Annotated in this window: 139 protein-coding genes, 3 other RNA genes and 2 pseudogenes (2 of these 144 running past the window's edge); 56 read left to right on the top strand and 88 right to left on the bottom strand. The window is 69.7% G+C overall.

Annotated features, from left to right (window positions below; translation table 11 throughout):
- From O7614_RS26245 to O7614_RS26260, 4 genes are all read left to right on the top strand, one after another.
- A protein-coding gene (locus O7614_RS26245; RefSeq protein WP_278141097.1) for an ABC transporter ATP-binding protein crosses the window boundary here: on the top strand, positions 1 to 493 show its 3' portion. The gene continues 938 nt to the left of window position 1, outside the view; 493 of the gene's 1,431 nt are visible here — the last part of the coding sequence; its start codon lies off the left edge, out of view; its stop codon occupies positions 491 to 493.
- Positions 490 to 1,290, top strand: a complete 801-nt coding sequence (locus O7614_RS26250; RefSeq protein ID WP_278141098.1) for an energy-coupling factor transporter transmembrane component T — start codon at positions 490 to 492, stop codon at positions 1,288 to 1,290. The genes O7614_RS26245 and O7614_RS26250 overlap by 4 nt, the downstream gene beginning before the upstream one ends.
- Positions 1,291 to 1,416: 126 nt before the next feature.
- Positions 1,417 to 3,141 (top strand): PHP domain-containing protein, encoded by a 1,725-nt coding sequence (locus O7614_RS26255; RefSeq protein ID WP_278141099.1) that lies wholly within the window; start codon positions 1,417 to 1,419, stop codon positions 3,139 to 3,141.
- Positions 3,138 to 3,650, top strand: coding sequence for a hypothetical protein (locus O7614_RS26260; RefSeq protein ID WP_278141100.1), 513 nt, complete (start codon positions 3,138 to 3,140; stop codon positions 3,648 to 3,650). The genes O7614_RS26255 and O7614_RS26260 overlap by 4 nt, the downstream gene beginning before the upstream one ends.
- An 82-nt stretch (positions 3,651 to 3,732) precedes the next feature.
- Here the strand turns inward: O7614_RS26260 and O7614_RS26265 are convergent, their stop codons facing one another.
- Positions 3,733 to 3,987, bottom strand: a complete 255-nt coding sequence (locus O7614_RS26265) for a hypothetical protein (RefSeq protein WP_278141101.1) — start codon at positions 3,985 to 3,987, stop codon at positions 3,733 to 3,735.
- A gap of 314 nt (positions 3,988 to 4,301) precedes the next feature.
- On the opposite strand from O7614_RS26265, the gene O7614_RS26270 reads away from it, so the two are divergent.
- Both O7614_RS26270 and gndA read left to right on the top strand, forming a co-directional pair.
- On the top strand, positions 4,302 to 4,598 hold the full coding sequence (locus tag O7614_RS26270; protein ID WP_278141102.1) for a thiamine-binding protein: 297 nt from the start codon (positions 4,302 to 4,304) through the stop codon (positions 4,596 to 4,598).
- 162 nt (positions 4,599 to 4,760) lie between these two features.
- A complete protein-coding gene (gndA, locus tag O7614_RS26275) occupies positions 4,761 to 6,203 on the top strand; it encodes an NADP-dependent phosphogluconate dehydrogenase (protein ID WP_278141103.1) in 1,443 nt (480 codons plus the stop codon).
- Between the two features lie 183 nt (positions 6,204 to 6,386).
- Here the strand turns inward: gndA and O7614_RS26280 are convergent, their stop codons facing one another.
- The 5 genes from O7614_RS26280 to recO all read right to left on the bottom strand — a co-directional run bounded on the left by O7614_RS26280 (position 6,387) and on the right by recO (position 9,576).
- The gene (locus O7614_RS26280) at positions 6,387 to 7,148 is read right to left on the bottom strand and encodes a pirin-like bicupin family protein (RefSeq protein ID WP_278141104.1); all 762 of its coding nucleotides are present in this window, start codon (positions 7,146 to 7,148) and stop codon (positions 6,387 to 6,389) included.
- Positions 7,145 to 7,372: a thioredoxin reductase gene (locus tag O7614_RS26285; protein WP_278141105.1), complete on the bottom strand. Its 228-nt coding sequence runs from the start codon at positions 7,370 to 7,372 to the stop codon at positions 7,145 to 7,147. The genes O7614_RS26280 and O7614_RS26285 overlap by 4 nt, the downstream gene beginning before the upstream one ends.
- Before the next feature lie 265 nt (positions 7,373 to 7,637).
- Positions 7,638 to 7,823: a hypothetical protein gene (locus tag O7614_RS26290; RefSeq protein WP_278141106.1), complete on the bottom strand. Its 186-nt coding sequence runs from the start codon at positions 7,821 to 7,823 to the stop codon at positions 7,638 to 7,640.
- A 66-nt stretch (positions 7,824 to 7,889) separates the two neighbouring features.
- Positions 7,890 to 8,705, bottom strand: a complete 816-nt coding sequence (locus O7614_RS26295; RefSeq protein WP_278141107.1) for an isoprenyl transferase — start codon at positions 8,703 to 8,705, stop codon at positions 7,890 to 7,892.
- A gap of 4 nt (positions 8,706 to 8,709) precedes the next feature.
- On the bottom strand, positions 8,710 to 9,576 hold the full coding sequence (gene recO, locus O7614_RS26300) for a DNA repair protein RecO (protein ID WP_278141108.1): 867 nt from the start codon (positions 9,574 to 9,576) through the stop codon (positions 8,710 to 8,712).
- 102 nt (positions 9,577 to 9,678) lie between these two features.
- Here recO and O7614_RS26305 point away from each other — a divergent pair, with 102 nt between their 5' ends.
- The gene (locus O7614_RS26305) at positions 9,679 to 10,485 is read left to right on the top strand and encodes a DUF4097 family beta strand repeat-containing protein (protein ID WP_278141109.1); all 807 of its coding nucleotides are present in this window, start codon (positions 9,679 to 9,681) and stop codon (positions 10,483 to 10,485) included.
- On the opposite strand, the gene O7614_RS26310 is transcribed toward O7614_RS26305, so the two are convergent.
- From O7614_RS26310 to O7614_RS26345, 8 genes are all read right to left on the bottom strand, one after another.
- Entirely contained in the window at positions 10,472 to 11,620 is a 1,149-nt protein-coding gene (locus O7614_RS26310) for an acyltransferase (protein WP_278141110.1), read from the bottom strand. The genes O7614_RS26305 and O7614_RS26310 overlap by 14 nt on opposite strands.
- Before the next feature lie 190 nt (positions 11,621 to 11,810).
- A complete protein-coding gene (gene era, locus O7614_RS26315; RefSeq protein WP_278141111.1) occupies positions 11,811 to 12,716 on the bottom strand; it encodes a GTPase Era in 906 nt (301 codons plus the stop codon).
- A complete protein-coding gene (locus O7614_RS26320; protein WP_278141112.1) occupies positions 12,713 to 13,099 on the bottom strand; it encodes a cytidine deaminase in 387 nt (128 codons plus the stop codon). The genes era and O7614_RS26320 overlap by 4 nt, the downstream gene beginning before the upstream one ends.
- The gene (locus O7614_RS26325; protein ID WP_278142386.1) at positions 13,092 to 14,564 is read right to left on the bottom strand and encodes a hemolysin family protein; all 1,473 of its coding nucleotides are present in this window, start codon (positions 14,562 to 14,564) and stop codon (positions 13,092 to 13,094) included. The genes O7614_RS26320 and O7614_RS26325 overlap by 8 nt, the downstream gene beginning before the upstream one ends.
- The gene (gene ybeY / locus O7614_RS26330; RefSeq protein WP_278141113.1) at positions 14,540 to 15,013 is read right to left on the bottom strand and encodes an rRNA maturation RNase YbeY; all 474 of its coding nucleotides are present in this window, start codon (positions 15,011 to 15,013) and stop codon (positions 14,540 to 14,542) included. Before ybeY ends, O7614_RS26325 begins: the two co-directional genes overlap by 25 nt.
- A 15-nt stretch (positions 15,014 to 15,028) precedes the next feature.
- Complete coding sequence (locus O7614_RS26335) at positions 15,029 to 16,087, bottom strand: PhoH family protein (RefSeq protein WP_278141114.1); 1,059 nt, start codon at positions 16,085 to 16,087, stop codon at positions 15,029 to 15,031.
- Positions 16,088 to 16,217: 130 nt separating this feature from the next.
- The gene (locus O7614_RS26340) at positions 16,218 to 17,606 is read right to left on the bottom strand and encodes a serine hydrolase domain-containing protein (protein WP_278141115.1); all 1,389 of its coding nucleotides are present in this window, start codon (positions 17,604 to 17,606) and stop codon (positions 16,218 to 16,220) included.
- Positions 17,603 to 17,962: a histidine triad nucleotide-binding protein gene (locus tag O7614_RS26345; RefSeq protein ID WP_088988083.1), complete on the bottom strand. Its 360-nt coding sequence runs from the start codon at positions 17,960 to 17,962 to the stop codon at positions 17,603 to 17,605. Before O7614_RS26345 ends, O7614_RS26340 begins: the two co-directional genes overlap by 4 nt.
- Before the next feature lie 93 nt (positions 17,963 to 18,055).
- On the opposite strand from O7614_RS26345, the gene O7614_RS26350 reads away from it, so the two are divergent.
- Together O7614_RS26350 and ppk2 are read left to right on the top strand one after the other, a co-directional pair.
- On the top strand, positions 18,056 to 18,817 hold the full coding sequence (locus O7614_RS26350; protein WP_278141116.1) for an SDR family oxidoreductase: 762 nt from the start codon (positions 18,056 to 18,058) through the stop codon (positions 18,815 to 18,817).
- Positions 18,818 to 18,889: 72 nt separating this feature from the next.
- Complete coding sequence (gene ppk2, locus O7614_RS26355) at positions 18,890 to 19,801, top strand: polyphosphate kinase 2 (protein ID WP_278141117.1); 912 nt, start codon at positions 18,890 to 18,892, stop codon at positions 19,799 to 19,801.
- Between the two features lie 4 nt (positions 19,802 to 19,805).
- Here ppk2 and O7614_RS26360 read toward each other — a convergent pair whose 3' ends face one another.
- From O7614_RS26360 to hrcA, 3 genes are all read right to left on the bottom strand, one after another.
- Positions 19,806 to 20,540 carry a 16S rRNA (uracil(1498)-N(3))-methyltransferase gene (locus O7614_RS26360; RefSeq protein WP_278141118.1) on the bottom strand — a complete coding sequence of 245 codons (735 nt, stop codon included), beginning with the start codon at positions 20,538 to 20,540 and terminating at the stop codon, positions 19,806 to 19,808.
- Position 20,541: 1 nt separating this feature from the next.
- Complete coding sequence (gene dnaJ / locus O7614_RS26365; protein WP_278142387.1) at positions 20,542 to 21,687, bottom strand: molecular chaperone DnaJ; 1,146 nt, start codon at positions 21,685 to 21,687, stop codon at positions 20,542 to 20,544.
- 75 nt (positions 21,688 to 21,762) lie between these two features.
- Positions 21,763 to 22,785 (bottom strand): heat-inducible transcriptional repressor HrcA, encoded by a 1,023-nt coding sequence (gene hrcA, locus O7614_RS26370; RefSeq protein WP_278141119.1) that lies wholly within the window; start codon positions 22,783 to 22,785, stop codon positions 21,763 to 21,765.
- A gap of 226 nt (positions 22,786 to 23,011) precedes the next feature.
- Here hrcA and O7614_RS26375 point away from each other — a divergent pair, with 226 nt between their 5' ends.
- Complete coding sequence (locus O7614_RS26375; RefSeq protein WP_278141120.1) at positions 23,012 to 23,641, top strand: DUF4870 domain-containing protein; 630 nt, start codon at positions 23,012 to 23,014, stop codon at positions 23,639 to 23,641.
- A gap of 36 nt (positions 23,642 to 23,677) precedes the next feature.
- Here O7614_RS26375 and hemW read toward each other — a convergent pair whose 3' ends face one another.
- The gene (gene hemW, locus O7614_RS26380; protein WP_278142388.1) at positions 23,678 to 24,901 is read right to left on the bottom strand and encodes a radical SAM family heme chaperone HemW; all 1,224 of its coding nucleotides are present in this window, start codon (positions 24,899 to 24,901) and stop codon (positions 23,678 to 23,680) included.
- Positions 24,902 to 24,920: 19 nt separating this feature from the next.
- On the opposite strand from hemW, the gene O7614_RS26385 reads away from it, so the two are divergent.
- Positions 24,921 to 25,709: an enoyl-CoA hydratase-related protein gene (locus O7614_RS26385; RefSeq protein ID WP_278141121.1), complete on the top strand. Its 789-nt coding sequence runs from the start codon at positions 24,921 to 24,923 to the stop codon at positions 25,707 to 25,709.
- Positions 25,710 to 25,783: 74 nt separating this feature from the next.
- On the opposite strand, the gene O7614_RS26390 is transcribed toward O7614_RS26385, so the two are convergent.
- Positions 25,784 to 26,548, bottom strand: coding sequence for an SDR family NAD(P)-dependent oxidoreductase (locus tag O7614_RS26390; RefSeq protein WP_278141122.1), 765 nt, complete (start codon positions 26,546 to 26,548; stop codon positions 25,784 to 25,786).
- 365 nt (positions 26,549 to 26,913) lie between these two features.
- On the opposite strand from O7614_RS26390, the gene O7614_RS26395 reads away from it, so the two are divergent.
- Positions 26,914 to 27,774, top strand: coding sequence for a hypothetical protein (locus tag O7614_RS26395; protein WP_278141123.1), 861 nt, complete (start codon positions 26,914 to 26,916; stop codon positions 27,772 to 27,774).
- A 226-nt stretch (positions 27,775 to 28,000) separates the two neighbouring features.
- Positions 28,001 to 28,903 (top strand): phytanoyl-CoA dioxygenase family protein, encoded by a 903-nt coding sequence (locus tag O7614_RS26400; protein ID WP_278141124.1) that lies wholly within the window; start codon positions 28,001 to 28,003, stop codon positions 28,901 to 28,903.
- Between the two features lie 80 nt (positions 28,904 to 28,983).
- Here O7614_RS26400 and O7614_RS26405 read toward each other — a convergent pair whose 3' ends face one another.
- From O7614_RS26405 to O7614_RS26440, 8 genes are all read right to left on the bottom strand, one after another.
- Positions 28,984 to 29,625 (bottom strand): MOSC domain-containing protein, encoded by a 642-nt coding sequence (locus O7614_RS26405; RefSeq protein WP_278141125.1) that lies wholly within the window; start codon positions 29,623 to 29,625, stop codon positions 28,984 to 28,986.
- Between the two features lie 99 nt (positions 29,626 to 29,724).
- Complete coding sequence (locus O7614_RS26410; protein ID WP_278141126.1) at positions 29,725 to 30,555, bottom strand: carbohydrate ABC transporter permease; 831 nt, start codon at positions 30,553 to 30,555, stop codon at positions 29,725 to 29,727.
- Positions 30,552 to 31,538, bottom strand: a complete 987-nt coding sequence (locus tag O7614_RS26415; RefSeq protein WP_278141127.1) for a sugar ABC transporter permease — start codon at positions 31,536 to 31,538, stop codon at positions 30,552 to 30,554. The genes O7614_RS26410 and O7614_RS26415 overlap by 4 nt, the downstream gene beginning before the upstream one ends.
- Positions 31,535 to 32,821 (bottom strand): sugar ABC transporter substrate-binding protein, encoded by a 1,287-nt coding sequence (locus O7614_RS26420; protein ID WP_278141128.1) that lies wholly within the window; start codon positions 32,819 to 32,821, stop codon positions 31,535 to 31,537. The genes O7614_RS26415 and O7614_RS26420 overlap by 4 nt, the downstream gene beginning before the upstream one ends.
- A 247-nt stretch (positions 32,822 to 33,068) precedes the next feature.
- On the bottom strand, positions 33,069 to 33,353 hold the full coding sequence (locus O7614_RS26425; RefSeq protein WP_088991454.1) for a GlsB/YeaQ/YmgE family stress response membrane protein: 285 nt from the start codon (positions 33,351 to 33,353) through the stop codon (positions 33,069 to 33,071).
- 381 nt (positions 33,354 to 33,734) lie between these two features.
- A complete protein-coding gene (locus tag O7614_RS26430; protein WP_088991454.1) occupies positions 33,735 to 34,019 on the bottom strand; it encodes a GlsB/YeaQ/YmgE family stress response membrane protein in 285 nt (94 codons plus the stop codon).
- Positions 34,020 to 34,432: 413 nt separating this feature from the next.
- Positions 34,433 to 36,307 (bottom strand): translation elongation factor 4, encoded by a 1,875-nt coding sequence (lepA, locus tag O7614_RS26435; protein WP_278141129.1) that lies wholly within the window; start codon positions 36,305 to 36,307, stop codon positions 34,433 to 34,435.
- Positions 36,308 to 36,424: 117 nt separating this feature from the next.
- Positions 36,425 to 36,961, bottom strand: a complete 537-nt coding sequence (locus tag O7614_RS26440) for a DUF4240 domain-containing protein (RefSeq protein ID WP_278141130.1) — start codon at positions 36,959 to 36,961, stop codon at positions 36,425 to 36,427.
- 61 nt (positions 36,962 to 37,022) lie between these two features.
- Here O7614_RS26440 and O7614_RS26445 point away from each other — a divergent pair, with 61 nt between their 5' ends.
- Positions 37,023 to 38,009, top strand: a complete 987-nt coding sequence (locus O7614_RS26445) for a phosphotransferase (RefSeq protein WP_278141131.1) — start codon at positions 37,023 to 37,025, stop codon at positions 38,007 to 38,009.
- A gap of 126 nt (positions 38,010 to 38,135) precedes the next feature.
- Entirely contained in the window at positions 38,136 to 38,402 is a 267-nt protein-coding gene (rpsT, locus tag O7614_RS26450) for a 30S ribosomal protein S20 (protein WP_030336508.1), read from the top strand.
- A 104-nt stretch (positions 38,403 to 38,506) separates the two neighbouring features.
- Here rpsT and O7614_RS26455 read toward each other — a convergent pair whose 3' ends face one another.
- From O7614_RS26455 to O7614_RS26465, 3 genes and pseudogenes are all read right to left on the bottom strand, one after another.
- On the bottom strand, positions 38,507 to 38,929 hold the full coding sequence (locus tag O7614_RS26455) for a hypothetical protein (RefSeq protein WP_278141132.1): 423 nt from the start codon (positions 38,927 to 38,929) through the stop codon (positions 38,507 to 38,509).
- Positions 38,926 to 39,906 carry a DNA polymerase III subunit delta gene (gene holA / locus O7614_RS26460; RefSeq protein ID WP_278141133.1) on the bottom strand — a complete coding sequence of 327 codons (981 nt, stop codon included), beginning with the start codon at positions 39,904 to 39,906 and terminating at the stop codon, positions 38,926 to 38,928. Before holA ends, O7614_RS26455 begins: the two co-directional genes overlap by 4 nt.
- 145 nt (positions 39,907 to 40,051) lie before the next feature.
- Positions 40,052 to 41,200 (bottom strand): annotated as a pseudogene (locus O7614_RS26465) (ComEC/Rec2 family competence protein); the annotation flags it as partial.
- 127 nt (positions 41,201 to 41,327) lie between these two features.
- On the opposite strand from O7614_RS26465, the gene O7614_RS26470 reads away from it, so the two are divergent.
- A complete protein-coding gene (locus O7614_RS26470; protein ID WP_278141134.1) occupies positions 41,328 to 41,924 on the top strand; it encodes a hypothetical protein in 597 nt (198 codons plus the stop codon).
- Positions 41,924 to 42,688 carry a DUF2637 domain-containing protein gene (locus O7614_RS26475; RefSeq protein ID WP_278141135.1) on the top strand — a complete coding sequence of 255 codons (765 nt, stop codon included), beginning with the start codon at positions 41,924 to 41,926 and terminating at the stop codon, positions 42,686 to 42,688. The genes O7614_RS26470 and O7614_RS26475 overlap by 1 nt, the downstream gene beginning before the upstream one ends.
- Positions 42,689 to 42,734: 46 nt before the next feature.
- Here the strand turns inward: O7614_RS26475 and O7614_RS26480 are convergent, their stop codons facing one another.
- The 4 genes from O7614_RS26480 to O7614_RS26495 form a co-directional block, all read right to left on the bottom strand.
- Positions 42,735 to 43,505: a phosphotransferase gene (locus O7614_RS26480; protein WP_278141136.1), complete on the bottom strand. Its 771-nt coding sequence runs from the start codon at positions 43,503 to 43,505 to the stop codon at positions 42,735 to 42,737.
- A 13-nt stretch (positions 43,506 to 43,518) separates the two neighbouring features.
- Positions 43,519 to 44,007: a hypothetical protein gene (locus tag O7614_RS26485; protein ID WP_278141137.1), complete on the bottom strand. Its 489-nt coding sequence runs from the start codon at positions 44,005 to 44,007 to the stop codon at positions 43,519 to 43,521.
- 99 nt (positions 44,008 to 44,106) lie between these two features.
- Complete coding sequence (locus O7614_RS26490) at positions 44,107 to 44,442, bottom strand: hypothetical protein (protein ID WP_278142389.1); 336 nt, start codon at positions 44,440 to 44,442, stop codon at positions 44,107 to 44,109.
- A 17-nt stretch (positions 44,443 to 44,459) separates the two neighbouring features.
- Positions 44,460 to 44,747: a hypothetical protein gene (locus O7614_RS26495; protein ID WP_278141138.1), complete on the bottom strand. Its 288-nt coding sequence runs from the start codon at positions 44,745 to 44,747 to the stop codon at positions 44,460 to 44,462.
- Between the two features lie 285 nt (positions 44,748 to 45,032).
- Between O7614_RS26495 and O7614_RS26500 the strand changes: the two genes are divergently transcribed.
- Together O7614_RS26500 and O7614_RS26505 are read left to right on the top strand one after the other, a co-directional pair.
- Positions 45,033 to 45,830 carry a helix-turn-helix transcriptional regulator gene (locus tag O7614_RS26500; RefSeq protein ID WP_278141139.1) on the top strand — a complete coding sequence of 266 codons (798 nt, stop codon included), beginning with the start codon at positions 45,033 to 45,035 and terminating at the stop codon, positions 45,828 to 45,830.
- Positions 45,817 to 46,005 (top strand): DUF397 domain-containing protein, encoded by a 189-nt coding sequence (locus O7614_RS26505; protein WP_278141140.1) that lies wholly within the window; start codon positions 45,817 to 45,819, stop codon positions 46,003 to 46,005. The genes O7614_RS26500 and O7614_RS26505 overlap by 14 nt, the downstream gene beginning before the upstream one ends.
- A 191-nt stretch (positions 46,006 to 46,196) precedes the next feature.
- Here O7614_RS26505 and nrdJ read toward each other — a convergent pair whose 3' ends face one another.
- The 17 genes from nrdJ to O7614_RS26590 all read right to left on the bottom strand — a co-directional run bounded on the left by nrdJ (position 46,197) and on the right by O7614_RS26590 (position 56,250).
- Positions 46,197 to 48,302, bottom strand: coding sequence for a ribonucleoside-triphosphate reductase, adenosylcobalamin-dependent (gene nrdJ, locus O7614_RS26510; protein ID WP_278141141.1), 2,106 nt, complete (start codon positions 48,300 to 48,302; stop codon positions 46,197 to 46,199).
- Complete coding sequence (locus O7614_RS26515) at positions 48,299 to 48,769, bottom strand: hypothetical protein (protein ID WP_278141142.1); 471 nt, start codon at positions 48,767 to 48,769, stop codon at positions 48,299 to 48,301. The genes nrdJ and O7614_RS26515 overlap by 4 nt, the downstream gene beginning before the upstream one ends.
- The gene (locus O7614_RS26520; protein ID WP_278141143.1) at positions 48,762 to 49,094 is read right to left on the bottom strand and encodes a hypothetical protein; all 333 of its coding nucleotides are present in this window, start codon (positions 49,092 to 49,094) and stop codon (positions 48,762 to 48,764) included. The genes O7614_RS26515 and O7614_RS26520 overlap by 8 nt, the downstream gene beginning before the upstream one ends.
- Entirely contained in the window at positions 49,091 to 50,281 is a 1,191-nt protein-coding gene (locus O7614_RS26525; RefSeq protein WP_278141144.1) for a hypothetical protein, read from the bottom strand. The genes O7614_RS26520 and O7614_RS26525 overlap by 4 nt, the downstream gene beginning before the upstream one ends.
- Complete coding sequence (locus tag O7614_RS26530; protein WP_278141145.1) at positions 50,278 to 50,508, bottom strand: hypothetical protein; 231 nt, start codon at positions 50,506 to 50,508, stop codon at positions 50,278 to 50,280. Before O7614_RS26530 ends, O7614_RS26525 begins: the two co-directional genes overlap by 4 nt.
- Positions 50,505 to 50,798: a hypothetical protein gene (locus O7614_RS26535; RefSeq protein ID WP_278141146.1), complete on the bottom strand. Its 294-nt coding sequence runs from the start codon at positions 50,796 to 50,798 to the stop codon at positions 50,505 to 50,507. Before O7614_RS26535 ends, O7614_RS26530 begins: the two co-directional genes overlap by 4 nt.
- Positions 50,791 to 51,189: a hypothetical protein gene (locus O7614_RS26540; protein WP_278141147.1), complete on the bottom strand. Its 399-nt coding sequence runs from the start codon at positions 51,187 to 51,189 to the stop codon at positions 50,791 to 50,793. Before O7614_RS26540 ends, O7614_RS26535 begins: the two co-directional genes overlap by 8 nt.
- On the bottom strand, positions 51,186 to 51,836 hold the full coding sequence (locus O7614_RS26545) for a toprim domain-containing protein (protein ID WP_278141148.1): 651 nt from the start codon (positions 51,834 to 51,836) through the stop codon (positions 51,186 to 51,188). Before O7614_RS26545 ends, O7614_RS26540 begins: the two co-directional genes overlap by 4 nt.
- A 231-nt stretch (positions 51,837 to 52,067) precedes the next feature.
- Positions 52,068 to 52,217, bottom strand: coding sequence for a hypothetical protein (locus O7614_RS26550; RefSeq protein WP_278141149.1), 150 nt, complete (start codon positions 52,215 to 52,217; stop codon positions 52,068 to 52,070).
- On the bottom strand, positions 52,214 to 52,603 hold the full coding sequence (locus O7614_RS26555; RefSeq protein ID WP_278141150.1) for a hypothetical protein: 390 nt from the start codon (positions 52,601 to 52,603) through the stop codon (positions 52,214 to 52,216). The genes O7614_RS26550 and O7614_RS26555 overlap by 4 nt, the downstream gene beginning before the upstream one ends.
- Positions 52,603 to 53,430 (bottom strand): AAA family ATPase, encoded by an 828-nt coding sequence (locus O7614_RS26560; protein WP_278141151.1) that lies wholly within the window; start codon positions 53,428 to 53,430, stop codon positions 52,603 to 52,605. Before O7614_RS26560 ends, O7614_RS26555 begins: the two co-directional genes overlap by 1 nt.
- 91 nt (positions 53,431 to 53,521) lie before the next feature.
- Entirely contained in the window at positions 53,522 to 53,971 is a 450-nt protein-coding gene (locus tag O7614_RS26565; RefSeq protein ID WP_278141152.1) for a hypothetical protein, read from the bottom strand.
- A 64-nt stretch (positions 53,972 to 54,035) separates the two neighbouring features.
- On the bottom strand, positions 54,036 to 54,314 hold the full coding sequence (locus O7614_RS26570; protein WP_278141153.1) for a hypothetical protein: 279 nt from the start codon (positions 54,312 to 54,314) through the stop codon (positions 54,036 to 54,038).
- Between the two features lie 20 nt (positions 54,315 to 54,334).
- Positions 54,335 to 54,484, bottom strand: a complete 150-nt coding sequence (locus O7614_RS26575; RefSeq protein ID WP_278141154.1) for a hypothetical protein — start codon at positions 54,482 to 54,484, stop codon at positions 54,335 to 54,337.
- Complete coding sequence (locus O7614_RS26580) at positions 54,481 to 54,933, bottom strand: hypothetical protein (protein ID WP_278141155.1); 453 nt, start codon at positions 54,931 to 54,933, stop codon at positions 54,481 to 54,483. Before O7614_RS26580 ends, O7614_RS26575 begins: the two co-directional genes overlap by 4 nt.
- A gap of 133 nt (positions 54,934 to 55,066) precedes the next feature.
- Positions 55,067 to 55,999 (bottom strand): hypothetical protein, encoded by a 933-nt coding sequence (locus O7614_RS26585; protein WP_278141156.1) that lies wholly within the window; start codon positions 55,997 to 55,999, stop codon positions 55,067 to 55,069.
- The gene (locus O7614_RS26590) at positions 55,996 to 56,250 is read right to left on the bottom strand and encodes a hypothetical protein (protein ID WP_278141157.1); all 255 of its coding nucleotides are present in this window, start codon (positions 56,248 to 56,250) and stop codon (positions 55,996 to 55,998) included. Before O7614_RS26590 ends, O7614_RS26585 begins: the two co-directional genes overlap by 4 nt.
- Before the next feature lie 243 nt (positions 56,251 to 56,493).
- On the opposite strand from O7614_RS26590, the gene O7614_RS26595 reads away from it, so the two are divergent.
- The gene (locus O7614_RS26595) at positions 56,494 to 56,904 is read left to right on the top strand and encodes a hypothetical protein (protein WP_278141158.1); all 411 of its coding nucleotides are present in this window, start codon (positions 56,494 to 56,496) and stop codon (positions 56,902 to 56,904) included.
- A gap of 113 nt (positions 56,905 to 57,017) precedes the next feature.
- Positions 57,018 to 58,532 carry a hypothetical protein gene (locus tag O7614_RS26600; RefSeq protein ID WP_278141159.1) on the top strand — a complete coding sequence of 505 codons (1,515 nt, stop codon included), beginning with the start codon at positions 57,018 to 57,020 and terminating at the stop codon, positions 58,530 to 58,532.
- A gap of 68 nt (positions 58,533 to 58,600) precedes the next feature.
- On the opposite strand, the gene O7614_RS26605 is transcribed toward O7614_RS26600, so the two are convergent.
- The gene (locus O7614_RS26605) at positions 58,601 to 59,065 is read right to left on the bottom strand and encodes a hypothetical protein (protein ID WP_278141160.1); all 465 of its coding nucleotides are present in this window, start codon (positions 59,063 to 59,065) and stop codon (positions 58,601 to 58,603) included.
- Between the two features lie 191 nt (positions 59,066 to 59,256).
- Here O7614_RS26605 and O7614_RS26610 point away from each other — a divergent pair, with 191 nt between their 5' ends.
- Entirely contained in the window at positions 59,257 to 59,505 is a 249-nt protein-coding gene (locus O7614_RS26610) for a hypothetical protein (RefSeq protein WP_278141161.1), read from the top strand.
- Positions 59,506 to 59,557: 52 nt separating this feature from the next.
- On the opposite strand, the gene O7614_RS26615 is transcribed toward O7614_RS26610, so the two are convergent.
- From O7614_RS26615 to O7614_RS26730, 24 genes are all read right to left on the bottom strand, one after another.
- Positions 59,558 to 59,857 carry a hypothetical protein gene (locus O7614_RS26615; protein ID WP_278141162.1) on the bottom strand — a complete coding sequence of 100 codons (300 nt, stop codon included), beginning with the start codon at positions 59,855 to 59,857 and terminating at the stop codon, positions 59,558 to 59,560.
- Positions 59,858 to 59,874: 17 nt separating this feature from the next.
- Complete coding sequence (locus tag O7614_RS26620; RefSeq protein WP_278141163.1) at positions 59,875 to 60,762, bottom strand: hypothetical protein; 888 nt, start codon at positions 60,760 to 60,762, stop codon at positions 59,875 to 59,877.
- Positions 60,763 to 60,765: 3 nt separating this feature from the next.
- On the bottom strand, positions 60,766 to 61,158 hold the full coding sequence (locus O7614_RS26625) for a dCMP deaminase family protein (protein ID WP_278141164.1): 393 nt from the start codon (positions 61,156 to 61,158) through the stop codon (positions 60,766 to 60,768).
- The gene (locus tag O7614_RS26630) at positions 61,155 to 61,505 is read right to left on the bottom strand and encodes a DUF2746 domain-containing protein (protein WP_278141165.1); all 351 of its coding nucleotides are present in this window, start codon (positions 61,503 to 61,505) and stop codon (positions 61,155 to 61,157) included. The genes O7614_RS26625 and O7614_RS26630 overlap by 4 nt, the downstream gene beginning before the upstream one ends.
- Positions 61,506 to 61,524: 19 nt before the next feature.
- Positions 61,525 to 62,883: a fibronectin type III domain-containing protein gene (locus tag O7614_RS26635; protein ID WP_278141166.1), complete on the bottom strand. Its 1,359-nt coding sequence runs from the start codon at positions 62,881 to 62,883 to the stop codon at positions 61,525 to 61,527.
- A gap of 11 nt (positions 62,884 to 62,894) precedes the next feature.
- Positions 62,895 to 63,581: a hypothetical protein gene (locus O7614_RS26640; protein ID WP_278141167.1), complete on the bottom strand. Its 687-nt coding sequence runs from the start codon at positions 63,579 to 63,581 to the stop codon at positions 62,895 to 62,897.
- Positions 63,582 to 63,652: 71 nt separating this feature from the next.
- Entirely contained in the window at positions 63,653 to 63,898 is a 246-nt protein-coding gene (locus tag O7614_RS26645) for a hypothetical protein (RefSeq protein WP_278141168.1), read from the bottom strand.
- 18 nt (positions 63,899 to 63,916) lie between these two features.
- On the bottom strand, positions 63,917 to 66,217 hold the full coding sequence (locus O7614_RS26650) for a hypothetical protein (RefSeq protein WP_278141169.1): 2,301 nt from the start codon (positions 66,215 to 66,217) through the stop codon (positions 63,917 to 63,919).
- A 1-nt stretch (position 66,218) separates the two neighbouring features.
- Positions 66,219 to 67,076, bottom strand: a complete 858-nt coding sequence (locus tag O7614_RS26655) for a phage tail domain-containing protein (RefSeq protein WP_278141170.1) — start codon at positions 67,074 to 67,076, stop codon at positions 66,219 to 66,221.
- A 4-nt stretch (positions 67,077 to 67,080) separates the two neighbouring features.
- On the bottom strand, positions 67,081 to 70,536 hold the full coding sequence (locus O7614_RS26660) for a hypothetical protein (RefSeq protein ID WP_278141171.1): 3,456 nt from the start codon (positions 70,534 to 70,536) through the stop codon (positions 67,081 to 67,083).
- 3 nt (positions 70,537 to 70,539) lie between these two features.
- A complete protein-coding gene (locus O7614_RS26665; RefSeq protein WP_278141172.1) occupies positions 70,540 to 70,845 on the bottom strand; it encodes a hypothetical protein in 306 nt (101 codons plus the stop codon).
- 65 nt (positions 70,846 to 70,910) lie between these two features.
- Positions 70,911 to 71,255, bottom strand: a complete 345-nt coding sequence (locus tag O7614_RS26670; RefSeq protein ID WP_278141173.1) for a phage tail assembly protein — start codon at positions 71,253 to 71,255, stop codon at positions 70,911 to 70,913.
- A 126-nt stretch (positions 71,256 to 71,381) separates the two neighbouring features.
- On the bottom strand, positions 71,382 to 71,936 hold the full coding sequence (locus O7614_RS26675; RefSeq protein ID WP_278141174.1) for a hypothetical protein: 555 nt from the start codon (positions 71,934 to 71,936) through the stop codon (positions 71,382 to 71,384).
- A gap of 70 nt (positions 71,937 to 72,006) precedes the next feature.
- A complete protein-coding gene (locus O7614_RS26680; RefSeq protein WP_278141175.1) occupies positions 72,007 to 72,501 on the bottom strand; it encodes a hypothetical protein in 495 nt (164 codons plus the stop codon).
- Positions 72,501 to 72,995 carry a hypothetical protein gene (locus O7614_RS26685; RefSeq protein WP_278141176.1) on the bottom strand — a complete coding sequence of 165 codons (495 nt, stop codon included), beginning with the start codon at positions 72,993 to 72,995 and terminating at the stop codon, positions 72,501 to 72,503. Before O7614_RS26685 ends, O7614_RS26680 begins: the two co-directional genes overlap by 1 nt.
- On the bottom strand, positions 72,995 to 73,330 hold the full coding sequence (locus O7614_RS26690) for a phage head-tail adapter protein (RefSeq protein ID WP_278141177.1): 336 nt from the start codon (positions 73,328 to 73,330) through the stop codon (positions 72,995 to 72,997). Before O7614_RS26690 ends, O7614_RS26685 begins: the two co-directional genes overlap by 1 nt.
- Positions 73,327 to 73,785: a hypothetical protein gene (locus O7614_RS26695; protein ID WP_278141178.1), complete on the bottom strand. Its 459-nt coding sequence runs from the start codon at positions 73,783 to 73,785 to the stop codon at positions 73,327 to 73,329. The genes O7614_RS26690 and O7614_RS26695 overlap by 4 nt, the downstream gene beginning before the upstream one ends.
- Positions 73,786 to 73,858: 73 nt before the next feature.
- A complete protein-coding gene (locus tag O7614_RS26700) occupies positions 73,859 to 74,899 on the bottom strand; it encodes a hypothetical protein (RefSeq protein ID WP_278141179.1) in 1,041 nt (346 codons plus the stop codon).
- Between the two features lie 73 nt (positions 74,900 to 74,972).
- Positions 74,973 to 75,497: a hypothetical protein gene (locus O7614_RS26705; RefSeq protein WP_278141180.1), complete on the bottom strand. Its 525-nt coding sequence runs from the start codon at positions 75,495 to 75,497 to the stop codon at positions 74,973 to 74,975.
- 2 nt (positions 75,498 to 75,499) lie between these two features.
- Positions 75,500 to 76,546, bottom strand: a complete 1,047-nt coding sequence (locus O7614_RS26710) for a hypothetical protein (RefSeq protein WP_278141181.1) — start codon at positions 76,544 to 76,546, stop codon at positions 75,500 to 75,502.
- The gene (locus O7614_RS26715) at positions 76,543 to 77,958 is read right to left on the bottom strand and encodes a phage portal protein (protein ID WP_278141182.1); all 1,416 of its coding nucleotides are present in this window, start codon (positions 77,956 to 77,958) and stop codon (positions 76,543 to 76,545) included. The genes O7614_RS26710 and O7614_RS26715 overlap by 4 nt, the downstream gene beginning before the upstream one ends.
- 34 nt (positions 77,959 to 77,992) lie before the next feature.
- Positions 77,993 to 79,672 (bottom strand): terminase, encoded by a 1,680-nt coding sequence (locus O7614_RS26720; RefSeq protein ID WP_278141183.1) that lies wholly within the window; start codon positions 79,670 to 79,672, stop codon positions 77,993 to 77,995.
- 4 nt (positions 79,673 to 79,676) lie between these two features.
- Complete coding sequence (locus O7614_RS26725) at positions 79,677 to 79,829, bottom strand: hypothetical protein (protein WP_278141184.1); 153 nt, start codon at positions 79,827 to 79,829, stop codon at positions 79,677 to 79,679.
- Positions 79,829 to 80,260 carry a hypothetical protein gene (locus O7614_RS26730; protein ID WP_278141185.1) on the bottom strand — a complete coding sequence of 144 codons (432 nt, stop codon included), beginning with the start codon at positions 80,258 to 80,260 and terminating at the stop codon, positions 79,829 to 79,831. The genes O7614_RS26725 and O7614_RS26730 overlap by 1 nt, the downstream gene beginning before the upstream one ends.
- Positions 80,261 to 80,306: 46 nt before the next feature.
- On the opposite strand from O7614_RS26730, the gene O7614_RS26735 reads away from it, so the two are divergent.
- A complete protein-coding gene (locus O7614_RS26735) occupies positions 80,307 to 80,480 on the top strand; it encodes a hypothetical protein (protein ID WP_278141186.1) in 174 nt (57 codons plus the stop codon).
- A 24-nt stretch (positions 80,481 to 80,504) separates the two neighbouring features.
- On the opposite strand, the gene O7614_RS26740 is transcribed toward O7614_RS26735, so the two are convergent.
- Both O7614_RS26740 and O7614_RS26745 read right to left on the bottom strand, forming a co-directional pair.
- Complete coding sequence (locus O7614_RS26740) at positions 80,505 to 80,654, bottom strand: hypothetical protein (RefSeq protein ID WP_278141187.1); 150 nt, start codon at positions 80,652 to 80,654, stop codon at positions 80,505 to 80,507.
- A complete protein-coding gene (locus O7614_RS26745; protein WP_278141188.1) occupies positions 80,651 to 80,902 on the bottom strand; it encodes a hypothetical protein in 252 nt (83 codons plus the stop codon). The genes O7614_RS26740 and O7614_RS26745 overlap by 4 nt, the downstream gene beginning before the upstream one ends.
- A 97-nt stretch (positions 80,903 to 80,999) precedes the next feature.
- Between O7614_RS26745 and O7614_RS26750 the strand changes: the two genes are divergently transcribed.
- Positions 81,000 to 81,278 (top strand): hypothetical protein, encoded by a 279-nt coding sequence (locus O7614_RS26750; RefSeq protein ID WP_278141189.1) that lies wholly within the window; start codon positions 81,000 to 81,002, stop codon positions 81,276 to 81,278.
- A 123-nt stretch (positions 81,279 to 81,401) separates the two neighbouring features.
- On the opposite strand, the gene O7614_RS26755 is transcribed toward O7614_RS26750, so the two are convergent.
- Complete coding sequence (locus O7614_RS26755) at positions 81,402 to 81,719, bottom strand: HNH endonuclease (protein WP_278141190.1); 318 nt, start codon at positions 81,717 to 81,719, stop codon at positions 81,402 to 81,404.
- A 621-nt stretch (positions 81,720 to 82,340) separates the two neighbouring features.
- Between O7614_RS26755 and O7614_RS26760 the strand changes: the two genes are divergently transcribed.
- The 30 genes from O7614_RS26760 (at position 82,341) to O7614_RS26905 (ending at position 96,059) form a co-directional block, all read left to right on the top strand.
- A complete protein-coding gene (locus tag O7614_RS26760; RefSeq protein WP_278141191.1) occupies positions 82,341 to 82,526 on the top strand; it encodes a hypothetical protein in 186 nt (61 codons plus the stop codon).
- 1,167 nt (positions 82,527 to 83,693) lie between these two features.
- Entirely contained in the window at positions 83,694 to 84,074 is a 381-nt protein-coding gene (locus O7614_RS26765; protein ID WP_278141192.1) for a hypothetical protein, read from the top strand.
- A 16-nt stretch (positions 84,075 to 84,090) separates the two neighbouring features.
- Positions 84,091 to 84,154: hammerhead ribozyme type II (locus tag O7614_RS26770), an RNA gene on the top strand.
- Between the two features lie 15 nt (positions 84,155 to 84,169).
- Positions 84,170 to 84,520, top strand: a complete 351-nt coding sequence (locus O7614_RS26775; protein WP_278141193.1) for a hypothetical protein — start codon at positions 84,170 to 84,172, stop codon at positions 84,518 to 84,520.
- A 125-nt stretch (positions 84,521 to 84,645) separates the two neighbouring features.
- Entirely contained in the window at positions 84,646 to 85,005 is a 360-nt protein-coding gene (locus O7614_RS26780) for a hypothetical protein (protein ID WP_278141194.1), read from the top strand.
- 80 nt (positions 85,006 to 85,085) lie between these two features.
- Positions 85,086 to 85,346, top strand: a complete 261-nt coding sequence (locus O7614_RS26785; protein ID WP_278141195.1) for a hypothetical protein — start codon at positions 85,086 to 85,088, stop codon at positions 85,344 to 85,346.
- A gap of 80 nt (positions 85,347 to 85,426) precedes the next feature.
- A complete protein-coding gene (locus O7614_RS26790) occupies positions 85,427 to 85,792 on the top strand; it encodes an FAD-dependent oxidoreductase (RefSeq protein ID WP_278141196.1) in 366 nt (121 codons plus the stop codon).
- Between the two features lie 80 nt (positions 85,793 to 85,872).
- Positions 85,873 to 86,427, top strand: coding sequence for a hypothetical protein (locus tag O7614_RS26795; RefSeq protein ID WP_278141197.1), 555 nt, complete (start codon positions 85,873 to 85,875; stop codon positions 86,425 to 86,427).
- 116 nt (positions 86,428 to 86,543) lie between these two features.
- Entirely contained in the window at positions 86,544 to 87,074 is a 531-nt protein-coding gene (locus tag O7614_RS26800; RefSeq protein WP_278141198.1) for a hypothetical protein, read from the top strand.
- Positions 87,075 to 87,164: 90 nt separating this feature from the next.
- Positions 87,165 to 87,638 (top strand): hypothetical protein, encoded by a 474-nt coding sequence (locus O7614_RS26805; RefSeq protein WP_278141199.1) that lies wholly within the window; start codon positions 87,165 to 87,167, stop codon positions 87,636 to 87,638.
- A gap of 81 nt (positions 87,639 to 87,719) precedes the next feature.
- Entirely contained in the window at positions 87,720 to 88,466 is a 747-nt protein-coding gene (locus tag O7614_RS26810; RefSeq protein ID WP_278141200.1) for a DUF2786 domain-containing protein, read from the top strand.
- A gap of 87 nt (positions 88,467 to 88,553) precedes the next feature.
- On the top strand, positions 88,554 to 89,000 hold the full coding sequence (locus O7614_RS26815) for a hypothetical protein (protein ID WP_278141201.1): 447 nt from the start codon (positions 88,554 to 88,556) through the stop codon (positions 88,998 to 89,000).
- A 10-nt stretch (positions 89,001 to 89,010) separates the two neighbouring features.
- An RNA gene (locus tag O7614_RS26820) (hammerhead ribozyme type II) lies at positions 89,011 to 89,090 on the top strand.
- Positions 89,091 to 89,105: 15 nt separating this feature from the next.
- Positions 89,106 to 89,441 carry a hypothetical protein gene (locus tag O7614_RS26825; protein ID WP_278141202.1) on the top strand — a complete coding sequence of 112 codons (336 nt, stop codon included), beginning with the start codon at positions 89,106 to 89,108 and terminating at the stop codon, positions 89,439 to 89,441.
- On the top strand, positions 89,438 to 89,674 hold the full coding sequence (locus O7614_RS26830; RefSeq protein WP_278141203.1) for a hypothetical protein: 237 nt from the start codon (positions 89,438 to 89,440) through the stop codon (positions 89,672 to 89,674). Before O7614_RS26825 ends, O7614_RS26830 begins: the two co-directional genes overlap by 4 nt.
- Positions 89,671 to 90,018: a hypothetical protein gene (locus O7614_RS26835; protein ID WP_278141204.1), complete on the top strand. Its 348-nt coding sequence runs from the start codon at positions 89,671 to 89,673 to the stop codon at positions 90,016 to 90,018. Before O7614_RS26830 ends, O7614_RS26835 begins: the two co-directional genes overlap by 4 nt.
- Positions 90,015 to 90,446 carry a hypothetical protein gene (locus O7614_RS26840; protein ID WP_278141205.1) on the top strand — a complete coding sequence of 144 codons (432 nt, stop codon included), beginning with the start codon at positions 90,015 to 90,017 and terminating at the stop codon, positions 90,444 to 90,446. Before O7614_RS26835 ends, O7614_RS26840 begins: the two co-directional genes overlap by 4 nt.
- Before the next feature lie 105 nt (positions 90,447 to 90,551).
- Positions 90,552 to 90,806, top strand: a complete 255-nt coding sequence (locus O7614_RS26845; protein ID WP_278141206.1) for a hypothetical protein — start codon at positions 90,552 to 90,554, stop codon at positions 90,804 to 90,806.
- An RNA gene (locus O7614_RS26850) (hammerhead ribozyme type II) lies at positions 90,807 to 90,870 on the top strand.
- 23 nt (positions 90,871 to 90,893) lie between these two features.
- Positions 90,894 to 91,505 carry a hypothetical protein gene (locus O7614_RS26855; RefSeq protein ID WP_278141207.1) on the top strand — a complete coding sequence of 204 codons (612 nt, stop codon included), beginning with the start codon at positions 90,894 to 90,896 and terminating at the stop codon, positions 91,503 to 91,505.
- Positions 91,506 to 91,530: 25 nt separating this feature from the next.
- A complete protein-coding gene (locus O7614_RS26860; protein WP_278141208.1) occupies positions 91,531 to 91,962 on the top strand; it encodes a hypothetical protein in 432 nt (143 codons plus the stop codon).
- Complete coding sequence (locus O7614_RS26865) at positions 91,962 to 92,522, top strand: hypothetical protein (protein WP_278141209.1); 561 nt, start codon at positions 91,962 to 91,964, stop codon at positions 92,520 to 92,522. The genes O7614_RS26860 and O7614_RS26865 overlap by 1 nt, the downstream gene beginning before the upstream one ends.
- Positions 92,523 to 92,677: 155 nt before the next feature.
- Positions 92,678 to 93,067, top strand: a complete 390-nt coding sequence (locus O7614_RS26870; RefSeq protein ID WP_278141210.1) for a hypothetical protein — start codon at positions 92,678 to 92,680, stop codon at positions 93,065 to 93,067.
- A gap of 62 nt (positions 93,068 to 93,129) precedes the next feature.
- Positions 93,130 to 93,549 (top strand): hypothetical protein, encoded by a 420-nt coding sequence (locus O7614_RS26875; RefSeq protein ID WP_278141211.1) that lies wholly within the window; start codon positions 93,130 to 93,132, stop codon positions 93,547 to 93,549.
- A 14-nt stretch (positions 93,550 to 93,563) separates the two neighbouring features.
- Positions 93,564 to 93,809 carry a hypothetical protein gene (locus O7614_RS26880; RefSeq protein WP_278141212.1) on the top strand — a complete coding sequence of 82 codons (246 nt, stop codon included), beginning with the start codon at positions 93,564 to 93,566 and terminating at the stop codon, positions 93,807 to 93,809.
- Positions 93,806 to 94,516 carry an FAD-dependent thymidylate synthase gene (gene thyX / locus O7614_RS26885; RefSeq protein ID WP_278141213.1) on the top strand — a complete coding sequence of 237 codons (711 nt, stop codon included), beginning with the start codon at positions 93,806 to 93,808 and terminating at the stop codon, positions 94,514 to 94,516. Before O7614_RS26880 ends, thyX begins: the two co-directional genes overlap by 4 nt.
- Positions 94,513 to 94,902, top strand: a complete 390-nt coding sequence (locus O7614_RS26890) for a hypothetical protein (RefSeq protein WP_278141214.1) — start codon at positions 94,513 to 94,515, stop codon at positions 94,900 to 94,902. The genes thyX and O7614_RS26890 overlap by 4 nt, the downstream gene beginning before the upstream one ends.
- Positions 94,903 to 95,011: 109 nt before the next feature.
- A complete protein-coding gene (locus tag O7614_RS26895) occupies positions 95,012 to 95,209 on the top strand; it encodes a hypothetical protein (RefSeq protein ID WP_278141215.1) in 198 nt (65 codons plus the stop codon).
- Positions 95,206 to 95,553, top strand: coding sequence for a hypothetical protein (locus O7614_RS26900; RefSeq protein ID WP_278141216.1), 348 nt, complete (start codon positions 95,206 to 95,208; stop codon positions 95,551 to 95,553). Before O7614_RS26895 ends, O7614_RS26900 begins: the two co-directional genes overlap by 4 nt.
- Positions 95,550 to 96,059, top strand: a complete 510-nt coding sequence (locus tag O7614_RS26905) for a hypothetical protein (RefSeq protein WP_278141217.1) — start codon at positions 95,550 to 95,552, stop codon at positions 96,057 to 96,059. Before O7614_RS26900 ends, O7614_RS26905 begins: the two co-directional genes overlap by 4 nt.
- Positions 96,060 to 96,456: 397 nt before the next feature.
- On the opposite strand, the gene O7614_RS26910 is transcribed toward O7614_RS26905, so the two are convergent.
- From O7614_RS26910 to nadD, 8 genes and pseudogenes are all read right to left on the bottom strand, one after another.
- Positions 96,457 to 98,115 (bottom strand): recombinase family protein, encoded by a 1,659-nt coding sequence (locus tag O7614_RS26910; RefSeq protein ID WP_278141218.1) that lies wholly within the window; start codon positions 98,113 to 98,115, stop codon positions 96,457 to 96,459.
- A 35-nt stretch (positions 98,116 to 98,150) separates the two neighbouring features.
- Positions 98,151 to 99,389: pseudogene (locus O7614_RS26915) on the bottom strand (ComEC/Rec2 family competence protein); the annotation flags it as partial.
- A 29-nt stretch (positions 99,390 to 99,418) separates the two neighbouring features.
- Entirely contained in the window at positions 99,419 to 100,252 is an 834-nt protein-coding gene (locus O7614_RS26920) for a ComEA family DNA-binding protein (protein ID WP_278141219.1), read from the bottom strand.
- A gap of 164 nt (positions 100,253 to 100,416) precedes the next feature.
- Positions 100,417 to 100,791, bottom strand: a complete 375-nt coding sequence (locus tag O7614_RS26925; protein WP_278141220.1) for a VOC family protein — start codon at positions 100,789 to 100,791, stop codon at positions 100,417 to 100,419.
- A gap of 213 nt (positions 100,792 to 101,004) precedes the next feature.
- On the bottom strand, positions 101,005 to 101,859 hold the full coding sequence (locus O7614_RS26930) for a DegV family protein (RefSeq protein ID WP_278141221.1): 855 nt from the start codon (positions 101,857 to 101,859) through the stop codon (positions 101,005 to 101,007).
- A gap of 71 nt (positions 101,860 to 101,930) precedes the next feature.
- On the bottom strand, positions 101,931 to 102,560 hold the full coding sequence (locus tag O7614_RS26935; RefSeq protein WP_278141222.1) for a histidine phosphatase family protein: 630 nt from the start codon (positions 102,558 to 102,560) through the stop codon (positions 101,931 to 101,933).
- On the bottom strand, positions 102,557 to 102,964 hold the full coding sequence (gene rsfS / locus O7614_RS26940) for a ribosome silencing factor (RefSeq protein WP_278141223.1): 408 nt from the start codon (positions 102,962 to 102,964) through the stop codon (positions 102,557 to 102,559). The genes O7614_RS26935 and rsfS overlap by 4 nt, the downstream gene beginning before the upstream one ends.
- A gap of 110 nt (positions 102,965 to 103,074) precedes the next feature.
- On the bottom strand, positions 103,075 to 103,671 hold the full coding sequence (nadD, locus tag O7614_RS26945) for a nicotinate-nucleotide adenylyltransferase (RefSeq protein ID WP_124817466.1): 597 nt from the start codon (positions 103,669 to 103,671) through the stop codon (positions 103,075 to 103,077).
- A gap of 112 nt (positions 103,672 to 103,783) precedes the next feature.
- Here nadD and O7614_RS26950 point away from each other — a divergent pair, with 112 nt between their 5' ends.
- Both O7614_RS26950 and O7614_RS26955 read left to right on the top strand, forming a co-directional pair.
- Complete coding sequence (locus O7614_RS26950) at positions 103,784 to 104,449, top strand: PadR family transcriptional regulator (protein WP_278141224.1); 666 nt, start codon at positions 103,784 to 103,786, stop codon at positions 104,447 to 104,449.
- Between the two features lie 158 nt (positions 104,450 to 104,607).
- On the top strand, positions 104,608 to 105,822 hold the full coding sequence (locus O7614_RS26955; protein WP_278141225.1) for an FAD-dependent monooxygenase: 1,215 nt from the start codon (positions 104,608 to 104,610) through the stop codon (positions 105,820 to 105,822).
- 47 nt (positions 105,823 to 105,869) lie between these two features.
- Here the strand turns inward: O7614_RS26955 and pepN are convergent, their stop codons facing one another.
- Positions 105,870 to 107,547 carry the 3' portion of an aminopeptidase N gene (gene pepN / locus O7614_RS26960; RefSeq protein WP_278141226.1) on the bottom strand. It continues 839 nt past the right edge of the window, so the window shows 1,678 of its 2,517 coding nt (coding positions 840-2,517); its start codon lies off the right edge, out of view — the gene reads right to left on this strand; its stop codon occupies positions 105,870 to 105,872.

Consider the following 107,547-nt stretch of genomic DNA (forward strand, 5'->3'; position numbering starts at 1 on the left):
GTCCGCCGAGTTGGCCGGCGCGGACCACCGCACTCCCCCGCACCGCTGGCGTGCTACCGCCCTGGCCCGGCGGATCGGGTCGGTCTTCCAGGACCCGGAGCACCAGTTCGTCACCAGCACGGTCTTCGACGAGCTGGCGCTCGGCCCGCGCCGGACCGGTCAACCCGAGGCATCCGTCAAGGAGACCGTGGCCGGGCTGCTGGAACGGCTGCGGCTGGCCCGACTCGCCGCCGCCAACCCGTACACCCTCTCGGGTGGTGAGGCGCGGCGGCTGAGTGTGGCGACGGCCCTGGCCACCGCGCCACGCCTGCTGATCTGCGACGAACCCACCTTCGGCCAGGACCGGCGGACCTGGCGGGAGCTGGTCGACCTCTTCGCCGACCTGCGCGACGCCGGGCACGGCGTGGTAGCGGTCACCCACGACGCGGACTTCGTCGCCGCGCTCGCCGACCGCACCGTCACCCTGCACCCGGCCCCGGACGGCGACCGATGATCAGCATCGAGCCGATCGCCGCGCCCGACGCGCCGTTGGCCCGCCGCAACCCGGTGGCGAAGGTCGCCGCCGCACTGGTCTTCTCGTTCACCCTGCTGGCGACCCTGGACCCGGTGGCCCCGGCGATCGCCATCGCCGTCGAGTTGGCCGTGCTGCCGTTCTTCGGCATCCGCTACCGGGTGCTGGCCCGGCGGGCCTGGCCGTTGCTGCTCAGTGCCGCCGGCATCCTGGTCACCCTGGTGCTGTTCGCCGCCGACCGGTCCGGCCGGGTCCTGCTGGACGCGGGCCCGGTGCTGGTGAGCACCGGTGTGCTGCTCACCGCGCTCGGCCTGGTGCTGCGGGTGTTCGCGGTGGCGCTGCCCGGTGTGATCGTCTTCGCGACCACCGACCCCACCGACCTGGCCGACGCGCTGATCCAGAATGCGAAGGCGCCGGCCCGATTCGCCATCGGGGCGTTGGCCGCGTTCCGGCTGGTGCCGCTGCTCGGTCAGGAGTGGCAGATGATCAGCATGGCCCGGCGGGCGCGCGGCGTCGACGCCGGTCGCAACCCGGTGGTGAAGTTGCGCCTGTTCGCCTCCACCGCGTTCGCGCTGCTGGTGGGGGCGATCCGTCGAGGCACCCGGCTGGCGGTCGCAATGGACGCGCGCGGCTTCGACGCCGGCACACCACGGACCGTCGCCCGCCGGCAGCACTTCGTCCTCGCCGACGGGCTGCTCATCGTCGCGGCGGTCGCGTTGGCGGGTGCCGCCCTGACGGCGAGCGTGCTGCTCGGCACCTTCCGCCCGCTGATCGGCTGATCCCGGACCCGCACTGCCCATGCGCCTGCGGCGAAGCATCGTCGGAGTCGCATGTTCGCATGTCCGCCGTATCAGGGACACTCGGCGTTCCCCTGGCCGGACGAGATTGTTTCGCGGACAAATCTCATGATCCGACTGGAGCAGTCAATGGGCCACGGCCACGCGTATCACCACGATCACGACGTCGTCGGGGGCGGGGGTCTGCCACCGGCGCTCGACCAGTCCGTCCCGGACACCGAGCTGGCACCCGCCGACCTCAGCCGGCGCGGCTTCCTCCGCAACGCCGGTCTGCTCGGTGCCGGCGCCGCCACCACCGTGCTCGCCGCAGGAACGCCCGCGTTCGCGACCGGCAAGGACCACGACCACGACCACGGCCCGGGTGGCGACCACGGCAGCACCGGCGAGTTCCAGTGGCTGGCCGGCGACCACCACATCCACACCCAGTACAGCTCCGACGCCATGTACCGGGTCATCGACCAGGCCCAGCACGCCAAGGCGTACGGCCTGGACTGGATGGTCGTCACCGACCACGGCAGCGTCGCCCACGCCAAGATCGGCGTGGACAAGGTGAACCCGGACATCGTCGCCGCCCGCGCCCAGCTCAAGGACCTGCTGATCTACCAGGGCCTGGAGTGGAACATCCCGGCCGCCGAGCACGCCACCGTCTTCGTCCACCCGGGACGCAACGAGGTCGCCGTCCTCAAGGAGTTCGAGAACGCCTTCGACGGCAGCGTCAAGAACGCTGGTGACAACACCCCGGCCAACGAGGCACTCGCCATCGCCGGCATCAAGTTCCTTGGTGAGGCGGTTCGCAAGCGCCGCGTCGAGGGCGCGCTGTTCCTGGCGAACCACCCGGCCCGGCGGGGCATCGACTCTCCGCACGAGATCCGCGCCTGGCGCGACGCCGACCCGAGCGTGGCGATCGGCATGGAGGGCGCTCCCGGCCACCAGGCCGCCGGACTGCCCGGTGGCGGCCGTGCCCGTGGCTACTACGACAACAACCCGTCCCCCTCCTCGTTCCCCGGCTACCCGCTGGAGAGCTACCGCACCTGGGGCGGGTTCGACTGGATGACCTCCACCGTCGGTGGGCTCTGGGACAGCCTGCTCGCCGAGGGCCGGGCCTGGTGGATCAGCGCCAACTCCGACTCGCACGTCAACTACCTGACCACCTCCCAGCGAGGGCCGGACGGCAACTTCGACCTCAACGGCAAGCACAACGACCCGGTGTACGGCCCGCTGAACACCACCGCCGGCGACTACTGGCCCGGCCAGTACAGCCGTACCCACGTCGGAGCGAGTTCGTTCAGCTACCGCGCCGTCATGGACGCCCTGCGGGCCGGCCGGGTGTGGGTGGACCACGCCGGTCTGATCAAGGCCCTCGACGTCCGGGCCCGGGTCGCCGGTGACCGGCGCCGGGAATCGGGTACGCCGCTCGGTGGTGTGCTGCGGGTCAAGCGCGGCACGCGCGTCGAGGTGACGATCGACATCGACCTGGCGGACACCCCGAACTGGTCGCAGTTCGTGCCGGTGCTCAGTCGGGTCGACGTGATCGCCGGCAAGGTGACCGGCGCGGTCGCCGACAAGGACGCCTTCACCGCCCCCGACACGAAGGTGGTGAAGTCCTTCGAGGTCGCCAAGGGCACCGGCAAGGTCTCCTTCACCTACTCTTTCGGCCGGGTGGACGAGCCGTTCTACCTGCGGGTCCGGGGCACGGACGGCAAGCGCAGCCAGCCGGGTCTGATGGGCGCGGGAGTCGACCCGTTCGGCCCCGCGCTGGACGTCACCGGCGCCGCGGACCCGTGGGAGGACCTGTGGTTCTACGCCAACCCGATCTGGGTGCTGCCGCTGTGATTCTGGGCCTCAGCCTGGGACATCGGACGGTGCGGGAGGCCGAGCACTGGCTGACCGACCAGTTCGGCTCACTCGACCTGCCGGACCTGGTGGCCTGCACGCACCTGGTCACCGCGCCGTACCCGCACGTGGCGCTCAGCCTCGCCGTTCCGGTGGCGACGGACCGGCTGGCCGGGCTGCCCACCACCCCGCCGGAACTGCGGGCAGCCGCCGACCGGTCGGCGGCCGAACACGCGGCCCGCAGGTCCGGTCGGGCGGTGCTCTACCCCGGCGTCGCGCGGATGGTCGGCACGCTGACCGTCGGAGAGGTGGTCGACGTGAGCGCCATCGAGCGGGTCGTGCTGCTCGGCGGGGCGACGGCGGCGCCCGAGGTGCCGCTGGACACCCGGGGTTACGTCCGGCCGCAGTGGCGCGACGGTCATCTGGTGCTGGTGGCGATGCCGCACCACTCGGGGGGTGTCGCCCCGTTCGAGGTGCCCGACCCCACACCCTGCTGCGCCGATCACTGAAGCCGGCGTGCGGTCCGGCGCCGTGGGCGACGAACCGCACACCGGGGGCGGCGGTGGATCATCCGACCGCCTGGTTCACCGGTCAGCTCCGCCGGAAGGCGTACCGGCGGGGCTGACCGGCCCGCTGGCTGCCGCGCCCGGCGGCGGACCTGCCGTAGGTGATCGGCGGACCGGCCTTCGGCGGTGCCGGCCGGACCTGCGGCTCAGCGCCCGCGATGGGCAACGGCGGCACCGCAGGCAGGACCACCACCTGGTCCAGGTTGGCGGGCGTCAGATCCTCGACGCTGGGCGCGGCTTCCGCGGTACGGGACTTCTTCGGGTTTCGCCTGGTGGGCATCCTGGCCTCCTTGTCGGCGAGCGCTCGGCCGGCGCACGACGACCGGGGCGGTCGTGGCGCACCGACGACGGCGCGGTCGCGGCTGAACGAGGACCGGGCTGGAGATCACCCGGTCCTGGCGGACGGATCGGACCCGGATCGACCACGACGGCCGCCGTCGTAGCGACGGTGGCGAAGAATGCGGACGCCCGGGAGCGCACGGACCGCAGCCTGGGGCTGCGTGCCGGCTCGGAAGTGGGGCGTCAGTTACGCATGTCCGTACCCTAGCCACCGCCCGACCGACGCGCAGCCGTTTTTACTGGCACGATCGACCCATGCTGATCGCGTTCTCGATCACCCCGCTCGGCGGTGACGAATCCGTGGGCGACCTGGTCGCCGAGGCGGTGCGGGTGGTCCGGGCGTCCGGCCTGCCCAACCGGACCGATGCCATGTTCACCACCGTCGAGGGCGAGTGGGACGAAGTGATGGCGGTGGTGAAGCGGGCGGTCGACGTCGTCGCCGCGCGGGCGCCCCGGGTGAGCGTGGTGCTCAAGGCCGACGTCCGGCCCGGGGTCACCGACGCGCTCACCGGGAAGGTCGCCCGGATCGAGGCCCGCCTCGCCGAGGGTTGACCGGCCGCGCCGGCCGCCACCACCATCGGCAACCCGGCCGCCACCACCGTCGGCGTCTTTGCCGCCACCCCGAGTATCAGAGGGTGGATCACTGGTCCCGGATCGGCCCACATCGCGATAGGTTCGAAACGCCAATAGCAGTGACGAGAGGTGGCGGCACGGATGGCTGAGCAGGCGAGGGCACAGATCGGTGTGACCGGGTTGGCGGTGATGGGTCGCAACGTGGCCCGCAACCTGGCCCGCAACGGCTTCACGGTGGCGGTGCACAACCGGTCGCCGGAGCGCACCCGCAGCCTGGTCGCGGAGCACGGCGACGAGGGCACCTTCGTGCCGGGCGAGACGATGGCCGACTTCGTGGCGTCACTGGAACGACCGCGCGCGGTCATCGTCATGGTCAAGGCCGGTGCGCCCACCGACGCGGTGATCGACGAGTTGGTGCCGCTGCTGGAGGAGGGCGACATCATCGTCGACTGCGGCAACGCCCACTTCGCCGACACCCGCCGCCGGGAGGAGGCGCTGCGCGCGCAGGGGCTGCACTTCAGCGGCACCGGCGTCTCCGGTGGTGAGGAGGGTGCGCTGCTCGGTCCGAGCATCATGCCGGGCGGCTCCGCCGAGTCGTACGCCAAGCTCGGGCCCATGTTCGAGAAGATCGCCGCGCAGGTGGACGGTGTCCCGTGCTGCATGCACGTCGGGCCGGACGGCGCCGGGCACTTCGTCAAGATGGTGCACAACGGCATCGAGTACGCCGACATGCAGCTCATCGCCGAGGCGTACGACCTGCTGCGGGCCGGTCTGGGCGCGGAGCCGGCGGAGATCGCGGAGATCTTCCGCGACTGGAACAACGGCGAGCTGGAGTCGTTCCTCATCGAGATCACCGCCGATGTGCTCGCACACACCGACGCGGCGACCGGGCGGGCGTTCGTGGACATCGTGCAGGACCGGGCCGAGCAGAAGGGCACCGGCCGGTGGACCGTGCAGAGCGCCCTAGACCTGGGCATACCGATCACCGGGATCGCCGAGGCGACCTTCGCCCGCTCGCTGTCCGGGCACGTCGACCAGCGGGAGGCGGCCCGCCGGGCGTTCCCGGACGCGGGTGAGAAGTGGCAGGTCACCGACCGGGACGCGTTCGTCGAGGACGTCCGCCGGGCGCTGCTCGCTTCCAAGATCGTCGCGTACGCGCAGGGCTTCGACCACATCCGGGCCGGCAGCCAGGAGTACGACTGGGACATCGACCTCGGTGGCACGGCGACGATCTGGCGGGGCGGCTGCATCATCCGGGCCCGCTTCCTCGACCGCATCCGCGAGGCGTACGACCAGCAGCCCGACCTGCCGACCCTGCTGGTGGCACCGTATTTCGCCGAGGCCGTCGCGGCCGGCGTGCCGAGCTGGCGACGGGTGGTGGGTGACGCGACCCGGGCCGGTGTGCCGACGCCCGCGTTCTCGTCGTCACTGGCGTACTTCGACGCGCTACGCGCCGAGCGGTTGCCCGCCGCGCTGATCCAGGGCCTGCGGGACAACTTCGGCGCACACACCTACCAGCGGGTGGACCGGGACGGCTCGTTCCACACCACCTGGGCCGCCGACCGCACCGAGTCCCCGGCGTAACAAACCCACCGCCAACGGCCCACCGCCCCCCGGCCCCGGCCCCGGCCCCGGCCCCGGCCCCGGCCCCGGCCCCGGCATGATCGTGCTCGATCCATGATGTAGTGGCCCCCCCTTGCGCGGAGGCCACTACATCCATGTTCGAGCAGGATCACGCGAGACGACGGGTGGGCGCGCGGGCACCCGTCAGCTGATCGTCGCGTGCATCTCCCAGACGAGGATCTCGGCCGGTTCGTCGGCGGTGACCCGTCGGCCGCCGGTCATGGTCAGCCGGGCCGCGTCGCCGGTGCCCAGTGGCCCGCTGCCCTCCAGGGTGACCGTGCCGTTGGGCACGTACAGGTGCACGAAGGGCGCGTCGGGGATGGTGACCTCGTCGCCGGGGGCGAGTCGGGCAGCGTGCAGCGTCGCGTACCGGTTGCGGATCCGGATCGCGGACGCGCCGTCGTAGCGTTCCATCCCGGAGGCGATCGGCACCAGGCCGCCGCGCAGCAGCTCGTCCTCGATCTCCAACTGCTCGTAGCCGGGGTCGACACCCTGCTCGTCGGGGAGCACCCACATCTGCACGAAGTGGACCGGGTCGCTGTGCGGCTCCTGGTTGTCGAGCCGCCAGGCGTCGTTCTTCTCCGAGTGCAGGATGCCGGTGCCGGCGCTCATCCGCTGCGCCAGCCCCGGGTAGATCACCCCGGAGTGCCCGGTGGAGTCCTGGTGCACCAGCGAGCCACGGAGCACCCAGGTGACGATCTCCATGTCCTGGTGCGGGTGGGTTTCGAAGCCGGCACCCGGTCGAACCACGTCGTCGTTGTTGACCAGCAGCACACCGTGGTGGGTGTTGGCCGGGTCGTAGTGCCGGGAGAACGAGAACGAGTGGTGGGAGTCCAGCCAGGAGATCCGGGTGGTGAAGCGGTCCGCGCCACGACGGACGTCGACCGCGGGGGCCGGAGCGGTCACCAGGCACGCTGCCCGGCGTCAGGGGTCGACGGCGCCCAGGTCAGGGCCGGCTCTCCGGAGGCCAGCTCGGCGATCTCGCCGGAACGGAGCTGCGGTGTGTGGCCGAACTCGGCGCAGTGCTGCTCGGCGATCTCGGCACAGATGTCGGCCACCTGCTCGCAGATCGGGTCACCCAGATCGGCCGCGTTCAACGCCATGATCATCTTGAACCGGAGATCCCGCATGCGCACTCCAACCGCCGTCGGCCCGCCCTCTCCGGACCCTACCCGCCGCCAATCCCCACCATCCGGCGAAACCCCCACCCCAACCCCACCCCCGAGCGCGCCGATCATGGAGTTGTGGTGGTGAACAGAAGTCGCGAAAGCACCTGAAAAGGCCACCACAACTCCATGATCGACTGGGTCATGGGCGGGTGGGCGGGTGGGCGGGTGGGTGGCACGTGGCACGGCGCCGCCCGCGGGATCGCGGGCGGCGCCGGGGAGATCGGGCTCAGAAGAAGCGGCGGCGCTTGGCCTTCTGGGGGCGGATCAGGTCGGCGCCCTTGGTCAGCAACCGGGTCGCCCCGGAGGGACCACGCCGGGCCTCCAAGCTGTGGCTGAGCTTGCGCGCGCCGGCAGCCGCCAGCGGCACGGCGATCGCCATCACCGCCCACTGGGCAATGCGCTTCTGGATCATGTGGGTTCACCTCCGTCAGTGGCTTCTGACGTCACTGATACCCAGAGTGACGTGCGGGTAAGCGCGTCAGCCCAGAACCGGGGCGACCGGATTGGGCAGCGCGCCACCGAAGCGCCGGTCCCGCTGCGCGTACAGCTCGCACGCGTACCAGAGGTGGCGGCGGTCGAAGTCGGGCCAGAGCGTGTCCAGGAAGACCAACTCGGCGTACGCGGTCTGCCAGAGCAGGAAGTTGGAGATCCGCTCCTCCCCGGAGGGGCGCAGGAACAGGTCCACCTCGGGAATCTCCGGGTGGTACAGGTACTTCGCGACGGTCTTCTCGGTGACCTTCGCCGGGTCCAGCCGGCCGGCCGCCACGTCCCGCGCGATCGCGGCGGCGGCGTCGCCGATCTCGGCCTGCCCGCCGTAGTTGACGCAGAACTGCAGGGTCAGCGTCGAGTTGCCCTGCGACATCTCCTCGGCGGTCTGCAGTTCGGAGATGACGCTCTTCCACAACCGCCCGGGTCGACCCGACCAGACCACCCGGACTCCGAGGTCGACCAGCTGGTCACGGCGGCGACGGATCACGTCCCGGTTGAAGCCCATCAGGAACCGGACCTCGTCCGGCGAGCGCCGCCAGTTCTCGGTCGAGAACGCGTACGCCGACAGGTAGGGGATGCCCATCTCGATGGCACCCTCGATGGTGTCGAAGAGGCTGTGCTCCCCCGCCTCGTGCCCCTTGGTGCGGGGCAGTCCGCGGTCCTTGGCCCACCGACCGTTGCCGTCCATCACCACCGCCACGTGCCTCGGCACCGCCTCAACGGGCAGCGCCGGCGGCCGGGCGCCGGACGGGTGTGGGGTCGGGGGCGTCGGCTCGCGCCGGCTGGCCTTCTTCGATCGGATCACTCGGTCACTCCCTGTTCGCACCGTCCGCCCCGGCCTCGACGTCGCCGCGTGGCCGGAGCACCACGACCCCGGTGCCCTCCGGCGGCGAGGCCGCGCCGACCGCCGAGGGACCCCGGTCGACCAGCGGCAGCGAGCGTAGCGCGCGCTCCAGGTGCCACTGCAGGTGAGCCGCGACCAGCCCACTGCACTCCCGGCGTACCCCGGTGTCGGTGGCGTCGGCGAGCACCCAGTCGCCGGTGGTCAGCGCGGACATCAGGTCGATGGTGGCCGGCGCGGGGTGGGCCGCGCCGGGTGGTCGACAGTCCGGGCAGACCGCCCCGCCGGCGGGCACGGAGAACGCCCGGTGCCGACCCGGGGTGCCGCAGACCGCGCAGGCGATCAGTGCCGGCGCCCAACCCGCGAGGGCCATCCCCCGCAGCAGGTACGCGTCGAGAACCAGGGTGGTGGCGTGCTCGCCCCGGGACAGCGCCTTCAGCGCGCCCAGGGTGAGCTGGAACAGCCGCAGCGACGGCTCCCGCTCCACCGGGGTCAACCGCTCGGCGGTCTCGGCGATCGCACTGGCCGCCGTGTAGCGCGGGTAGTCCCCCAGGAACCGTTTGCCGTACAGGTCGATGCCCTCGACCTGGCTGACGGTGTGCAGAGAACTGCCGTGGTTGCCCTTCGGATCACCGGCGAGCTGAAGGTCGACGTGGCCGAACGGTTCCAGCCGTGCGCCGAACTTGCTGGTGGTGCGGCGGACCCCTCGGGCCACCGCGCGCAGCCGGCCATGTCGACGGGTGAGCAGGGTGATGATCCGGTCGGACTCGCCGAGTTTCTGCACACGCAACACCACCGCGTCGTCGCGGTAGAGCTGTCGGCGGTACCCGGCCATCGGGCCATTCTCCCTCGGGGTGGGAAATCAGGGTTGGTTCGGGGTGGAGGCGCGGATGAACCCCGATGCGCGTGGCTCGTCAGCGGTCGTAGCGTGCTGAGCATGGCAATGCAACCGACCACCGGCGGTCTCCGTCGTCGCGCCGCCGCCCCCGTCGCCCTGGGGCTGGCAACCACCCTCATCGTGCTTGCCGGGTGTGACAACCTGGCCATGCGTCGGCTCGACTACGACGACACCGAGCCGGTGAAGATCACCTCGATCCGGGTGCTGCCGGGGGCCGGCGACGTGATCGTCCGGGGCACCGGCACGGCGGCGGAGGCGCGGATCAAGCGGGTGGTGCGCTACCAGGGCGGCGAGCCCCGGGCCCGGTACGAGATCAAGGGCAGCGAGCTGGTGCTGGACACCGACTGCGGCGACCGGTGCAGCGTCTCCTACGAGGTGACCGTGCCGGAGGGCGTGACCCTGCAGGGCGAGTCCGGCTCCGGTGACGTCGAGCTGAGCCGGGTCGGCACGGTGGATCTGCGGCTGGGCTCCGGCGACGTACGGGTCGTCGGCGCGTCCGGCGCGGTCGGAGTCGAGACCGGCTCGGGCAACATCGACGTGAGCGAGGTGAGCGGGGCCGTACGCCTGCGTGCCGGATCCGGCGACATCACCGCACGGCGGCTCGGTGGCACGACGGACGCCGAAGCCGGCTCCGGCAATGTCACCGTCGAGCTGGACAAACCGGCCGCCGCGCGGGCGCACGCGTCCAGCGGCGACGTGATGTTGCTGGTGCCGCCGGGCAGCTACCGGGTGCGCTCCGGCGCGGGGTCCGGTGACGCCCGGGTCACCGTCGCCGACGACCCGGCCGCGTCCCTGGTGCTCGACGGTTCAGCCGGCAGCGGCAACGTGACGATCAGCCAGCGTTGACGTCGACCGTGGTCGGCTCACCGGCCGACGACCGCTGGGCCGGCACCACGGCCCGGTCGAGGACGCGCCCGGGCGGCCGAGCACCGGGGCGGGCGCTCGGCCGCGCAGCGTCGGGGGCGGGCACCTCGGCCGATCGCCTCGGACCACCGGGGATCAACTCCGGGCGGCGGCGGGCGGCGACGTCCTCGACCCAGCCGACGGCCAGGGTGACCAACCCGACCAGCGCGAAGACCAGCAACACCCGGATGGCCAGCCCCACCGGATCCCGGTGGGACCAACCCACCACGTCGACCAGCGGGGTGAGCGCCACCACGAACGGCATGTGCCAGAGATAGATGGTGAGCGCCCGCCGGTTGACCACGGTCACCGCCCGGTCGGCCAGCCGGCGTCGACTCAGCCAGGCCACCCCCGAGGGAGCCCGACCCAGGACGACCAGGATGAACGCGGCCGACCAGAGGGCGTTGCCCAGGTGGTTGTCGTTCAGGTCGTACCCCCGTGACCCGGGATGCCCCACGATCCAGGCGCCGCCGCCCACCGCGAGGGCGAGGGCCACCGGGTACAGCACCCGGCCGGAGAGCCGGCGCAGCATCCCGGCATGGTGGGCGAAGCCCAGCATCCACGCTCCGAAGTAGAGCCCGAACTCGCGCAGCACCGGTGGCGCGGGGTAGATCCCCGCCTCGATCGCCACCAGGAGGAGGTACGGGGCGAGCAGGGTGGGCAGCGGGGCACGTCGGAACAGCCAGTACGCGACAGGTGAGGCGAGCACGAACCACAGGTAGTCGCGCAGGTACCAGATGACGCTCAGTGCCAGCGCACCCCAGTTGTTGGCCGGCGGGTCGGCGATCGGGAACAGCCACAGCAGCACCCGGGGGCTCACCGGCATCCCGGTGAGCAGCATGGCGGGCACGAAGACCGCCGCGAGCACCCACAGCGACGGGAGTAGCCGGCGCAGTCGACGCCCGACCGCCGCCGGTCCGGAACGGGTCAGCGACGCGGCCATCAACGAACCGGCCAGCGCGAACATCACCGACATGGCGGGGAAGACGAGGGTGAGGGTCGCCCAGCCCGTGACGTGGTAGACGACCACTCGGACGATGGCCAGGAAACGGAGCAGATCAAGGTACCTGTTGCGCATCAGCCTGCATCTCGGTCGGGGACGCCGGGCGTCTTTCCCCTACCCTGCGCGGTGCCCGCGTGAAACGGGCGACACCCCCGACCAAACGTGAATCTTTCCACCGACACGACCGAAGACGATCATGAGGTACGGCGACAGCCGTGCCCGCGCCGGCCGGCCCCCGATCGGCCGGCCGGTCGGTGCGGTGGGATCAGAAGCCCAGCTTGCGCAGCTGCTTCGGATCGCGCTGCCAGTCCTTCGCCACCCGCACGTGCAGGTCGAGATAGACCCGGCTGCCCAGCAACTCCTCGATCTGCCGACGGGCGTTGGTGCCGACCTCCTTGAGCCGGCTCGCCCGATGACCGATGACGATCGCCTTCTGGCTGGGTCGCTCGACGTACACGTCGGCGTAGATCTTCATCAGTTGACCTTCGGGGATCATCTCCTCCACCACCACGGCGATGGAGTGCGGCAGCTCGTCGCGGACCCCCTCCAGCGCGGCCTCCCGGATCAGCTCCGCGACCATCACCTGCTCGGGGTCGTCGGTCAGCATGTCGTCCGGGTAGAGCTGCGGCGACGGCGGCAGGTAGCCGGTCATCACGTCGACCAGAGTGTCCACCTGGTGCCCGGAGACCGCGCTCACCGGCACCACCGCGGCGAACTCCCCCAACTCGCTCACCGCGAGCAGTTGCTCCGCCAGGCGGCGCTTGTCCACCAGGTCGGTCTTGGTGACCACCGCCAGCACTGTCGCCTTCAACTCGGCCAACTCGCCGGTGATGAACCGGTCGCCGCGCCCGACCGGCTCATCCGCCGGGATACACAGGCCGATCACGTCGACCTCCGTCCAGGTGGACCGGACCAGATCGTTGAGGCGCTCGCCGAGCAGCGTACGGGGGCGGTGCAGACCCGGGGTGTCCACGAGCACCAGCTGCGACTCCGGGCGGTGCAGCACGGCCCGGATGACGTGCCGGGTGGTCTGCGGCTTGTTCGAGGTGATCGCGATCTTGGTGCCGACGATGGCGTTGGTCAGCGTCGACTTGCCCGCGTTGGGCCGACCGACGAAGCAGCCGAAACCGGCTCGGTACGGCCGTGCCTCCGGGTCCTGCACGGGGCTCACTGAGTCACCGTGCCGAGAACCGTGCCGTCGGGAGCGGCCACGTGGATCGGGGCGTCCACCGCGAGGTCGCGCACCGCCGCGTACCCGGCGCCGTCCAGCGTCGACGCCTCGGTCACCACCACCGCGGCCTCCAGCCGGCTCGCCCCGGCCGCCACCGCCGACGCGACCGCCAACTGCAACGCGGTGAGGGTCAACGAGGGCAGCGCGACGCTGGCCGCCGCGTACGTCCGGCCGTCCTGATCCCGCACCGCGGCGCCCTCCACGGCAGCGACCCGCGCGCGGGCGCCCCGGGCGAGGACGACGAGCTTGCCGTCCTCGGCGCTGAGCGCGGCGGACGCGATGGGGGTGGGCTGGGCGGCAGGCGCGGCGGGTGTGTCAGGCATCGGCGGATTGCCTCTCGTCGTCTCGGTAGTTGTCCGTGTCGTCCCCGGGGTCGGTGTGCTCGCCGCGCCCCGCGGTGTCCTTCTCGTGCCGCCCCGCGCTGCCCTGCTCGCCGCGCCCCGCGGTGTCCTGGTCGTGGCCCGGCTCGACCCTGCTGACCAGGACGGTGTCGATCCGGTTTCGCCGGCCGGTGGTGCCCTCGGCGACCAACCGGAGACCGGCGACCTCGGCCTCCGCACCGGGGATCGGCACCCGCCCCAGCGACTGGGCGAGCAGGCCGCCGACCGTCTCCACCTCGTCGGTGGGCAGATCGGTCTCGAACATCTCGCCCAGATTCTCCACCGGCAGCCGGGCGGTCACCCGCACCGAGGAGTCCGCCAGACGTTCGACGGGCGGGCGTTCGACATCGTACTCGTCGGTGATCTCACCGACGATTTCCTCCAGGATGTCCTCGATGGTGACCAGACCGCCGGTGCCGCCGTACTCGTCGACGACGATGACCAGGTGGTTGCGGGCCGCCTGCATCTCCGACAGCAGGTCGTCGACCGGCTTGGACTCCGGCACGAAGGTCGCCGGGCGCATCAACTCGGCCACCGGCAACTGCTCGGCCTGCGGGTCGCCGCCCCGGGAGCGGCGGATCAGATCCTTGAGGTAGAGCACACCCAGCACGTCGTCGACACTCTCGCCGATCACCGGAATGCGGGAGAAGCCGGAGCGCAGGAAGAGCGCCAGCGCCTGCGCGAGCGTCTTGCCCTCCTCGATCCACACCATCTCGGTACGCGGCACCATCACCTCGCGGGCGATGGTGTCGCCGAGCGCGAAGACCGAGTGGATCATCTGACGCTCGCCGTGCTCGACCACACCGCGCTGCTCGGCCAGGTCGACCAGCTCCCGCAACTCCACCTGGGTGGCGAACGGCCCCTCCCGGAAGCCACGCCCCGGGGTGACCGCGTTGCCGATCAGGATCAGCAACGACGCGAGCGGGTTGAGCGCCCGGCCCAGCCAGCGGACCATCGGCGCGACCGCCCGACCCACGGCGTACGCGTGCTGCCGGCCGATGGTGCGCGGCGCGACGCCGACCACCACGAAGCTGACCACGGTCATCGCGCCGGCGGTCACCAGCGCGGCCCGCCAGCCGGCACCGAAGCTGTCCACCGCGACCAGCGCCACCAGCGTGGTGGCGGTCAGCTCGGCGAGCAGCCGCAACAGCAGAAGCAGGTTCAGGTGCCGGACGACGTCACCGGCAACGGCCTGGAGGGTCCGGGCGCCACGCACACCGTCGCGGGCCAACTCGGCGGCTCGGGCCGGCGAGACGGCGGCGAGGGCCGCCTCGGTCATCGCGATCAGACCGGCCAACACCACCAGGCCGGCCGCGAAGACGATCAGCTGCAGGTCGGGTAGGCCGGCGGTGGCACCGGCCGCGAGTAACGGAGGAGTGGACATCACTGGGTGCGGGTCGACCGCCAGCTGGCCAGCAGTCGGGCCTGGAGCCCGAACATCTCCCGCTCCTCCTCCGGCTCGGCGTGGTCGTAACCGAGCAGGTGCAGCACCCCGTGCACGGTGAGCAGGTGCAGCTCGTCGGCGGGCGCGTGCCCGGCGGTCGCCGCCTGCTTGGCCGCGACCTCGGGGCACAGCACGATGTCGCCGAGCAGGGCGGGCTCGCCGCCGGCCGGCGCGGACTCACCCGGGCCGTGGTCGACGCTGCCCTCGTCCATGGGGAAGGCGAGCACGTCGGTCGGGCCGTCGCCACCCATCCAGTGGTGGTTCAGCTCGGTCATGTATTCGATGTCGACCAACAGCACGGACAGCTCGGCGAGGGGGTTGACCCCCATCTCGTCGAGGGCGTGCCGGGCGACGGCGAGCACGGCGTCGGTGTCGACGTCGACACCGGACTCGTTGGCGATCTCGATGGACAACTGCTTTCCTCTGCTTTAGCGGCGGCGGGCGGCCCGGCCGCCCTGGGCGGGTCGCCCGGGCACGGCATGGACGCCCTGCGCCTGCTGGTTCTCCCGCTCGGCGTCCCAGCGGGCGTACGCGTCGACGATCTCCCCGACCAGCCGGTGGCGGACCACGTCGGAGCTGGACAACTGGGCGAAGTGCACGTCCTCGACGTTTTCCAGGATCTCGCGGACCACCCGCAGACCGCTGGTCGTCCCGCCGGGAAGGTCCACCTGGGTGACGTCACCGGTGACGACGATCTTGGAGTTGAAGCCGAGCCGGGTGAGGAACATCTTCATCTGCTCGGGCGTGGTGTTCTGCGCCTCGTCCAGGATGATGAACGCGTCAGAGAGCGTACGGCCCCGCATGTACGCCAGTGGCGCGACCTCGATCGTCCCCTGGGCCATCAGCTTCGGGATCGTCTCCGGGTCGAGCATCTCGTGCAACGCGTCGTAGAGCGGGCGCAGGTACGGGTCGATCTTCTCGTTGAGCGTGCCGGGCAGGAAGCCCAACCGCTCGCCCGCCTCGACCGCCGGCCGGGTCAGGATGATCCGGTTGACCTGCTTGGCCTGCAACGCCTGGACGGCCTTCGCCATCGCCAGGTAGGTCTTGCCGGTGCCGGCCGGGCCGATGCCGAAGACGATGGTGTTCGAGTCGATCGCGTCGACGTAGCGCTTCTGACCGAGGGTCTTGGGTCGGATGGTGCGCCCGCGACGGGAGAGGATGTTGAGCGTCAGGACCTCGGCGGGCCGCTCGGCGCTGCCCTGCTCGAGCATGCCGACGGTACGCCGGACGGCGTCAGTGGTCAGGGTCTCGCCTTTCTCGATGAGTTCGAGCAGCTCACTGAAGACCCGCTCGGCGAGGGCGTTGTCCGCGGGGTCACCGGTGATGGTGATCTCGTTGCCGCGAACGTGCACGTCACTGTTGACCGAGCGTTCGACGAGTCGGAGGATCTCGTCGCCTGCGCCGAGCAGATTGACCATGATCTTCGAGTCGGGCACGGTGATCCTGGTCTGCACCCGGGGCGGGCCGGGAGGTGGGGTGCCGGTCATAGGTCGGGCCGAAGGGCCCTGCGCCACCTGCTCTCGATCTCGGCGCCGGCCTGCTGGCTGGCGTGCGGACGTTACACCCATCGTATCCGTTCGACGCGGGCCGCATCGCGCCCATTTCCGCTGGCCGCGATCAACGCCCGGCCCGGAAGTCGTACCGGTCGAACGTCTCCTGGTGGCGGGTGAACCGGTACGTCGCCCAGTGCATCCGGACCACCGTGCCGGCCTCGTCCCGGGTCAGCCGCAGCAGCTCACCGGCCTCCCGCCCGGATGCCGTGCGGAACACGTCCGGCTGGTCCGGTAGGGGCACGAAGATCGCTGGCGGGCGGCCGGCCGGATCGCCGGTCCCGCGCGCCCGCAGCGAGCCGTCATGCCAGGAGAAGACGTACTCGGAGCCCTCGCCCCACCAGCGGCCGAGCACGCCCCGCAGGGCCGCCGGCGCGGGTGCCCCGGGCCGCCATGGCTCGATGTCGGCCGGGTCGTGCTCGACCGCCGCGCCGAGCAGCCGGTGCGTCAGGTCGAACAGCTCGGCTGCCGTACCGGACGAGCCGAGCACCGCGGCGCCCATCGCGCCGGCCGTGCCGTCGCCTCCCCTCCGTCCGTACACACCGGCGAGGAAACCGGGCATCGCCCCGTCGTGCCCCACGTGCATCACCCGTTCCCCCTGCGGGATCAGGATCAGCCCGAGACCGAAGCCCGCGCCCCAGAGCGTCTCGTCGGTGGTGGTCACGGGCCAGCGCATCTCGTCCAGCGTCGCGGTGGCGAGCACCGCGCCGGCCGGGTCCAGCGCCGCCGGGTCGGCCAGGAACGCCGCCCAGCGCGCCATGTCGGTAGCGGTGCTCCAGAGCTGCGCGGCCGGGCCGACAGCGCCGAAGTCGGTCGGCGGCTCGGGGTGCGCCTCGTCGGAGTACGCGTCGACCAGGAACCCGGTCGCCGCCGTCGGTCGGGGGGCCACTGTGGTGTCGGTCAGCCCGAGCGGCGTCAGGATCCGTTCGGTGAGCGCCCGCTCCCAGCTCTCGCCGCGCAGCCGGACGACCAGTCGACCGAGCACGGCCATGCCCAGGTTGGAGTAGTGGAACCGGCGGGCCGCCGGCAACACCCGCTCGGCCCGGTCCAGCTCTGCCACCAACTGGTCGGCGTCCGGGGCGCGCAGGCTGTCCCACACGTCGCCGAACGGCTCGCGTTGCAGGCCGGCGGTGTGCGACAACAACCGACGCACGGTCAGTTCGCCGTGTGCGGGCAGGTCCAGGTGCCGACCCACCGGGTCGTCCAGATCCAGCAGCCCGTCGTCGCGGCACTGCAGGATGAGCGTCGCGGTGAAGGTCTTGGTGACCGAGCCGATCCGGAACTGGGTGTCCGGCGTCAACGGGCTGTCGGTCCCGGTCTCGCCGACGGTGCAGCTCCAGAGCGGTCGGTCGGCCCGGTGCAGCGCCACCGACACCGCCGGAACCCGGGCGTCGGCCTGCACCCGCCGGACGAGTCGGCCCAGGTGCTCGTGCACGCGACTGTCCGGCTCGCTCACGCGAGGTCCCGGGCGAGCATCGGGCCGAGCGGCGCACCACCGAGCAGGTGCGCGTGCACGTGGAACACTTCCTGCCCACCGTACGCGCCGGTGTTGAACATCAACCGGAAACCGTCGCCGAGCAGGCCCTCGTCCTCGGCCACGGCGGCGGACGTCGCCAGCACGTCGGCGGCCAGAGCGGGGTCACCCTGGGCGAGCGTGGCGACGTCGGCGTAGTGCTCCTTCGGAATGACCAGGACGTGCACCGGCGCCTTCGGGTCGATGTCACGGAAGGCGAGCGTGGTGTCGGTCTCCCGGACCACGGTGGCCGGGATCTCCCCGGCGACGATGCGGCAGAACAGGCAGTCGGATCCCATCGGGGCAGTGTAAGGAGGGGCCCCTTGTTAACGCCTGCGGTATAGGAAGGGGCCCTTCCTTACATCGGTGGGGGCTGAGGCACGATGGCCGGCATGACGGATCGGGCGGTACTGGTGACCGGAGCCTCGCGTGGGATCGGCGCTGCGATGGCGCAGGCGTTCGCGGCCAGCGGTGACCGGGTGGCGATCCACCACCGCGACTCCGCCGACGCGGCCGAGGAGGTACGCGCGCGCCTGCCCGGCGCCGGGCACGTGGTGGTGCGCGCGGACCTCACCGACCCGGACGCGGTCCGGGCCATGGTCGACCGGGCCGCCGAGCTGCTCGGAGGGTTGGACGTCCTGGTCAACAACGCCGGGACGTACGGCGACCGGGACGACCCGCACCCGATCTTCGGCGCCTCCTACGAGCACTGGCAGAAGCGCTGGCGGCAGGTGTTGGAGACCAACCTGACCGGTGCCGGCAACGTCACCTGGTGCGCTGCCCAGCACATGCGCGAGCGCGGCGGGCGGATCGTCAACGTCTCGTCCCGGGGTGCGTTCCGGGGGGAGCCGGACCAGCCGGCGTACGGCGCCAGCAAGGCGGGGCTGAACGCGCTGGGTCAGTCCCTCGCCGTGGCGCTCGCGCCGTACGGCATCGCGGTCGCCACCGTCGCGCCGGGTTTCGTGGCGACCGACATGGTGACCGAGCACCTGCGCGGTGAGCATGGCGCGGCGATCCGGGCACAGAGCCCGTTCGACCGGGTGGCCCGGCCGGAGGAGATCGCCGCCGCGGTGCACTGGCTGGCCGCACCACAGGCCGAGTGGGCCTCCGGCACCATTGTCGACCTCAACGGCGCCTCCTACCTGCGCAGCTGACGTCGACGCCGCCGGCAGATCACCCGGCCGGGGAGGTTGTTGGCGGCTCGCGGGCGGGTAAGTCCCATCGACATGGCCGACTCCGCGCTGCTGGACCTCACCGCCGACTACCGGGTGGCCGATGGCCACGACGACGACCCTGTCCTGCTCCGCCCCGACGGCACCGCCGTCGACACCTGGCGCGAGGACTACCCGTACGACGAGCGGCTGGACCGCGACGAGTACGACCGCGACAAGCGGCTGCTCCAGATCGAGCTGCTGAAACTCCAGGACTGGATCAAGGAGTCCGGCGAGCGGCTGGTGATCCTCTTCGAGGGCCGGGACGCGGCCGGCAAGGGCGGCACCATCAAACGCTTCATGGAGCACCTCAACCCGCGGGGCGCGTCGGTGGTGGCGCTCGCCAAGCCGGACGAGCGGGAAGCCGCCCAGTGGTACTTCCAGCGGTGGCTGGCGCACCTGCCGGCGGCCGGCGAGGTCGTGCTGTTCGATCGTTCCTGGTACAACCGGGCCGGCGTGGAGCGGGTGATGGGCTTCTGCAGCCGCAAGGAGTACCTGGAGTTCCTGCGCCAGGCCCCGGAGCTGGAACGGATGCTGGTGCGATCGGGCATCCGGCTGGTCAAGTTCTGGTTCTCCGTCTCCCAGAACGAGCAGCGCACCCGGTTCGCGATCCGTCAGGTCGACCCGGTCCGGCAGTGGAAGCTGTCTCCGATGGACATCGCCTCGCTCGACCGGTGGGACGAGTACACCGAGGCCAAGGAGGCGATGTTCTTCTGGACCGACACGGCCGATGCGCCGTGGACGGTGGTGAAGAGCAACGACAAGAAGCGGGCCCGGCTGGAGGCGATGCGGCACGTGCTGCACCGCTTCGACTACGCCGGCAAGGACCTCGCCGTGGTCGGCACACCGGACCCGCAGATCATCGGAAACGCTGGGCTGGACCTCGGGCCGGAGGAGGAGGTCGTGCCGGTGTTTCCGAGACCCTGAACGGTCACCAGCGGCCGAGGCGGGCGGCGAGCACGCTGAGCGCCGCCACCCCGGCGGTCGAGGTACGCAGGACCGACGGCCCGAGCCGCACCGCCCGGCCGCCGGCCTCGCGGAACGCGGTCAGCTCGGCGGGGGCGATGCCGCCCTCGGGGCCGACCACCAGGACGATCTCACCGGCGCTGGGCAGGTCGGCGGTGGTCAGCCGCTCGTCGGCCTCCTCGTGCAGCACGAACCCCGCAGCGGCGCCGGCGATCCGACGGGCCACCGTGGCGGTGGACTCGTCCGGCGCGCCGGCCACCACCGGCAGCCACGGCCGGCGGGCCTGCTTGGCGGCCTCCCGGGCGGTCGCCACCCACTTTTCCCGGGCCCGTACGCCCCGGTCACCGCGCCACTGGGTCACCGATCGCGACGCCGCCCAGGGCACGATCTCGTCGACGCCGACCTCGGTCATCGCCTGCACGGCCAACTCGCCCCGGTCGCCCTTCGCGATGCCCTGCACGGTGACGATGCGGGGGACCGGCGCGTCCGCGTACCCCCGGGAGGTGAGGGTGACCTCCAGGCTGCCCCGGCCGACGGCGGTGACCACGGCGGCGGCCGTGCCGCCCCGACCGTCGGCGAGCAGCAACTCCTCGCCGACGCGCAGCCGCTGCACGGTGGCCGCGTGGTGTCCCTCCGGGCCGTCCAGGGTCAGCGCCTCGCCGGTGGGCAGCGCCTCGACCAGGAACAGCGGTGCGGACACCTCAGGCGTGCCCGTTGAACGCGTCGCGCATCCGGGAGAAGAAGCCGCCCTGCTTGGACAGCTCGGCGACCTCCTCGCCACGGGTCTTGGCGAAGTCGCGCAGCATCTTCTCCTGGTCCGGGTCGAGCTTGGTCGGGGTCCGCACGTCCAGGTGCACGTAGAGGTCACCCCGGCCGGTGCCGCGCAGGTGCGGTACGCCCCGGGCACGCAGTCGCAGCGTGCTGGCCGGCTGGGTGCCGGCCTTGACGTCGACGGTCTCCTCGCTGTCCAGGGTCTTGATGGTCAGCCGGGTGCCCAGTGCCGCCGCGGTCATCGGCACGGTGACCCGGCAGTGCAGGTCGTCACCCTTGCGGGAGTAGACGTCGTGCGGCCGCTCGTGGATCTCCACGTAGAGGTCGCCGGCGGTGCCGCCACCCGGGCCGACCTCGCCCTGCTGGGCCAGCCGGATCCGCATGCCGTCCTCGACGCCGGCCGGGATCTTGACGGTCAGCGAGCGGCGGGTCCGGACCCGGCCGTCGCCGGCGCAGGTGGGGCACGGGTGCGGGATGGTGGTGCCGTAGCCCTGGCACACGGTGCACGGCCGGGCGGAGACCACCTGCCCGAGGAAGGTGCGCTGCACGGACTGCACCTCGCCCCGGCCGGCACACGCCTCGCAGGTGGCCAGGTGGGTGCCGGCGGCCGTGCCGGCGCCGGAACAGGTGGTGCAGAGCACGGCGGTGTCGACGGTGATCGGCGCCTCGACGCCGAACGCCGTCTCGTGCAGGTCGAGTTCGAGTCGCAGGATCGCGTCGGCGCCCGGGCGGGTACGCGGACGCGGGCCACGGGCGCTGCCCCCGGCACCGCCGAAGAAGGCGTCCATGATGTCCTGGAAACCGACGAACGGGCCGGCGCCACCGGGCCCTCCGGGGCCTCCGGCACCGCCGCCGCCCGGGGCGAGCGGGTCGCCACCCAGGTCGACGATCTGCCGCTTCCGGTCGTCCGAGAGGACCTCGTACGCGGCGTTGATGTCCTTGAACTTCTCCTGAGCCTCCGGGTCCGGATTGACGTCCGGGTGGAACTGGCGCGCCAGCTTGCGGTAGGCGCGCTTGATCTCGTCATCGGAGGCTTCCCGGCTCACACCGAGAATGCCGTAGTAGTCCCTGGCCACTGCGTTCCGTGTCCTCATGTTCGTCTCGCGTTGCGCCGGTCGGCGGCCGCAGCCGGCCGCATCGGCCCTGACCAATCAGTTCTGGGCCAGCAACTCGCCCACGTAGCGTGCCACGGCGCGCACCGTGGCGATGTTGCCGGGGTAGTCCATCCGGGTGGGGCCCAGCACCCCCAGGCCGCCCAGGATGGTGGCGCCCGGGCCGTACCCGGTGCTGACCACGGAGGCGGCGCGCAGGTTGTCGAACTCGTTCTCGTCGCCGATCAGCACCCGGGTCGTGCTCGGCTCGGTCTCACCGATGAGCTTGAGCAGCACGACCTCCTCCTCCAGGGCCTCGAGGATGGGCCGCAGGGAGCCCTGGAAGTCGAGCAGGCCGCCCCGGGTGAGGTTCGCGGTGCCGGCGAGCGCGATCCGTTCCTCGTGTCGCTCGACAAGCGTCTCCAGCAGGACGGTGGCGAGCGTCGTCATCGTCGGACGCAGCTCGGTCGGCGCTTCCTCGACCAACGCCTGCACCAGCGGTGGCGTCTCGGACAGCCGGGCGCCGGCGAGCTTCTCGTTGATCAGTCGGCGCAGGTCGGTGACGTCGTCGGCGGACACCGGCCCGGGCAGTTCCACGAGTCGCTGCTCCACCCGGCCGGTATCGGCGATCATGACGAGCATCAGCCGGGTGGTGGAGATCGGCACCAGCTCCAGGTGCCGCACCGAGGAGCGGGCCAGGCTCGGGTACTGCACGACCGCCACCTGCCGCGTCAGCTGGGCGAGCAGCCGCACCGTGCGGTGCACCACGTCGTCGAGGTCGACCGCGCCGACCAGGAAGCGCTCGATGGCCCGACGCTCGGCCGGGCTGAGCGGCTTGACCCGGGACAACCGGTCGACGAAGAGTCGGTAGCCACGGTCGGTGGGCACCCGGCCGGCACTGGTGTGCGGCTGCCGGATGTAGCCCTCTTCCTCCAGCACGGCCATGTCGTTGCGGACCGTGGCCGGGGAGACGCCGAGCTGGTGCCGCTCGACGAGCGCCTTGCTGCCGACCGGCTCCTGGGTGGAGACGTAGTCCTCGACGATCGCGCGGAGCACGGCGAGTTTCCGGTCGTCGAGACCCATCCTCCGCACCTCCTGATCGGTCGTTGGCCGCCGGCTCTCTGGGCCGGCCGCACCGTCCTGGCACTCGACTGTAGCGAGTGCCAGTCTACGTCGGCGTGCCCGCCGACGCGATGATCAACGACGGCCCGTCGGTGCGGCCCGCGCCACCCCGCCGGACCAATTGGCCCACATCGTCGGGCGGTGTTGCTCTGGTGCGGCGTTGCCCGGTGCCCCTACCGTGACATCCATGACTGAACCTCCTCGCCCTCCCGGCGCGGGTGACCCCGGCAACTACCCGCCGGAGCCGACCTCCCCGGGTTCGCCCCCGTCGGCCGAGCCACCCACCGCACCACTGTCCGGGGCACCCGGCCCGGGCGGCTATCCCCCGCCCGGTGGCTATCCGCCGCCCACCGGTGACCAACCGCCGTCAGGTGGCTACCCTCCGGCGGGAGGCTACCCCCCGCCCGGCGGCTATCCCCCGCCCGGCGGCTACCCGACCGGTGGCGCGTACGGCGGCCCCGGCGGCGGCTACGCCAACAACGAGGACAAGACCTGGGCGCTGGTCGCGCACTTCGGCGGCGCCGCCGGCATGATCATCAGCGGCGGCGTGCTCGGCTGGATCGCCCCGCTGGTGGCGATGCTGGTCCGCGGCAACCAGTCCCCGACCGTGCGGACGCACGCCGTGGCGGCACTCAACTTCCAGCTCATCTGGTCGATCGTCGGCCTGATCGGCTGGGTGCTGTCCTGCATCCTGATCGGCTTCATCGGGGTCATCGCGGCTGTCGTCCTCGGCGCCGTGTTCGGCATCCTGGCTGGGATCAAGGCCAACGAGGGGCAGTTCTACCGCTACCCGCTCTCCGCGAGCTTCATCAAGTGACCTCGGGCCGGCCGCTCCCCCGGCCGGCCCGCCCGCTCAGGGCAGCAGGTCGCGCACGACCGCGTCGGCGAGCAGCCGTCCGCGCAGGGTGAGCACCGCCCGGCCGGCCGCGTAGTCCTGGGCGGCCAGCAGGCCGTTGGCCAGCGCCCGCTCGGCGCCGGCCCGGCCGCTGGCGTCGAGCACCGCCAACGGCAGCCCGCTGGCGAGCCGTAGCCGCAGCATCACGTCCTCCATGTGCGCCTCGTCGGCGGTGAGCACCTCCCGGGCGAGGCCGGGAGACGCGCCGGCGGCCAACCGCTGGGCGTACGTCGAGGGGTGTTTGACGTTCCACCACCGCACCCCGCCGACGTGGCTGTGCGCCCCCGGCCCCAGCCCCCACCAGTCCGCGCCGGTCCAGTAGAGCAGGTTGTGCCGGCACCGGGCCTCGTCGGTGCGCGCCCAGTTGGAGACCTCGTACCAGGACAGCCCGGCCGCGTCGAGGGCGGCCTCCGCGGCCAGGTAGCGGTCCGCGGCGACGTCGTCACTGGGGTACGCCAGTTCGCCGCGTCGCATCCGGGCGGCCAGTCGGGTGCCGTCCTCGACGATCAGGGCGTACGCGCTGACGTGGTCGACTCCGGCGGCGACCACCTGCTCCAACGAGGCGGCGAAGTCCTCGGCCCGCTCCCCCGGCGTCCCGTAGATCAGGTCCAGGTTGACGTGCTCGAACCCGGCGTCGCGGGCTTCCAGCGCGGCGGCGGTGGCCCGGCCCGCGCTGTGTTTGCGGTCCAGGATCGCCAGCACCCCCGGCGACGCGGACTGCATGCCCAGCGAGATCCGGGTGTAGCCGGCGGCCCGCAGCAGCTTCAACGATTCCGGGGTGACCGATTCCGGGTTGGCTTCGGTGGTCACCTCCGCGTCGGCGGCCAACCCCCAGGTGCGGTCGATGCCGTCGAGGATGCGGGCCAGGTCGTCGGCGGGGAGCAGGGTGGGCGTACCGCCGCCGACGAAGACGGTGTCGACCCGGGGCGGTGGGCTGTCGCCCAGCACCCGGGCGGCGAGCGCCAGCTCGGCCAGGACGGTGTCGGCGTACCCGTCGCGGCTCGCGCCGCCGCCCAGCTCGGCGGTCGTGTAGGTGTTGAAGTCGCAGTAGCCGCAGCGACTGGCGCAGAACGGCACGTGGACGTACACGCCGAAGCCGCGCGCGCCGACCGCCGTGGTGGCGGTGGCGGGCAGCGATCCGTCGACGGGGACGGTCTCACCATCTGGAAGGACGCCGGGCATGGCCACTAGTGTGCCCGGCATGACCTCTCCCGACGTCCTCGTGCGGGTCGCCACGGCCCGTGGGGTGACCACCCTCACCCTGGACAGCCCGCACAACCGCAACGCGCTCTCCACCGGCCTGATGACCCAACTGCTGTCGGGGCTGGCCGACGCGGTCGCCGACGAGTCGGTCCGAGCGATCGTGCTGGACCACACCGGCCCGGTCTTCTGCTCGGGTGCGGATCTGAAGGAGACGGCCGCCGCGTACGCGAGCGGGACGGTGCCCGCCGGGATGCTGGGTGACGTGCTCGCGGCGCTCTGGGAGTGCCCGAAGCCGGTGCTGGCCCGGGTTGGTGGGCCGGCGCGGGCGGGCGGGCTGGGCCTGGCCGCCGCCGCCGATCTGGCGGTCTGCGCCGACGAGGCCACGTTCGCGTTCACCGAGGTGCGGATCGGGGTGATCCCGGCGGTGATCTCGGCGACCGTGCTGCCCCGGCTGCACCCGCGCGCCGCCGCCGAGCTGTACCTGACCGGGGACACCTTCGACGGGCGGCGGGCCGCTCAGATCGGCCTGGTCACGGCCTCCGTGCCGGCCGCCGAGCTGGACGCCGCGGTGCGGAGCTACTGCGACTCGCTGGTGCGGGGCGCTCCCGGCGCGTTGGCCGGGGCGAAGGAGCTGCTGCGCCGGCCGGGCACCGCCGAGCTGCGCGCTGACCTGGCGCGGCTGTCCGCCCTGTCGACCAGCTACTTCCTCTCCGACGAGGGGCGCGAGGGCGTCACCGCGTTCCGGGAGAAACGATTGACTCGATGGGTGGCCGCTCTGGACGGCTGAGCGTTCCGGCTGGCCCGGCCGGCTACTGGTGACCGGGTGGGCGCCGCCCGGGAGCGGCGGCGCCCACACCTCGGTCACCACGCGGTCGCGCCGCCGTCGACCGGGTAGTTCGCCCCCGTGATGTAGGAGGCCCGGTCGGAGGCCAGGAACACCACCAGTTCGGCGACCTCCTCGGGCTGGGCGAACCGCTTGAGGAGCGTCTTGCCGGTGATCGCGTCCCGGGCCGCCTGGTTGTCACCCAGGTCGCGCTCGCTCGCCGGGCTGACGATCGGGCCAGGGCTGACGGCCACCGCGCGGATCCCGTGCGGCGCGCCTTCCAGCGCGAGCTGTCGGGTCAGGCCGATGACGCCCGCGTTGGCGGCGGTGTGGCCGACCATCGGGGGGACGTGACCGGCGATCATGCCGGCCATGGAGGCGGCGTTGATGATCACACCACCACCGCGTCGCACCAGGTGCGGCCAGGCGAACTTCGACACGAAGTACGGGATGTCGAGTTCGCCGGTGATGGTGTAGCGCCAGTCCTCGACCGAGAAGTCGGGCATCGGGCCGAAGCGCAGTGCCGCGGCGTTGTTGTAGACCACGTCGAGCCCGCCGTAGGCCGCGGCGGCGTCCTCGACGAGGGTGCGCACCTGCTCCGGGTCGGTGAGGTCGACCGGCGCGATGCCCGTCATCTCACCGCCGGCGCCGCGGACGAGTTCGACCGTCTCGTTGTTGCCGTCGACCTGGATGTCGGCGCCGACGACCTTGGCGCCTTCCCGCGCGAAGATCTGCGCGGCGACGCGTCCCAGACCGCCGCCGGTGCCGGTGACGAGTACGACCTTGCCGTCGAGCGTCCCCATGGAAATCCTCCTTGCTCCAGGACCGGTCCGACCGGTTTCCCCGATCGGGCGGACCACCAATTGACATGTCAACCGTAGTAAGTCCTTGACCGGTCAACCGCTTCCCGGGGAAACCGAGACCGTGACACGCACGACAGGTCCGACAGGCACCACGCAGGGCGCTGGTGACCGGCCGGCGAGCCGGACAGCAGATGTCCCGATTTTCGCCGGGCCGGACCGTGGCAGAGAGCCATACCGGCAGGTGAGACCGGGCCCAAAGCGGGAATGTCCCGATCGGCACGCCTCGGCAGAGCCGGTCCCGAACCGCTCAGACGACCCGGAGAGGCCCGCGGGGGACGTACGCTTGTCGGACTGTCGATCTGGGGGTGTGGGTGCGAACTCGGGCAGCCGTGGCGGGTGGAGTGGTGCTCATCCTCGTCGCCGTGATCGCGATCTGGCTCGTCGTACGGCAGGTCGGTGACCGCCTCCAGTTGCCGCTGGCGGCCCGCAAGTGCACCGTGCAGGCCGACGGCCGGGTCGCGCTCGACGCCGACCAGATGGCCAACGCGGCGACCATCGCGGCGATCGGCGCCCAGCGCGGAATGCCCGAGCGTGCCGTGGTGGTCGCGCTGGCCACCGCCTACCAGGAGTCCGGGCTCCGCAACCTCGCCGACGGCGACCGCGACTCGGTCGGCCTGTTCCAGCAGCGGCCGAGCCAGGGCTGGGGCACCCCGGCGCAGATCCGCGACCCGCGCTACGCGGCCAACCGGTTCTACGCGGCACTCAAGAAGGTGCGCGGCTGGGAGAAGATGCGCGTCACCGATGCCGCCCAACGGGTGCAGCGCTCGGCCTTCCCGGAGGCCTACCAGAAGTGGGCCGACGACTCCGAGGTGCTCAGCCGAGCGCTGCTGGGAGACGCCACCGGAGCGGTCGCCTGCACGGTGGGGCGCACCCCGGTGATGCACGGTGCGGCGGCGGCCGCGCAACTGACCCGCAACCTGGTGCTGGACTGGGGGCTGAAGGGCACCGACCCGACTGACCCGACCAGGCTGGCGGTCACCCCGGGTGACCAGCGCGACGGCTGGCGGTACGCGCACTGGCTGGTGTCCCACGCCCAGGACCACGGTGTGAAGCGCGTCCGCTTCGGCGACCTGGAGTGGACCGCCCGAGCCGGCACCTGGGGCCGGGCGGACGGCGAGCAGAGCCCTGCCGGTCAGGTGGTGGCCGAGGTGTTCAACGAGGGTTGACCGACCCGGATCTCTTAACCGGCAGTCACCGCACAATCGGGCAAATGCCCAGCAATACCCCTATTGATCACAGCGAACTCACTCTGCGCAGTTTCCCCGCTGCGTGGGGTCCCACTGCGGACCACGCATCGAAGACGCCCTCCCCGAGGCCACAGCCGTCGCGTTACGATCGGCGGCCTGTGCCATGCCAGAAAAGGATTCACCTCATGGGGAGGGGTACGACGCGGTGTTCGATTACGGCGACCGGACCGGTTACGAACCGATCAGCGACACTGACCGCAAGGAGTTTCACGAGCAGGGCTTCCTCCTGCTGCGCAACGTCCTGACGGAGGACCACCGGGCGGCGCTGGAGGCGGCGGTCGACCGCGTCTACGCGGAGGAGCAGGCCAAGGGCACCACCAAGAAGGACGGCACCCTGCACCTGCTGGGCTTCCTGGAGCGCGACGAGCTCTTCGGCGAGCTGCTCACCCACCCGATCGCCTTCCCGTACATGTGGGGGCTGGCCGGCTGGAACATCTACACCCACCACAACCACCTGGACGTCACCCCGCCGGCCGCCGAGCCGGAGAAGCCGTACTGGGGTTGGCACCAGGACGGGTACCGGCAGAACTCCGACCCGGAGACGATGGACCCGAACCTGCCCCGACCGATGTTCTCGCTGAAGGTCGCGTACGTGCTGTCGGACCTCTCCGAGACCGGCCGCGGCGCCACCAAGGTCATCCCGGGCAGCCACCTGTGGAACTCGCTGGACCGGCCCAAGGACCTCAGCGTGCACAACCCGGACCCGGAGGGCACGGTGGAGATCACCGCCAACCCGGGTGACGCGTTCATCTTCGACCGCCGGCAGTGGCACTCCCGGTCGACGAACCTGTCGACGATCACCCGCAAGATGCTCTTCGTCGGCTACACCTACCGGTGGATCCGTCCGCTGGACGAGCTGCACCCCGACGTGGATGGCGAGTGGTACCGCAACCGCACCCCGGTCCAGCGCCAGCTGATCGGTGAGGGCACCCACACCGCCAACTACTGGGGCATCAACTGGGACGGGTACGTCGACGACGAGATCCCGCTGCGCAAGGAGCTCAAGGAGCGCGGCCTGCTCGACCGCAACATCCCCTGGCTGCGCTGACCGTAAGGAAGGACCCCTTGCTATCGCTTCTCGCATAGCAAGGGGCCCTTCCTAACCGCTGCGGTGCGACCGGTCGAGCACTAGCCGCGGGCGGCGAGGCGGCGGCGGACCTTCTCCCGGATCGGCTCCGGCAGGTCCTCCGCGTCGAGCAGCCGAGGTAGCAGCTCCGGCTCCAGACTGGTGGCCCGGAACACCTCGCCGATGGTCACCCCGTGCGCCGGTCGCTCCACCACCTCGACCGGGTCGCCCGCGCCGATCTCCCCCTCGCGCAGCACCCGCAGGTAGGCCCCGGGCGACGCCCGGACGGTGAACCGCTTGATCAGATCCGGAACGCCCCAGAACCCGGCGAACGTGGTGCAGGGCGTACGCGGCTTGGTGACCTGGAGCAGGGCGGAACCGACCTGCCACTGCTCGCCGATCACCGCACCGGTCAGGTCGACCGCGTACGTCGTCAGGTTCTCCCCGAAACCACCCGGCGGCACGGCCCGACCCAGCTCGGCCGACCACCAGGTGGCGTCCTCCTCCGCGTAGGCGTAGACCGCCTGGTCGGGACCGCCGTGATGGGCGCGCTCGCCGATGAAGTCACCGACCACCCCGTCGACACGGACCGGCACCGGGCCGTCCACCGGCCGCTTGTCGATGCCGCTGCGACCGCTCGCGTCGCCGGCCCACTCCGCCTCGGTCACCACGCCGAGGTTCACCGCTGCCACCCTGCCCGTCATGGCCGTCAGCATAGGTCGGGTGGCCGGGACGGGCCGACCCACGGCACTCGCCCGACCACACGGCAGTGGTTGGCAGATCCCGGCCCGCCCGGCGTGGGGTCAGCCCTTTACCGCGCCGGCCACCAGGCCGGAGACCATCCGGCGCTGCACCAGCAGGAAGAAGATGATCACCGGCAGGGTGAACAGGGTGGACGCGGCCATCACCGGCCCCCAGTTGGTGTCGTCGCGGCCGAAGAAGAAGGTCATCGCCACCGGCAGCGTGTAGCTGCCCTGGTCGTTGATGAACGTCAGTGCGAAGATCAGCTCGTTCCAGGCCGTGATGAAGGAGAAGATGCTGGTGGCCACCAGGCCGGGCGCGACCAGCGGGAAGAGGACCCGCCGGAAGGTCTGGGCGCGGCTCGCCCCGTCGATCGCCGCCGCCTCCTCCAACTCCTTGGGCACCGCGGCGACGAAACCGCGCAGCATCCAGACCGCGAACGGCAGCGAGAAGCCGAGGTACGTGAGGATCAGGCTGGGCAGGGTGTTGTAGAGCCCGAGCCGCTGGATCATCAGGAACAACGGGATGACCAGCGCCTCCAGCGGGATCATCTGCACCACCAGCAGCATGATCAGGAAGCTGGTCCGCAGCTTGAAGCGGAACCGGGCCACCGCGGTCGCGGCCAGCAGGGCGACCAGCCCGCTGAGCACCACGGTGGAGACGGCGACCAGTGCGCTGTTGAGGAAGAAGTCGAGGAAGCTCACGCCGGGGATCAGGTTGCCGGTCAGGATCTCCCGGTAGTGCGCCAACGTCGGATGGGCCGGCACCGGCTGCGGGGTGGCCGAGAAGATCTCGTTGCTGGGCTTCAGCGAGGTCGAGATCATCCAGTAGACCGGAAACGCCGCGAAGAGCGCGACCAGCAGCCCGGCGGCGTTGAGGGCGACCTTCTTCACGACTCGTCCTCCTGCCTGAGCACCATCCGGACGTAGAAGCAGGTGACCACGAGCAGGATCAGCGTGAGGATCACCGCGATGGCCGCGCCGAGCCCGTACTTCGGGGGCGGAGAGAAGGCTTCGGCGTACGAGTAGATGGCGAGCATGAACGTCGGCCGGTCCTGGGTGCCGCCGGCCAGCACGAACTGCTGGGTGAAGACCTTGAAGTCCCAGATGGTGGAGAGAATGATCAGGATCCCGAAGACCGGGCGCAGCAACGGGAAGGTGATCTTCCAGAAGACCCGCCACGGGCTGGCACCGTCCACCCGGGCCGCCTCGTGCAACTCGCTCGGCACGCTCTTCAGGCCGGCGAGCACGCTCACCGCGATGAACGGGAACGAGTGCCACACCACCACCAGGGTGAGGATGGCGAAGAACAGCAGCGGCGAGTTGAACCAGCCGTAGCCGGTCCAGTCGCTACGGCCGAACAGGGCGTTGGACAGCCCGTCCGGCAGCGCGTTGAACAGCCAGGTGACCAGGCCGCTCGTGTCGTCGAAAATCCACTTCCAGACGATGGTGCCGGTCAGCGCCGGGGTGGCCCAGGCGAGCATCACGCAACTGGCCACGAAGGTCGCCATCCTGCGGCCGAGCCGGTTGAGCAGCAGCCCGACCAGGGTGCCGAGGACCATGGTGAGCAGCACGTTGGCCGCGGCGAACAGGACCGTGTTACGCAGCACGGTCAGGAAGAACGGGTCGGAGAGGATGTCGGCGTAGTTGCCGAGCCCCACCCACGGCCACTCCCGGTCGCCGCGCAGTTGCCGGACGTTGTTCAGCCGGTAGAAGGACATCACCACCACCTGGCCGAGCGGCCAGAGCAGCAGCACCCCGATGATCACCAGGGCGGGCAGGAGCAGCAGGTAGGGCAGGCGGTCCACCCGGCGACGCCGCCGCGCGGGGTTCTCCCGCGCGGCGGCCGCCTCCGGCACCTCGGTCAGCGTGGTCACTTGGCGTTGAGGATGCTTTCCATCTCACCGGCCGCGTCGGCGGTAGCCTTCTCGACCGTCTTCTGACCCTTCATGACCGAGCTGTTCATCGCCTGGGTCACCGTCTTCGTCCGGCTGACCTCCACCCACTTCGGGGTGAGCGGCGTGAGCTTGGTGTTCTGCATGGTGGTGGCGAACGCGGCCATCACCTTGTCGTTGGCGTAGGTGTCGCCGGCGACCAGATCCTGGTAGACCGGGAAGAAGCCGAGGCTGCTCGCGAAGCTCTGCGCGTTCTTCTTGTTCAGCAGCACGGTCAGGTAGTCCCAGGCCAGGTCCTGACGCTCACTGTCCTTCCAGATCGCCACGTCCGAGCCACCCGCGAAACCGGGCGCGGCCTTGCCGTCCGGGCCGGGGATCGGGAACGTACCCCAGACCTTCTCGATCTCGGGGTTGTCCTTCTTGATCGCGCCCTGCTGCCAGCTGCCGGCGAACGCCATCGCGGCCTTACCCGTGGCGAACTGGGTCCGCGCGTCGATCTCGTTCCAGCCGGCGGCGGCCGGCGGGGCCACCTTGTGCACGGTCACCAGGTCGGTCCAGTACTTGACGGCCCGCTGCGCCTCCGGAGTCGTGTAGCCGGACTTCCAGCTGCCGCCCTGGTTGCTGGCGATCTCTCCGCCGGCACCCCAGAGGAAGGAGTAGAAGGGCAGCTCCGAATTGCCCGGCAGAGCGATGCCGTAGGTGCCCGGCTTCTTCGCCTGCACGGCCTTCGCCACGGTGACCAGGTCGTCCCAGGTCTTCGGGGGCTGCACGCCGGCCTCGGCGAACCAGTCGGTGCGGTAGTAGATCGCGCGCACCCCGGCGTACCAGGGCACGCCGTACTGCTTGCCGTCGAGCTGCGCGTTGCGGACCAGGTCGGGCAGCAGGTCCTTGCCGTCGGCCCAACCGGCCATCCGACCGCTCACGTCGGCGAGCGCCTCCTGGGCCGCCCAGCCCTGGGTCTCGGTGTTGCCCAGCTCGGTGATGTCCGGTCCCTCACCGCCGGCGAGCGCCGCCTGGAACTTCTTGGGCGCTTCCAGCCAGGGGATGTACTGCACCACCACGTCGGTGTCGGGGTGCTTCTGGCGGAACTCCGTCTCGACGGAGTCGAGGAAGGTGTTCTGCGCCTCGCCGCCCTCGCCCATCATCCAGACCGTGAGCTTGCTGTCGTCAGCCGCATCCTCACCGGAGCCCCCGCAGCCGGTCAGCACCATCGCGGCCGAGGCCACCATGGCGGTGACCGGGGCCAGCCGCTTCCACCTGTTCACGCCACTTCTCCCCTCGCGCCGCCTGGAACTAACCTTCTCCGCCGCACCCTAGTACGGAGATTTCCTTTACGACAGTGGGCGGGACTGGCCGAAGCGTGGCGACCGTACCGCAGCGGCCCGACCAAGGGCGTCCCGGCACCGGGTCGAAGTCGGGCACACCGGCACGAAAGAGCGCCCGGCCGAGGCCGGGCGCTCTTTCGGTTGGTGCTGTCCTGTCAGTGCTGTCCAGCCAGGTGATGCGGGGTCGTTATCGGGTCACGCGGCGGCGGCCACCCACACCGGCCACCAGCGCGACCGCGATCGCCGCGACGACGACCTGCACCAGCAGCTCGCCCCAGTCCACACCAGCGGTCTCGGTCGCGATCCCGATCGCCCGCGCCAGCACGGTGCCCAGCAGGGCCGCGCCGACACCGATCAACAGGTGCAGCCAGATCGGCATGTTCTGGCGACCCGGAACCACCAGGCGGCCCAGCGCGCCGACGATGAGACCAACAACGATCGCAGTGATGATGCCCCACACGGTGAGCTCCACGGCCACCCTCCCTCAAAGAATGTCTGACACACGATGTGTGTGCGCTTCCTGTCGTGACGGATAGATGCCCTACCCAACGAAAATCCAAACCGACTTCGCGCACCAAAGGATCACGACCTGGCCGACAAGGGCACGTTCCATCGGCCCGACTGGGCGGATTCAGGCCACCCTCCGCCACGATCGACAGTTCGGCCGGGCCGGAGGTACCGGGACGGCCCGACTTCACTGGAACCCCGAGTCGATCACGGTTGCCGTCGACGGATCAGGCCGAGGAACTGGGCCGGCGACCACCACCCCATCCGGGAGGAAGACGCCGAGGGGCGCCCAGCCTGTCGGCTGGGCGCCCCTCGGAAGTGTCGCGGTGTTACGGCAGTGCTGGTGTCATCGGGTGACGCGGCGGCGGCCACCCACACCGGCCACCAGCGCGACGGCGATGGCCGCGACGACGACCTGCACGAGCAGCTCGCCCCAGTCCACACCAGCGGTCTCGGTCGCGATCCCGATCGCCCGCGCCAGCACGGTGCCCAGCAGGGCCGCGCCGACACCGATCAACAGGTGCAGCCAGATCGGCATGTTCTGCCGGCCCGGGACGACCAGGCGGCCCAGCGCGCCGACGATGAGACCAACAACGATGGCGGTGATGATGCCCCACACGGTGAGCTCCACGGTCGCCCTCCTTCTAAGAATGTCTGACACACGATGTGTGCTTCCTGTCGTGACCGCTAAGTTCCCGACCGCCCGAAGAACCAAACCGACTCACCAGGAAACAAGCGGCAGCCGTCAATGCCGCAGGGCTGCGTCGGTTGGCCTGGGAGCGCGTCCATACAGGTCAGCGGGTCTGCGGCCGGTTGCCCCACCGAGGAGTTCAGCCGAAAAAATTCTCCGCCGGCACGTCGCCCGGGCCGGAAAGACCGAGCGAACGAGAGACACGGCGCTACCGGCGCGGCCCGGCACACGCGGACCAGTGGCCAGGCGGGCGTGCAGCGGCACGACGTGGCCCGGAGCCCGGGAGGCCCAGCGCGGCCCCGGCACGACGCGGCCCGGCGCGCACCAGCGTGGCGCGCGCCGGGCCGGCATACCTACTTCTTGGGGGCCTTGCCGTCGCCGGAGTCGGAGGAGAGGGCGGCGATGAACGCCTCCTGCGGCACCTCGACCCGGCCGACCATCTTCATCCGCTTCTTGCCTTCCTTCTGCTTCTCCAGCAGCTTGCGCTTACGGCTGATGTCACCGCCGTAGCACTTGGCGAGCACGTCCTTGCGGATGGCGCGGATGGTTTCGCGGGCGATGACCCGGCTGCCGATGGCCGCCTGGATCGGCACCTCGAACTGCTGGCGCGGGATCAACGTACGCAGCTTGGCGGCGATGGTGACGCCGTAGTTGTACGCCTTGTCCTTGTGCACGATGGCGCTGAACGCGTCCACCGGCTCGCCGTGCAGCAGGATGTCCACCTTCACCAGGTCGGACGCCTGCTCGCCGGAGGGCTCGTAGTCCAGTGAGGCGTAGCCCTTGGTGCGGCTCTTCAACTGGTCGAAGAAGTCGTAGATGATCTCCGCGAGGGGCAGCGTGTAACGCAGCTCCACCCGGTCGGCGGAGAGATAGTCCATGCCGAGCAGGGTGCCGCGCCGGCCCTGGCAGAGCTCCATCACCGCGCCCACGTAGTCGTTGGGCGTCAGCACGGTGGCCCGGACCACCGGCTCGTACACCTCGGCGATCTTGCCGGTGGGGTACTCGCTCGGGTTGGTCACGACGATCTCCGCGCCGTCGTCGGTGATCGCCCGGTAGACGACGTTCGGAGCGGTGGAGATCAGGTCGAGGTTGTACTCACGCTCCAACCGCTCTCGGATGATCTCCAGGTGGAGCAGGCCGAGGAAGCCGCAGCGGAAGCCGAAGCCGAGCGCGCCGGACGTCTCCGGCTCGTAGTCCAGGGCGGCGTCGTTGAGCTTGAGCTTGTCCAGGGCCTCACGCAGGTTCGGGTAGTCGGACCCGTCGATCGGGTAGAGGCCGGAGTAGACCATCGGCTTCGGGTCCTTGTAGCCACCGAGCGGCTCCGCCGCCGGCCGGCTGTTGATGGTGACCGTGTCACCGACCCGGGACTGCCGGACATCCTTCACGCCGGTGATGAGGTAGCCGACCTCGCCGACGCCGAGCGCCTCGGCCTTGACCATCTCGGGCGAGATGACGCCGATCTCCAGCAGCTCGTGCACGGCACCGGTGGACATCATCTTGATCCGGTCGCGGGCGCTGATCCGGCCGTCGATGACCCGGACGTACGTGACGACGCCGCGGTACACGTCGTACACCGAATCGAAGATCATCGCCCGGGCGGGCGCCTCGGCGTCGCCTACCGGCGGAACGAACTGCCGGACGATCTCGTCGAGCAGGTGCGGGACGCCCTCGCCGGTCTTGCCGGAGACCCGGATGCAGTCGGCGGGGTCACCACCGATCAGGTGGGCCAACTCCTCGGCGTACTTCTCCGGCTGGGCGGCCGGCAGGTCGATCTTGTTGAGCACCGGGATGATGCGCAGGTCGTTCTCGAGGGCCAGGTAGAGGTTGGCCAGGGTCTGCGCCTCGATGCCCTGCGCGGCGTCGACAAGCAGCACTGCGCCTTCGCACGCGGCCAGCGACCGGGACACCTCGTAGGTGAAGTCGACGTGCCCAGGAGTGTCGATCATGTTGAGCACCGCGTGCTCACCGGCCCGCTCACCCTCGCGGATGGTCCACGGCATGCGGACGGCCTGGCTCTTGATGGTGATGCCGCGCTCGCGCTCGATGTCCATCCGGTCCAGGTACTGCGCGCGCATCTGCCGGGGGTCGACCACACCGGTGAGCTGCAGCATCCGGTCGGCCAGGGTCGACTTCCCGTGGTCGATGTGGGCGATGATGCCGAAGTTCCGGATGCGACCGGGGTCGGTGGAACCAGGGGCGTTCGCGCCGGGATCGAGCTTCGGTGGCACAGCGGTCCGTTCTGGTCGGCTGACGTGAACAGGCCGGCGCGCCGCCGACCCCCTCTATGTTCCCACGCCGCCGGGGTACGCCCACTGCGCGGGCGATGGATCGGTCCCGAGGACCCTTCACTCCAGCGGCGGCTCGACGAAGAGCGCGGCCAACCGGGGCAGTCGTCGACGGGCCTCCTCCTCGTCGTCGAAGTCCCAGAAGTCGTTGAGGTCCGGCGTCCGCACCGGGTCACGGTCCGCCGGCAGTTCGGTCGCGGTGGCCTTGCGGTACGCGTCCCAGGGCACCGACAGCATCCGCTCGGCGGAGAACTCCTCGCCGCTGAGCGAGGCCGCCCGCACCTGCGGCAACTCGGCCAGCGAGTCCGGTTCGGCGACCGCGCGGGCGAAGACCGCCCGCCCCTGGGTCATCAGCCAGCCCCGGAAGTGCTCGAAGCCGTCGGCCGAGGCGCCACCGTTGATCAGGTACGCCGCGCCCCACAGGTCCGCCTTGTGCGAGGCGGCCAACACCCGCGTCTGGTGCCGGGCGTACCCGACGATGTCCTCCGGATCGCGCTCGGCGAGCAGGGCGACGGCCCGCGCGGCGACCGGCCCGGGCTCTCCCCCGCCGCCGGCCCGAGCCTCGTCGATCAGCTGCCAGAAGTCCTCGGTCCTCATGGCTTCGCAGTCTGGCAGTGTCGCCGCGCGTCGCGCACGCACCCCGGGGCAGCATGGTGTGGTGTCCTCTCCCCCGTTGCCGCCGGTGCCCTACCACGCCAGTGCCCAGCGACCGTCGTGGTCGACGCTGCCGGCGACGCTGCGGGCCGCGGTCGCCGACCGGCTCGGCGCGCCGGTGGTCACCGCCCGGGTCGCCGGCGCGGGCTTCACCCGCGGCTTCGCCGCGGTGCTCCACACCGCCGCCGGTGGCCGCGCCTTCGTGAAGGCGGCACCCGCCGCCGAGCAGCCGCACCTGGTCCAGTGGTACGCCCGGGAAGCGGCGATCCTGGAGAGGCTGCCGGCCGACCTTCCGGCGCCCCGCCCCCGATGGACCCTGTACGAGGCCGGCTGGTTCGTGCTCTGCAGCGACGCCGTCGACGGCCACACCCCGCGCCTGCCCTGGGCGCCCGCCGAGCTGGACGCCACCCTCGCCGGGTACGCGGAGGTCGCCGCCGCCCTGGCCGACCCGCCGGCCGAGTTGACCGCCCTCGGCCTGCCGCACCTGGCCGACCTGGCCCGCTCGGACATCCTCTGGTGGGAGGAGGTCGCCGCCGGCCGGGAGCCGACCCCGCCACTGCCCACGTCGGCACGGGGCCGGTTGCCCGAACTCGTCGCGTTGGAGTCGCTCCTCCCCCGGTACGCCGCCGGGGCGACCAGCCTCGTCCACGGCGACCTGCGGGTCGACAACGTGCTGATCGGCGCGGACGGCCGAGCCTGGTTCTGCGACTGGACCTGGGTCTGTTCCGGGCCGGCCTGGTTCGACCTGGCCGGTCTGCTGCTCACCGCGTACGCCAGCGGGCTGGACGCGGATCGGCTCTTCGCCGCGCACCCGGCCGCCGTCGGCGCGCCCCCGGACGCGCTGGACGCGACCCTGGCCGCGTTGGCCGGCTACTACCTCACCGGCGCGGCGGCGGCACCGGTGACGGCTTCGCCACACCTACCGGCGCACCAGCGGTGGAGCGGCGAACAGTCGCTCGACTGGCTGTCCCGACGCCAGGGCTGGAGGTGACACCGCCCGAGCCGTTTTGGCTCGTCCCGGGCGACCTGGTAACCTGGCTCTTCGCGCAGCGGTGACGCATGTTCGTCACCCAGCGCACAAGCTGACCAACCCGAGCTATCAAGACGAGGCTGTCGCGTGGCGAACATCAAGTCCCAGATCAAGCGCAACCGGCAGAACGAAAAGGCCCGGCTGCGCAACAAGTCGGTCAAGTCGTCGCTGAAGACCGCCGTCCGGAAGTTCCACGAGGCTGCCGAGGCCGGTGACGTCGAGAAGGCGACCGCGCTCATGCTGGACGCCTCGCGCAAGCTGGACAAGGCCGTCAGCAAGGGCGTGATCCACTCCAACCAGGCCGCGAACCGCAAGTCCGCGATCGCGAAGCGCGTGGTGGCGCTCTCCGCCTGACGACTTCACCGTCAGACTGATTCGGAAAACCCCGGGCCCCAGGCCCGGGGTTTCCGTGTGTCCGCAGTCCGGCTGAATGCCGAGGATCCGCCCGGGCGGCGGGCTCAGTCCGACGGGTCGGCGCGGCGAGTGGGCGGCACCGAATCTGCGGCGATCACCACGCCGGTGACGCTGTGCGAGATCCACTCCACCTGGGCTCGCCCGACCGCTGGCTCCATCTGGCGGCGGAATCGGTCCCGTTCCTGCTCGGGCACGAGCGCCGCGGAACGGACCACGATCGCGGCCACCTGGTCGTTGAGTTTGACCATCGCCGCCACCACGACCGGCAGCACCAGCACCGCCCACCAGGTGACCAGTTCGGCGAGGGCGAGCAGCACCGCCAGCGCGATGGCGCCCTCGAAGAAGACGAAGCACAGCACGCCGCCGGGGTTGACGAACCGCAGGCCGAGGATTCGGGCGTAGAGCGGCCGGTACCGCTCCTCGTCGACGGGAATGGTCGCCCATGCCGGGCGGTTCGCCCTCGTCACCTGGTGCTGCCCTGCCGGGCCGCCGCGACGGAGAAGACCGCGCGTTCCAGGGCGTACGCCCGGTCGTCTGAGCCGCCCTTGACGGCCGCGTTGCACTCGGCGGCGACCTGCATGGCCCGGACCAGGCCCTCCGGGGTCCAACCGCGCCCCTGCCGCTGCGCCCGCTCGATCTTCCACGCGGGCATGCCGAGGCTGCTGGCGAGCTGGTACGGGTTACCCCGCCCGGCCGACGCCACCCGGGCAACAGTGCGCACGCCGTCGGCCAGTGCGTCGGCGATGGGCACCGGGTCGACCCCGACGTGCAGGGCCCAGCGCAACGCCTCCAGCGCCGCCGGCACGTCACCGACCATGGTGGCGTCCGCCACCGTGAAGCCGGTCACCTCGACCCGGCCCCGGTAGTAGCGGGCGACCGTTTCGGCGCTGATCCGCCCGTCGGTGTCGGCGATCAACTGGGAGCAGGCGGCGGCCAGCTCGCGTAGGTCGTTGCCGATCGCCGCGATGAGTGCCTCCGCGGCGTCGTCGGTGCACTTGCCGCCGGCTCGGCGGATCTCGTCCCGGACGAAGGCCACCCGGTCGCGGTGTCCCTTGAGCTTGGCCGCCGGCACGACAGTCGCGCCGGCCGCCCGCAGCCCGTCGGCGAACGCCTTACCCTTGGCGGCACCCAGGTGCAGCACCAGCAGTTGGACGTCCGGGTCGGGATTCTTCGCGTACGCCAGCAGCGCGGCGACCAGGTCCTTGCGGGCGTCCTGACCGGAGCGCAGGATCAGCAGCCGCCGCCCGCCGAACAGCGAGGGGCTGAGCATCTCGGCGATCTCGCCGACGGTGAGCGCAGCGGCCTGGTATTCGCGGACGTCCACCTCGGGGTCGACGCTGCGAACCTTCGCGACAGCTTCGGTGACCGCGCGCGTGGCGAGCAGCTCCTCGTCACCGAGGACGAGCAGAATGGGGGCGAGGCTGGCGGGGGTCACGCCGCCCATATTCGCACGCCCCAGGGCGGGATCGTGCCTGCTCATTCGGGGCTTGGTCGGCGCAGCCCGCACACAACGCAAATCCCGACATCTATCTCAATTGCCTTTTAATTCGCAAGTCCGGCGGGGCTGGCCCGCCTCTGAGCTGGGCAGGTCAGAAGTCTCGGCCGGCCGGCGCCCCTCGGTGGGCCACCGCGAGGCCGTTCCCCGTCCGAACCGCTGCCAGGTCGCCATCGGTGTCGGTACGTAACACCCGGGCACCGCCCCTGCTCAACCGGCTGAGCAGCCCAGGGCTCGGGTGCCCGTAGGTGTTCCCCTTGCCCACCGGCACCAGCGCGACGGCGGGCCGCACCGCGTCAAGGAACCCGAGATCCTGGTACGCCGAACCATGGTGGGCGACTTTCAACACGTCCGCCCGCAACTGGTCGGGGGCCGCCCGCGCCACCATCGCGTGCTGCTCTTCGGCCTCGGCGTCTCCGGGCAGCAGGATCCGCACCCCGGCCACCGTGGCGCGCAGCACCAGGGAGTTGTTGTTCGGGTCGGACCTGGTGCCGGCCAGCGGGTACGGCGGGCCGAGCACCAGCAGGTCGACCCCACCCACGGGATGTCGAGCTCCGGCGACTGTGGTCAGCAGGGCCGCCCGCCCGCCAACGGCCGCCGCCCGGACCAGATCCCGGCCACCCTGCGGGTCCGTCGACGACGGTGTCAGCACGGCGCCCACCTGCCGCCCCCGGAACACCCCCGCCACGCCACCCACGTGGTCGGCGTGGAAGTGGCTGATCACCAGCAGCGGCACCTCGCGTACGCCGAGCCGGCGCAGGCACCCGTCCACAGCGCCCGGCTCCGGCCCGGCGTCCACCACCACGGCACGGCCGGGGGCGACCGGCAGCACCACGGCGTCACCCTGACCCACGTCGCAGACCACCACCACCCAAGCCGGTGGCGGCCACCCGGCGAGGAGTAGGCGCACCGGAAGCGCACCGAGCACCGCGGCGACGCCGACGACCGCCACCAGTCGCCGTACGAGTGGCCGACGCACCGCGACCAGCAGCGCCACAGTCAGCGCGGTCAACAGCAGAGCGCCCGGCAGCCCGCCCAGCCACGGCAGGGTGCCGCCGGGCAGCCCAGCGCCCTGCCGGGCGACGACCACCAACCACCAGGCCGGCCAACTCGCCAGCCAGGCGAGGAACTCGGCACCGCCCGGCCAGATCGGCGACACCATGGCCGCCAGCACGCCCAGCACTGTCGCCGGCGCGATGGCCGGCACCGCCAGCAGGTTGGCCGGCACCGCGACCAGGCTCAACATGTTCGAGCGGACAACCCGTTCGATAAGAAACTGCCCCGGTCGGAGTGGGGACTCCGCCGGGGCGTGACGGACGCTGGAGGTCCGCCGTGAACTTGAAGTCTATCACTGTCAGGGTCGGTGCGCGATGAGCGTCGAGGCCCTGACCTGGGCGTTCAACGAAGCCCCGGACGTGCGGAAGTGCTGCGTCCCGGTCCTGCTCGGACTGGCCAACCACGCGCACGCCAACGGCAAGGGGGCGTACCCCGGCCAGAAGCTCCTGGCCCACTACGCCCGCAAGACCGTCCGCGCCACGCAGGACTGCCTGAAGCACCTCCTGGAGGACAAGCTGATCGCGCGAGGCGACCAGCGGCACGTTGCCTACATCCCGGCCGACCGCCGGCCTGTGGTCTACAACCTGGCGATGCACCGCAAGCGGGAGGTGCCGGTCGACCTGCTGCCCGAGGCAGAGCCGGTGTCGGGCAAGGCGGCTGCCGTGCCGGACATGCACGAGGAGCCCGTCCAGGAGCCCGCGGGCGAGCCGGAAGTTGAGCCGGCACCGCCAGCACGCCCGGCGAAGGTGACCGGCCTGGCGGCCTTCAAGGCGGCCCGGCAGAAGCTCGACGAGAAGCGAGGCGCGGCCAACCCGCCGGCCAGCGGAACGAAGACCTGCCGCACCCACCGGGGCCAGCCGGCCCACAACTGCACGCCGTGCAAGAGCGAAGCGCTGGGAGGGGTGAAGTGATGACCGAGAAGACTCCTACCGGCGGGCGCGTCGAGGGCGCTATCCAGGTCGGCATCCTGCTCCTCGTCGGCCTGACCGCGATGGCGGCCAGCTTCACGCACGTCCACGACTGGACGATGAACAACTCCCCCGCCGGCACTCCCGACGCCTTCGGGTGGGCGAACGCCGTGATATCCGAGCTGCTGCCCACGGGCTCGCTCCTGGAGATCCGGCGTCGCTCCCGCCGAGGCAAGTCGATCGGCTTCCCGGTGGCCGTGCTCCTCGGGTCCACCGCCTTCTCGCTCACGGCGAACCTGGCGGGCGCGGTACCGACCATCAGCGGGTGGCTCGTCGCCGGCCTGCCGGCGGTGGCGTTCATGGTACTGACGAAGATGGTGCTGGGCGGTCTCGCCAGCAAGGCGGTACCGGTACCAGATGAGGTACCGCTGAAGGTGGCGTCGGAGGTACCGGTTCGCAGGGTACCGAGCCAGCCGGTACCGGTACCCGCAGCGGTACCGGCCCGACCTGCACCGGTACCCAGTACCTCCGAGCCGGCCATCGTGGTACCGGGCCCCGAGCGGAGGGTGCGGAAGGCCGGTACCGGTACCGCCGACGACGAGGTACTGAAGGCCAAGCTGAAGGACGTCATCAAGAACGAGCCGGCGAAGGTACTGACCCGCGCCGGTACCCCCGGCGTGAAGCTGGTGGCGGCGGCACTGGGTACTGGCCCAGACCGCGCCCGCCGGCTCATCGCCGAGCTGGACCAGGTACCGGTACCCGCATAGGGCGAAGCGGGCCAGCTTGTTCAAGGCTGGCCCGCTTCACTCCGCTCTACGCCCGGTGGGCCGCCCACTCGCAAGTCCAGGCCGCGAGGTCGTGCACCCATCCCTCGCCGCCCTGCCGGGACTTCATGGCCCACTTCGAGGCGTTCCTTGATGCGAAGTCGTCCAAGACCTCGGGGTCAGCCTCGGCCCAGGCCGGGAACTGAGCCAGCCAGTCTTCCGCCTGCTCGGGGGTGTGGCCGCTGCCGATCAACCACTGGACGAGCAAGGCCAGCTCGACCCACGGTGCCGCCCTCGTCGCGTACGCCCAGTCGACGACTCGCATGCCGCTCGTGGTGACGATCAGGTTGGCCGGGTTCAGGTCGGAGTGGATAAGCGTGCCGCCGTCCGCCTCGGGGCGGCTGAAGCCGAGCCGCGTCTCCGGCGTGAACCACGTCCCGGGTCGGGCCTGATTCTCCTGAAGCCCCTTCAGCGCCACTCCAAGCAGTTCGAGATCCGTGCTGCCTGGCGAGAGGTTGGCGTGAGGGCCGACAAGAAGCTCGGCCCCCACCACCAACCACCCGTCACGCTCGAAGTGCCACAGGATGGCCGGCGGAAACCAGTCGACAGCCCTGGTAGCCGACAGCTCGTAGCGCAGTGACCGGACCTCCAGATCACCCGAAGCCGCCTTGACGAAGGCGCTGCTGGTCGAGCCGATGACGGCCGACGCGATCTCCGCGTGGTTGCCACTCGAAGCCGGGTACACGTCGATGATGCCGCCGACCAACTCGGCCACGCCTGCCACGACAGCGTCAGGCAGGACGATCCAGTCACTACGCATGGCTACCCCTCTGTCACTTACTGCCGGGCTGCGGCGGGTTCGGCGGGCAGCAGGACTCGGCCTCGCCGTACCAGAATTCCATGTCGACCCGGTAGCCGGTGGCGTGCAGCGCCGCGAGGGTGAAGGTCTTCGCGGTGCCGTCCATCATCCCCTCGGTCAGGATCGGGATGTGGTGGATGAAGCCGCCGGAAATCTGCTCGCAGGCGGCGAGGTACGGCACGGTGTGCTTCAGCGAGGAGTGCCACACCGCGTCGATGGGCAGGGTGGGCACGACCCGGCCGATCGAGCCGTCCGGCAGCGGCATCCCGAAGTCCGGGTTGTCGACGTTGTCAGCGTGCGCCTTGAGGAAGATCAGGAACTGCTCCACCGCGCGCTCGGCGTAGGTGCGGGTGACGTGCTGGTCGACGGCGAAGTGGTCGACCAGCTTGCCGAACGTCTCGCGGTCGATGAGGGTTCGGGCGTCCTGGGCGGCCCTACTCGGGTTGGTGACGTCAATACTCAAGACTCCTCCTTCAACCGGTGCGGAGAGGGGTTCTCCGCTCTGGTGGTGCCTTGTGCGCCCGCTGGTGGTCGCTTGGCCAGGGCGACAACCATCGGGAATCTATGACCCGCCGGCCGCCTTCGGGGCCTCGATTGCGGGCCTGCGGTGCGGGCCCCAGCCGACGAAGCGCGCGAACAGGTCAGTCGGGTTCGGTCCGTCGTGCGGGTTCAGGTGGTAGAGATCCTTGGCGGCCTCGTAGTACAAGCCGGCCAGGTAGATCGTCAGGCCAGCCGTGTTGTCCTCGAACTCGGCCTTCAGCCGAAGCCGGGCCTCACCGCAGGGCCAGTGCTGCCCGTCCGCTCGACAGAACCACATGGGGCGCATCGGAGTGTGCGGCGTCCTCTCGGCGTGCGACTTCGGGAGATTGGCCGCCGGGCCACTACGCGGTGGGGCGATCAGCTCGCTGAGCTTGGTCACAATTCCTCCTGCTGCCTTCGGGTCACCAGCTCGGCGGCCAGCGTCCAGTTGATCTGCGTAGGGGCGTTCCAGATCGTCCAGGTGGGGTTGTACTGCGGGATGAAGCCACTGGAGAGGGGCGCATCGAAGCGAGCGATTGGCCGCTCGGAAGTGCCGGTCGCCCGTTTCGGCTTGCGAGCGGTGCGGCAGGAGGGGCACGCGCACTGCCGCCCACTCAAACGGAAGCGCTTCGATCGGTGCGGCCTGTGCCTTGGTTGGGCCAGGTCGGCATCGTCGTCGTCCACGAACGCGCCCCTCCTGCCTGCCTACGGAGTCCAGGCCGCGACATACTCTTCCCCTCCACGACCCGGACTCCGATTCCTGGGAGCGGGCCGCTCCACCACGGGGGAAGTGGAGCGGCCCCGGCGGATCGCCCTACGTCTAGGGGGACCGAGGCGTATCCGCTTGCTGACAGTCTTGTGAGGACACCGCTACTCTCGGAAGACGTTCGCGCTGGTCCTGGTGATGGTCTGGTGGGCGCGGGCCGGATCTGGTGACACTTGGTGATCTTGGTGAGACTCTGGAGAGGCATGGAACGCGAGCAGACGGACGAGATGATTCGCGCCCAGCTCCGCAGGCAGCGATCGTTGACCGGCATGAACCAGGACGAGTTCGGCAAGCGGGCGAACTACTCGGGCTCGACCGTGTCCGCAGTGGAGACGGGCACTCGGGCGCTGGACCTGCCCTACGCTCGCCGCGCGGACGAGATCCTGGAGACCGGTGGGCTGTTCGAGTACCTGTTGAGGGGACGGCAGCGCGACGTGCAGCCGAGCTGGCTCAAGCACTGGCTCGAAGCCGAGCGCGCCGCGAAGCAGCTCAGGTACTTCAACCCGACGCTCATACCGGGCCTGCTCCAGACCGCGAGCTACGCCCGATCGGTGCTGCGCTTCGACGACACCCGCCCCGAGGAGGAGGTCGAACAGCAGGTCGCCTCCCGGCTGGAGCGCCAGGAGATCCTGCGGCGCGAGCGACCTCCACAGGTGATCGCGGTCATCGACGAGTCCGCCCTACGCCGGCAAGACCCGATCATGGCCGAGCAGCTAGCGCACCTGCTGAAGATGTCCGAGCTGCCTCACATCCACGTCCACGTGATTCCAGCCGCCGCCGGCCTGCACGTTGGACTGTCCGGCCCGCTGGCCTTGGCGATGCTCGCTGATGGTTCGTGGGTCGGACACCTGGAGAACCAGCTTGCCGGTACTCCCGTGGATGTTGAGGATGGAGTCGCTACGCTGATGGCGAGATGGGAGAGCGTGAGAGGCGTCGCCCTCCCGCACAACCTGTCGGTCGCCCTGTTACAGGAAGTAGAGAGCCAGCATGGACCTCACTAACGCTCGATGGAAGAAGTCGACCCGCAGCGGCACGTCCGGCGGCGACTGTGTTGAGGTGGCCGACAACCTGCCCGGCCTGGTTGCCGTCCGCGACAGCAAGGACCCGGCTGGCCCGGCGCTCACGTTCGACCCGCAGGCCTGGAAGTCGTTCGTCAGCTTCGCCAAGCAGTCCTGAAGCAACGCAGAAGAGGCCCCTCAGCGCGATGCTGAGGGGCCTCTGTCGTTACGGGGTGACTGAGCCTCGCGGGCGGCGATCTGATCGAGTACAGGGCCCAGGGGCCAGCCGCGCTTCATCGCCCACGAGAGCGACCGGGCGTACCTGGTGAAGACCACGAACACGCCCGGCCGATCGCTCATGCCGGCAGGCTACCGAACCGGGCAGGCCCCGGTCGCGCACTCCTCGTCGATGCCGTCCGCGATCAGCGTCGCCTGCGCCGCCTCGTACTCGGCTTCGGTGATCGCCTCGTACGGTGCCTGCGGTCGGCTGCCGTTGTCCGGCATGATCGTCGTGCCCTTGAGTTTCGGCAGCCACCGGGCGATGGTCGCGGCGGCCTCGTCGAGGTCCATGCCCGGCTTGATGTTGGCCGTGAAGCTCACCGCGTTGTCGGCGTACTCCGTCTGGTACATCGCCTGGAAGGACAGCATCTCGTCGAGGGTTAGCTCACCGCTGCTCTGGACCAGGTCGATCGCCTCGTACTTGCTGTAGCCGAGGTCTTCCACCTCCTGGAGCAACGATTCCTTGGTGGGGAACTCGACGACTGCCGTGTTGCCCGAGGCGTCGTAGACGCAGGTCTCCACGGTGAAGCCCTGCTCGCGGAAGCTCTCCACCGTCGCCCGCTGGGCGGCGTCAGCCAGGCTGAAGCGGACCCGGCGGATGAAGAACCGGTGCATGATCGGGTGGATGCCCTCGGTGGTGCCGGGCAGCTTGGCGATCGTGCCGGTCGGCGCAACGGTCGTCACCTTGACCGGCTCGGGGATGCGCAGCTCGAAGGCGTACTGGCGGGCTGCCGCCCGAACCTCGTCCTTCATGTCGCGCAGCTCCTCGCGGAGCCGGGCGATCTTCGGGACCACCGCGTACGGGTAGCCGCGCTTGGCGTAGAACGCCTGCACCCCGAAGTGGCCGACGCCGATCCGGCGCTCGCTCTCCATGACCTGCTTCTGGCCGGCGTCGAGCATGTCCCCGTGAGTGGCGCGGATGAGGAAGCGGGTCATCAGCCGGTGCGCCTCGTCGAGGCCGAGCCAGTCGACCGGACCGCCCCGCCGGATCGGCGCGAAGGCGTTCAGGTTGACGTGGCCCAACACGCACGCGCCGCTCTCGGGGAGCGGGATCTCGCCACACGGATTCGTGGCCACGATCTGGTTGATCTCGCCGATGCTGGAGTAGTCGCTGTTCCAGTAGCCCGGCTCGCCGTCCGTGAGCGCAGCCTCGGTCGCCAGGCGGTGGATCTCGACCGCTTCCAGGTCGTCGTTGACGAGCCCCTGCACGAAGGCGTCGTCGATCTCGATGGACAGGTTCGTCGTCCAGTGCAGGCCCGAGTCACGCTTCGCGGCGATGAAGTCGCGGATGAACGGGTCGCGCCAGTGCACGATGCTCATCCGCGCCGAACGCCGGTTGCCGCCCGACACCACGCACTCAGCGATGGCATGGTCGATCTCCATCGCGTCGAGCGGGGTCACCATCATCCCGTCGAAGGGCAGTTCCTCGGCGCGAGCGTCGGCCCGGTTCAGCACCTCGCTCGTCCGGTGAAGGAGCTGGGCGAACGGAGCCGGGCCGGAGGCGGTGCCGCCGAAGGTCTTCAGGCGCGAGCCCTTGCACCGCACCCGCGACACGTCGTAGACGCGGTTCTCGTGCTTGACCGGGTCGAGGGTCATGTAGGTGTCGATCAGGTCGACCAGGGCGTCAGCCCAGCCCTCGCGGGAGTCCTCCACCTCGAACGCGCCGGCCCAGTCGGAGTCGTACTCCTCGGAGAGCAGGCCCGCGGCCTTCATGTCGGCGTAGTCCTGGTGCATCGGGTCGCAGACGATGTGCACGCGGAGCTGCCGGTTCGGCGGGCCGAACTTCGTCAGGAAGCGGGAGCTGTAGTTCGCGCCCACTCCCCCGCCCTCCATGAGCCGGAGGAAGGCGAAGCGGAAGTGTTCGGACAGCTTGTCGCCCTGCCAGCCGGCGACGTGGCAGTTGAAGAGGAACTGCCGGCCGCTGACACCAGTCGCCCAGAGGTGCCGGCCCGCCGGGATGACGGCGAAGCGCAGCATGGCCCGCTTCAGTCGCTCGTACTCGTCGACCACCTCGGCGGACCAGGTCGCCTTGGGCCCGTAGACCAGGGCCATGTTGCCGGCCGCGACTCGCTCGACGGTGTCTGGCCACGCCTCCTTGCTGCCGTCCGGCTGGGTACGGGAGTACGTCCGGTCGTAGACCACCTCGCCGGTCGGGCCGAAGGTGAAGGCGGAGGGGTTCAGCTCGATGAAGCTCACGGGTTGGTGTCACTCCCAGATGTCAGTATTGCAGTATCGTCGATGCCTTCGTGCGCGTCGCCGTTCAGCTCAGCCACCAGGTGACCGACCGCGGTCTCGATGCGGCGGGTGATGACGGATCGGTCCACCGCCTCATGCCGTGCGATCTCCCGGTGCGTCCAGTCCAGCCCGTACTGCATGAACAGGGCGCGGCGCTGCCTGAAGGTCAGCGGCACCCGCCGCCACGCCGCGTGGATGTCTGCCAGGTGCGCGTACAGGGTGTTGCCGAGCTTCGGGTTGACCGTGGTCTTGCGGACCGAGGGGTCGCAGCACGCGCAGTCCTCCTTGGGCGTGCCGTCTCGCTTGGCGTGGATCTGGCAGCCCTTGATCGGCTGCGGTGCCTCGGGGTTCTCCATGCCGTAGGCGAAGTCCTTGTCCCAGATGGCGGGGAGAAGCCGCTCGACCAGGGCGCGGTCGTAGCTACTCATCGGCACCCTCACGGGTCGCCGCGTAGGAGTAGGTCTTGACCGCCCGGCCTGCCTCCGACTCGCTCAGGTTGAGCAGCCGGGAGTACAGCCGGTGCGCCAGGAGCGCGATGTCGACGACGAAGGCCCCATCGACGATCACGATGTACTGGCTGACCGAGTTGGCGTGCGTGGCGACCCAGATCAGGGCCTCCTGCCGCATGTCGTCGTATTCGACGACGCCGCCCCGGTCGCGGGTGACGCGGGCCGCCGCGACGCTCGCGGCCTTCTCGACTCCGGCGAGCTGGGCCAGTTGCCAGCCGTACGCGATGTAGTCGGGATCGCTCACCGAACCACCTCCTTCAGATTCGTGTTGCCGTCCTTGGTCACCGCGACCACCAGGCCCGGCGCTCCGGTGGTGCCCTTGGCGTGCCGCCACCAGGTGGACTCGGACTCCATGGCCGGCGGCTGGATGAACGTCCGCGGGCCGTCCGTGTCGATGAACTCGTGATGCAGGTGGCCGGCGACCAGCAGGTCCGCCTGGTGCATGGCGCTGGCCTTGTTGAACGCCTGCCCGCGCCACCACTCCCAGTGCTTGCCGGGCCGCCACTGGTGGCCGTGGGCGTGGGTCACGACGGTGCCGGCGACGTTGAGCGTCACGGTCAGCTCGTCGGTCTCGGGGACGTAGAACTCCACGTGGCCGAACTGCTCGGGCGCGAGCTTGGCCGCGTCGGCGACCGCGATCAGCGACTCCGTGTCCTGGCTGTCGTCGTACCGGGTGACGCCGCCCTTGCCGAACCGCACGCTCTCGCCGTGGTTCCCGGGGACGGCGGCCATCGAGACCCGCTCCGCCATCGGGGCGAAGGTCAGCAGGGCGTGGAGCATCACCCGCCGCGTCAGCCGGATCTGTTCGGTCAGCGTCAGCGGCGTACGCCAGACGTTGGCCCCGCCCTGGCTGACGAAGCCCTCGATGTGGTCGCCCAGCCACCCGACGTGGATGTGGCCCAGCTCGAAGCGGGAGCTGTACTCGGAGTACAGGTCGGCCGCCTTGTTCAGGCAGTCGATCGTGCGATCCAACGTGCCCGCTGCACCGTCACCGTCGATCTTGCCGAACTGCATGTCGCCGAGCAGGACGAGGAAACCGTGATCGCCCTGCGGCCGGCTCTCGTGGACCAGGCCCTCGTACGGCTTGATCGCGGCGAACAGCTCGTCCAGGTTCGGGCGCTCGGCCTCGGGCGAGCCGGCGCGGGTGTAGGTGTAGCGGGCGCTGACGCCGGTCTCGCCGTTCGCCATCGTCCACTCCGACGAGCGGAAGCCAGACGCCACCCACACCGCAGGGTCGAGGCCCTGGCTGCGGAGGTGCGCGGTCGCGGCGTCCTCGGTGACATCCTCGGCCGGGCCCCGCACGGTGACCTGAGCGGTGTCGCCAGAAACCTCTACCTGCTTGGTGAAGTGGCGCTCGGGATCGAGGCCGCCGCCCGGCAGCGCCGTGACGGTCGGCTTGGCCAACAGCTCGTCGAGCAGTTCGTTGCTCACTGGTTGAATCGCTCCTGCCTGGCGAGTGCTCGCCGGTACGTGCGGATCGTGGAGGCGGAGACTGGCGTGCCGGCTCGGTGGAGCCAGTCGGCCAGGTACTCCGCGGGGGTGGAGCCGAGCAGGTGAGGCAGGAAGGCCGCCCGGGTCGCGTCGTTCATCGCGTCCCAGGCGGCCTTCAGCCGTGGTCCAGGTCTGCCCGGCAGCTCGGCCGGGTCGCCTTCGGTCATGCGTCGCTCGCGGCGACGATCCGGTGCACGACGCCGCTCGCGTCCACGATCAGGTCTGCCGTGTCAGTGAGGGCGAACGCCTGCAACCGTGCGACGACCTCGATGGCCTTCGGGGGCTCGGTGATCTCGCTACCGAAGAACTGCCACCAGGTGAGGCCGTCGTCCTCGCCGTCGTCGTCGTCCCAGGCGAAGTCGTCGCGGATGTCGCGGAACCGGGCGAGCTGCGGTACCAGCTCAGGGAAGTGGCGCACACGCACCAGCGCGAGGTCACCGTCCTTCAGCTCAGGCACCGAGGGCCCGCCGCTTCCGACTGGCCTCGTAGGCACCGATGACCACGGCGGCCAGGTCCAGAAGCTCGGACTCCCGGGTGTCGTCGTCGGTCTGCGAGAGAGCGATGTAGGCAGAGCCGAGGATCACGCCATCCCAGGCGTACATGTGCCGGTTGGCCCGGTACCGGTTGTTCTGCGCCCAGCGGTCCGCCTTGGGCTGGTACTCCTCGGCGATGGGGAACCCGTCCGGGTACATCGGCGCGTCCTGGAGGCTCGGCGCGATGCCGCGCAGCCGCTCGCGCCGTTGACGCAGCCGGAGGAGCGTGTTCTCGGTGACCTCCAGGCCGTTGTCAGTCCACAGCACGGAGGCCAGCTCCAGGAACTCGTCCTCGGTCATCTCTTCGTCGCTCACTGGCTGTTCCCCCTCCAGGCCGTGCGCAGGGCTTCCACCCCGCCGGCCAGGTACGTATCGGTGACATCGCCCTGCTTGAGGTTGATGCCCTTGGCTTGCCGCAGCGCTCGGGTGACTCGCTGCGTGAACTCCGCGCCCGCGTCGTCGGGGTCGCCCCAGACCCAGATCCGGCTGAAGCCGGCGAGCATCCGGCGGTGCCGGCCCTTCCAGTTCTTCGCGCCCGGAGCGGCCACCGCGTGGACGCCGAGCTTGTGGCGCAGGATGACCCGGTCCAGCTCGCCTTCGGTCACGTGGATCTCGTCGCCGGCCTGGTGGATGGAGTCGACGCCGTACATCCGGGCGGACTCGCCGGCCACCGTGAGGTACTTCCCGTGGCCGAGGGCTCGGTGGTCGTGCTCCTGAAGGCAGCGGAAGCGGATCTGCACCGGCCTGCCGTCCTTGTTCAGGTACGGGATGGACAGCCAGCCGACGAACCGGCCGTGTCCGGGCAGGGGGTCAAGTACGACGCCAAGACGGGCGGTAACCGCCTCCTCCTGGCCGATCCCTCTTGCCAGCAGGTACCTTGCGACGTCCGCCGTAAGCTGACCCTGATAGGCGCTGGTCGCTTCCTCCAGAGCTTCCCGCTGCGAATCCGACAGAGGCCGCAAGGGCTCTTGCTGCTCGATAGTCGATCCCCTCCTTCTCCATGATCAGCGTGTAGCTGTCGCCCCCCTTGCCGCAGGAGTGGCAGTTCCACAGGTCTCGGTCTGTGTTGATGGACATCGACGGCGTCCGGTCCGCGTCCTGAAGCGGGCACGGCACCATCTGCGAGACCCGCATCGGGTTGTAGGGCACCTCGTAGTGGTCGAGCACCGCCGTGAGGGCCGGGCGCTCGTCGCTCACTGGTGGCGCACTCCGAAGAACTGCTCGATGGCTTCGATGGCCTTGCCGCCGATGAACTCCGGCTCGTCGCCGTGGGCGAACTCGTGGAGCGCGTCGTCCTCGAAGGCGCGGTACGCCTTGATCTCGTCCCAGAACTTCAGCTTCACGAGCGCCCCAGTCCCAGGAACTCGCCCAGGGTGGTGAGCACGTAGGCGTCGCGCCAGTTCATGCCCTTGCGCTTCACGACGGCGATGCCCTGCACCGCGCTGCGGTCCAGGCCGCGATGCTTGGCGAAGTGTCCCGCCTCCAGCACCGCCTGGCGGACGAACTCCGCCGGGTGAAGCACGCCGGCCTTGGCCTCGATCACCACGAACTTCGGCGGAGGCGTCAGGGCCCACGGGTCGCGGATGACGTGGTCGCCCTCGTCCTCCTTGCCCGTGAGCACCAGGCGCTCGACGTCGAGGCCATCGCCTCGCAGCCCGTTGCGTAGGTCGCTCTGCCAGCGGGCACCGTTGGCCCGGTTGCGCTTGTTGCGCGCAGCGACGTCGGTCACTAGCTCACCCCCTGAAGCATCCGTCGCTGCATGGGCGACTCGGCGTGGAACATGGTGTAGTCGGGCTCGGCGTGCAGAACCGCGTAGCTGCGGGCGGTCGGGTCGCATGGGCCCATCCGCTGCTTGATGCACGCGATCCGGTACGTCAGGTCGTTCGGGTCCAGCGCCACCGAGAGCGACAGCTCCGGCTTCTCGCTGAGGCCGCCCTTGACCTGGTCGCGCGACGGCGGAGCCCACGGGTCGCTCTTGGCTTCCCAGCTCTTGTCGCTGGCGTGGTGCATAAGGATCACGGTCGAGCCAGTGGCGCGGGCAAGCTCCGTCGCCTGCGACATCACGGCCATCTGCTCCGTGTAGTCGCTCTCGGCGTTCTCGAAGTCCATGAGGTTGTCGAAGACGATGACCTGCGGGTAGGCGTCCCACAGCTCGACGTACGCCTCCAGCTCCTCATCCACCTGCCGCCAGGTGATCGGCGAGCCGAACGAGAAGGTGATCGGCACGTCGGTCAGGGCCTTGACGTACTTCTCTGGGTTGACCGCCATGCCGGCCTCTACCTGCTCCGTGGTCTCGCGTACCGCCATGGAGGCGAGGCGAGACGAGGCGGTGAAGGCGCTCATGTCGGCGCTGAAGTACAGCGTCGGCAGGCGCATGTGGGCGGTCCAGTAGAGGGCAAGGCCACTCTTCTGCGTGCCGGATCGGCCGGCGACCATGATGACCTGACCGTGCCGGGGCCGGACGCCTCGGTCGTAGAGAGCCTTGAACGCGGGAACGCGGGGCAGCTCCTTGCCGGCCTCCGCGTGCAGGGTGAGCGACCTACCAGGGGTCAGCACTCGGTGTGTTCCTCCTTCCGTGAGAGCGCGGCCCAGAGGGCGGGTGTCGAGCTACGAGGCCGAACCTCACGCCCGACACCCGCCGGGGCAGTCACTCGAAGGAGGGCATCGCGCCGGACGCCAAGGCGTCCGCGACGGCGCTCTCGCGCTTCTGGTAGTAGTCGCCGACCTGCGACTCCACCTCGGGGGCGACGTCGCGGAAGACGTAGCCCGAACCGTTGGCGGTCGGGATGCGGCGCAGGATTCCGACCATCGCGCCACCCATGACCTGCTCCAGGGTGGAGGTCAGCATGCCGTGGACGAACTTCGCGTCCTTGATGACCTCGCTGGGCTCGCCCTTCTCCAGCGCCTCGCTGTTGGCGAAGATCGTGACGTCGGCCGTCACCTCGTCGCGCAGGGTGGTCTTGCCGTTGTAGGTGTTCGAGACGCCCTTCTGGATGCGCTTCGGCTCGACGAGCAGCGCCAGATCGGTCATGTGGTCGGACACGCGGAAGAACGTGCCGCCGGAGAACGAGGACGGCTTAGCGAACTGGAAACCCACTGGTTGAAACTCCTCGGGTAGAACGGATGTCAGCCTTGCAGTATCGGGTCGAGCAGAAGAACGGTCAGGCGATCAGGGCGCGGATCTTGTCGGCAGCCTCGGCGTTGCGGTCGGCCTGCTCGTCGGCGTGCAGCGCGAGGTCGTTCAGCCGCTCGACCTCGGCGCGGACCGCGATGCCGATGGCGGCCTGCTCCTCGGAGGCGCGCTCCAGCTCGGCGGCGGCAGCCTCGAAGGTGTTGCGCGCCCAGGCAGCCGAGGCGGCAGCCGCGTTGACCCGGTCCTCCAGGGTCGGCTGGGCGTCGGTGCTGGCGTCGGTCTGACGGAAGGCCAGAGTGAAGGCCACGGTTGGGGTACCCCTGTCTCTCAACGGTTGATGCATCGGACCGGCGCGTCGCCGGCCTTGGAGAACGACCACAGGCCACATGGGGCCTTGGCCCAGACCGTGGCGCTACACACGAGCACCATCAGCAGGACGAGGCTGGAGATGAACGCGCCGAAGCGGTCGCCCTTCACTTGCCGCTCAGCGCCTTGCCCTTGGCCTTCCAGGCGTCCATGACCGCGGCGTCCGCGAAGGCGGCCTGGTTCTCGGCCCAGATCCGCTGGAGCGACGGGACGTCCTCCGCGTTCTTGATCAGGGCCAGGAGCGGGTTCTCAGCCGGCACGGCCGGCGTCGACTGGGCCTGGGCCCACGGGTCGCCGCCCGACTTGGCCGGGCTGCTGGTGTTCCAGGGCGGCGAGTCCTGCTTGCCCTGCGAGAGCACCGTCCCGCCGAGCTTGCCCGCCACGTTGCCCACGCCGTGCGCGATCGTCGTCGCGTTCACGACCACCTCGTGGAGGCTGAGGTCGTTGTGCTGGTCGTACGGGATGCTGAAGTAGTCGATCAGGTCTTCACGCACCTCGTGCGGCTGACCCTTGAAGACCGACCAGGTGTCCTGGTAGCCCTTGCCGTGCTTGATGGTCACGGTGACACCGCGACCGCCCGGCTCGCTTGCGACACTCACTGGTTGTCGCTCTCCCCTCTCTCGTGTACTGCTCTATGTTAGCCTTGCAGTATCTCCGCGGCAAGCTGATGTGAGCTATGCCATCCTTGCAGTATCAGCCCGCAGAGAAGGGCTGCATGACCTTCGTGCGACGCCACTCCCTGACCTTGCCGGCCAGCTCGACGCCACGCCAGCCCTCGGCCAGGTTGATCCAGTAGACGGTGCACTGTCCGGTGCCCGCCGGCAGGTGGACGATGAGCCCCCAGCGCTGGTTGACGTTGGGCAGCTCGGAGTACGCGGCGGCTGCCTGCTCCGCCGTGAATTCGGTCTTCTTCCAGGCGGCGAAGGCGACCTCGTCCTCCACGTCGACCGGGAAGCGCGACGGGTCGTAGAGCTTGCCCCGGCTGTAGTCGGCGAGCTGCATCGCCATCTTCTGCGCGCCGTACTCGACGCTGCCGGTCTTCAGGTCGGTGATCAGGTTGCCCGCCGGCTCGCCGTCAGGGTCCAACCCGTCGTACTCCGACACCCGGTCAGGCGTGCCGGCCGTCTTGTTCTCGTCGACCACCACCGCCTGCTCGATGTGCTTGACGTCCAGCATCGCCGTGGCGATCTTGTAGGCCGCCATGTCGCGGACGTCTGCCTCGGAGCAGGCCGGGAGCGCTTCGCCCCGGTCGACGTACTCCGACAGGTCGTGCAGGTGCGAGCCTCGGTCGGCCTTGTTCTGCTGACCCGCCGTGGCCTTGGCCCTGGCGGCGACCTGTTTGTAGACCTTCTTGTCCTCGCTGTCGTCCGGGTTCAGGCCCATCACGCGGTTGAGCATGGTGGGCTGGAGGGCGACGCCGGCCAGGACGTACCGCTCGTCGTAGTGGCCGAGGTTGGACTTGTCCTCCAGGCAGTCGATGTACGTCGTGACGCGGGTGTACGCCTTCGGCTTGCCGCCGCCGATCGGGACGATGAGCGGCTGCTTCTTGCCGTTGCGGGGCAGCTCCATGATGGAGGCCCGCTCGATCTGGCCGAGCTGACTCGGCCGCGCCAGGACCGCCGTCACGCGGCCTCCATCGTGGACGGGGCGAACCAGTAGCGGGCGGACCGCTCCACGATCTCGACCGGATGTTCGTGCACGCGAACCAGGCCCTCCCTGGCCGCGATGTCGTACAGCCAGGTGACGTGCCAGGCCCCGGAATCCGGCAGCAGGTCGCCGTAGTAGGCGAAGTTCTCGTCGTCCTGCACGAGGACGGCGAGGCCGTCCGGGGTTTCCTGGCGCTTGGCGGTGGGGGTGGTGATCTGCTGGTGACTCACTCGGGGTGTTACCTCCTCGGGGGCCGCTCGATACTGCAAGGATAACACGGCCCCGTTGCGCTTGAACTGGTGGTGCCGGACACACCTCGGTTACGTGCCCGCTACCGGCCGCAGCCGGCGAGCCGACGCTACAGGTGTTCGATCTTCGCCGTCCAGCTTCCTGGACGGTCGTTCAGGAAACTGGACGAACGGATGACCTGGGGGTAGGGTCACCCCCGCAATCAACCCCAGGAGAGAGGCATCGTGCCGATTCGTAGGAACATCGCTGTCGCGGATCATGCGCTCGGCCGGCTCATCGGAGCCCGGCTGGCGGATGGCGACAGCTACGGAGACATCGCCGAACGGGGCGGCGATGCTCTCTCGAAGTCGCGGGTGCATCAGCTCGCCAACGATCCACAGCCACCCATGCCGAAGCGCGACGTCATGGAAGCCTTGGCCCGATCACTGGGCCTTCCGTATCGCGCCATACTGCGGGCTGCGGAGGAGGCGGCCGGCTTGGCTGACATCCACGTCTATCACGATCTAACGCCGGATTCGGATACAGAGATCATCATCGCGCACAGGGAGCCACTGTCACCTGAACGGCGCGCTGACGTTGCCCGAAGGGTCGAGGAGCTATTGCGCGAACTCCCTGATGAAGCGCATGATCGGTGACCCTAAACACTCTCAACAGTTGATAGAGCAAACAGTTTCGTCGATAGAATCCCTATCGGTTAGTCCCGTGCGCGGGACTACCGCCACCCCCACCCCCTGGCACAAGGAACCACGTGAGAGTTATCCAAGCGCACACCGGAGCGCCGGTCGTGCCGGTCCCTCAGCGAGGGGTCATCTACGTCGACCCGGCCCTCAGCCATGAGACCGTGGTCCGACTCATCCAGCGGTCACTTCCCTTGGCTCACCCGGACGCCATCGCGCACTGGGTGGAGGCGACCATCCCTACAGCGGAGCCACTGAACGGCCGGCGGGCCACCAGGCGGACCGTGGGTCGGCGATCGGTTGGCGCACATCGCCAACCCGTCGTCACCCTGTCCGACCGGGTGCTTGGCGCGGGCAAGCAGCTTGCCGGGCTCGTCGCTGCGGCGACGCTCGGAATCATCATCGCGCCGGTGGTGGCCGGCGGAGGGGCCATCCCGGCGTCAGCGGCAGAAGCGTGGAGCAATCCCGTCTTCAGCTCGGTGCAGACCGGCTCGGACTGGTCCTGCTCGGGCACCGACAACGCGGACCTGGTTGCTACCTGCGTTGCCGGCGACGGCGCGGTCATGCACGTCGAGGCGTGGGTGGGGCCGGACAGCCTCACCTTCATCTTCGACTACAACGACCCGAAGACGAACCAGCACCACCGCAACAAGATGAAGGTCTTCAGCAGCCCCGATGGCGTGGACGCCATGCGCGCGTCGGGCGGCAAGGGCGAGGGGCTGTTCCCGAACCTCATCGCTGGTGAGCGGTGGGCTCTGTGGGGCAGCGACCGCGTCCGCATCAACCGGTGGGCCCAGGGGCTCGGCGCAACCGTGGTCGTGCCTGCTGACATGACCGAGGCGGCCTACGCGATGGGCCTGATCGTCAAGCCCGGAGAGGGCGGAGAGCCCCGCAACCTGGAGGCGCTGAAGACGGTTCCGATGGAGCTGCGCTCCGCCGTCGTCAGGATCGTCACGGGTGACGAGAGCTTGCCCACGACGGTCCTCGATCCGCTCGACGAGGCGGCCGGCGTCACCCTTCCCGTCGCTCCGCCGCCGACGAAGCCTGTCCTGGTGCCGGACCAGCCGGCGGACAGTGGCCCCGTGACGGAGCCGCCGGCTTCGGACCCGCCGGTCGTCGAGCCTGATCCGCCGGTCATCCAGCCCGTGCCGGACTCGCCCACCAGTCAGCCCGCCACGCCCCCGACGACCCCTCCAGCCGAGCAGAACCCGCTTCCGCCCGCGGAGACGAAGCCGCCCGTCGAGACCACGCCGCCGGTCGAGACTCCGCCCCCCGTGGAGACGACTCCGCCCCCCGTGGAGACGACTCCGCCAGCGGAGGATGAGTCCCCGGTCGAGGCGGACCCGCCTGCCGAGGAGGCACCGGTCGAGGATGCGCCTGCGGACAGCGAGCCGCCGGCCCAGGACGAGACGCCGGCCGCGGAACCAGAAGCGCCAGCACAGGACGACCCACTGAGCGACCCGATCGAGGTGCCGGAGGACGAGCCGACGCCCACGCACGACGAGGTCCGCAACGAGCAGCAGACGGACCCGCCGATCTTCCAGCGGGTCGCCGCCAGGCACTCGGTACTGGCTAACGCCGCCTGACGCTAGACGCGAAGAAGGCCCCCGGCATCTCTGCTGGGGGCCTTCTGCATGAGGGGTCTGAGACAGGGTTAATCATCGGCAGCTCGCCGCCTACGGGCTGCTGCCTTCGTGGGCTGGCGGACAAGGCCGTTCCCGTCTTGCGCTTCGCGCGGGATCAGGTGGAAGCCCTCCTCGGTGTCCGGGTCGTAGTGCACGACGGCGTTGTTGTCCGCCAGGTCGCGCAGGAAGCCGTTCACCCGAACCTCTGCGCTGGCGTTCAGCCGCTTGCCGGCGCGACGCCGCCCCTCCTGGCGCAGGCAGTAAAGGTAGTAGTTGTTCCGGTGCTTCCACTCAACCGACCACGGCACCAGCTCGTTGTCGGCGACGGCGCGAGCCTCCAGGCCGTGCTGCCGGCGGAAGTAGGACCAGCCCGAAGCGCTGATCCTGATCCCGTACTTCCGCTCGTGCTCCTCCGTCATCCAGGCGTATGTCTTGCCATCTTCGATCCAGCGCTTCGCCTCGTCGGCGTTCTGGATTCTCGGCCGTGGTGCCACTTCAGGTGCCCCCTTGTTAAGTCCTGCCTGAAAATACGATCAGCGCTTCGCGTAACGCCGCATGTTCAGGTTACAGCTTCAGGCGGATACTGCAACCTGAGCATAGCGATGGCTATCGTTTAAACGCAAGCCGTTCCGTGCCTGCTAAGGTTCCAGCGTCCGGTTTCCGCAGGGTGATCAAGGGGGTTGCAGTGGCGATCATCGAGGTTGAGGTCTGCGACACATGCAAGAACCCGAAACGCCCAGTGAAGGCATACAGCATCGAGCGTGACGGTCAGAAGGTTACGACCGTCAGGTGCACCGTAGATGGCAGGGTCTTCGAGCAGGTCTTCCGCGACGCGGAGGCTGCGGCTGAACCCACCCCCACGGCGCGGCGGCGAGGTGGACGCGGAGTCAAGACGCTGGAGCAGATCGAAGCCGAGAAGGCCCGCAAGAACTAGGCAAGACGAAGCTAGCGCCCCACCTGCGATGAGCAGGTGGGGCGCTTCGTGCTTACTCGCTGGCGTCGGACAGCCAGGGGACGTACTTGTCGATGAACGCCTTGACCGGCGCGGCTTGCATGGCGAGGGTGACCAGCCGTGCGCCAGTGGCGATCGGAACAGCCACCGCCACCAGGGCGGCGTAGGTCTTCGCGTCCACCTTCCCGACCAGCATCTCCAGGGCCACCGGTACGGCGACCATCAGGACGGCGCAGGCGGACACGAAGCTCTGGAAGGCAGTGCGTATCCGGCGCTTCCGGCTGGCGTCCGGGGTCTCCGGCGCAGCGTGCGAGGGAACGTAGGTGTCGGTCACGGGTGGGTGCCTCCTGATCAGAACTTGCCGGTGTTCAGGCGCTTCTGGAGCGCCTTGACGGTGTTGGACACGGGGGTCGAGAGCAGGCCGTCGACCGGGACGCCCAGGTAGCGCTGGAGGTAGCGGGCGGTCTGGTAGCGCCGGCCGTCCTGGCGGATGCCGTCGCCGTCGACCACCAGTCGGGCACCGTGCGCGTTCAGGTGCCGCTGCACCGCCTTCACCAGGGCGGATGGCTTGCTGATCACGCCGTCAGCCTCGGTGCCCATGATCTGCTGCCAGCGCTTGATGGTGGCCGGGCCGAGCTTGCCGTCCACGACGAGCTGCGCCGGCTTGGCCGGAGGCTTCGCCGGGGGCTTGGTCGGAGTGGACGCCGGCTTGCCGACGAGCTTGCCGCCCCGGGCCAGGTACGCGGCCAGGGTCTCGCCCGACAGCACGGAGAGCAGGGCCAGCTTGTTGTCCTTGCTGGTGTTGAACTCGCGCAGCTCGGACAGGTGGATGTGCCACAGGTGGCTCTTGTCGGCGCTGGTGGACTCGGTGCCCTTGGCGAAGTCCCAGCCCTCCACGCCGCCGTCGTTGTCGGTCTGGCCGAAGAACTCCCGCCAGCCGGCCATGCGCGGGTCCTTCGCCTTGCCCGCCGCGTAGAGCCGGTTGCTGTACTTCTTGATGATCGTGTAGTTACCGCCCTGAGCAGACTTGCTGGTGATGTCGATCGCCGACGCCTTGTCGCTCGGGCCCTTCTTGTCCGCGGCGAGCTGCACGCTGTAGTCGCTGCTCGGCAGGTTCTTGCGCTTGTTGTGGTAGCCCCGCTTGTCGGCGTAGATGCCGGCCAGAACGAGATCCTTCGGCTCCAGGGCGACGATGTCCTTGGCCAGTTGGCCCATCGAGTCGTCGTAGTGCTCTGCCACTGATCAGACCTCCAGGTCAGGGGTGACGACCCGCGCGATGCCGGCAGCCGCGATCAGGCGCGAGCACTCATGGCAGGGCGGGTCGGTGATGTAGAGGACTGCTCCGCGGCTCGCCTCGAAGCCGGCCCGGAGAAGGGCGTTCGCTTCGGCGTGCACCGCGACGCAGTTGGAGTACGAGGAGTCGGCGGCGAGCTGGTCGTAGCTCAGCCGGCCGCGCGGGCACGCGCCCGCGGTCAGGCAGCCAGGCACGCCGGACGGGGCACCGTTGTAGCCGGTGCCCACGATCCGGTGATCCCTGACGACGACCGCCCCGACCTGGCGTCGAGTGCAGTCGGCTCGGGCCGCGACAGCGACCGCGATCCCGAGGTAGTAGCTGTCCCAGTCGGGACGGGTCACGGCTTGGTGTTGAGCATCAGCAGGTCCACCCGGCGCTCGACCTCCAGGCGCTCGACCCGCTCGTGGCGGATCTCGTCGCGCAGGCCGCCGATGTCGCGGGTGTGCTGGCGCTGTCCTTCGAGGAGCTGTTCGAGACCGGCTATCACCCGGTCGACGTCGTCCCGCAGGTTGGTCTTGTGGCTGTTCTGCACCTGGTCACGGGCGGCTGAGGCGTGATCCTTGACCTCGGACAGCTTCTTGTTCTGCCGGCGCAGCAGCTCGACGAGGACGCCGATCAGGCCGACGACGACTGTGCTGCCGGCCGTGATGAGGGACTGCTGAACCGGAACCTCCAGGGCGAGGCTCATGGGGTGCACGCGGGGTGTCTCACTTCCAGGTAGTCCCGTCGCCCGCCTTGACCTGGCACAGCACCCACTTCGATCCGTCCCCGACCCACACGATGGCGTCGAGCCACTTCGTGCCGTCGCCCACTCGCAGCCCGGACAGGGTCGTGAAGGAGGCGGTCGAGGACCATGCGCCCGCGCCGGCTGCGTTGTTCGCGCGGGCTCGGGTGAAGTAGGTGGTGCCCGGCAGCAGGCCGGCGAGGGTGGTCGACGAGCCAGGGGCGGTCACGGACGCCGGGTCAGTGAAGCCCGCGTCGGTCGCACGCTGGATCTCGTAGTTCGTGATGGCCGCGCCGCCGTTGTCGGCAGGGGCGGACCAGGACAGCGAGGCCGAGGTGGGGCCGATGCCGCTGACGCTCGGCGTGGCCGGCGCGCTCGCGGTCGTGATCGTGGTGGTGAAGGTCCGCGACGGCGACCACTCGCCGAAGCCGACCGCGTTGTGGGCCCGCACGCGGACGTACAGGACGGTGCCCTTCGGGAGACCCGTGACGTTGAGGCCGGTTGCCCAGCCGAGGGTGCTCCAGTCCGCGATGACGTCGGTGAAGGCGCTGTTGCGCGAGACCTGGCCGGCGTGCCCGTCGACCGGCGTGCCGCCCTGGTCGGAGGGGACGGACCAGGCGACCCACGCCTGCGTCGACCCGATGCTGTCGACGACCGGTGCGGCAACCTGACCCGGGACGGTGGTGCTGGTCTTGAAGGTGGCCGTGCCGGAGACGCCAGACCAGCCGGCGGCGTTGTGCGCCCGGAGACGGGCGTAGAGCTGCGTGCCCTTCGGTAGCCCGGACAGACTGCGGCTCGTCGCCCAGGCACCGCTCCAGGTCTGGATTACGTCGGTGAAGTTCGCGTTGCGGGAGACCGCGCCGTCCATGCTGTCGAGGGCGCGGCCGTTCGTGGCGGGCGTCGACCAGGAGAGCGAGGCCGTCGTGGGGGTGACCGAGCTGACGGCCGGGGTACCCGGCGCACCAGGTGGGGCGGGCGGCCGAGCCGGCAGGGTCAGCGACCGCGTGTGGCTCGGCGTGCCGCCGTTATACATGCCCGAGATCGAGGCGGTCCAGGTGTAGGTGGGCCCGCCGTCGTAGTCGATGCCAGCCGAGAAGTCCCGGCTGTAGATGAGCTTCGTCGCGCCCGTGCCGGACAGGTTGTTGTCGAACGACCCCGACCCGCCGCCAGTGCCCGAAACGCTGTAGTTCTGGTTGTCGTCGAAGTCCCAGTTCTGGTCGTAGACCTTGACCCAGACCCGCAGCGAAACCGTGACCGAAGTGCTGCTCGAACTCGGAGTCGAGGTCCAGCAGTCGATGCCGACCTGGAGGTGCCCCTCGGCGGAGCCGTAGGTAACTGCCACTCAGTGCCTCCTTAGCTGGTCGGCTGAATCCAGATGCGGTCAGCCGTGGGCGTGCCGGATGGCGTGGTCTTCGAGACCGTCACCGTGAAGCCGCCCCAGCGGATCGAGTTGTCGACCGTCGCGGGGATCAGGTCCACCCAGCCGGAGCCGTTGTGGAACTCCCACTTGCCGGTGTCGAGGTTGATGCCGAGCCGGCCGTAGCGCGGGCTCGTTGGGCGGGTGCTGGTGCGCCAGGAGCCGACCCGCTGACCGGCGAAGGGCCGCTCGTCGGTGACCTTGTCCGGCGCGATGGTGAGCGCGTTGGCGTCGACCGTGACCCGAGCGAGCGCCATCTCGTACAGGCCCGTATCGGTCTGCGTCAGAGACGGGACGCCAGCGCCGGGCGTGCCCGGCAGGACCGCGAGGTTGATGCCGTTCGCGGTCGGGTCCAGGCGGAGCACCACACGGTCGATGCGTGCCGCGCTGGTCGACGCGCCGATCGTCAGCGGCTCAACGGCGGTCGAGCTGACGGCGTGACCGCGCTCGATGGCGTAGCCGGGCTGGACCTTCACGTTCATGCCGGAGCTGTCGGCGCTCACCTGGAAGCCGGTGCCGGTGATCGAGTCCACCACGCCGGAGTCCTGAAGCTCGCGGAACAACCGGCTGTACTGCGTCTCGCTGGTGTCTTGGTCGTCGAAGGGGTACGAGGTGATAGCCACTGAGTGGGTCTCCTGCGGGCATGGGGAAGCCCCCCCGAACCGCGTGGGCTCAGGGGGCTTCGGAAGGGAGGTCAGTCGGTCGTTTCGATGTCCGGCAGGGGGAACGGGTCCTCGGGCTCCGGCTCCGCGGCGGGCGGGTCCATCGGCGGGGGGTCGTACAGCGAGGCGCGGGCAACGCTGTTGACAGGGATGCGGATGACGATCCGGCCCATGGGCTCCCAGGGGACGTCCGGGTCGGGCTCGATGCCCTCGATGACCCACTCGTTGGTAGCGGTGTCGAGGCTCGTCTGGTTGATCCAAGGGCCGATCAGGGCCACGTCTGTTACCTCCGGTTGTCAGTTCTCAGCGAGGAACGTGATGCCGTCGAAGCTGTGGCTACCGGGGCTGCCGATGATCACGCAGACTCGGCCGTCTGGATACACGTCGCCGCGAGCGATGGTGTTGCTTCCGTTCAGGGATGCGTAGACGGTGCGGAAGCCGGGTCGGCAGCCGACCGGGAGCGTGAAGCTCGGCGCACCGCCCTCCGAGTTGATGGTTCCGCCTCGGACCACCCCGCCGATCTCGACCTCGCCGCCTGGTCTCATGCGGAACCGAGCCGGACCGTAGCCGCTGAGCTGGCTCCAGCCGTTCTGGTAGGTCGCGTAGGTCCAGTCGCCCGTGTACCAGACGCCCCGCTGGAGCAGAACGGTCTGCGGGGAGGTCGGTGTGGCCGGCACTGCCGCGAGGCCGATTGAGCCCCAACGCTGGGCGGCCGGCTGGCTGTTGCCGCCCCGCCAGTCGTCGTGCTTGACGTCGATGCGTACGGACCCCGCGCTCGTCAGGCCGGTGCAGTACAGCTCCAGCGCGTGCCCGCCGCTGAGCCCGTTCAGCCCGACGATGCGGGCGAGGGTGAACAGCGGGGTGTCCTGGTAGCCGGAGCACTCCTCCACCGAGATCGTGGCGCGCGGGGAGTTGAAGGCCACGCTGGCGCGCAGCCGCAGGAAGGTGTGGTTCTGGTCGCTGCTGATCACAAACTCAGCGGCGGCCTTCGCGCCGGCTCCTGTGTCGGCACCGAACGAGGCGATCCGGTACCACTGGCCTGCGGTCAGTGCGCCGGTCCTGGCGTAGTAGCTGTCCTCGTTGTAGGCCAGCTTCTTCCAGGGCCGCCAGCCAGTGGAGCTGTGGTAGGTCCGTCGCCAGGTGTCGTCGGTGTTCGCGTAGTGGTGAAACCACTGCTGGCACCGGTTGTCGGCCCAGTAGTTGGTGACGACCGTGCCGTAGCTGTCGCCGACCGACCAGCCCGCACCCGTGGTCGTCCCCATCACGGAGATGCCCAGCGGGTACTTCCCTGCGGGCGGGTCGGCCTCTACTGCCGCGTTCGTCGGAAGATGCTGCGCCAGTTCCAGGATGTCGGTCCGAACGTCCAGGCTGTTGACTTGCGTGATCAGGTCGCCGACCTGCGGCTCCAGGTCGGTGTTCGCCTCGGCGTTGCGCTCCAGGGCGCTCACCCGCGACTCGGTGTTCTGCACCCGCTTCGCCAGCGCCGCGTCCGGGTTGAAGCCGGACGGGTCGCCGAGCACCGCGCCCAGGCGGAAGCCGTCCTTGTCGACCTTCAGGATGTAGCCGGTGACGGTGGTCGACAGCTCTTGCTGCTCGACGACGACGCCGACCTTGTCCCCCACGTTCCAGTGGACGCCGAAGTCCATGCTGCTGTCTTCCATCGGCACGACCTGGACGGCGAGAGTGGAGGCTCCGTCGTCGGCCAGGCGCTCCAGCCCGGCCTGGCGCAGCTCCTCGATCTTGTCGGTGTTGCGCTGGTCGACGAAGCGCTCGATGCGCCGGCCCCAGTCGCTCTCGCCGGCCAGGGACTCCGCCGTGGTGACCTGGAGGAACTGGCGATTCACGCCTTCGTTCTGGCCGGCGACGATCGCGCGGGTGCTGCCCGGCGGGCTGATCGCCACCTTGTGGCCGGCGAGGGTGTTGTTGCGGATGTCGAGGCGGATCTCCGCGCTGCGATCGGCTACCGCGCTGGTCTCGAAGACCAGGACGTTGCCGCGTTGCACGATGCGGAAGCCCAGGTTCGCCGTGGCGGCCAGCTCGGAGAGCAGGTTGCCCAGGACCGGGAAGCGGGCGCTCTTGGTGGTGACCGGGCCGCGAGCGAGGTTCGCGCCCATGGTGAGCTTGGCGACCAGCAGGCCAGAGGTACGCCGGGCCGCCGGAGCACCCGGGCCGATGTTGGCGGATACGAAGGCGTGCATCAGCGTCTCGGCGTTGCCGGTGCGGATGTCGTGCGCCTGCGTCTGCGTCTCGGGGTCGGCGTTGCTCGGCTGCGGGAACGCCAGCGCGTCAGCCAACAGGACCGTGTCGTCGACACCCTCGAACGTGACCAGGCCCGCCGGGTCCGTCGCGGTGGCCTGGTTCTCCGGCTTCACCGTGGGGCCCGAGAACAGCACGTCGCTCGGGCCGGTGACGATGATGCCCGAGCCGGGCTGGCGCAGAACACCCGCGAGGGGGTGCTCCGCAGCCAGCCTCAGCTTCCAGGTGCCGACGTTGTTGTGCAGGTCGGACAGTTCGAGGTCCAGATCCTCGGGTCGGATCTGACCGATCCGGGCGAGGCTCTTGTCCCGCACTTCGACGGTGATGTCCGCCAGCTTCACGTCACACCACCATCCTCTTGCGGGGCCGCCAGGTGCACGTGATGGAGCTGGCGGTGGTCGTCGACTCCAGTGAGGCGGTTGCCTCGGTGATGCCCGGAGGAACGCTCCAGAGCTTGGGCGCTGCGGCCAACTCGCCGTAGCGGTTGCGGCCGAGGTTGTCGACGACAGCGCCGGTCTGCGTGTCCACGGTCAGCGTCTCGCCGGCCGCGAGGGTGCCCGTCCAGGTGAAGCCTCGGCCCACGGCAGAGACCGCCGTGAAGTTGCGGCCAGGGCCGACCACGGTCCACAGCGGGTAGGCCGGCGCGGTGCCGGCGTTCTCCAGCAGGATCGTGCCGATGGCCTGGCTGGAGCTGACCTTCATGCTGGCGAGCTTGCCGACCAGGCCGCGCCCGGCTCCGGCGTTGGTGATCTTCTTCGAGATCGACCGCGAGTAGGTCCAGTACGGGTCGCCGGCTCGTACGGTGATGACCGTGCGGAGGTCGCGCTCGCCGTTTGTGTCGATGCCGTAGGCGTAGTTGCCGCCGGCCACGAAGTGGACCTTCGTCGACCAGTCGTTGCCGTCGTCCTCCACCAGGCGGAGCGTGCACTCGCCGTCGAGCATGATGGCCAGGCGGTCCAGCAGCTCGGTCAACTGCTCGCGGTTCTGGCCGGCGAGGTAGAGCGGCAGGTCGATGTCGCGGGGGCGGTCGCGCTTACCCCGGAAGCGGGCACCGTCGCCGGCACCCTCCAACCACTGGGTAGCAACCTCGGGCAGGCCCAGGCCAGTCACGCCGGCAAGGGCCTGCACGCCAACGTCCTTGTTCAGGACATCGTCGAGGTTGAACACGTCCGCCGCCGACTCCAGTTGAAGTCGAGGCACCTACTTACCACCCCCACCTTGCGCGTCCAACCGCGGCGAACAGGTCTTCCTCTGCGTCGAGGGACTGGTTCGGCGCGGCGTTGTAGATGAACTGCTTGATGACTGGGCCGTCCGTGGAGATGTCGCCCATGGCGGCCGACAGCTTGGCCGCGAGGCTGCGCGAGGCAGCGCCGCTGACCGAAGGGCCGGTGATGGCCATGCCGCTGATGTCGGCGGTCAGTCCCGCCAGCGAGCGCCGGACGGCGTCGTACTGGGATTCCATGCCGCGGATGAAGCCGCCGATGACCAGGCGGCCGGCGTCGACCAGGAGCACCCGGTCAAGGGACTCGGGGCCCTTCCAGTCGGGCAGGCTGGACGTCAGGCTGCCCAGGGCTCCCTGAACGTTGCCGAACATGCCCTTGATGCCGTCGATGAAGCCCTGGATGAGCTGCTTGCCGGCGCTGACCAGCAGGTTGCTCATGTTGCCCAGGGCGGCCTTCGCCTTGCCGGGCAAGTCCTTCAGGGTGCTGACGACGTCACCGATCTTGTCGCTGACCGTGGTCTTCACCGCGTTGAACGCCGTGGTGACCGTGCTCTTGATCAGGCTCAAGCTCTCGGTGAAGTTGCCCTTCATGTTCCGCAGCCCGACCGAGATCAGGTCGACGATGGCGCTCATGGCCCCGGACAGGAACGACGTGATGCTGTCCCAGATCGACGAGAAGAACGACTTGATGCCGTTCCAGATCGACGACCAGGCGGAGCTGATCGCAGAGCCGGCGACCTTCAGGGCGTTGAGGATGCCGACCAGGGCCAGGCTGAACAGGCCGGAGATGACGTCCCAGACGCCGGACCAGACCTGCTTGACCGACTCCCAGACCGCCGACCAGTCGCCCCGGAAGGCGGCGGACCAGGCGTTCCAGATCCCCATGACGATCTTGACGACGCCCTCGAAGACCTGGGCGATCGACTCGATGGCCGCGACCAGGATGTTGATGGCCTGGCCGGCGACGAACTCGATGGCCGGCGCGAGCGCGGTCATGAGCACCGAGACGACAGCCGTCAGGATCTCGATCACCGGGGCGAGCGCCGCGCTGAGGCGGAGGAAGGCGTCGACCAGCGGGGGCATGGCTGCCGTGATGACCTGCGTGATCACCGCGAGGAGCGGCGTCAGGATGGCCATCACGAGCTGGAGCAGTGGAGCCAGGAGCGGCATCACTGCCGCGAGGAGCTGCGCGAACAGGGTTGCGATGGCGGCCAGCACAGGGGCCAGCGCCGTCACGATCTGGGTCAGTGCGCCGCCCAGGATCTCGATGATCGGCATCAGCACCGGCAGGAGCGAACTCAGCGCGGGCAACAGCGCGGACAGGACCGCCGCGATGAGCGGGCCCAGCGCGGCCAGCAGCGTGCCGACGACCTGCGCCAGCATGCCGAGCACCGGGCCGACCGTGGAGACCACGGGTGCCAGGGCGGCGATGCCCTCCTTCAAGCCGTGGAACATCGACGACAAGCCCATGGAGAAGGCAGGGTCACCGAGCGCCGTGGCGATGGCGTCGAGCGCGGTGCCGACCACGATCGCCGCCGTGGGCAGCACGTTGGTGAAGGTCGTCAGCAAGGAGCTGAACATCCGCTCCAGAGCCGGTCCGGCGGTCTGGCCGATCAGGTCCATCGACTCACGGGTGGAGCGGAAGAACTCGGCGAGCTGCCCCTTGAAGACCGGGCTGTCTGCCGCCTTGGCGATGGCCCCGAGGGTCACCGCCATCCCACCGAGGGTGCCGCCACCACCGAGGGTCGCTGCCTCGGACAGGCTGAGGAAGATCGACCCGAGAGACTTCAGGACGTCCGCGAGCTGCAAGAAGGCCGTGATGCCGTTGTCGACCCACGTCTTCAGCTCGCCGCTCGCGCTGGCGCGAGTGAGGAAGTCCGAGAACTTCTGGGTGATGTCGACGAACCACTGAGCGAGCCGGGGAAGGTACTGCGACCCGAGGTCACCCAGGATGGCGATGATGTTCGCCAGCGAGCCGGTCGAGTTGCCGGCGATGTCGATCGACTTGCCGAGGTTGGCGAACATCCCTTCGAGCCGGCCGTCAAGCGCCTTGCTCAGGGAGTCGGAGAACTTGCCGAAGAACTCGCCGGTCTTGGTGCCGATGAGCGACATGCCGGCCGCGAACTGCGGGAACAGGGTGGCGACCATGTCCCGCATGGGCTTCGCGGCCTTGTCCCAGAAGTTGTCCGAGATCGTCGCCCGCAGCTCATCCCAGCGGGCCTTGAGGCCGGGGACGTGCTTGCTGAAGTCCTGGAAGGCGACGCCTGCGGCGATAGCCCCGAGGGCCATGCCGCCGAACAGGCCAGGCAGCGCGAGCGCCGCAGGGGCCATGCTGATCAGCGCGCCGGCCAGGGAGAACAGGGAGCCGAGGGCGTTGGCCGCCGCGCCGCCCAGCGTGACGATGGCCGTCGAGATCGCGCCGATCTTCGGGGCGCTCTTGTCCAGGTCGCCCAGGGCCTCGCCCAGCTCTCGGACGTACGTGGTCACCACGCGAGCGCCGGAGAGTCGGTTGATCGCGGCCATGGAGGCGGCGAGCGCGGCCTCGTTGACCTTCGGGTAGATGTGGACGAAGCGGTCCCGCGTCAGGGTGGCGAGCGTCTTCCAGGCGTTGGCCCAGAAGGGCATCGAGACATCGGGCTTGATCTCAGCCTTGAGCTTGTCGATCTTGTCCTTGATGTCGTCGATATCGCGGTTGACCTGAGCCTTGGCCCGCTCGTCCATCTCCGGCGTGATGACGGCCTTGAGGTCTTCGAGCTGGTCGAGGTAGCCCTCGATCTGCCGCATGACGGTCTTGATCTTGGCTTCGTCGAGCTTCGTGCTGATCGGGATGTCGGCGAGCTGGGAGACGATGCGCTGCCGGATGGCGTTGGCCGCCTGGCGGTCAACCTCCACCTGGAGCTGGATCTTGCTCTCCAGCTCGGCCTGGATCTCGTCGCGCGCCTTAATCAGCGACGGCCGGTCGAGCTTCACGGAGAAGTCGATCTTCTCCATCTCGACGAGCTGCTTGTTGATCTGGTCGATGGCCGACTCAAGTCCGGCCTGCGACTTGCGGTCGATCTTCAGGTCGAGGGTGGCGACCTCGTCCAGGCGCTCCTTCAGCAGGTCGGCCGCCGCGTTCAGGTCGTCGCGGTTGAGATCGACCTTCAGCGTGGTGTTGTCGAGCTTGTCCAGCTCGGCCTGGACCTGGCCGATGGAGCGCATCAGCGACTTCTGGTTGTCCAGGTTGACGTTGAGCGTCAGGTCCTTCATCTGGGCCTGTGCCTTGGCCCTGGCCGCCTTCGCCTGCTGCGCGAGGCCGGTGTCCTTCAGCTCGATGCGAGCCTCCACCTGGAGGCCCTTCTCGATCAGGTCCAGCTTCTTCTGTGCGTCACGGCGGAAGTCGTCGGTGTCCGGCAGCACCTTGACGCTGATCCGGCCGATGATCGTGCCGGCGGGCATGAGCTACCTCCGTGTCATGCGGTGGAAGATGTCCGCGACGGAGACCGGCTTCTTCTGCTCGGCCTCGGCCGCAGTGCGCTTCGGCCGAGGCCAGGCCGGGAAGTCAGGGCTCTTGCCCTTCTTCCAGTTGCCGGTGGCTCGGGTGTTGGCGTTGAGCGCGTCGTAGGTGTCTGCGGCCAGGTGGCGGTCAACGCCCCAGCCGTAGTGCTCCCTGCCGCCGGACGCGAGGGCGGAGGTGAGCGAGGTGTCGGGCAGGCCCAGCGCGAGAGCGAGCGCGAGGCGAGGGGCCGGACCGCGACCTTCAACCACGTCGACCAGGTCAACCTGGTAGTGACGCAGGAGATCGGGGTACAGCCCCTCGCCGTACTCGTCGATCAGGCGTCCGAGCCCGAGGCTTCCCCCGCCTGGGTGCCCTTCACGTAGCTCTCGAAGACCTCGGCGAGCAGGGCCAGGTCACCGCCGAGCGCCTTGATCAGCTTGTCCGCCTTGGTCTTGCCATCGACGACCAGGCGCAGCGCTTCGGTCAGCAGCTCGCCCTGGTCGGCGTCGTCGTCCTCGGCGTTCAGCCGCGACTGCACCGCGAGAAGCGCGTCCCGGTTGGCCTTCGCCAGGCGCAGCGGGTTGAGCAGGCGAACGGTCTCGTCGCCCAGCTCGATGTCCAGCGAGCCGTACTTCGCCTCGGCGGCGGCGCGGATGGAGTCAAGAGTGATCGTGGCCATGGGGTAGCGGACCTCCAGGGTTGGGATGGAAGAGAAGGCAGCGGACCGAGAGGGGAGCCCCGAAGGGCCCCGCCCGCGACGGGTCCGCTAGGCATCGCGGGCGGGGTGGCTTGCGTGAGGCGCGGCTCAGGGGGTCGGCGCGTCGCCCAGCGGCGTCACCGCGTACGCCCACTCGTTGGTGCCGAGGATCATCGGCTTGACGCCGAGCGGCAGACCGGCCAGCGACTCGGTGTCCGACAGCGACATGTCGTCGTTGCGGTACACCTCGGCCTTCGGCGCGTAGAAGCCGAACAGGTTCTCGCCGTCCACGAAGACCACGAGGAACGCGCAGACGGTCGGCACCGGGTCCTGCGGGACGCCGAGCAGGCCGTTGGCCAGGGTCGGGGCGTTGGAGCCGTAGAACAGCTTCAGGCCCGGCGTGTCGAACTGCTGGAGGGTGTACGCCCAGGTCTCCTGACGGGGGCTGTACTTCGTCCTCAAGCTCTTGTTCTGAAGCGTGCCCAGGGTGGTCGCCTCGCCGCCCTCGGAGGTGATCGTGAAGATGTCCTCCAGGCTGGTGTGGCCGACCTTGTCCCACGGCGTGGTGATGGCGGTCAGGTCGTCCGGCAGCTCGGTGCCGGTCGGCGCGGTGTAGAAGTTGCCACTGCCGATGACGAGAGTGGCGTCGTCGTTGAGTGCCACGAGGGCGGCTCCTTGAGGACATGCCGAAGACCCCGCTCACGGCTTCGTGGCGGGGTGCTGGGCGAGCGGGTTAGGGGAGGAAGGGGCGCTGACGCGGCTTGCGGATGGCGACCCGGTACTGCGTCTCGTAGCGGATGACGCCCGTTGGCAGGTCGGCGTACTGGACCGGCCCGGTGGCCGTGGCCCAGTCAGTGGCTCGGCGCGGGGCCGACGTCATGCGGACGCTGATGATCCGGCCGCGACCCGGGACCGCCTTGCCCGATAGGCCGGCGTCGCGCAGAACCACGCGGACAGCCTCGGAGAGGATCGCCGCGTCCTCGTCGCCGTCCGGGTCCTCGGCGAAGCACTGGACCGTCACGTCCGCCTCGTCGGTGAATCGCTGGTCGGCGCTCCACTCCCCGAAGTGCGGGATGCGGCGAGGCAGCACCAGGGGGAACTTCTGGTCAGCGGTGATGAGCGACTGCACGGGCACCCCGGGCAGGCCCTCACGCAGGATCGGAAGGAGAAGGTCTTCGACGGGGCTCAGCTCGGCGAGCGCCCGCACCTCGGATGGGATACCGGCCATCAGTCAGACCCCCCGGTCCTGCGGGCAGCCTGCCGCTTGCGGTAATCGACCTTGATGCGCTTCGGCTTCGTCCGCACCGGCTTGGCCGCGCCCTGCTTGCGGGGCAGGTTCGTCGCCCGGTGAAGGATGAACGTGCCCTCCATCGCGCCGTACTCGACCTTGCGGACGTTGCCGCGCTGGTCCTCGATCTCGTAGTAGCCGGCGGCCCGGCCGTACTCGATGGACAGGGCGGCCTTCTCGCCGCGCTCGTCGGAGAGCGTGACGTACCAGTCGACGTCGCCGTGCTCGACCAGGATCTCCGCGTGGCCGTCGTCGCCGTCACCTTGGGCGGCGTCGTTGTCCAGGTGGGCCTGCACCAGCAGTGCGTCCCCCTTGGCCTTGGCCTCGAAGGCATAGTCGGCCAGCCACGCCTGGACCTCGATCTGATTGGCCAGCGCTTCCTGGACCTCCATCCCAGCGCCGACACCCTGGACGCGGCGGTACACCTCGGCCATCAGGGGCGCTCCCGCAGGTCCAGGGACCAGTGCCGGGTATGCCGAGTGCCGTGGTGGTAGGCCGGCGGCGTCACGACGTCCCAGACCGTTCCGCCGTACTCGACGCGGGAGTACAGGTCGACGCGCTCCAGGTCCGCGGCGGTGCCGATGCGGATCACGTTGATCTGCTGCTGACCAGGGACCTCGGCGCGAGCTGACCGCTGCGGGATCGCCCAGACGCGCACCTCGTGCACGTCGTTCGGATCGGCTACGCGGATCTCGTTGCCCCGGTTGTCGGTGGTGACCTTGGTCTTCCAGATGCGGGCGAGCTGCCCGCGCCGTCGTTGCAGGCTCACCAGGGATCAGCCCCCGACCAGAACTCGAAGGGCTCGTCGGTGCCGGCGGTACGCACGGTCGTCTGGGTCGGGCGACCGGGGCCGCCGCGCCAGGCGGTCATCGGCACCGAGAAGATGCCGACCGCGCCACCCGCGAGGGTCTTCAGGAGACCCTGCTCCTCGCGGGTGAAGTAGACGCTGCCGGCGTCGCGCCCGTGCGCGTCGCTCCAGGACAACGTCTCGTCGCCGGCCCGCGAGGTGGTGTAGCCGTCAGGGTTGCGCAGGTACCGCGCACACGCCTTGAGGACCAGCGAGCGGACCAGGCGGGGCGCGGCGTCGGCATCCCAGTCCCGGCCGTAGGCGCGAGCCAGCTCGGAGGCGTCCTCAAGCGCGCTGTCCGCGATCCGCTCCTCGTCCTCACTCAGTGCCCAGTCCAGGCGGGCCTTCAGGTCGTCGAGCGAGGCGAAGGGCTCCAACTGCGGTCTCCTTACTCACGAGGGGCGAGCAGGGCCGATGCCAGCCTTGCAGCATCGGCCCTGCTCAGAGAGGTCACGCAGCCTTGGTGCCGAGACCCGTGATCGTCGCCAGCTCGTTGTCCTCGGCCGGGGTGCGGCCGATCGCGGCGCGGCCGGCGGTGCCGTTCGGCAGCGAGTCGGTACCGTCGAGGTCCAGGCGGATCGCCCGCACGAAGTGCTCGTACTGGCCGACGAAGCGCTGGTTCGAGGCGTTGGTGCCCACCAGGATGTCGTCCACGTACCGGAAGCCCCGGTAGGTGTTGAAGATCGAGCGGTCCTGGAAGCGGGTGCTGTCGTAGTCCCGCAGCCACCGGATGGCGACGCCGTTGTAGCTGGCGCTCGCGCCGAACGGAACCGACTGCGGCACGCTGGGCGCACCGGTCAGGAACACGAACGCGCTGTCCACCATGGCGACGGCCATGGTCGGCGGAAGCTCCTGGGCCACGACGAAGTTGAAGCCGTAGCGCCGGCCGAGGGTGGCCTCGCGGAGCTGGGAGACGGCCTCGGCCTCACCGACGTTGGACGCCAGGTTCAGCTTCTCGTCCTCCAGGAGCGCGGCCTCCCAGTCGGTGCCGACCAGGATCGTCCGCGCGCCCGCCGGGACGTGCAGCTTGTTCATGGTCGCCCGAGCCCGGATCAGACCGGCCTTCAGGTTCTCCGAGTCCACACCGAGGGAGACGGTGTACGGAGCCTCCACAAGCTGCTCGGTGGCCAGGGCCTCCAGGCCCTTGCCGATCGCCTCGGTCTGCTTCCGCGCGAGCTTCGCCCAACCCGGGAGGTCGAACTCGTTCTGCTCGTCGGTCAGCTTGACCGCGTTGTAGATGTCGCCACCGAAGGTGACCGCGATCTTCCGTTCCTTGTACTCGTCGAACTGGATCTCGGTCGACCGGTCGTTGCGCCAGCCGTAGGTCCGCCACGGCAGCACACCTTCGACGGTGATGTTGATGGTGTCGTTCTCGACACCCTTGAACTGGTCGATGCCCTCGCGCCGGAACACGGCCGGCACGACGAGGGACTGCTCCAGGAGGACCGCAGCGGTTGCGGCGATCTTCTCGGGCTTAACTACCTGGTGCACCACTGGTTGGCCCTCCTACGGGCATGAAGAAGGCCCGAGTCACAGCGACTCGGGCCTGCGGTGTTGGGGTTGGTCAGTAGCGGCGGGTCATCGCCTCGCGGGCCGCCTTGACGGGGTCGAAGGCACCCTCGCGGTCGGAGGGGTCCAGGCCGCCGCTCAGCTCGTCGGGCTCGCGCTCCTCGGTGGGGGCGAACTTGGCGAGGTTCTTCGCGTCGGCGACCAGCTCCTCGCGGGTATCGCCGACCAGGCGCGCGGCCAGCTCCTTCGGGAGGCCCACCTCATCGGCGACATCGCGCACGAGGATCTGGCGCTCCAGCTTGGCGTTCGTGTCCTTGAAGGCAGCGATGGCCGCCTCCATCTCCTGCGGGGTCTTGGCTTCGGCGAGCTTCGCCTCCGCCTCCCGCAGCCGGGTCCGGTAGTTCGCCGACTCGGCGTTTGCCTTGGTCAGCTTCTTGCGAGCCCACTCGGGCAGCTCGTTGTCGCGCTCGTCGACCTCGGCCTCCGGGGCGTCCGGCTTGTCGGCCGGCTTCTCCGCAGGGGTCTCGGGCGCGCTCTGCTCGGTGGTCTCGGTGCTGGTGCTCTCGTCCGGCTTGGACACGGTTACGCCTCCTGGGCTGTCTGCTGCCGCGCCGCCTGGGCGCGGTCCTTCTCTTGCTCGCGGATGAACTTCCGCCAGGCGCGCACTGCTGCCTTGCCGGACAGGCCAGCCGTCACCTGGGGCCAGAGCTTCTGGTACTCGCGGTTGAGCGCGGTCAGCTCGGAGGTGGCGTACTGCTGCTTGTCGTAGATCGGCTCGGCGTAGCAGTGGCAGTTGTTGTGGTACTTATCGCCGTCGCTGTACTCGGCACCGCGCTGGCTCTTGTAGGCCACGCCTCGGCTGATCAACATGGCGCACCACCCGCAGGGGGTTCCGGTGCGCGAGAGCCGCACGTAGCCGATGACGCGGCGGTCGCGTTCGGCGTATCTCCAGACCGTGCCGCGCGCACCGTCGAGGGTGACGCGCTCCGCGGTGGAGGACTGCTGCCTGCCGGCGGCCTGGTGCGCCTCGTCGCGCTGCTCGTCGACCTTCTCGGCCGGCTCCCGGGTGTCGACGTCCAGGAGCTTCTTACGCATGAGCAGCGGCCCGGCCTTGATCAGGGAGTCCCGTGCTTCCTGCTCGGCGGCGCGCTCCAGGCGCTCCTCCTCGCGGGCGGAGTCGGGGATCTCCTCAACCTCGATCAGCTCCTCGTCACTACCCGAACCGGGACGTGACTGTGAGTCATCAGCCGCCGGCGTGGTGCGCTCCCGGCCCTCCAGGGGCTCGGCGAGCGGATCACCTGCCAACAGCTCGAACTCACGTCGGAGCATGGCCAACGTGACGTACTTCGGTTCCGGTCGACGCGGGTCCGCGACGGTCTTGCCAGTACGCAGAGCGCGAGCCAGCCGGTAGTAGGCCATGGCCAGATCGCGCGAGCGCGACCGGCGAGTCATGACCAGGTGCACCGCGTCAGCGAGCCACCTCGCGGCGGTCGCGGCGGTCGTGGTCGGAGGTACGCCCGCCCAGAGCTTGAGGGCGTCCTCGATCGTGGCGGCACCGATCTGGGTCAGCGCGGCGTGGAAGGCGACGGAAGCCTTGTCAGCCTCCGCCGCCCGCGCTGCCGTGGTCACGCCGGAACGCGCTCACGGTCGCCGGAGCGCTCGCCGCCGGCCCGGTGAAGGGCCTCGGTGAACTGGCGCTCCAGGTCGTCTTCCTTGACGATGCGCTCCCACTCGTCCAGCTCGTTCTTCGTCGCGTTCGGGACGCGAGGCCAGAGGCCGCGAGCGGGGATCTGGAGCTGTTCACGCAGCTTGCCGAGGGCGTCCGCGGCCTGCGCCAGGGAGCGCTGCTCCATGTCGCGCCACAGCACCTCGCCGGAGTAGTCCTCGGCGGAGGCGGTGATGCCCTCCATCTCGGCGGCCAGGCGGAAGACCCGCTCCCAGCTCTCGCCGAACGACTTGCGGAACTCCTCGATCTTGCGAGCGAGGGCGGTCTCCGCGGCCAGCAGGGCTTCCGCGCTGAGGTTGGCGATCTGCCCGAGGAGGTGGTGCGGCGGGGTCTGGCTGAGTGCCGACAGGTGCCGGATGCTCATGTCGATGCTCTCGATGAAGCCGCCGAGCGGCGTCTCGTCGAGGGTGTCGAACTTGACCGTGTCGTCCTCGGCGAACAGGAACCGCGAGGCGTTGACGTTGACGGGCAGCGGGATCGGCTGGCCCTTCTCGTCGAGCTTGATCTCGCCGTTCTCGTCGCGCTCCAGGGGCGGGGCCATGCCGGTTGCGGTGCGGACCTTCGTCGAGCTGTAGGTCTGCGCCACCAGCAGGTCGAAAACCGACTGGTTGATCCGGTTCTGAAGCTCGATCATCGGGCCGATGACGCCGCAGGTCCGGCCCTCCAGGTCCACCGCTGCGGCGAACCGAGTGACCGGGCACTCCTTCGCGCCGTGGGCCTTGACCTTCTTGACGGTGACGCCCTCGTTGTCGCCGAGCGACTTGAAGATCACCGCGTACTCGCGGGTGCCGTCCCACATCCGGGCCTTGCCCCGGTCCTCTTCGCCTTGCGGGAAGCGGGTGACCGTGAGCGCCGCGTAGGGGACGTGGTCGTTGGCGGGGTCCTCGAAGACGGCCGAGGTCCGCATGGCGCTCAGGCCCTTGGTGCGGATCTTGCCGTTCCGCAGCTTCTCCGTGACCGTGAAGCTGTGGCCGTAAGCCAGCGCGCCACGGTGCACGGCGATCTGCCGGGCGTCGAGCCGCGACTCCTGCCAGTGCCGCCACTCAGGGAGCACGCCGTCCTTGGGCCGCTCGCTCTGGTTGCCGCGCCGGAAGCTGTCGACGTACATCGCCTGCGCCGGAGTGCCGACCAGCAGGGGCATCCAATTGGAGACACAGCGTCGCGCCAGGAGCTTGTACTCGTCCGAGCAGTTCTCCGGCATGTACGGGTCGTCATGAGCACCCTGAAGGTAGTCATCGATCCGCTGGAGCGCGTCGAGATCCTTGTGCAGGATGGCCAGCAGTTGCTTCGCCAGGCCGGCGGGGCTCGTCGCCATGTTCATCACCGTCCTGTCAGCCTTGCAGTATCGGTCAGAGGAAGTAGCCCCGACCGGTCTTGACCTTCTGCTTCTTGCCGCGCGTGCGGAGGTCGTGCATCGCCTCGTGACAGAGCATCAACGCGGCGTAGAGATCGACCTTGCGCTTGCTCTCACGCGACTGCTTCCCGAAGGACACGCCGTAGTTGTTCTCGCGGCGGAAGACGTTGAGCACGTGACGCTTCAGCGATCGGTCGCCGTCGTGCTTGATCCGGCCGTCGAAGATGGCGGTCATCAGCCGCTCGTGTGCGCGGGTGACCCGCTGGAGCGACTGGCGCATGTCCCACCCGATGGCGGAGCGCTCGGACGCCTTGACGCCCAGGCCCTCGCCGTACGCCGCTTCCCACTCCAGGATGAAGCTCTCCCAGAGCGCGACGTCGGCGTACATCGCCCTGACCTTGAACGTGCGGAAGACCTCGTGCACGGCCGAGTCGACCTGGAGGCGATTGACCTCCCAACCGTCGCCGGCAGGGCCGTCTGGCTTCTCCCAGAGCCCGAGCACGAACGCGCTCAGGTCCGACAGCCGCAGCCCGACGAGGGCGGTGCTGTCGTCCGACTTGCCGCCGTCGAAGCCGACCACGATCTCATCGCCGGGGCGGAGCATCAGCTCCTCGTCCCCCAGCGGCTCCCAGTCGCCCGGACCGTAGATCGCGTCCTCGTCGGCCACGACCTGGTTGAGCCACATGCGCCGCGAGCGGGCGATGCTCATCGTCGTGTCGTGGATCGACTGGATGATCGTCTTGACGTTCAGCCAGACCGCGTCGCCCCGGATCTTCGGCAGCACGATGGTCAGTGCTTCTTCGGTCAGCGGCGTCCGCGGGTGCGCCTCGATCGAGTCGTACAGGTAGCCGATGTCAACGGCTTGCAGCTCCTCGCCCGTGGAGCGGGCGCGCTCGCGGCGCTCTACGCCCTTGTCGTACGCCTCGCGCATCCGCTCGCCGACACTGTCCTCACCGGGCAGGTAGGCGTTCGTGATGGCCAGGTAGCGACTGTCCAGTTTGGTCGCGTTGCCGTCGATCGTCTCGTACATCTGGTGGCCGTGGTTGCCGGCGATCCAGTGGTGCGTCTCGTTGAGCAGGGTGAAGGTCGTGCGCTTACCTTCGAGGGCCCGGTAGCTGGAGGTAACGGCCTCCAGTCGGCAGCGCCCACCGTTGGCGCGGATGAGGATCGCACCCTCCTTGACGCGGTACGCCTTACGGAAGGCGTCGCTCATCAGGGAGGGGATCAGGCTCATCGTGTTCGTCGTCTGCGACTGGTTGACCGCCGTCACCTGCACCCACGCCTGCGGGTGCGGGACGCCGACCGGGTTGCCGGCGGCGTCGAAGTGGGAGAACCGCGAGGGGCCGACCATCTCGACGAGGCAGAGCACCGCGAGCAGGGGGTCCTTGCCCCAGCCCTTCATGCGCTGGAGGACGCCCTTGCGGTAGATGAAGACGCCGTGCTCGTCGACCGCGTACCACCAGAGCAGGAAGCGAAGCTGCTCGTTGGTGAACCGCCAGGGCCCACCCTCCTTGGAGAGCAGCCACTCGGCGCACCAGCCGGCGATCTGCCAGCCGAGCGTGCGCTCCGGCAGGAACCAGGAGCCGTCCGGGTTCCTCGCCCAGGTGGGGCCGATGTACGTCGGTTCGAGGGCTTCGATCTCCTCGGCCGTCATCGGCTGCGGCTCGTCGGCCATGCGATCACCTCCCCTCGGGGGTGCCTCCGTTCCGGGGAGGTAGCAGGTCGGGGCTTGGGGTGGTCAGCTTCAGGCGCTCGACCCAGGCGACAAGCTCGTGCTCCTCGGCGGTGAGCTGGCAGCCCTTGCGTCGGCAGCGCCGGCTGCGCCGCGCCATCAGGCAATCCCGAGCGAGCGCTTGTAGTCCTCGATGGCCGTCACGCTGGCCGGCTTCACCTCGGGCTCCGGCTCGCTCAGCTCGATGCGAGCGCGTCGCCGGTCCCCCTCGGTGATAAGCAGATTCCCCAGCGCGGCGTAGATGACCTGCGCCATCTGCGAGCTGCGCTTGAACGACTTCTTGTAGTGGCTCAGGTCGTCGCAGAGCGAGTAGAGGTAAGCCCAGTCGCTCTGCTGGTAGTAGGTGGTCTGGCCGCTGACCTTGACGGCGTCCCACAGCTTGCGGGCGATGGGGTGCCAGTCGCTATCCGCGTGCGGAACCTTCGTCGGCAGCGCCGTGCCCTTGGTGACCTCCTGGACGTCGCCGCCCTTCCGCTCTCGCGGTCGCGCGAGGTCTTCCTCGCGGTTCGGGATCGGGCCTCGACTGCCCATCTGGTCACCTCCCCGAGGTGTCGTAACTGCGCCGTAAGCTGGGCGTATGACTGAAGGCGTTGACCCCGGCCACCACGAGACCCGCGAAGAGATGCATGACCGGCTACGGCGGGAAGACCCGGCGAAGTACGAGGCGATGCAGGCGTTCGCGGGGATGGAGCGCGTCATCGCGGCCTACGAAGCTGAGATCCAGCGGGGCGACTCCCCCGAGGAGGAGTAAGGCGCGGCACGCGGCCGGCAGCTCCTACAGGTACATGCCGTCGCGGTGCTCCCCCGGCACCTGCTCGTCGTCAGGCTCGTCGCTGACCGCCTCGGCCAGCTCGTCCAGGGCTTGCGCCGCGCGCTCGATGGCCAGGCGGAACTGGCCCCACTCGAAGTGGATGGCCAGCCTCACCAGGTCTCCCAGACGATGTGCGGGATGAACCAGACGACGAAGGCGACCAGGACGCCGATGAAGGCGAGCGGGCCCGCGGAGCGCCAGCCCTTGTCGGTGCGCAGCCAGGTGCGGGTGTTCTCGCTGAGGGTGTCCCCCGGCTTCCGCCGGTACAGCGCGATGCCTTCCAGCACCGCGAAGGACACGGCCACCAGGACCAGCCAGACGCGCCAGCAGGCGGCCCAGAACCGGCGGTATGGGTCGTTCACGGGGCGCTCCGTCCCTCGGCTCTGGCCGATAGTTGACTGTGGTCTGTCGGACCTCGCTGGCAAGATCGGCCGTCTGTCCGTACAGAAGTGGGGAACGATGAGCGACCAGCAGTACCCGCCGTATCCGCCGCAGGGCCCGCAAGGCCCGCAGGGCTACCCGCCGCAGGGCCAGTACCCGCCGCCGCCGCAGGGGCAGTACCCGCCGCCCGGCTACGCGCCTCAGCCACCGCAACAGCAGTGGAAGGTCGTCAAGACCGGCGGGGCCCGCCACGGGATGCACGCGATGATCACGCTGTTCACGTGCGGCCTGTGGGCCCCGGTCTGGGTCATCGCCTGGCTGTTCTCCAGGAAGCACAAGGTCGCCGTACCGCGCTGACGCTGTGTGGCCCCTGCCCTGGAGAGGGGGCAGGGCAGGGGCCAGGCGGAGGGAGCGGGCAGGGTATGCGCAGCGCTCGAACCTCCAGCAACGCTCGACGGGGATGGCCACCCGGAGCGCGCCCTACATCAGGCCGGGGTGAACCTCGGTCCTGCGGTACTTCTTGCTGATCCGCCGACGCTTCGCGGCCAGAGCCGCCGCGCCTTCAGCGCCCGACTTCTTGCCGTGATGCCACTCGCAGATCGCGCGGAGGTTGTCATCGCTGTGATCGTCGCCGGATCGGATGTGGTCGACGTCAGCCGCAACCTCGGGGCACCGCTCGCCATAGGTGTTGTTCACCTTGCAGCGGTAGCCGTCTCGCCGCAGGATGCGCGGTCGGATCTTGCTCTCCCAGTCAGGGGGGAGCCGTTCGCGCCGGTCGCTGTTCTGCCAACCTGGCACGCGGCTCCCCCCTCACTGCGCTGAGTGATGGCCCCGACGACGTGTGCTCGGAAGCTGCCGACCCAGGGCCCAGCCTTGAGAGTTGACAGCTATGCAGTATCGCGGCTTACCGGCGAACCGTCATGGCCCCGAAGGGGCCTCTGCGGCTTCGCTTCGTTGACCCCCGGAGGGGGTCTCTACCAGCTTCGCGGCTTAGCTGTTTAACCCTTACACCTATGTATCCCGGTCGGACGAAGGGTTCGGTGTCATCCCCTCCGAGTGAGCCAGGTCACCCTTCGGGTATTAGGCGACGGCGGGATCGAGGGATCGGAGAATCCCCAGGTCAACCGGCATGAAGTGGGCTTCGCCCCGGTCGCTTCGCTGCATCGGCGGTTGGATGAGGTGCCTGCTCAACCGACGCGAAGTGGGCTTCGCCCCGGTGGCGACCGGGGTGAAGTGGGCTTCCGAGCGACACGAAGCCAGCTTCCGAGCGACACGAAGCCAGCTTCGCCCTAACCGTCCTTGAACCGTCAGAGAACCGATCTTCGCTCTCGCTTCGCCCCAACCCCAACCCCTCGCCGGCACGCCGGCAGGAGCCCCCAGGAGGGGGTGGCATCGGCGATCCGATGTTATGCTTGCAGCATGGGTGAACAGATGAGCCGTCAGGACACCGAGCGCGAGTTCGAGAGCATCATGATCCGCAACGAGCTGGTCACCCCGTCTCAGGTTGGCCAGGGCCTCGGCAAGTTCGCGGCGAACGCGCGCCGGCTCCGGCTGGGTGAGATCAGCCGCGAGGAGTTTGATCGGATTATGCACGAGGAGGACTGACCCTTCAGGGGTCCAGCATCCCGCCACTGAGCAGCGCCGTCCCGGCTTCGGGGCGGCGCTTCTTGCTGTCCTGGTCGACCTTGAAACCGTGGCGCGATGGGAGCTGCTATCACGTGGCGGTCCGGCGAGCGAGGCGGAGGGGGTCATACCCCCACCCTTCCCGGCTGTCAAGCGTGAGCGGCACCACGTGGACAGGCTGTGCGCAGTGCTGTATCACGCGACGCGCCCGGTTCCCTCCACTGATCAGGGCAGTGCAGGCAGGGCAGGGTGCCCCCACCTGGCACAACGTGCGGCAGCCATGCTGCAAGGCTGGCACGCGGCCGAACGGCGCAACCCTGCTAGGGCAGGATGGGTCCGCCCATCACAGCGCCGCAGATTGGCTCTCAGCGCGTCATGCCTGGCCACAGCCTCGCGCCACCAAGCAGACATAGACAGCCATGCCCACGCACCAGGCAGCGCACCCACTCTGACCAGCGCAGACAGGCACGCATGTGACCGGCATCACAACAGCTTGCGATACTGCAAGACTGACACTTACTGTTCTCACATCGCACCGGCCACCACGGCGGAGCGGCGGACCGCAGGGCAGTTGAGCGGGACGGCCGGCAGGGATGCCGGGGAGCATCGCTCCCCCACCTGTCAGGGGCCGGTACCCACACGCTCGGCACAGCGGGCCGGATGGCAAGGTTGCAGTATCGGGCCGGATGCACTAGGGTCAGTTCTGCAAGGCAGGGACGGCGGCACCACCGCCGGGGGTACCGGGTTAGAACGGTTCGGCCGCAGCCCAGCAGGCACCCCCCGACGCCAGGCAAACCGGACTTGACAGCCCGGATCGAAACTGCAAGGCTAACACCGCAACACAGCAGGCCGGGACGGGCTGAGGGGTCGACGCGAAACGCGAGGCTCGGAAACGTCGGTGGCTCGTAAGTTGAGAACTACATAGCGGAGATGAAGAACGACGGGAGCACTCTGCCCGGCGGCCGGCGATGCGCTCGATCCGGCCACGGTGCGCAGACTGACTGCCCGTACCCCCTGAAGCGTCCCCTTGATGGCCTCAACCGCCGGAGGGATGGCTTACCAGGCTCACACCTTGGCATGGGGGCGCGGTAAGCACGGCGAACGTCCGTGTGATGCTGCAATACTGACACGACACATGAGGAGTCTGACATGGCCACCACTCGTGACGCTGCCACCATCGCCTTCGACCTGCTCAACCAGGGTGAGGGCGGGACGGTGACCGCGATCGTGGGCCAGCGCGTCCCGACCACCGGGTACGCGGTGGGTCAGCACGGGATCAAGGTCACCGAGACCGGGCCGGACCTGGTGAAGCTCACCGAGGAGTGGGTTGCCAAGGTGCTGCCGGAGGTCGCCTTCCACGGGCTCTACCTGGGCGTGTGGGTACATGAGGGCGTGACGTACCTGGACGTAGTCCGGGTGCACTCGGAGATCACTGCGGCCTTCGCCGACGCGAACAAGCGCGGTGAGCTGGCGATCTATGACCTTGGTGCGGGGCGAACGATCTACCAGGCGGACTACATCCTTGCCTGATACTGCAAGGCTGACAAGCCGAAACGCCCTCCGGGGCGTCGGGTGGGCCGGCATCCCACCCCTGATGATGGCTGCCATAGTGGAAGGTTGACACCATGCGAGTCTTCGGACTGTGGTACGGCGGCAACGGCTACTCCCATGGCGAGATGCCGTTGGATGGGGAGTCCTGGCCGACTCTCGCTGATGCCAAGGCCGACCTCATCGACCGCTACCACTCCGGCTACTGGGACAGCTCGTCCCGTGGCCAGGTGATCGACGTCGATGAGGACGGCGTTACCAGGCTCGGCGAGTCGAGCGGGAGCCTGCGCCCCTGCGTCGACACCGAGACCTCGATCGACCTGTACCCGTCGAGGCGGATCGGGCGCAAGAAGTGGACCGTGGGCGACGAACCATACGCCCGGCTGGTCCTGGGTCCGCGTGGCGGGGTGCGAGTCGAGAGCTACTGACACAGCCGCCCGGCGGGATCACGCGGACAGCGAAGGTCACTGGGCACGTACGCCGAAACCCCCGCGAGGGGGTCGGGAGGTTTGGCATGCCTCCCCTGATGATGGCTGCCGCAACCTTTGGAGTGATGAACATGGATCAGGGCATCAAGGCGCGTTGGACGGCCGCTCTCCGCTCGGGCGACTACGGGCAGACGACCGGCACCCTCCGGCGCGGTGACGACTTCTGCTGCCTCGGCGTGCTCTGCGACATCGCGGTCAAGGATGGCGTGATCGAGGAGCCGACCGCGGGCGAGGTCAGCAACACGTACTGGTACGAGGGGCACAGCGCCGCGCTCCCCCTCGCGGTCGTCGAGTGGTCCGGCATCGTGGAGAACGACCCGACCCCGGAGACCGGAGCGCGGGGAAACCCCTCACTGGCCGAGCTGAACGATGACTACGGGCTGACGTTCCCGCAGATCGCGGACGTCATCGACTACTTCCTGTGACGCCGAAACCCCCGCGAGGGGGTCGGGGGGCTTGGCATGCCTCCCCTGATGATGGCTGCCGATACTGGAAGGTTGACACGATGCGACAGATTCGTGACGCTGCGGTCGCTCTGCTCCTGTTCGCCGGGGGCGCGCTGGTCGGCTACCAGTGGTGCCACGACGGGCAGCGGGTAGCCGAGAGCAAGCCGGCGACGATCACCGTCCCGAGCGTGCCCGACTGCGCCGGGGAGGACGACCCGACCGGCCCGTGCTTCTGGGATGCCGCGACGCGCGGTATCGGCGAGGGCAAGGGCAAGGGCCAGTCCTTCTACGTGGACGCCGAGGGTCGCGTCTACCGCTGAACGCCGAAACCCCTTCGGGGGTCGGGTGGGCTGGCACCCCACTCCTGATGATGGCTGCCGATACGCATGGAGTGATGGTTATGAACGAGGAAGTCAAGGCAGTCTGGCTCACCGAGCTGCGGTCGGGTGAGCGCGAGCAGGGCAAGGACGGCCTGCGGCGAGGCGACGCGTTCTGCTGCCTCGGGGTGCTCTGCGATATCGCGGTCAAGAACGGCGTGATCGCGGAGCCGGAGCGAGTCGGCTACCTGTCGAGCCAAGCGGTCGACTACCGGTACGCGGGGAGCCTGGCCATCCTGCCGACTGCGGTACAGGAGTGGGCAGGGCTGCCTGACGGCAATCCACACCTGGCGGACGACTCGAACGGGGAGCGCTGGCACGCGGCGGGCCTCAACGACAGCGGGATGACGTTCGCGCAGCTCGCGGACCTGATCGAGAACAAGCTGTAGCGCCGAAACCCCCGCGAGGGGGTCGGGGGGCTTGGCATGCCCCTCCTGATGATGGCTGCCGATACTGGAAGGTTGACACGATGACTGCGAGCAGGATCGAGCGGTTCCCGGTCGAGATCGCGGACGGGACGGTCTGGGTCGAGGTCAAGCCGGCCAAGGTCGAGACCTTCGGGTACGGCCCCGAGCGGCGGACTGTCTACCTCGGACGCCTGGAGGTGAGCAGCGACCCGGAACCCGGCTCTGGCGAGCCGTACGGCTACGTCAAGGTTCGGGGGCGGAAGTACCGCATCTGGACTCAGAGCCTTCGCCACGACGCCGCCGGGTGGAGTGACGAGCCGCTGCGCTGGGTGTCCGCGACCGACGAGCTGTACCGGGGCGGCTTCCGTAACGACCGGGACGCGAAGGTCGGCTACGACACCAAGGCGTACGACTCGCTTCGGGAGATCGAGCGCCAGGCGTTGGAGGCGTTCGACAAGGCCCACCCCGGGTGGGAGCGCGAGAGCGAGCGGCTGAAGGTCGCGCGGAAGCTGAGCGCGCAGGAGAACCGGGTAGGCGGCGCGCGGGAGGAGCTGGCGTCGCAGATCCGCATCCGCGACGAGTGGGCGGCGAAGCTCGCCCAGTTCGACCAGGAATAGCGATGTGACGGGCCCTGTCGAGGGGGCGGGGCCCGGCATGCCGAAACGCCGGGAGGCGTCGGGTGGGTTGGCATCCCACCCCTGATGATGGCTGCTGATATTGGAAGGTTGACACGATGACTGACACTGTCCTGCCCGAGGTCGCAGACCTGGAGGACGGCCTCGCCCCGCTATTCGAGGCGATGGGGTGGTCCGAGGACGAGATCCAGGCGGCGCAGCGCAGGCACCCGGACGCGGCCGACCGGATCTACCACAGCTTCATCCTGCTCCAGCCGCAGCATGACCTGCTCATGCGCTCGGAGCTGCTGTACCGGGCGCACTGCCGGGAACTGCTCAATCGGGTGGCGCGCAACGAGGACACGCGACCGGGCACGGCTGCCGAGTGCATCGCCGTGTTGCGAGACACCAGCCTGGTCGGGCCGCTGAACATGGCCGGCACCGGCCTCTACTTCCGCCTGTGGAGGGCCGCTGGGTTGCCGCCGATCAGCGGGGCGACCGACAACATGCACTACGAAGCGCTGGCCGGGTCCGCGATCGACGGAGCAGAAGCGGAGCTGCGCAAGAAGCTGCGCCAGGCCGATCGGTCGAGGCAGTTCTCGGTCCAGGTCTCGTCCGCACTCGGATCGAGCAACGAGCTGGCCGCCTGACACCAACGCCGAAACCTCCCCTCCAGGGAGGTCGGGGGGCTTGGCATGCCCCTCCTGAAGATGGCTGCCGATACTGGAAGGTTGACACGCATGCACCAGATCATCGACGTGATCGAGGCCAGCGCCGACAAGCGGACCTACGGGATCACGCACCGGGGCGTGTTCGTCCACGAGGTGAGCGGCAAGGGTCTGCACAACCGGCAGTACCCGCATCGGGTCCAGGTGTGGGACAACACCGGCCGACCGAATCCCCGCAACGGGGAGCCCGTCCGCTACGGCCAGTACGGGCGGATCGACGGGGGCGACGGGAAGTACCTCGATCCCAACCACAACGCCACCGACGAACCGGTGACCGTACTCCTGTCGGCCGAGTCGATCGCCATCACCAACAACGGCACGAACACCGGGACCTGGGATGGTGGCCAGCCCTTCGGGGCGGCGCTGAAGGTCGGGGAGGCGGTCCGGCTGCGCTACATGGACGGGACGTTGTCCGACCCCTATGTGGTGACGACGCGGCCCCTGGCCGACCCGGTCCTGATCCCCGAGAAGGTGACTGCCGAGTAACAAGCCGAAACCCCTTCGGGGGTCGGGGGGCTTGGCATGCCCCTCCTGATGATGGCTGCCAATACTGGAAGGTTGACACGCATGAGTGAAGCGTCGGAGAAGAAGCTCGCCACGATCCGAGGGCTTCTCGCCAAGGCGGAGGACCCGGCCGCGACGAAGCCGGAGGCCGAGGCGTTCATGGCCAAGGCGACCGAGCTGATGGCGAAGTACGGCGTCGACCGGGCGCTACTCGCCGCGAGCGACCCGACCAGCGACGCGATCGGCGACAAGCGGATCACGGTCCCCGGCCCGTACGCCATGGCCAAGGCCCTGCTCCTGTACTCCATCGCCGAGGCGCTGGGAGTCAAGGGGGCGCGCATCCAGCGGAGGAAGGGCAAGGCGACCGGCGATCAGGTGCTCGTTCTGGTCGGGATGGAGTCGGACCTCGAACGGGTCGAACTGATCTACACGAGCCTGCTGGTCCAGGCGCTCCGGTTCCAGACCTGGGACTACTCGCGCGACCCGCTCGCCTGGGCTCAGCCGAAGAAGTGGAAGCGCGACTACATGGACGGCTTCCGCACGACGGTCGTCCCCCGGATCGAGCAGGCCGAGGCCCGCGCCCGGCAGGAAGCGCAAGAGGCCCCGCAAGGCAGCGGACCCTCGGTGGCGCTGGTCCTGGTGACCAAGGCGGAGCTGGTCTCGCGGGCCTACGAGGAGAAGTTCCCCAACGCTCGCGCTTCAAGCTCCTCGCGGCCGGTCGGGGCCGGCTATGGGGTCGGCATGGACGCCGGCAACCGGGCCGACATCGGCGGGACTCGCATCGCCACCGGCCGCAAGGCCATCAGCTAACCGCGCCGAAACCTCCCACCCAGGGGGGTCGGGGGGCTTGGCATGCCCCTCCTGAAGATGGCTGCCACGACACATGGAGTGATGCGAGTGACCACGACCACCGAGCAGACCGTGACCGCACCGACCGGCCGAGTCGCTAAGCCGGTCACCCTGGAGCGGGCCCGCGAGCTGCTGAAGCAGGCCGTGGAGGCGCGGGGCGAGGGCTTCGTCTACAACCTCAACCCGCTGGACATGTGCTACTACGAGCCGATCGACCAGAGCTGGTTCGGGTTCATCCGGGCCAACGATCCGCGCGCCGAGACCGGCTGCGTGGTGGGCGAGGCCCTAGCCCTGGCCGGCGAGGGGCGGCACCGGAAGTTCCGGGGAAGCGTCAGCTCCCTGGCCGAGGTCTACGGGGACATGCTGGAGCGGGACGCCGTTACCTACCTCCAGAGGGCGCAGCGCGAACAGGACAAGGGCAAGACCTGGGGCGAGGCGCGCGAGGCCGCCGAACTGGTCGCCGAGGAGCTGATTCGTCCGGCTGTCGAGGGCTGATCAGCCCAGAAGCCGAAACGCCGGCCCGTCGAGGGGGTGGGCCGGCGTCGGGCAGGGGTGGCATCCTGCTCCTGAAGATGGCTGCCATGAGAGACAGGACAGAGCATGATCGCTGAGAGGGGCGACACGGTCACCGTCCAGTTCTGGTCGGGGACCTTCACCGTTCGCGGCCGGGACGACGTCACCAACCCGAAGGAAGGCGGCGACTACTACCTGTACCGGCTGACCCACAACGAGAGCGGTCAGCCGTACAGCGTCGGCGACCAGGCCATCACGGGGGTCACGCCCGGCCTGGCCACCACCCTCCGCGAAGCCGAGGAGGCACTACGGGCCGCCGCTGTGGCCGCCGCCGCACACGAGGGCATCATGGCTCACGCCTCGCTGTCGCAGATGCTCGTCGAGGTTCGTGACTTGCTCAAGCAGGTCGAGGAGGAGGCGTGAGCAGTGACCAGACGGGGCTGAATCTGCTGGACAACGACACGCCGAGGGCTCTGACGCTGGCAACGGGGGAAGGCGCGGTATTCCTGGCGCGCAGTGAGATCGAGCGGGGTGTGTTCCTGCTGGCCATGGATGGCCATGAGCGGCGGGCCGAGATGGCGCTCACCCGGGCCGACCTGCTGGTGATCATCGCCCACGCGGCGAAACTGCTGGCCGAGGACGAGGTGAGGTCATGACAAGCTCATACGACAAGTTCGCCGGGCAGGTGGTGGGGATGCTCCGCGAAGTCACGGAGCAGGGGCACGAGATCCGCAACCGTGCCGCGACCCGCGACGGCTGGCGGTACAGGATTGACCTGGTCGGGGTCTGGGGCAACCAGGATCTCGGCTTCGCCCAGCGCCGCGACGAGATCGTGCGCCGGCTGAAGGCCAGTCAGTGGTACCGCGAAGCCGGCGAGGGTAGCGAGCTTCACCAGGTGGTCGAGGAGCTGGAGGACGCGCAGTCCCCCGACGCCTTCGACGACCCGTGGGACGTGCTCTACGACTACGCGGACATGGACCGAGTATGGATCGAGCGATGACCGAGGGCCAGGTGATCGAGACCGAACACGGCGCGGCGCTGGTGCTCTACGACCAGTTCGGCGACCCGACCAACTCGGGATGGTTCCTGCGGTACAGCAACGGCCAGCAGGCCAACCTGGACGAGATCCTGTCGACCACCGACCCGACCGACGAAGAGGGCGCAGTCGACGAGGCCAAGGCGTTCCTGGCCCGGGAGGGCATCCGTGTTATCGAGCCCGAACCGAAGGCCGGCGAGCTGCTGCACACCTTCGAGTGGTCCGTGGAGTCCAGGCAGCCGGGCGGCCCCTGGCAGAGCTACGGCTTCGATCGAGGCGGAACGGTCACCAGGGATGCGGCCAAGGCAGAGCGCGCCGTCGCCGCACTGAAGGAGCAGGGCTACCAGGTGCGGATGATCGAGCGCGAGACGATCGTCCGGGCGCTGGTGTAGGAAGCGAGCGGTAGTAGGGAGCGGGGTCCGGCGATTCGGCCGGGCCCCTCCCTTGACATCGATACTGCAAGGCTGACATAGTGATCAACGAACGAGGAGCACGACATGCCGGTTTGGCTGGACGAGATCAATTTGACGCACGCGCCCGAGATCGTGGACGGCGACTTCGGGCCCCGCCGGAACGCCTTCGTAGAGGCGATCAAGGCGAGCGAGTGGTACGAGATCCACGGCGAGGGCAGCACGCTTCACTGGTACGTCCGCGAGATCGAGGACGCGCAGGTCATCAGCGACTTCGCTCTCTACATGGAGGGCGTCTACAACGTCGCCGACGAAGACCGGGTCTGGATCAAGACGCTCTGATGCCGAAACGCCCTCCGGGGCGTCCGAGGGGGTGGCATCCCCTCGCTGAAGATGGCTGCCAAGATCCAATACTGGAAGGCTGACACGATGGCTAAACCGAGCGCCGCACAGAAGCGCGAGCTGCTGGACGCGATCAGCATGGGCGGCATCATCCGGCCCAACGTTCACCCCCGCACGCTGGCCGTGATGGAGCGGGAGGGCTGGGTCGAGGAGCGCGCGACCAGCGGCTTCTACAAGCACGCGATGTTCGTGACCCTCGCCGGCCGCGAGGCCGTGGGCATGCTGCCCGAGGGCGACAAGCCCGAGGTGACCCCCGCTGGCGAAGTGATCGTCTACCGCATCGAGGACCGGGACGGACGCGGGCCCTACAACAACTACCCGATGGACTTCAAGCGGAACAAGATCATCCGCGAGCTGTGCAAGATCCACGCTTCGCCGACCACGCACCCCGCCGGGCAACTGGACGGGATCACCTCGGACAACGGCTTCACCGTCGACCACTACTTCGGCTTCATCAACAAGGCGAGCCTGGCCCGCTGGTTCACCGGCTGGGGGGAGCGCCTGACCGAGGCCGGCTTCTACGTCTCGACCTTCGCCGCCCGCAGCGAGGACATCCTCCACGGCCGCAAGCAGATCGCCTTCGCCAAGGGGCGGGCCAGATACCTCGGCACCTCCCCCGTCGCCGACTACATCGCCTGATCAACGCAAGGAGAACCGAAACACCATGAAGCCGCAGTGCGTGGTTACCAACAGCAAGGGCGAGCAGTGCGTCAACGAGGGCAAGGGGGGTTTGGGCCTCTGCTCGACGCACCTCTACCGGTTCAAGCGGTACAACGACGTCATGGCGGACGTCCCGATCCGCAAGTACACCCTGACCAAGCCGCGCAGCGCCGCCCAGTACGACGGGGACACCGAGCTGGACCGGATCTGGGCCCGCGTCCGCAAGACCGAGGAGCACTGGATCTGGACCGGGTCCTTCGCCCGAGGCGTGCCGCAGGCGCAGCACGAGGGCTGGAACAAGCCGGTCCGCCGGGTCTTCTGGGAGCTGGCCAACGGTCCCCTCGCCGAGGGTGAGCGCGTCACCGTCAACTGCGGCGAGGACGCCTGCGTGCGTCTCTCGCACATCGTGGTCAAGCAGCCGGCGGTGATCGCCTGATGGCCCGTCCGCTGGTTGGCTTGCTCGGCCGCAGTCGGGCCGGCAAGGACACCGTTGGTGCACGGCTCGTCGAGCGACACGGCTACGTCCGGTACGCCTTCGGCGACAACGTCCGCAGGCTAGCCCTGGCGATCGATCCGCTGGTGGATGTCTCGTTCGATGGGGAACGGCTGGGCGAGCTGGTCAACGCCTGCGGCTGGGAGAGCGCGAAGCAGTTCCCCGAGGTGCGTCGCTTCCTCCAGCGCCTCGCCACGGAGGCGGTCCGCGAGATCGACCCGTACTTCTGGATTCGGCCCGTCATGGACGACGTCGAGGCCGACATCCGCGGTGTCGTCATCACCGACGTCCGGTTCCACAACGAGGCCGAGGCGATCCGGCGCGCTGGCGGTCTGCTGGTGCGAGTGATCCGCCCCGACCTTCCCCCGGACCCGCACGTCAGCGAGAACGAGTTGCTGGACCGGGCTACCGACTACGAGATCCGCAACGATGCGGGTCTCGACTTCCTGACCGGCCAGACGGACTGGCTGGCGGGACTGATCAGCAGGAGGTTCGGCAAGTGAAGCGAGTTCTTACCCTGGTGGCCGTGGCCACCCTGGCGACCGCCGGCCTGGTGGCCTGCGCCGACGACTGCGACTGATGCCAGCCTTGCAGTTTCAGGGCTGATACTGTAACGTTGACATCGACGCCGGGACTCCGGCAAGAGAGGAGGTGCGCGGTGGCTCAGATCGCAATCGCCCAGCTCAGCACGTGGGACGAGCTGCACGATCTGCCCGTTGGGTCCATCGTCCGCGACGCCGAGGGTGACGAGTTCACCAAGGCCAAGGACGGGCGGTTCAAGGGGATCGGCGGACTGGACTTCTCCGCCTTCAGCCTCGCGGTCTTCGCCCCGGTGGCGGTGCTCAACCCGGAGATCCTGGACCCGAGCCGCTTCCGACAGGGGGACGAGGTCGAGGTGGTGCGGCAGTTCTTCTGGGGCATCCGGCTCGGCGAGCGGGGCGAGGTCGTCGGCGTGGAGCCGGGCATCAACCGCAAGCTGGTCAGGGTGCGCCTCCACAAGGGCGGGCTGCACTTCTACTTCACGAACTACGAGATCACGCACGTCTGATACTGCAAGGCTGGCAGGGCTCGGCGTGGGGCTGGGCCCTGCCAGCGACGAGGAGGTAGCGAGTGCGGATCACTCCGCGCAAGGACGAGGTACAGCGCCTCGTCTCGATCCTGACCAGCGACGACTACGACAACCCGGAGCAGATGGCCAAGGCCCTGCTGAAGGAGTCGGCCGACATCCTCTGGATGCGCGACTGGTACGCGCTGGGCAGCAAGTTGAGCGAGGACTCCCCGCACTGGCTCCCCTTCGGACCGTTCGCCTCCGAGAGCGAAGCCCTCCAGACCTTCAAGAAGGTCGGGTTCGGCGGTGCCGCTCGGACGGTGAAGCTCTACAGCCCCGGTCGCCTCCTCGCCTTCAACGAGGGCAAGGACTGGCCGGGCTACTGCAAGACCTGCAAGCACGACCAGGTCTGGCACCTGCAAGACGGCAGCGCGCGTGGTGGGTGCGTGAGCTGCGAGGACTGCCTCAAGTTCAAGAAGTAAGTGGGGGATCAGAGATGGGCAAGACAACGATCGATTGGAGCTGGTGCCCGCAGTGCGGGAAGCGCGGCTTCCATGACGAACACGACGCCGACAAGGCCCTCGGCAGAGCGCAGGCCAAGCGGGACAGGACGTTCGAGAAGGCCCCGAGCCGGCGCGGCATGGTCCGCGAGAGCCGCGCCTACGAGTGCCCGGACGGCCTGTTCCACCTGACCAGCGAGAGCAAGCAGACCTTCTACAGGGTGATGGGGGTGGCGGCGTGACCGACGCAGTGACTTACCGGTCGGACGTGACGGTCCGGCTCGACGACTGGATGGGCGACGACGCCAAGGTGATCCGCATGGCCAAGGCCAGCATCAAGCGGACCGGCGGCGACATGGACTCAGCGGCCCGCGAGGGCTTCATCAACTTCCTGGCCCGCGAGCGCCACGGAGTGCCGTTCGAGCACGCTTACGGCACCTTCTACATCGAGGCCCCGCTCCGGGTCCTGCGGCAGATGGCCAAGCACCGGCACACCTCGATCAGCGAGTGGTCCGGGCGGTACTCCGTGCTGGAGCCGGTTTTCTTCCTGGCCGACCGGGACCGGCACCTGGTGCAGGCGGGCAAGCCGGGCGCGTACCGGTTCCAGCCGGGCAGCGCCGACCAGTGGTTGACGTACGTCTGGCAGACCACCGCCGCGAGCGAGTACGCCTGGCGGAGCTACCAGGCCATGCTGAACGCCGGCATCGCCCGGGAGTTGGCCCGTGACGTGCTCGGGGTGGGCATCTACACCTCGGCATACGTCACGCTCAACGCGCGGGCCATGATGCACTTCCTCAGCCTCCGCACCAGCGGCCGGGACTACGCGACGCTGACCAGCCACCCGCAGGCGGAGATCGAGCTAGTGGCGGACGGCATCGAGGCGCACCTCGCCGCGAAGCTGCCGGCCGTACACGCCGCCTTCGAGAAGTACGGGCGGGTGGCCCCGTGATCCACAACGACCCGTACTACCAGGACCGCTCCTGGGTTGTCGAGGGGGCGGCCGTGGCCGAGTACAGCAACGGCTACAACGGCAGCGTCGCGCTGACCACCATCGAGCGCCTGACCAAGACCCAGATCGTCCTGGCCAACGGCCGGCGATACAACCGTGGGTCGCTGCGGCTGGTCGGCAACTACTACGGGGCCGAACTCCTGCCGGCCAAGCACCGCTCGGTGTTGGACGTTCTCGCGCAGACCGCCTTCCGCAACCTGGCTCAGCGGGTCTGGTCGCTGGACAAGAGCTTCCGGGGCGACCGGGACGCGGCGCTGGCGAACATCCGCCGGATCGAGGAGATGGCGGCCGAGGCGCGAAACAACATCGAGGAGCTGGCGCAGTGATCATCCTCTACGGGGTCTTCCTCGTGGCCATCGGCCTCGTCTTCGACCTGCCGGTCATCGTTGCCGCCGGCCTGTTCTGGCTGGGCTTCGGCGTTGGGGAGCGGCGCTGATGATCGCCGTCTTCATCGTCAGCCTGCACTGGAACAAGCTCAACCGACGCGACGAGGTCCGCGCCTACATCGGCGAGCCCAACCTCAAGGCCGCCTTGCGCGGCATCCGCAGCACGCACACCTACGACCCGCCCGACATCAAGATCGAGCTGGTCGCGGGCATCCCCATCGACGTTACCGGGAGTTACGAGCAGTGAGCACCGAGAGCAACGAGCAGCCGATCTTCCCGCCGCTCGGCGACATCCTGATCGTCGGATGGCTCAAGGAAGCCGCCGAGTACCCGCAGTTCGGGGAGCGTGACGTCTTCTCCGCGAACGTCGTCTACGCCCTCCAGGGCCGGCGAGCCCGAAACATCTACGTCACGGACAAGGCCCTGGCCCACCCGAACATGGATCGGCTGATCCCCGAGCTGGACCGCATCGCCCGCTTCTCCGGCGGCGAGATCCGGCACGTCAGCCTCTACTGGGAGGACCAGCAGAAGGCCCTGAGCGATCAGGCCGCCGCGATACTGCAACCTGAACACGTCGAGGTGGCGGCGTGAGCGGCGAGACGGTCTTGAAGGACATCCTCGGCCAAGTCATCGAGCCGGGCGACCAGGTCATCTACCCGCAGATGTCCGGGCGGTCGGTGCAGATGGTGTTGGGCAAGCTCGTCTCCTACAACGGCAAGACGGCGAGCATCGAGCGGGCCCGCGGCTCGCGCTGGGACTCCAGCTACCAGCGCTCCCGGTACCGAGACAAACGGACTGGCAAGGGCATCGACCCGTACGCCAGCGACAAGCACTGGGAGATCCGGTCCCACTACGTCTTCACCCACAAGGAGACCGGAGAGGTGGTCTCCGAGGAGGAGATGGACCGCCGGTACCCCTACGCCATGAACGAGCCGTACTACTCGGCGCGGAACAGGGCCGCCCACGAGGGTCGCAGGCAGCACGAGTCGCGCTACGTCCCTGGCGTGCTGAAGGACTACGTCGAGGAGTACCGCGACGCGCCGAAGCCCGTGACCATCCAGAACGTCCGCAACATCGTGAAGGTCGTGGCCCAGTGATCGCCCAGCTCTTGCGCCTGTTGGTCATCGCTACCGCCTACGTCGTCCTCGCCAGCGTGGCGCTGGTAGCCGCCGCTTACTGGGTCCTCTGGCTCGTGGCCAACGGATACGCCTGACGGAACAGCCCCGAGGCTGGTTCACCGCGAGGTGGCCGGTCTCGGGGCTTCGTCGTCCACCCCCAGAGCAAGGAGTTCCGTCGCAGTGCCGTCCGTCCGGGAGAAGACCGAGGATGAGCTTGATCAGGAGTGGATCGAGCGCCAACTCGCCCGCGTGCCTCCGCCCACGTGGGAACAGTGGGCCGCAGCCAACGCCGCACTCGGCGTCAGGGTCCAACGCCAGCAGCCCAACGCATGACGAAGCCCCCCAGCATCGCTGGGGGGCTTCTTGCGTTCTGCGGTCAGAGCCAGACTGGCTCGATCAGGTCGCGGTTGAAGGCCCACGGCCGAACCATCTTCCGGCTCCGCTCGCTCCAGACCGGCTCGATCGGCATGATGATCACTGCGCGAAGGTAGCGGGACAGGAACGCTGACTTCTCCGCCACGGGGGCGGAGTCCCATCGGTGCCGCACATCTTCCGCCACCGTCCGGCTGATCGCGCTCCTCTCCGTGGCAGCGTTCGCGGCCACCAGCTCCTCGCGCTCTCGGGCGAGATCCTGCCGCATGGTGAAGTAGTCCGAGGACGGCACCTTCTTGGCCTTCCAGCCCGAGTACAGGTCGGCTAGCAGCTCGTCGATCTCCGCGAGTCGGGCTGTGTCAACAGGGTCCGGGTCCTGTGGCGTCTGCCCCGCAGCCGCCATGAGCCGATCGTGATGCTGGAATACCAGTTTGGTAATCAGCTCGTCGACCTTGCCCATGTGGCGCGTGTTGCCTCCACAGCCGCCATCAAGCCGGGACTCGCACTTATACCGCCAGTAGCCCTGGTCGCCCTTGACGGTCGTCCGCCCGCCCGACATATTCGGGTGCCCAGGGCACCTGCCGCAGCGGACGAGGCCGGTCAGCAGATACTTCCTTCGGCCGCCCTCGTCGTAGCTGCCCGCCGGAGTGGACGCCTTGCCGATCTTCGCAACAAGATCCTCCCACTCCTCGCGGTCGATGATCTTCTCCCACTTCCCGACGACCTCGGTGCCGTCCGCCCTCTTCACGATCTCCCAGCGATCGTGGACGGCTCCGGTCTCCTTCACCTCTCTCACCTGCCGACTGCGGAACCCGCAGAGGCGCGGGTTGCGCAGCATCGACATGAACGGCGACCATCGCCAGGTATTGCCGTGCGGGGTGAGGATGCCCCGGTCCTGCCAGTCGGCCATGATGCCGGTGGGCTTGACGCCCCCACGGATCTTCATGACTGCCGTGCGGATCTCGCTCGCTTCGGCCGGCTCTAGCGTGAGTTTGTCGGCCTTCCACCCGAAGGGCCGCTGCGACCCGACTGGCACGCCCTCCTCGGCTAGCTCCCGGTGCTTCCGCTTGGTCCTGCGGGAGGTGTCGGCGCTCGCCTTGTTGGCCATCGCCACCATCACGCGAGCCATCGCCCGACCGTTGTCACTGTTCAGGTCGAGTGAGCCGGTGACGCCCTCGAAGCGCCGGCCAACGAACTCGGCCAGCTCGATCGCGTCCTCCAGGTCCCGGGGGTCGCGGGCCAGTCGGTCGATGTCGTGCACAGCCGCAGCCTTCTGCTCTCCAGAGCGGAGCGACGACAGCATGGCCTGCCAGCGAGGCCGAATCACTCGCCAGACGAAGTACCGATTCCCTTCGCCGTCCGTGAGGGGAATCCGCTTCTTGCGGAACGCGCTGGTGTCGTTCTCCTCATAGATCACTACTCCGGCAGCGCCCCTATGCAGGACGTGCCGGATAGTGTCGACCGCTTGACGGCGCACGCCCTTCAGGTCTTCGGCCTTGTCGTCGGAGATGCGTAGATAGATCGCAACCCATAGGCCGCGAAGCGTCTGCACCGGCAGTGGGTACAGCTCAACGCCCAGTTGAGCGCGGGCTTCGTCGCCAGAGATGGCGATGCCGTCCAGGGATTCGCCAGGGGTGGCGAGCAGTTGCGCCAGGTCAGTCACGCTACGATCCTACCTGTTGTCCGGTCCAGCATGTAGAGTAGGCTGACCGTGCCGGAGATCCCGGCGACGACCGGACCGCAGGCCAGTTGCGCCGCCGCCGGCACGGCCAGCGCCTCGGCCAGCCCCGCCGGTACGCCGCGTCGACGCAAGCCGTCCCGCCAGCGTGGCGCGAGCAGCAACAGGCCGCCGGTGGCCAGCACGGAGAGCGCGAACCCGGGATCACCGGCCAACTCCGGGTCGACCAGCACCAGCACGGTGACGGCGGCGGCAAGCGCGGGCAGCGCGGCTCGGGGCCGACCGGCGGCCAGCGCCGCGAGGCCGATCGCTCCCATCGTCGCGGCCCGTACGACGCTCGGCGACGGGCGGACCAGGATGACGAAGCCCACCAGCGCGACCCCACACAGCCCGACGGCGAGCCACGGGCCAGCGCGTGCCCAGCGGGCCAGCAACAACACCGCCCCTACGACAATCGCGACATTACTCCCCGAAACGGCATTGAGGTGCGTCATTCCGGTGGCCTGGAAATCCGCCTCGACGGCGGGCGGCAACCGGCTGGTGTCCCCCACCACCAGCCCGGGGAGCAGCCCACCCGGGTCGTCGGGCAGCGGGGCGCAGGCTCGTTGCAGGCCGGCCCGTAGCGACCCGGCGGCCCGCTGCGCCCAGGACGACACACCGTGCCGCTCCGGCGGCCCGTTGGTGCTGAGCACGGCTGCGGTGAGGTCGCCACCGCGCGGAAGGCCGAGCCGGCCGTCGGCGCTGAGGCGCTGCCCGGGCAGCAGGCCCCGCCAGGCCGGGTCGGTCGCCAGGACGAGCACCCGTACCGACGCCTGGATCCGCCGGCCGTCCGGGCCGGTGAGCCGGACCGACTCCGTCGACACCAACAGCAGGCCCGGCCGCCCGGCGCCGCGGATCGGACGCGGATCGTCGCGGACAACCAGGTCGGCGGTGACCGACGCGCGCTGCTCGGCGAGGGCGCGGATCGGTGGCGCGTCCCGAACGGCGAGCCGGGACGCGGTGGCCGCCGCGCCGCAGACCACGCCAAGGCCGACCGCGACGACGATCCAGCCGTGACGGCGGAAGGCGGCCCGGGGCCGACCGAGGCGGCCGAGTAGGTGCAGGGTGCTCACCGCCGTCGCGCCGGCTGCCGCACCGGCGACCACCACCAGGGGACGGGCGCCGAGGTGAAGGCCGGCGAGCGCGGTGAGCCAGGTGGCCACCGCCAGGCCGGCCAGCCGCAGATCCGGCGGGGAGGTGGGGGTTTGCCCGACGCCCACGCCGCTAGACGCCCCCGGACCAGCGCCACTCACACCGTCACCAGATCCTTGAGCTGCTCGTACCGGGCATCGCCGATCCCGTCGACCTGGCGCAGGTCGCCGACGGCCTTGAACCCGCCGTGCTGGTCGCGGTGACTGAGGATCCGCTGGGCGAGCACCGGCCCGACCCCGGGCAGCGCGTCGAGCTGGGCCAACGTGGCGGTGTTGAGGTTCAGCGGACCGGCGGGCGTTGCCGCCCCGCCGGCCGCCGGGCCGACCGCGGCCGGCGCAGGCGTCACCCCGACCACGATCAACTCGCCGTCGGTGACCTTGCGAGCGGGGTTGAGCAGCGCCACGTCGACCTCGGGCAACGCGCCGCCGGCCGCCTGCACGGCGTCGGCGAGCCGGGACCCGGCCGGTAGCCGTACCAACCCGGGCTTGCGGACCTTGCCCGCGACCGCCACCACCAGCTCACCGGAGCCGGACGGGCCGGGGTCGGCCGCCGGAGCGGCCGACGCGGCCTCGCTGACCGGCGGTACGACCGGTTCCGACTGCGGCCGGGACCGCCAGGCCCAGCCGGCGGCCGCCAGCACCACCACCGCGGCGACAACCGCCAACGCCCGTACGCCGCGTCGCCCCGGGTCGAACGCCCCCGGGCCGACCAGTCGCGACTCCGACTCGGCCGGGAGCCCATCAGACGCCGGCTCCGCGAGCGACCCGGCCGCCCGGGATGGCAGCACGCCAACCGGGGGTACGCCCGTCGGCGCGGCACCACCCACGGGTAGGCCGCCGAGCGGTGCCCCGGGCCGGGGCGGCGGCACGACAGCCGCCTCCGTCAGCCGGCGCAGACGCTGGCGTACCTCTGTCTCCTCGTCGTGCGACACAGGGCGACGCTAGGGCGGCGGACACCGCAGCGCGGCCTGTCGCCGCCGTCCCTGTGGACGACCAGCGCCACTGTGGACAACGCCCTGATCACGCCACGATCTGCTATGGGTGCGCGGTCAGACCGACGTCGCAGCCTCCTGCACCGACGTCGTCCGCTCGACAATCACAGGTACGGCCGCGTGATGATCTCGATCGCGTGGCCCGCCGGGTCGAAGAAGTAGAAGCCCCGCCCACCGTGCTCGGTGTTGGTCTCCCCCTCCCGCTTGAGCTGCGGGTCGGCCCAGTACGTGATGCCGCGCCCCTGGACGAACGTCAGACACCGCGCGAACAAGTCGTCGTCGACGAGGAACGCGTAGTGCTGCATCTGGATGTCCACCGGTGGCTCGGCGAACTGGAGCAGTACGCCCCCGTCCAACTGGACGTTGACGAACGGCCCCCACGACGGCGCCTCCGGCAGCTCGAACAGCTCTCGGTAGAAGGCGGCCGAGGCGTCCTTGTCCTTGCTGGCGACGATGGTGTGGTTGAACGTGACAGTCATCTGTAGCGTCTTCTTCCCGGTCGATCCGCAGACCCGACCGGAGGCCGACGACCTCAGCCAGCCACACCGATGACAAAACCCCGAGGGCGCCGACGCCCCGGATCCCGCACGAGAGACGCGCGCATCGCGTCGATCTCGGCGTGGTGGCTGAAGTAGCCAGAACCTCCGGGGGGTAGGCCCATCTGGGGCGCCCACCGAGGCTAACAGAGCGGGTCAGCCGGCCGGTCGACGGTGCACGACGACGCAGGCCAGACCCGGGCCGGCATGGGCGGCGACGACAGCGCCGGCCTCGGAGACGTACGTGTCGTGCAGCCGGTCACCGAACCGCTCGGTCAGCGCGGCGAGCAACGCCTCGGCGCGCTGCGGGGCGGCCAGGTGGTGCACCCCGAGGTCGACGTCGTCGTCCCCGGCCGCCTCGACGGCCAGGTCCGCCAGCCGGGCCACTCCCCGGCTGGCGGTGCGGACCTTCTCCCGCAGCACGATCGCCCCGTCCGGCATGTGCATGATCGGCTTGACGGAGAGGGCGGTGCCGAGCAGCGCCTCGGCGGCGTTGATCCGGCCGCCTCGGCGGAGGAACTCCAGCGTGTCGACGTAGAACCAGACGGTGGTGCGGGCGACGGCGGCGAGCGCCGCGTCGCGTACACCGGCGAGGTCGGCACCGGCCTCGGCGGCGGTGGCGGCCGCGATGGCCGGGAAGCCGAGACCCATCCCGGTCGAGCGACTGTCCACGACCTCGACGCGGCCGTCGAAGTCGGCGGCGGCCAGGTGGGCGGCCTCGACCGTGCCGGACAGCGCGGCGGAGATGTGCACCGAGACGATCCCGTCGGCGCCGTCGTCGAACAGTCGACGGTAGGTGCGGGCGAACTGCTCGGGTGCCGGCCGGGAGGTGGTCGCGGTGACCCGGCGGGCACTCAACGCCAGGGTGGCGTCGGCCGGCCGGGTCTCCACCCCCTCCAGCCCCTCCGCACCGTTCAGGACGACTGTCAACGGCACGACGGTCAGCCGGTGCGCCTGCACCAGCTCGGGCGGAAGGTAGGCGGTGGAGTCGATGACGACCGCGACGGGCATGCCCGGCACGCTAGCCGATCGAGGGGCCGAACGACGAAGCGCGATGACGCTCGACCCGGGCGAGGATCGACTCAGACGGCGTCGACGGCGACCGGGGCGGTGATCAGGCCGACGTTGTGCGCCCGCAACTGCCAACCCCGGACGTCGTCGTGGCGCAGCTCGGTCCAGTGGCAGTTGGCCAGCGAACCGACGCCGCGCAGCACGGCGGCGTCCCAGCCGAGCAGGTGACCGACGCCCTGCCGGGAGGCGCCGCCGTGGGTGGCGACCACCACGGTGCCGCCCGGTGCCGCCTGGGCGGCCTCCAGCAGCGCGGCGGCGACCCGCTCACCAAGGTCGGGCAGCGGTTCCAGGTCGACGCCGGGAGCGGGGTCTCCGGCCCGCCAACGGGCGTACTCCTCGGGGAAGCGCTCGGCGACCTCGGTCAGGTGCAGACCCTGCCACTGGCCGAAGTGCCGCTCGCGCAGCCGGGCGTCGGAGCGCACCGGAAGCCCGGTGAGCGCGGCGAGCGCGCCTGCGGTCTCCGCGGCGCGGCTCAGGTCGCTGGCCACGATGGCGTCGGGGCGCAGCGCCGCGAGCAGCGGCGCGGCGGCGCGGGCCTGGTCGCGACCCAGCTCGTTGAGGGGTACGTCGGTCTGCCCCTGGACGCGGTTGGCGGCGTTCCAGTCGGTGTTGCCGTGCCGCCAGACGATCAGCTTGGTCATTCTGCGGCGGCGGACCCGCTGGCGTCGGCCTCGACCAGGTCGCGGTCGACGAACGGGATGGTGGGGCAGTCCTTCCAGAGGCGGTCGAGGGCGTAGAACTCGCGCTCCTCGGTGTGCTGGACGTGCACCACGATGTCGACGTAGTCGAGCAGCACCCAGCGGCCACCACGCTCGCCCTCGCGCCGGACCGGCTTCGCCTTCTCCGGCAGCTCCAGCAGGCTCTCCTCGATGGCGTCGACGATGGCCAGCACCTGACGCTCGTTGGGGGCGGCGGCGAGCACGAACGCGTCGGTGATGGCGAGCTGGTCGCCGACGTCGATGATCGTGATGTCCTGCGCCTTCTTGTCGGCGGCGGCCTGGGCGGCCGCGACAGCCAGCTCGTGAGCGCGTTCGGAAACTGTCACCGTTCTCCTTCGATCAAGCGTGCGATCCTCCAAGCGTCTCACACCCGGCGACGCACCGACCGCGCAGTTCTGGTCGGTTCCACGCACGAACAGGGGCATACCGGGCGGGCTCAGCGCTGGTAGAGGCTCCGCTTGGCGATGTACTGCACCACACCGTCGGGCACCAGGTACCAGACCGGTTCACCCCGGGCGACCCGGGCACGGCAGTCGGTCGACGAGATGGACATCGCCGGCACCTGGATCAGGCTGACGGTGTCCGCCGGGAGGTGCTTGTCGGTCAGCGGGAAACCGGGCCGGGTCACGCCCACGAAGTGGGCCAACTCGAAGATTTCGTCCAGGTCCTTCCAGGACAGGATGCGTTGCAGAGCGTCCGCTCCGGTGATGAAGAACAGCTGCACCTTGGGGCCGTACTCGGCCTGCAGGTCGCGCAGGGTGTCGACCGTGTAGGTCGGCCCACTGCGGTCGATGTCGACCCGGCTGACCTGGAAGCGGGGGTTGGAGGCGGTGGCGATGACAGTCATCAGGTACCGGTCCTCGGCGGGGCTGACCGGCTCGTCGGCCTTCTGCCACGGCTGCCCGGTGGGGACGAACACCACCTCGTCCAGGCCGAACCGGTCGGCGACCTCGCTGGCCGCGACGAGGTGCCCGTGGTGGATCGGGTCGAAGGTGCCACCCATGATCCCGATCCGCCGGATATCTTCCTCCACCCCGTGATCGTAGGCCGACCGCGTGAGCGGGCTGTTGCGGCCCGGTACCGGCTCGGGCGCCGGAGGCCTATACTCGCCTGCGAGTAATCGCTAACGAGTGAATGGGGGCGTCGTGGCGAAACGGCGCAAGGTCGGCAACCTGCTGGCACTGGCCGTGCTCTCCGCTCTGGTCCAGCGGCCGATGCACCCGTACGAGTTGGCCACCACACTCCGCGCCTGGGGCAAGGACCAGGACATGGAGATCAAGTGGGGCTCCTTCTACACGGTGATCCGCAACCTCGACAAACATCAGTTGATCGAGGCGGTGGAGAGCGTCCGCGAGGGCCGCCGCCCAGAACGCACCGTCTACCGCATCACCGACGCGGGTCGGGCGGAGCTGGTCGACTGGGCCCGTGAGCTGGTCTCCACACCGATGCCGGAGCATCCCCGCTTCCGGGCCGGGCTGTCCGTCCTTGCCGCCCTACATCCCGACGAGGCCACCGACCTGCTCCGGCAGCGACTCGACCGGCTGGACGGCGCGCTGCGTCGGGACCGCGAGACCCTCGACGCCCACCTGCGGGAGATTCCCCGCCTGTTCCTGGTGGAGACCGAGTACGACCTGGCCATGCGCGACGCGGAGGCCGCGTGGCTACGGGCGCTGCTCGTCGAGCTGACCTCCGGGAGCTACCCGGGGCTCGACACCTGGCGGGCCTTCCACGAGACCGGCGAGATGCCGGCCGAGCTCACCAGGCTGGCGGAAGGGACCAGCACCGGCCAGACACCCGACCCCACCGACTGACGGACGGCTCCGGCGGGGTGCGCCAACACCCCGCCGGAGCCCCTACCCCGAACCGACACCTGGGAAGGCGCCCGGCCCGAAGCGGCAAACACGAGGATAACCGGGCTCCCTCCCAGGTCCGTGCGCCTGCGCGGACCACGACACCCCAGGGAGAGAGCATGACCACGGTACGAACCGCGATCGTCATCGGCGGCGGTATCGCCGGCCCGGTGACGGCGCTGGCGCTGCGCCGCGCCGGCATCACCGCCACCGTCCACGAGGCGTACCCGGCCACCGCCAGTGGGGCCGGTGGCATCGGCGGCACCCTCGCCCTCGCCCCGAACGGGGTCGCGGCCCTGCGCGTGGTGGGCGCGGACGAGGCGGTGACCGCGCTCGCCACCCCCATCGAGCGCACCATGATGGCGGTCGGCCGCCGCCGCGTCGCTCTGCCCACGCTGGCCGGCGTGCCGCCGCTGCGGGTGGTGCACCGGGCCGAGCTGCACCGGGTGCTGCACGATCGGGCGGTCGCCGAGGGCGTCACCTTCGCGTACGGCAAGCGGTTGGTCGACGCCGAACAGACCGGTGCCGGGGTGACCGCCCACTTCGACGACGGCACCTCTGCGACCGCCGACGTGCTGGTCGGCGCGGACGGCGTCCGGTCCACGGTCCGGGGGCTCATCGACGCGGCCGCTCCCGGCCCCCGGTTCACCGGCCTGCTCGGCTTCGAGGCGGTCGCCCGGCACGAGGTGGACGCCGCGCCGGGCACGATGACGTTCGCCTTCGGACGACGGGGCTACTACCTCTACTGGCCGGAGCCCGGCGGCGGCACCCGGTGGGGCGTCAACCTGCCGCAGCAGCGACCGATGAGCCTCGTCGAGGCCCGCGCGGTGCCCGCGGAGCAGTGGCTGGACACGCTGCGCGGCAGCTACGGCGACGACGACCCGGGGCGGGAGTTGATGGCGACCAGCACCGCCGACGAACTCCAGGTGGTCGGCGCTCTACAGATCATGCCGCCGGTGCCGCACTGGCACCGGGGGCGGATGGTGCTGGTCGGCGACGCCGCGCACGCGCCGTCGAACAGTTCCGGGCAGGGCGCGTCGCTGGCCATCGAGAGCGCGGTGCAGCTCGCCCGCTGCCTGCGGGACCTGCCGGACGTCGCATCGGCGTTCGACGCGTACGTGCGGCTGCGTCGCTCCCGGGTGGAGAAGGTCGCCGCCCGGGCGGCCCGGATCAACCACGCCAAGGCACCCGGGCCGGTCGCTCGGACGCTGATGCCGCTGCTGATGCCGCTGCTGGTGCGCACGGCGATGGACCCGGAGAGGACCGTCGCCGACGAGCAGCGCTATGTCATCGACTGGGATGCGCCGGTGACGGCGGAACCCGCGCTGCGCTGAGCGGCGGGCGTGGGGTGGCTCGAAGGCCACCCCACGCCCGACTACTCTCACGCCGACGCGGCGGCCACCGCCGTTCGGGCGACGAGCGCGCGGCGCAGGTCGTCGTCGGCGTCGGTCACCACGCGGCGCAGGCCGGGGGTCAGGTCGTCGCGGGCCAGCAACGCCGCGGCCGCCTCCCGGGTCGGCTGCGCCACGGCGTAGCGGGGGAACGCCAGGGCCGCCACCCGGTCGGCCGTCCAGGGAGTACGCCGGCTCGCGGCGGCCGGCATCTCCGCGAAGTACCTGTCGACGTAGGCGGCGGTCAGCTCGGCCTGCTCGGGTTGCCAGAACCCCTCGGCGGTCGCTTCCAACAGCCGATTGGACAGGTCGGTGGCCCGCACGATGATCTCCCAGGCGGCCTGCTTCGCCGCCGGATCGGGCAGGGCGGCCCGGCAGTGGGCGGCCCGTTCCGCGCCCGTGGCGCTGACGTCGGCAGCTGCCTCGACGGCGATCTCCGCCTCCCCGGCGGCACCCAACACCACCAGCCGGCGCAGCACCGCCCAGCGCAGCTCCGCGTCGACCTTCAGGCCGGCCGGCACGTCCCGCCCGGCGAGCCAGCCGACGAGCAGGTCGTCGTCGGTGGTCGCGGCGATCCAGCCTCGTGCCGCGGCCAGCTGCAACGACTCTCCGGTCGGCGCGCCGTCGAGCAGGCGCCGGCACGCCTCGGCGACCCGGGCCAGCGCCGCCGACCGGGCCAGCGGGTCGAGGTAGCGGTCGACGAGCGACCGGCTGAGCGTCAACACGTCCTCCGCGATGATCACCTCGGTCTCGGTGGGCAGCGCGGCGACCATCAGGTCGACCAGGCCGGCGACCGGCCGCTCCCCATCGGTAGCCGCGTCCAGTGCCTCGCCCCACAGCACCGCCCTGGCCAGCGGGTCGGTCAGACCGGGCAGCACCAGCGGAACGGCCGCCGCCGACGCCGGGTCGAGACGCACCTTGGCGAAGGTGAGGTCACCGTCGTTGAGGAGCAGCAGCCGGGCCGCCGGCAGGCCCGCCAGCTGACCCAGCACGGTGCGATCACCGTCGGCGGCCGGATCGATGGCCACCTCGTCGCGCAGGACGCTGCCGTCCGTCGCGTAGCGGCCCACGCCGATCCGGTGCGGGCGCAGCACCGGGTGCGACTCGGGCGCGGTCTGCACCACCGCCACCTCGGTGTAGCGGCCGGCAGCGTCGACCGCCACCTCGGCGCGCAACGTGTTGACCTGCGGTTGGCGCAACCACAGCTCGGCCCAGCCGGAGAGGTCCCGCCCACTGGCGCCGGAGAGGCTGGCCAGCAGGTCGTCGAGGGTGGCGTTGCCGAAGCGGTGCGCCGCGAAGTGCGCGTTCAGGCCGGCCAGGAACGCCTCGTCGCCGAGCCAGGCGACGAGTTGCCGCAACACACTCGCCCCCTTGGCGTACGAGATGCCGTCGAAGTTGAGCAGGCCCTCGTCGGCGTCGGCGACCTCCTCCGGGGCGATCGGGTGGGTGGAGGGACGCTGGTCGGCCGCGTACCCCCAGGCCTTGCGGCGCATGGCGAAGGTGGTCCACGCCTGGTCGAAGCGGGTCGCCTCCGCGGTGACCCGGGTGCCCAGGTACTCCGCGAAGGACTCGTTCAACCACAGGTCGTCCCACCAGCGCATGGTGACCAGGTCACCGAACCACATGTGGGCCATCTCGTGGGCGATCGTGCTGGCCCGTTGCTCGCGC

The organism is Micromonospora sp. WMMD961 (assembly GCF_029626145.1).
Lineage (GTDB): Bacteria > Actinomycetota > Actinomycetes > Mycobacteriales > Micromonosporaceae > Micromonospora.

What these genes read in the sequence shown, in the direction of transcription:
- O7614_RS26250 (WP_278141098.1), top strand. Translation starts at nt 490, where the DNA reads ATGATCAGCATCGAGCCGATCGCCGCGCCCGACGCGCCGTTGGCCCGC.
- O7614_RS26255 (WP_278141099.1), top strand. Translation starts at nt 1,417, where the DNA reads ATGATCCGACTGGAGCAGTCAATGGGCCACGGCCACGCGTATCACCAC.
- O7614_RS26265 (WP_278141101.1), bottom strand. Translation starts at nt 3,987, where the DNA reads ATGCCCACCAGGCGAAACCCGAAGAAGTCCCGTACCGCGGAAGCCGCG.
- O7614_RS26270 (WP_278141102.1), top strand. Translation starts at nt 4,302, where the DNA reads ATGCTGATCGCGTTCTCGATCACCCCGCTCGGCGGTGACGAATCCGTG.
- gndA (WP_278141103.1), top strand. Translation starts at nt 4,761, where the DNA reads ATGGCTGAGCAGGCGAGGGCACAGATCGGTGTGACCGGGTTGGCGGTG.
- O7614_RS26285 (WP_278141105.1), bottom strand. Translation starts at nt 7,372, where the DNA reads ATGCGGGATCTCCGGTTCAAGATGATCATGGCGTTGAACGCGGCCGAT.
- O7614_RS26290 (WP_278141106.1), bottom strand. Translation starts at nt 7,823, where the DNA reads ATGATCCAGAAGCGCATTGCCCAGTGGGCGGTGATGGCGATCGCCGTG.
- recO (WP_278141108.1), bottom strand. Translation starts at nt 9,576, where the DNA reads ATGGCCGGGTACCGCCGACAGCTCTACCGCGACGACGCGGTGGTGTTG.
- O7614_RS26305 (WP_278141109.1), top strand. Translation starts at nt 9,679, where the DNA reads ATGGCAATGCAACCGACCACCGGCGGTCTCCGTCGTCGCGCCGCCGCC.
- O7614_RS26310 (WP_278141110.1), bottom strand. Translation starts at nt 11,620, where the DNA reads ATGCGCAACAGGTACCTTGATCTGCTCCGTTTCCTGGCCATCGTCCGA.
- O7614_RS26320 (WP_278141112.1), bottom strand. Translation starts at nt 13,099, where the DNA reads ATGCCTGACACACCCGCCGCGCCTGCCGCCCAGCCCACCCCCATCGCG.
- O7614_RS26335 (WP_278141114.1), bottom strand. Translation starts at nt 16,087, where the DNA reads ATGACCGGCACCCCACCTCCCGGCCCGCCCCGGGTGCAGACCAGGATC.
- O7614_RS26345 (WP_088988083.1), bottom strand. Translation starts at nt 17,962, where the DNA reads ATGGGATCCGACTGCCTGTTCTGCCGCATCGTCGCCGGGGAGATCCCG.
- O7614_RS26350 (WP_278141116.1), top strand. Translation starts at nt 18,056, where the DNA reads ATGACGGATCGGGCGGTACTGGTGACCGGAGCCTCGCGTGGGATCGGC.
- ppk2 (WP_278141117.1), top strand. Translation starts at nt 18,890, where the DNA reads ATGGCCGACTCCGCGCTGCTGGACCTCACCGCCGACTACCGGGTGGCC.
- hrcA (WP_278141119.1), bottom strand. Translation starts at nt 22,785, where the DNA reads ATGGGTCTCGACGACCGGAAACTCGCCGTGCTCCGCGCGATCGTCGAG.
- O7614_RS26375 (WP_278141120.1), top strand. Translation starts at nt 23,012, where the DNA reads ATGACTGAACCTCCTCGCCCTCCCGGCGCGGGTGACCCCGGCAACTAC.
- hemW (WP_278142388.1), bottom strand. Translation starts at nt 24,901, where the DNA reads ATGCCCGGCGTCCTTCCAGATGGTGAGACCGTCCCCGTCGACGGATCG.
- O7614_RS26385 (WP_278141121.1), top strand. Translation starts at nt 24,921, where the DNA reads ATGACCTCTCCCGACGTCCTCGTGCGGGTCGCCACGGCCCGTGGGGTG.
- O7614_RS26390 (WP_278141122.1), bottom strand. Translation starts at nt 26,548, where the DNA reads ATGGGGACGCTCGACGGCAAGGTCGTACTCGTCACCGGCACCGGCGGC.
- O7614_RS26405 (WP_278141125.1), bottom strand. Translation starts at nt 29,625, where the DNA reads ATGACGGGCAGGGTGGCAGCGGTGAACCTCGGCGTGGTGACCGAGGCG.
- O7614_RS26440 (WP_278141130.1), bottom strand. Translation starts at nt 36,961, where the DNA reads ATGAGGACCGAGGACTTCTGGCAGCTGATCGACGAGGCTCGGGCCGGC.
- holA (WP_278141133.1), bottom strand. Translation starts at nt 39,906, where the DNA reads ATGGGCGGCGTGACCCCCGCCAGCCTCGCCCCCATTCTGCTCGTCCTC.
- O7614_RS26470 (WP_278141134.1), top strand. Translation starts at nt 41,328, where the DNA reads ATGAGCGTCGAGGCCCTGACCTGGGCGTTCAACGAAGCCCCGGACGTG.
- O7614_RS26475 (WP_278141135.1), top strand. Translation starts at nt 41,924, where the DNA reads ATGACCGAGAAGACTCCTACCGGCGGGCGCGTCGAGGGCGCTATCCAG.
- O7614_RS26480 (WP_278141136.1), bottom strand. Translation starts at nt 43,505, where the DNA reads ATGCGTAGTGACTGGATCGTCCTGCCTGACGCTGTCGTGGCAGGCGTG.
- O7614_RS26500 (WP_278141139.1), top strand. Translation starts at nt 45,033, where the DNA reads ATGGAACGCGAGCAGACGGACGAGATGATTCGCGCCCAGCTCCGCAGG.
- O7614_RS26505 (WP_278141140.1), top strand. Translation starts at nt 45,817, where the DNA reads ATGGACCTCACTAACGCTCGATGGAAGAAGTCGACCCGCAGCGGCACG.
- O7614_RS26515 (WP_278141142.1), bottom strand. Translation starts at nt 48,769, where the DNA reads ATGAGTAGCTACGACCGCGCCCTGGTCGAGCGGCTTCTCCCCGCCATC.
- O7614_RS26530 (WP_278141145.1), bottom strand. Translation starts at nt 50,508, where the DNA reads ATGACCGAAGGCGACCCGGCCGAGCTGCCGGGCAGACCTGGACCACGG.
- O7614_RS26630 (WP_278141165.1), bottom strand. Translation starts at nt 61,505, where the DNA reads ATGAGCCTCGCCCTGGAGGTTCCGGTTCAGCAGTCCCTCATCACGGCC.
- O7614_RS26660 (WP_278141171.1), bottom strand. Translation starts at nt 70,536, where the DNA reads ATGCCCGCCGGCACGATCATCGGCCGGATCAGCGTCAAGGTGCTGCCG.
- O7614_RS26670 (WP_278141173.1), bottom strand. Translation starts at nt 71,255, where the DNA reads ATGGCCACGATCACTCTTGACTCCATCCGCGCCGCCGCCGAGGCGAAG.
- O7614_RS26680 (WP_278141175.1), bottom strand. Translation starts at nt 72,501, where the DNA reads ATGGCCGGTATCCCATCCGAGGTGCGGGCGCTCGCCGAGCTGAGCCCC.
- O7614_RS26685 (WP_278141176.1), bottom strand. Translation starts at nt 72,995, where the DNA reads ATGGCCGAGGTGTACCGCCGCGTCCAGGGTGTCGGCGCTGGGATGGAG.
- O7614_RS26715 (WP_278141182.1), bottom strand. Translation starts at nt 77,958, where the DNA reads ATGGCGACGAGCCCCGCCGGCCTGGCGAAGCAACTGCTGGCCATCCTG.
- O7614_RS26720 (WP_278141183.1), bottom strand. Translation starts at nt 79,672, where the DNA reads ATGGCCGACGAGCCGCAGCCGATGACGGCCGAGGAGATCGAAGCCCTC.
- O7614_RS26725 (WP_278141184.1), bottom strand. Translation starts at nt 79,829, where the DNA reads ATGGCGCGGCGCAGCCGGCGCTGCCGACGCAAGGGCTGCCAGCTCACC.
- O7614_RS26730 (WP_278141185.1), bottom strand. Translation starts at nt 80,260, where the DNA reads ATGGGCAGTCGAGGCCCGATCCCGAACCGCGAGGAAGACCTCGCGCGA.
- O7614_RS26735 (WP_278141186.1), top strand. Translation starts at nt 80,307, where the DNA reads ATGACTGAAGGCGTTGACCCCGGCCACCACGAGACCCGCGAAGAGATG.
- O7614_RS26750 (WP_278141189.1), top strand. Translation starts at nt 81,000, where the DNA reads ATGAGCGACCAGCAGTACCCGCCGTATCCGCCGCAGGGCCCGCAAGGC.
- O7614_RS26760 (WP_278141191.1), top strand. Translation starts at nt 82,341, where the DNA reads ATGGGTGAACAGATGAGCCGTCAGGACACCGAGCGCGAGTTCGAGAGC.
- O7614_RS26765 (WP_278141192.1), top strand. Translation starts at nt 83,694, where the DNA reads ATGGCCACCACTCGTGACGCTGCCACCATCGCCTTCGACCTGCTCAAC.
- O7614_RS26775 (WP_278141193.1), top strand. Translation starts at nt 84,170, where the DNA reads ATGCGAGTCTTCGGACTGTGGTACGGCGGCAACGGCTACTCCCATGGC.
- O7614_RS26780 (WP_278141194.1), top strand. Translation starts at nt 84,646, where the DNA reads ATGAACATGGATCAGGGCATCAAGGCGCGTTGGACGGCCGCTCTCCGC.
- O7614_RS26785 (WP_278141195.1), top strand. Translation starts at nt 85,086, where the DNA reads ATGCGACAGATTCGTGACGCTGCGGTCGCTCTGCTCCTGTTCGCCGGG.
- O7614_RS26790 (WP_278141196.1), top strand. Translation starts at nt 85,427, where the DNA reads ATGAACGAGGAAGTCAAGGCAGTCTGGCTCACCGAGCTGCGGTCGGGT.
- O7614_RS26795 (WP_278141197.1), top strand. Translation starts at nt 85,873, where the DNA reads ATGACTGCGAGCAGGATCGAGCGGTTCCCGGTCGAGATCGCGGACGGG.
- O7614_RS26800 (WP_278141198.1), top strand. Translation starts at nt 86,544, where the DNA reads ATGACTGACACTGTCCTGCCCGAGGTCGCAGACCTGGAGGACGGCCTC.
- O7614_RS26805 (WP_278141199.1), top strand. Translation starts at nt 87,165, where the DNA reads ATGCACCAGATCATCGACGTGATCGAGGCCAGCGCCGACAAGCGGACC.
- O7614_RS26810 (WP_278141200.1), top strand. Translation starts at nt 87,720, where the DNA reads ATGAGTGAAGCGTCGGAGAAGAAGCTCGCCACGATCCGAGGGCTTCTC.
- O7614_RS26825 (WP_278141202.1), top strand. Translation starts at nt 89,106, where the DNA reads ATGATCGCTGAGAGGGGCGACACGGTCACCGTCCAGTTCTGGTCGGGG.
- O7614_RS26835 (WP_278141204.1), top strand. Translation starts at nt 89,671, where the DNA reads ATGACAAGCTCATACGACAAGTTCGCCGGGCAGGTGGTGGGGATGCTC.
- O7614_RS26840 (WP_278141205.1), top strand. Translation starts at nt 90,015, where the DNA reads ATGACCGAGGGCCAGGTGATCGAGACCGAACACGGCGCGGCGCTGGTG.
- O7614_RS26845 (WP_278141206.1), top strand. Translation starts at nt 90,552, where the DNA reads ATGCCGGTTTGGCTGGACGAGATCAATTTGACGCACGCGCCCGAGATC.
- O7614_RS26855 (WP_278141207.1), top strand. Translation starts at nt 90,894, where the DNA reads ATGGCTAAACCGAGCGCCGCACAGAAGCGCGAGCTGCTGGACGCGATC.
- O7614_RS26860 (WP_278141208.1), top strand. Translation starts at nt 91,531, where the DNA reads ATGAAGCCGCAGTGCGTGGTTACCAACAGCAAGGGCGAGCAGTGCGTC.
- O7614_RS26865 (WP_278141209.1), top strand. Translation starts at nt 91,962, where the DNA reads ATGGCCCGTCCGCTGGTTGGCTTGCTCGGCCGCAGTCGGGCCGGCAAG.
- O7614_RS26880 (WP_278141212.1), top strand. Translation starts at nt 93,564, where the DNA reads ATGGGCAAGACAACGATCGATTGGAGCTGGTGCCCGCAGTGCGGGAAG.
- O7614_RS26895 (WP_278141215.1), top strand. Translation starts at nt 95,012, where the DNA reads ATGATCGCCGTCTTCATCGTCAGCCTGCACTGGAACAAGCTCAACCGA.
- O7614_RS26925 (WP_278141220.1), bottom strand. Translation starts at nt 100,791, where the DNA reads ATGACTGTCACGTTCAACCACACCATCGTCGCCAGCAAGGACAAGGAC.
- O7614_RS26930 (WP_278141221.1), bottom strand. Translation starts at nt 101,859, where the DNA reads ATGCCCGTCGCGGTCGTCATCGACTCCACCGCCTACCTTCCGCCCGAG.
- O7614_RS26935 (WP_278141222.1), bottom strand. Translation starts at nt 102,560, where the DNA reads ATGACCAAGCTGATCGTCTGGCGGCACGGCAACACCGACTGGAACGCC.
- O7614_RS26955 (WP_278141225.1), top strand. Translation starts at nt 104,608, where the DNA reads ATGACCACGGTACGAACCGCGATCGTCATCGGCGGCGGTATCGCCGGC.